The sequence below is a fragment of the Streptomyces sp. AV19 genome (assembly GCF_015999245.1).
GTDB lineage: Bacteria > Actinomycetota > Actinomycetes > Streptomycetales > Streptomycetaceae > Streptomyces.
In genome coordinates this window covers 132,226-245,101 of record NZ_JAEAMR010000006.1, presented here as the reverse complement: position 1 = coordinate 245,101, position 112,876 = coordinate 132,226, and the positions used below count along the sequence as shown (strand labels likewise).

General features: G+C 72.9%; 103 protein-coding genes and 3 pseudogenes (2 of these 106 running past the window's edge). 46 read left to right on the top strand and 60 right to left on the bottom strand.

The features are described from left to right. From I5Q34_RS08910 to I5Q34_RS08875, 8 genes are all read right to left on the bottom strand, one after another. Positions 1 to 790: the start of a VgrG-related protein gene (locus tag I5Q34_RS08910; protein WP_199891644.1), read on the bottom strand. It extends 992 nt beyond the left edge of the window; 790 of the gene's 1,782 nt are visible here — the first part of the coding sequence; its start codon is at positions 788 to 790; its stop codon lies beyond the left edge, outside the window. Further along, positions 787 to 1,497 (bottom strand): LysM peptidoglycan-binding domain-containing protein, encoded by a 711-nt coding sequence (locus tag I5Q34_RS08905; RefSeq protein WP_199891643.1) that lies wholly within the window; start codon positions 1,495 to 1,497, stop codon positions 787 to 789. The genes I5Q34_RS08910 and I5Q34_RS08905 overlap by 4 nt, the downstream gene beginning before the upstream one ends. 36 nt (positions 1,498 to 1,533) lie before the next feature. Beyond that, the gene (locus tag I5Q34_RS08900; RefSeq protein WP_199891642.1) at positions 1,534 to 1,965 is read right to left on the bottom strand and encodes a phage tail protein; all 432 of its coding nucleotides are present in this window, start codon (positions 1,963 to 1,965) and stop codon (positions 1,534 to 1,536) included. Positions 1,966 to 1,994: 29 nt separating this feature from the next. Then, positions 1,995 to 2,219, bottom strand: coding sequence for a hypothetical protein (locus I5Q34_RS08895; protein WP_199891641.1), 225 nt, complete (start codon positions 2,217 to 2,219; stop codon positions 1,995 to 1,997). Between the two features lie 2,051 nt (positions 2,220 to 4,270). Further along, positions 4,271 to 4,432 carry a DUF6760 family protein gene (locus I5Q34_RS08890; protein WP_199891640.1) on the bottom strand — a complete coding sequence of 54 codons (162 nt, stop codon included), beginning with the start codon at positions 4,430 to 4,432 and terminating at the stop codon, positions 4,271 to 4,273. Next, positions 4,429 to 4,821: a hypothetical protein gene (locus I5Q34_RS08885; RefSeq protein ID WP_199891639.1), complete on the bottom strand. Its 393-nt coding sequence runs from the start codon at positions 4,819 to 4,821 to the stop codon at positions 4,429 to 4,431. Before I5Q34_RS08885 ends, I5Q34_RS08890 begins: the two co-directional genes overlap by 4 nt. Positions 4,822 to 4,845: 24 nt before the next feature. Then, positions 4,846 to 6,384 (bottom strand): hypothetical protein, encoded by a 1,539-nt coding sequence (locus tag I5Q34_RS08880; RefSeq protein WP_199891638.1) that lies wholly within the window; start codon positions 6,382 to 6,384, stop codon positions 4,846 to 4,848. Between the two features lie 26 nt (positions 6,385 to 6,410). Then, positions 6,411 to 7,799: a hypothetical protein gene (locus I5Q34_RS08875; RefSeq protein WP_199891637.1), complete on the bottom strand. Its 1,389-nt coding sequence runs from the start codon at positions 7,797 to 7,799 to the stop codon at positions 6,411 to 6,413. A 449-nt stretch (positions 7,800 to 8,248) separates the two neighbouring features. Here I5Q34_RS08875 and I5Q34_RS08870 point away from each other — a divergent pair, with 449 nt between their 5' ends. The 3 genes from I5Q34_RS08870 to I5Q34_RS34540 all read left to right on the top strand — a co-directional run bounded on the left by I5Q34_RS08870 (position 8,249) and on the right by I5Q34_RS34540 (position 12,241). After that, on the top strand, positions 8,249 to 8,929 hold the full coding sequence (locus I5Q34_RS08870; RefSeq protein ID WP_199891636.1) for a hypothetical protein: 681 nt from the start codon (positions 8,249 to 8,251) through the stop codon (positions 8,927 to 8,929). Between the two features lie 722 nt (positions 8,930 to 9,651). Next, positions 9,652 to 10,581 carry a hypothetical protein gene (locus I5Q34_RS08865; RefSeq protein ID WP_234428623.1) on the top strand — a complete coding sequence of 310 codons (930 nt, stop codon included), beginning with the start codon at positions 9,652 to 9,654 and terminating at the stop codon, positions 10,579 to 10,581. Positions 10,582 to 10,627: 46 nt separating this feature from the next. After that, the gene (locus I5Q34_RS34540; protein ID WP_234428622.1) at positions 10,628 to 12,241 is read left to right on the top strand and encodes a DUF4157 domain-containing protein; all 1,614 of its coding nucleotides are present in this window, start codon (positions 10,628 to 10,630) and stop codon (positions 12,239 to 12,241) included. A 40-nt stretch (positions 12,242 to 12,281) separates the two neighbouring features. On the opposite strand, the gene I5Q34_RS08855 is transcribed toward I5Q34_RS34540, so the two are convergent. After that, entirely contained in the window at positions 12,282 to 12,719 is a 438-nt protein-coding gene (locus I5Q34_RS08855) for an SRPBCC domain-containing protein (protein ID WP_199891635.1), read from the bottom strand. Positions 12,720 to 12,773: 54 nt separating this feature from the next. After that, positions 12,774 to 14,294, bottom strand: coding sequence for an L-lactate permease (locus I5Q34_RS35485; RefSeq protein ID WP_199891634.1), 1,521 nt, complete (start codon positions 14,292 to 14,294; stop codon positions 12,774 to 12,776). Positions 14,295 to 14,560: 266 nt separating this feature from the next. Here I5Q34_RS35485 and I5Q34_RS34525 point away from each other — a divergent pair, with 266 nt between their 5' ends. Further along, entirely contained in the window at positions 14,561 to 14,989 is a 429-nt protein-coding gene (locus I5Q34_RS34525; protein ID WP_234428621.1) for a hypothetical protein, read from the top strand. Beyond that, on the top strand, positions 14,986 to 15,291 hold the full coding sequence (locus I5Q34_RS34520; RefSeq protein ID WP_277965708.1) for a transcriptional regulator: 306 nt from the start codon (positions 14,986 to 14,988) through the stop codon (positions 15,289 to 15,291). Before I5Q34_RS34525 ends, I5Q34_RS34520 begins: the two co-directional genes overlap by 4 nt. A 1-nt stretch (position 15,292) precedes the next feature. Here the strand turns inward: I5Q34_RS34520 and I5Q34_RS08840 are convergent, their stop codons facing one another. Then, positions 15,293 to 16,801 carry an IucA/IucC family protein gene (locus I5Q34_RS08840; protein ID WP_199891632.1) on the bottom strand — a complete coding sequence of 503 codons (1,509 nt, stop codon included), beginning with the start codon at positions 16,799 to 16,801 and terminating at the stop codon, positions 15,293 to 15,295. Between the two features lie 42 nt (positions 16,802 to 16,843). Here I5Q34_RS08840 and I5Q34_RS08835 point away from each other — a divergent pair, with 42 nt between their 5' ends. Beyond that, positions 16,844 to 18,382 (top strand): IucA/IucC family siderophore biosynthesis protein, encoded by a 1,539-nt coding sequence (locus I5Q34_RS08835; RefSeq protein WP_199891631.1) that lies wholly within the window; start codon positions 16,844 to 16,846, stop codon positions 18,380 to 18,382. Here the strand turns inward: I5Q34_RS08835 and I5Q34_RS34515 are convergent. Continuing rightward, positions 18,354 to 18,578, bottom strand: coding sequence for a hypothetical protein (locus tag I5Q34_RS34515; RefSeq protein WP_234428620.1), 225 nt, complete (start codon positions 18,576 to 18,578; stop codon positions 18,354 to 18,356). The genes I5Q34_RS08835 and I5Q34_RS34515 overlap by 29 nt on opposite strands. A gap of 196 nt (positions 18,579 to 18,774) precedes the next feature. Then, the gene (locus tag I5Q34_RS08825; RefSeq protein WP_199891630.1) at positions 18,775 to 19,389 is read right to left on the bottom strand and encodes an ABATE domain-containing protein; all 615 of its coding nucleotides are present in this window, start codon (positions 19,387 to 19,389) and stop codon (positions 18,775 to 18,777) included. 63 nt (positions 19,390 to 19,452) lie between these two features. Here I5Q34_RS08825 and I5Q34_RS08820 point away from each other — a divergent pair, with 63 nt between their 5' ends. The 3 genes from I5Q34_RS08820 (at position 19,453) to I5Q34_RS08810 (ending at position 22,594) form a co-directional block, all read left to right on the top strand. Beyond that, positions 19,453 to 19,917 carry a VOC family protein gene (locus I5Q34_RS08820; protein ID WP_199891629.1) on the top strand — a complete coding sequence of 155 codons (465 nt, stop codon included), beginning with the start codon at positions 19,453 to 19,455 and terminating at the stop codon, positions 19,915 to 19,917. A gap of 159 nt (positions 19,918 to 20,076) precedes the next feature. Then, complete coding sequence (locus I5Q34_RS08815) at positions 20,077 to 20,652, top strand: hypothetical protein (protein ID WP_199891628.1); 576 nt, start codon at positions 20,077 to 20,079, stop codon at positions 20,650 to 20,652. Positions 20,653 to 21,331: 679 nt separating this feature from the next. After that, complete coding sequence (locus I5Q34_RS08810) at positions 21,332 to 22,594, top strand: globin domain-containing protein (RefSeq protein WP_277965707.1); 1,263 nt, start codon at positions 21,332 to 21,334, stop codon at positions 22,592 to 22,594. On the opposite strand, the gene I5Q34_RS08805 is transcribed toward I5Q34_RS08810, so the two are convergent. From I5Q34_RS08805 to I5Q34_RS08790, 4 genes are all read right to left on the bottom strand, one after another. Further along, positions 22,589 to 23,368 (bottom strand): hypothetical protein, encoded by a 780-nt coding sequence (locus I5Q34_RS08805; protein ID WP_199891627.1) that lies wholly within the window; start codon positions 23,366 to 23,368, stop codon positions 22,589 to 22,591. The genes I5Q34_RS08810 and I5Q34_RS08805 overlap by 6 nt on opposite strands. A gap of 151 nt (positions 23,369 to 23,519) precedes the next feature. Beyond that, positions 23,520 to 24,650 carry a hypothetical protein gene (locus I5Q34_RS08800; protein ID WP_199891626.1) on the bottom strand — a complete coding sequence of 377 codons (1,131 nt, stop codon included), beginning with the start codon at positions 24,648 to 24,650 and terminating at the stop codon, positions 23,520 to 23,522. A gap of 391 nt (positions 24,651 to 25,041) precedes the next feature. Then, positions 25,042 to 25,494, bottom strand: a complete 453-nt coding sequence (locus I5Q34_RS08795; protein ID WP_199891625.1) for a hypothetical protein — start codon at positions 25,492 to 25,494, stop codon at positions 25,042 to 25,044. Positions 25,495 to 25,538: 44 nt separating this feature from the next. After that, entirely contained in the window at positions 25,539 to 25,943 is a 405-nt protein-coding gene (locus I5Q34_RS08790) for a hypothetical protein (protein ID WP_199891624.1), read from the bottom strand. 222 nt (positions 25,944 to 26,165) lie between these two features. On the opposite strand from I5Q34_RS08790, the gene I5Q34_RS08785 reads away from it, so the two are divergent. Further along, the gene (locus I5Q34_RS08785) at positions 26,166 to 27,056 is read left to right on the top strand and encodes an LLM class flavin-dependent oxidoreductase (protein ID WP_199891623.1); all 891 of its coding nucleotides are present in this window, start codon (positions 26,166 to 26,168) and stop codon (positions 27,054 to 27,056) included. Positions 27,057 to 27,059: 3 nt separating this feature from the next. On the opposite strand, the gene I5Q34_RS08780 is transcribed toward I5Q34_RS08785, so the two are convergent. From I5Q34_RS08780 to I5Q34_RS08770, 3 genes are read right to left on the bottom strand one after another with little or no spacing between them, the layout of a single operon-like run. Beyond that, positions 27,060 to 28,073 (bottom strand): methyltransferase, encoded by a 1,014-nt coding sequence (locus I5Q34_RS08780; protein WP_199891622.1) that lies wholly within the window; start codon positions 28,071 to 28,073, stop codon positions 27,060 to 27,062. A 17-nt stretch (positions 28,074 to 28,090) separates the two neighbouring features. Then, positions 28,091 to 29,269 carry an FAD-dependent monooxygenase gene (locus I5Q34_RS08775; RefSeq protein ID WP_199891621.1) on the bottom strand — a complete coding sequence of 393 codons (1,179 nt, stop codon included), beginning with the start codon at positions 29,267 to 29,269 and terminating at the stop codon, positions 28,091 to 28,093. A gap of 5 nt (positions 29,270 to 29,274) precedes the next feature. Beyond that, complete coding sequence (locus I5Q34_RS08770; RefSeq protein WP_199891620.1) at positions 29,275 to 30,672, bottom strand: glutamine synthetase family protein; 1,398 nt, start codon at positions 30,670 to 30,672, stop codon at positions 29,275 to 29,277. A gap of 409 nt (positions 30,673 to 31,081) precedes the next feature. Between I5Q34_RS08770 and I5Q34_RS08765 the strand changes: the two genes are divergently transcribed. From I5Q34_RS08765 to I5Q34_RS08755, 3 genes are all read left to right on the top strand, one after another. Next, entirely contained in the window at positions 31,082 to 32,656 is a 1,575-nt protein-coding gene (locus I5Q34_RS08765; protein WP_199891619.1) for a class I adenylate-forming enzyme family protein, read from the top strand. 49 nt (positions 32,657 to 32,705) lie between these two features. After that, the gene (locus tag I5Q34_RS08760; protein ID WP_234428668.1) at positions 32,706 to 33,701 is read left to right on the top strand and encodes a zinc-binding dehydrogenase; all 996 of its coding nucleotides are present in this window, start codon (positions 32,706 to 32,708) and stop codon (positions 33,699 to 33,701) included. Between the two features lie 70 nt (positions 33,702 to 33,771). Then, on the top strand, positions 33,772 to 34,788 hold the full coding sequence (locus I5Q34_RS08755) for an alcohol dehydrogenase catalytic domain-containing protein (protein WP_199891617.1): 1,017 nt from the start codon (positions 33,772 to 33,774) through the stop codon (positions 34,786 to 34,788). A gap of 50 nt (positions 34,789 to 34,838) precedes the next feature. On the opposite strand, the gene I5Q34_RS08750 is transcribed toward I5Q34_RS08755, so the two are convergent. The 3 genes from I5Q34_RS08750 to I5Q34_RS34505 are packed head-to-tail and all read right to left on the bottom strand — an operon-like array spanning position 34,839 to position 36,515. After that, positions 34,839 to 35,360 (bottom strand): N-acetyltransferase, encoded by a 522-nt coding sequence (locus I5Q34_RS08750; RefSeq protein ID WP_199891768.1) that lies wholly within the window; start codon positions 35,358 to 35,360, stop codon positions 34,839 to 34,841. 29 nt (positions 35,361 to 35,389) lie between these two features. Continuing rightward, complete coding sequence (locus tag I5Q34_RS34510) at positions 35,390 to 36,115, bottom strand: hypothetical protein (RefSeq protein WP_234428619.1); 726 nt, start codon at positions 36,113 to 36,115, stop codon at positions 35,390 to 35,392. A gap of 10 nt (positions 36,116 to 36,125) precedes the next feature. Further along, on the bottom strand, positions 36,126 to 36,515 hold the full coding sequence (locus tag I5Q34_RS34505) for a hypothetical protein (RefSeq protein ID WP_234428618.1): 390 nt from the start codon (positions 36,513 to 36,515) through the stop codon (positions 36,126 to 36,128). Between the two features lie 229 nt (positions 36,516 to 36,744). On the opposite strand from I5Q34_RS34505, the gene I5Q34_RS08740 reads away from it, so the two are divergent. Together I5Q34_RS08740 and I5Q34_RS08735 are read left to right on the top strand one after the other, a co-directional pair. Beyond that, complete coding sequence (locus I5Q34_RS08740) at positions 36,745 to 37,008, top strand: hypothetical protein (protein ID WP_199891616.1); 264 nt, start codon at positions 36,745 to 36,747, stop codon at positions 37,006 to 37,008. Beyond that, complete coding sequence (locus I5Q34_RS08735) at positions 37,002 to 37,238, top strand: hypothetical protein (protein WP_199891615.1); 237 nt, start codon at positions 37,002 to 37,004, stop codon at positions 37,236 to 37,238. Before I5Q34_RS08740 ends, I5Q34_RS08735 begins: the two co-directional genes overlap by 7 nt. A gap of 64 nt (positions 37,239 to 37,302) precedes the next feature. Here I5Q34_RS08735 and I5Q34_RS08730 read toward each other — a convergent pair whose 3' ends face one another. From I5Q34_RS08730 to I5Q34_RS08705, 6 genes are all read right to left on the bottom strand, one after another. Then, entirely contained in the window at positions 37,303 to 37,833 is a 531-nt protein-coding gene (locus I5Q34_RS08730; RefSeq protein ID WP_199891614.1) for a GNAT family N-acetyltransferase, read from the bottom strand. 266 nt (positions 37,834 to 38,099) lie between these two features. Then, on the bottom strand, positions 38,100 to 40,061 hold the full coding sequence (locus I5Q34_RS08725) for an FAD/NAD(P)-binding domain-containing protein (RefSeq protein WP_277965706.1): 1,962 nt from the start codon (positions 40,059 to 40,061) through the stop codon (positions 38,100 to 38,102). 19 nt (positions 40,062 to 40,080) lie between these two features. Further along, complete coding sequence (locus I5Q34_RS08720) at positions 40,081 to 40,815, bottom strand: class I SAM-dependent methyltransferase (protein WP_234428617.1); 735 nt, start codon at positions 40,813 to 40,815, stop codon at positions 40,081 to 40,083. A gap of 8 nt (positions 40,816 to 40,823) precedes the next feature. Beyond that, complete coding sequence (gene pabB / locus I5Q34_RS08715; protein ID WP_277965705.1) at positions 40,824 to 43,007, bottom strand: aminodeoxychorismate synthase component I; 2,184 nt, start codon at positions 43,005 to 43,007, stop codon at positions 40,824 to 40,826. Positions 43,008 to 43,134: 127 nt separating this feature from the next. After that, positions 43,135 to 43,467 (bottom strand): helix-turn-helix transcriptional regulator, encoded by a 333-nt coding sequence (locus I5Q34_RS08710; RefSeq protein WP_199891613.1) that lies wholly within the window; start codon positions 43,465 to 43,467, stop codon positions 43,135 to 43,137. A gap of 40 nt (positions 43,468 to 43,507) precedes the next feature. Beyond that, positions 43,508 to 44,389 (bottom strand): TIGR03620 family F420-dependent LLM class oxidoreductase, encoded by an 882-nt coding sequence (locus I5Q34_RS08705; protein WP_199891612.1) that lies wholly within the window; start codon positions 44,387 to 44,389, stop codon positions 43,508 to 43,510. Positions 44,390 to 44,762: 373 nt separating this feature from the next. On the opposite strand from I5Q34_RS08705, the gene I5Q34_RS08700 reads away from it, so the two are divergent. Next, a complete protein-coding gene (locus tag I5Q34_RS08700; RefSeq protein ID WP_234428616.1) occupies positions 44,763 to 45,725 on the top strand; it encodes a VCBS repeat-containing protein in 963 nt (320 codons plus the stop codon). A 49-nt stretch (positions 45,726 to 45,774) separates the two neighbouring features. On the opposite strand, the gene I5Q34_RS08695 is transcribed toward I5Q34_RS08700, so the two are convergent. Further along, positions 45,775 to 46,533, bottom strand: coding sequence for a class I SAM-dependent methyltransferase (locus tag I5Q34_RS08695; RefSeq protein WP_199891610.1), 759 nt, complete (start codon positions 46,531 to 46,533; stop codon positions 45,775 to 45,777). A 139-nt stretch (positions 46,534 to 46,672) separates the two neighbouring features. Here I5Q34_RS08695 and I5Q34_RS08690 point away from each other — a divergent pair, with 139 nt between their 5' ends. Continuing rightward, on the top strand, positions 46,673 to 49,114 hold the full coding sequence (locus I5Q34_RS08690; RefSeq protein ID WP_199891609.1) for a SpoIIE family protein phosphatase: 2,442 nt from the start codon (positions 46,673 to 46,675) through the stop codon (positions 49,112 to 49,114). Here I5Q34_RS08690 and cynR read toward each other — a convergent pair. After that, on the bottom strand, positions 49,060 to 49,989 hold the full coding sequence (gene cynR / locus I5Q34_RS08685; protein ID WP_199891608.1) for a transcriptional regulator CynR: 930 nt from the start codon (positions 49,987 to 49,989) through the stop codon (positions 49,060 to 49,062). The two genes, I5Q34_RS08690 and cynR, sit on opposite strands and share 55 nt — an antisense overlap. Positions 49,990 to 50,114: 125 nt before the next feature. Between cynR and I5Q34_RS08680 the strand changes: the two genes are divergently transcribed. Both I5Q34_RS08680 and cynS read left to right on the top strand, forming a co-directional pair. After that, positions 50,115 to 50,702, top strand: coding sequence for a carbonic anhydrase (locus I5Q34_RS08680; RefSeq protein ID WP_199891607.1), 588 nt, complete (start codon positions 50,115 to 50,117; stop codon positions 50,700 to 50,702). A 47-nt stretch (positions 50,703 to 50,749) separates the two neighbouring features. Further along, positions 50,750 to 51,220: a cyanase gene (gene cynS / locus I5Q34_RS08675; protein ID WP_199891606.1), complete on the top strand. Its 471-nt coding sequence runs from the start codon at positions 50,750 to 50,752 to the stop codon at positions 51,218 to 51,220. Positions 51,221 to 51,550: 330 nt separating this feature from the next. Here cynS and I5Q34_RS08665 read toward each other — a convergent pair whose 3' ends face one another. From I5Q34_RS08665 to I5Q34_RS08645, 5 genes are all read right to left on the bottom strand, one after another. Then, positions 51,551 to 52,039, bottom strand: coding sequence for a glutathione peroxidase (locus tag I5Q34_RS08665; protein WP_199891605.1), 489 nt, complete (start codon positions 52,037 to 52,039; stop codon positions 51,551 to 51,553). A gap of 106 nt (positions 52,040 to 52,145) precedes the next feature. After that, the gene (locus tag I5Q34_RS08660) at positions 52,146 to 52,973 is read right to left on the bottom strand and encodes a Tellurium resistance (protein ID WP_199891604.1); all 828 of its coding nucleotides are present in this window, start codon (positions 52,971 to 52,973) and stop codon (positions 52,146 to 52,148) included. A 100-nt stretch (positions 52,974 to 53,073) separates the two neighbouring features. Next, positions 53,074 to 53,763, bottom strand: a complete 690-nt coding sequence (locus I5Q34_RS08655; RefSeq protein ID WP_199891603.1) for a transglycosylase SLT domain-containing protein — start codon at positions 53,761 to 53,763, stop codon at positions 53,074 to 53,076. Between the two features lie 74 nt (positions 53,764 to 53,837). Further along, positions 53,838 to 55,133, bottom strand: coding sequence for an LCP family protein (locus I5Q34_RS08650; RefSeq protein WP_277965417.1), 1,296 nt, complete (start codon positions 55,131 to 55,133; stop codon positions 53,838 to 53,840). Further along, positions 55,126 to 55,575, bottom strand: a complete 450-nt coding sequence (locus I5Q34_RS08645; RefSeq protein WP_199891601.1) for a hypothetical protein — start codon at positions 55,573 to 55,575, stop codon at positions 55,126 to 55,128. The genes I5Q34_RS08650 and I5Q34_RS08645 overlap by 8 nt, the downstream gene beginning before the upstream one ends. Positions 55,576 to 55,729: 154 nt before the next feature. On the opposite strand from I5Q34_RS08645, the gene I5Q34_RS08640 reads away from it, so the two are divergent. Further along, positions 55,730 to 56,467: a Mut7-C RNAse domain-containing protein gene (locus I5Q34_RS08640; protein ID WP_199891600.1), complete on the top strand. Its 738-nt coding sequence runs from the start codon at positions 55,730 to 55,732 to the stop codon at positions 56,465 to 56,467. On the opposite strand, the gene map is transcribed toward I5Q34_RS08640, so the two are convergent. After that, on the bottom strand, positions 56,454 to 57,221 hold the full coding sequence (map, locus tag I5Q34_RS08635) for a type I methionyl aminopeptidase (protein ID WP_199891599.1): 768 nt from the start codon (positions 57,219 to 57,221) through the stop codon (positions 56,454 to 56,456). The genes I5Q34_RS08640 and map overlap by 14 nt on opposite strands. 112 nt (positions 57,222 to 57,333) lie before the next feature. On the opposite strand from map, the gene I5Q34_RS08630 reads away from it, so the two are divergent. Beyond that, positions 57,334 to 57,609, top strand: coding sequence for a helix-turn-helix domain-containing protein (locus tag I5Q34_RS08630; protein WP_199891598.1), 276 nt, complete (start codon positions 57,334 to 57,336; stop codon positions 57,607 to 57,609). A 6-nt stretch (positions 57,610 to 57,615) separates the two neighbouring features. On the opposite strand, the gene I5Q34_RS08625 is transcribed toward I5Q34_RS08630, so the two are convergent. The 3 genes from I5Q34_RS08625 to gndA form a co-directional block, all read right to left on the bottom strand. Then, positions 57,616 to 58,242 (bottom strand): 50S ribosomal protein L25/general stress protein Ctc, encoded by a 627-nt coding sequence (locus tag I5Q34_RS08625; protein WP_199891597.1) that lies wholly within the window; start codon positions 58,240 to 58,242, stop codon positions 57,616 to 57,618. 104 nt (positions 58,243 to 58,346) lie between these two features. Then, entirely contained in the window at positions 58,347 to 59,567 is a 1,221-nt protein-coding gene (locus I5Q34_RS08620; protein ID WP_234428615.1) for a MalY/PatB family protein, read from the bottom strand. A gap of 40 nt (positions 59,568 to 59,607) precedes the next feature. Continuing rightward, positions 59,608 to 61,059 carry an NADP-dependent phosphogluconate dehydrogenase gene (gene gndA, locus I5Q34_RS08615; protein WP_199891763.1) on the bottom strand — a complete coding sequence of 484 codons (1,452 nt, stop codon included), beginning with the start codon at positions 61,057 to 61,059 and terminating at the stop codon, positions 59,608 to 59,610. A gap of 542 nt (positions 61,060 to 61,601) precedes the next feature. On the opposite strand from gndA, the pseudogene I5Q34_RS08610 reads away from it, so the two are divergent. After that, positions 61,602 to 62,340: pseudogene (locus I5Q34_RS08610) on the top strand (transporter). A 91-nt stretch (positions 62,341 to 62,431) separates the two neighbouring features. Next, entirely contained in the window at positions 62,432 to 64,702 is a 2,271-nt protein-coding gene (locus I5Q34_RS08605; RefSeq protein ID WP_199891596.1) for a trehalase family glycosidase, read from the top strand. Positions 64,703 to 64,981: 279 nt separating this feature from the next. Here the strand turns inward: I5Q34_RS08605 and I5Q34_RS08600 are convergent, their stop codons facing one another. Beyond that, positions 64,982 to 66,340, bottom strand: coding sequence for a protein-glutamine gamma-glutamyltransferase (locus I5Q34_RS08600; RefSeq protein WP_234428614.1), 1,359 nt, complete (start codon positions 66,338 to 66,340; stop codon positions 64,982 to 64,984). 47 nt (positions 66,341 to 66,387) lie between these two features. Then, positions 66,388 to 66,897 (bottom strand): hypothetical protein, encoded by a 510-nt coding sequence (locus tag I5Q34_RS08595; RefSeq protein WP_199891595.1) that lies wholly within the window; start codon positions 66,895 to 66,897, stop codon positions 66,388 to 66,390. A 413-nt stretch (positions 66,898 to 67,310) separates the two neighbouring features. On the opposite strand from I5Q34_RS08595, the gene I5Q34_RS08590 reads away from it, so the two are divergent. Genes I5Q34_RS08590 through I5Q34_RS08580 form a run of 3 tightly spaced genes read left to right on the top strand, consistent with a single transcriptional unit; the run spans position 67,311 to position 69,206 of the window. Beyond that, positions 67,311 to 67,712: a helix-turn-helix transcriptional regulator gene (locus I5Q34_RS08590; RefSeq protein WP_199891594.1), complete on the top strand. Its 402-nt coding sequence runs from the start codon at positions 67,311 to 67,313 to the stop codon at positions 67,710 to 67,712. Then, entirely contained in the window at positions 67,709 to 68,797 is a 1,089-nt protein-coding gene (gene arsB / locus I5Q34_RS08585; RefSeq protein WP_199891593.1) for an ACR3 family arsenite efflux transporter, read from the top strand. Before I5Q34_RS08590 ends, arsB begins: the two co-directional genes overlap by 4 nt. Then, on the top strand, positions 68,787 to 69,206 hold the full coding sequence (locus I5Q34_RS08580) for an arsenate reductase ArsC (RefSeq protein WP_199891592.1): 420 nt from the start codon (positions 68,787 to 68,789) through the stop codon (positions 69,204 to 69,206). Before arsB ends, I5Q34_RS08580 begins: the two co-directional genes overlap by 11 nt. Positions 69,207 to 69,395: 189 nt before the next feature. Here the strand turns inward: I5Q34_RS08580 and I5Q34_RS08575 are convergent, their stop codons facing one another. Further along, the gene (locus tag I5Q34_RS08575; protein ID WP_277965418.1) at positions 69,396 to 70,160 is read right to left on the bottom strand and encodes a DUF5710 domain-containing protein; all 765 of its coding nucleotides are present in this window, start codon (positions 70,158 to 70,160) and stop codon (positions 69,396 to 69,398) included. Between the two features lie 384 nt (positions 70,161 to 70,544). Here I5Q34_RS08575 and I5Q34_RS08570 point away from each other — a divergent pair, with 384 nt between their 5' ends. The 3 genes from I5Q34_RS08570 to I5Q34_RS08560 are packed head-to-tail and all read left to right on the top strand — an operon-like array spanning position 70,545 to position 74,453. Beyond that, positions 70,545 to 71,405 (top strand): ABC transporter ATP-binding protein, encoded by an 861-nt coding sequence (locus I5Q34_RS08570; RefSeq protein WP_199891591.1) that lies wholly within the window; start codon positions 70,545 to 70,547, stop codon positions 71,403 to 71,405. Further along, on the top strand, positions 71,402 to 72,382 hold the full coding sequence (locus tag I5Q34_RS08565; protein ID WP_199891590.1) for an iron-siderophore ABC transporter substrate-binding protein: 981 nt from the start codon (positions 71,402 to 71,404) through the stop codon (positions 72,380 to 72,382). The genes I5Q34_RS08570 and I5Q34_RS08565 overlap by 4 nt, the downstream gene beginning before the upstream one ends. 4 nt (positions 72,383 to 72,386) lie before the next feature. Then, on the top strand, positions 72,387 to 74,453 hold the full coding sequence (locus I5Q34_RS08560) for an iron ABC transporter permease (RefSeq protein ID WP_199891589.1): 2,067 nt from the start codon (positions 72,387 to 72,389) through the stop codon (positions 74,451 to 74,453). An 81-nt stretch (positions 74,454 to 74,534) separates the two neighbouring features. Here I5Q34_RS08560 and I5Q34_RS08555 read toward each other — a convergent pair whose 3' ends face one another. After that, a complete protein-coding gene (locus I5Q34_RS08555; RefSeq protein ID WP_199891588.1) occupies positions 74,535 to 76,385 on the bottom strand; it encodes a glycoside hydrolase family 15 protein in 1,851 nt (616 codons plus the stop codon). Positions 76,386 to 76,785: 400 nt separating this feature from the next. On the opposite strand from I5Q34_RS08555, the gene I5Q34_RS08550 reads away from it, so the two are divergent. Next, positions 76,786 to 77,640: a SpcZ gene (locus tag I5Q34_RS08550; protein ID WP_199891587.1), complete on the top strand. Its 855-nt coding sequence runs from the start codon at positions 76,786 to 76,788 to the stop codon at positions 77,638 to 77,640. A 61-nt stretch (positions 77,641 to 77,701) separates the two neighbouring features. Continuing rightward, on the top strand, positions 77,702 to 78,046 hold the full coding sequence (locus tag I5Q34_RS08545) for a DUF6355 family natural product biosynthesis protein (RefSeq protein ID WP_199891586.1): 345 nt from the start codon (positions 77,702 to 77,704) through the stop codon (positions 78,044 to 78,046). A gap of 52 nt (positions 78,047 to 78,098) precedes the next feature. On the opposite strand, the gene I5Q34_RS08540 is transcribed toward I5Q34_RS08545, so the two are convergent. The 7 genes from I5Q34_RS08540 to I5Q34_RS08510 form a co-directional block, all read right to left on the bottom strand. Beyond that, positions 78,099 to 78,971 (bottom strand): TauD/TfdA family dioxygenase, encoded by an 873-nt coding sequence (locus I5Q34_RS08540; RefSeq protein ID WP_199891585.1) that lies wholly within the window; start codon positions 78,969 to 78,971, stop codon positions 78,099 to 78,101. 62 nt (positions 78,972 to 79,033) lie between these two features. Then, positions 79,034 to 79,729 (bottom strand): hypothetical protein, encoded by a 696-nt coding sequence (locus I5Q34_RS08535; RefSeq protein ID WP_199891584.1) that lies wholly within the window; start codon positions 79,727 to 79,729, stop codon positions 79,034 to 79,036. Continuing rightward, positions 79,692 to 80,750 (bottom strand): GSCFA domain-containing protein, encoded by a 1,059-nt coding sequence (locus I5Q34_RS08530; RefSeq protein WP_199891583.1) that lies wholly within the window; start codon positions 80,748 to 80,750, stop codon positions 79,692 to 79,694. Before I5Q34_RS08530 ends, I5Q34_RS08535 begins: the two co-directional genes overlap by 38 nt. A gap of 102 nt (positions 80,751 to 80,852) precedes the next feature. After that, positions 80,853 to 84,842 carry a non-ribosomal peptide synthetase gene (locus tag I5Q34_RS08525; protein WP_199891582.1) on the bottom strand — a complete coding sequence of 1,330 codons (3,990 nt, stop codon included), beginning with the start codon at positions 84,840 to 84,842 and terminating at the stop codon, positions 80,853 to 80,855. Positions 84,843 to 85,415: 573 nt separating this feature from the next. Further along, positions 85,416 to 87,716 (bottom strand): trypsin-like peptidase domain-containing protein, encoded by a 2,301-nt coding sequence (locus I5Q34_RS35750; protein WP_199891581.1) that lies wholly within the window; start codon positions 87,714 to 87,716, stop codon positions 85,416 to 85,418. Next, on the bottom strand, positions 87,713 to 88,033 hold the full coding sequence (locus I5Q34_RS08515) for a trypco2 family protein (RefSeq protein WP_199891580.1): 321 nt from the start codon (positions 88,031 to 88,033) through the stop codon (positions 87,713 to 87,715). The genes I5Q34_RS35750 and I5Q34_RS08515 overlap by 4 nt, the downstream gene beginning before the upstream one ends. A gap of 384 nt (positions 88,034 to 88,417) precedes the next feature. Further along, positions 88,418 to 88,774 carry a beta/gamma crystallin domain-containing protein gene (locus I5Q34_RS08510; protein WP_199891579.1) on the bottom strand — a complete coding sequence of 119 codons (357 nt, stop codon included), beginning with the start codon at positions 88,772 to 88,774 and terminating at the stop codon, positions 88,418 to 88,420. Positions 88,775 to 89,652: 878 nt separating this feature from the next. On the opposite strand from I5Q34_RS08510, the gene proP reads away from it, so the two are divergent. Next, positions 89,653 to 91,176 carry a glycine betaine/L-proline transporter ProP gene (gene proP, locus I5Q34_RS08505; RefSeq protein WP_234428656.1) on the top strand — a complete coding sequence of 508 codons (1,524 nt, stop codon included), beginning with the start codon at positions 89,653 to 89,655 and terminating at the stop codon, positions 91,174 to 91,176. Between the two features lie 198 nt (positions 91,177 to 91,374). Here proP and I5Q34_RS08500 read toward each other — a convergent pair whose 3' ends face one another. Next, positions 91,375 to 92,034, bottom strand: a complete 660-nt coding sequence (locus I5Q34_RS08500) for a GntR family transcriptional regulator (RefSeq protein ID WP_199891577.1) — start codon at positions 92,032 to 92,034, stop codon at positions 91,375 to 91,377. Positions 92,035 to 92,202: 168 nt separating this feature from the next. Here I5Q34_RS08500 and I5Q34_RS08495 point away from each other — a divergent pair, with 168 nt between their 5' ends. From I5Q34_RS08495 to I5Q34_RS08465, 7 genes are all read left to right on the top strand, one after another. Continuing rightward, entirely contained in the window at positions 92,203 to 92,982 is a 780-nt protein-coding gene (locus tag I5Q34_RS08495) for a (Fe-S)-binding protein (protein WP_199891576.1), read from the top strand. After that, positions 92,979 to 94,418 carry a LutB/LldF family L-lactate oxidation iron-sulfur protein gene (locus I5Q34_RS08490; protein WP_199891575.1) on the top strand — a complete coding sequence of 480 codons (1,440 nt, stop codon included), beginning with the start codon at positions 92,979 to 92,981 and terminating at the stop codon, positions 94,416 to 94,418. The genes I5Q34_RS08495 and I5Q34_RS08490 overlap by 4 nt, the downstream gene beginning before the upstream one ends. Further along, positions 94,415 to 95,044, top strand: coding sequence for a lactate utilization protein C (locus I5Q34_RS08485; protein WP_199891574.1), 630 nt, complete (start codon positions 94,415 to 94,417; stop codon positions 95,042 to 95,044). The genes I5Q34_RS08490 and I5Q34_RS08485 overlap by 4 nt, the downstream gene beginning before the upstream one ends. Before the next feature lie 195 nt (positions 95,045 to 95,239). Next, complete coding sequence (locus I5Q34_RS08480) at positions 95,240 to 95,860, top strand: RNA polymerase sigma factor (RefSeq protein WP_199891573.1); 621 nt, start codon at positions 95,240 to 95,242, stop codon at positions 95,858 to 95,860. Next, positions 95,857 to 96,831 carry a CU044_5270 family protein gene (locus I5Q34_RS08475; RefSeq protein WP_199891572.1) on the top strand — a complete coding sequence of 325 codons (975 nt, stop codon included), beginning with the start codon at positions 95,857 to 95,859 and terminating at the stop codon, positions 96,829 to 96,831. The genes I5Q34_RS08480 and I5Q34_RS08475 overlap by 4 nt, the downstream gene beginning before the upstream one ends. A 273-nt stretch (positions 96,832 to 97,104) precedes the next feature. Beyond that, complete coding sequence (locus tag I5Q34_RS08470) at positions 97,105 to 97,860, top strand: class I SAM-dependent methyltransferase (RefSeq protein WP_199891571.1); 756 nt, start codon at positions 97,105 to 97,107, stop codon at positions 97,858 to 97,860. 100 nt (positions 97,861 to 97,960) lie between these two features. Then, positions 97,961 to 98,899 carry a hypothetical protein gene (locus I5Q34_RS08465; protein WP_234428613.1) on the top strand — a complete coding sequence of 313 codons (939 nt, stop codon included), beginning with the start codon at positions 97,961 to 97,963 and terminating at the stop codon, positions 98,897 to 98,899. 41 nt (positions 98,900 to 98,940) lie between these two features. Here the strand turns inward: I5Q34_RS08465 and I5Q34_RS08460 are convergent, their stop codons facing one another. From I5Q34_RS08460 to I5Q34_RS08450, 3 genes are all read right to left on the bottom strand, one after another. Further along, a complete protein-coding gene (locus tag I5Q34_RS08460) occupies positions 98,941 to 99,822 on the bottom strand; it encodes an amidohydrolase family protein (protein WP_347343468.1) in 882 nt (293 codons plus the stop codon). Next, positions 99,708 to 100,100 (bottom strand): amidohydrolase family protein, encoded by a 393-nt coding sequence (locus tag I5Q34_RS08455; RefSeq protein ID WP_199891569.1) that lies wholly within the window; start codon positions 100,098 to 100,100, stop codon positions 99,708 to 99,710. Before I5Q34_RS08455 ends, I5Q34_RS08460 begins: the two co-directional genes overlap by 115 nt. A gap of 408 nt (positions 100,101 to 100,508) precedes the next feature. Continuing rightward, entirely contained in the window at positions 100,509 to 101,216 is a 708-nt protein-coding gene (locus I5Q34_RS08450; RefSeq protein WP_199891568.1) for an SDR family NAD(P)-dependent oxidoreductase, read from the bottom strand. Between the two features lie 72 nt (positions 101,217 to 101,288). Between I5Q34_RS08450 and I5Q34_RS08445 the strand changes: the two genes are divergently transcribed. After that, positions 101,289 to 101,882 (top strand): MarR family winged helix-turn-helix transcriptional regulator, encoded by a 594-nt coding sequence (locus I5Q34_RS08445; protein ID WP_199891567.1) that lies wholly within the window; start codon positions 101,289 to 101,291, stop codon positions 101,880 to 101,882. On the opposite strand, the gene I5Q34_RS08440 is transcribed toward I5Q34_RS08445, so the two are convergent. Both I5Q34_RS08440 and I5Q34_RS08435 read right to left on the bottom strand, forming a co-directional pair. Next, the gene (locus tag I5Q34_RS08440; RefSeq protein ID WP_199891566.1) at positions 101,828 to 103,237 is read right to left on the bottom strand and encodes a selenium-binding protein SBP56-related protein; all 1,410 of its coding nucleotides are present in this window, start codon (positions 103,235 to 103,237) and stop codon (positions 101,828 to 101,830) included. The genes I5Q34_RS08445 and I5Q34_RS08440 overlap by 55 nt on opposite strands. A gap of 86 nt (positions 103,238 to 103,323) precedes the next feature. Then, a pseudogene (locus tag I5Q34_RS08435) lies at positions 103,324 to 103,711 on the bottom strand (MarR family winged helix-turn-helix transcriptional regulator); the annotation flags it as partial. Between the two features lie 68 nt (positions 103,712 to 103,779). Here I5Q34_RS08435 and I5Q34_RS08430 point away from each other — a divergent pair. The 4 genes and pseudogenes from I5Q34_RS08430 to I5Q34_RS08415 form a co-directional block, all read left to right on the top strand. Continuing rightward, positions 103,780 to 104,226, top strand: a pseudogene (locus tag I5Q34_RS08430) (CoA transferase subunit A); the annotation flags it as partial. A gap of 203 nt (positions 104,227 to 104,429) precedes the next feature. Beyond that, on the top strand, positions 104,430 to 105,407 hold the full coding sequence (locus I5Q34_RS08425) for a helix-turn-helix domain-containing protein (protein WP_199891565.1): 978 nt from the start codon (positions 104,430 to 104,432) through the stop codon (positions 105,405 to 105,407). 206 nt (positions 105,408 to 105,613) lie between these two features. Then, positions 105,614 to 105,847 (top strand): type II toxin-antitoxin system VapB family antitoxin, encoded by a 234-nt coding sequence (locus I5Q34_RS08420; protein WP_199891564.1) that lies wholly within the window; start codon positions 105,614 to 105,616, stop codon positions 105,845 to 105,847. After that, positions 105,844 to 106,251, top strand: coding sequence for a PIN domain nuclease (locus I5Q34_RS08415; RefSeq protein WP_199891563.1), 408 nt, complete (start codon positions 105,844 to 105,846; stop codon positions 106,249 to 106,251). The genes I5Q34_RS08420 and I5Q34_RS08415 overlap by 4 nt, the downstream gene beginning before the upstream one ends. Before the next feature lie 255 nt (positions 106,252 to 106,506). Here I5Q34_RS08415 and I5Q34_RS08410 read toward each other — a convergent pair whose 3' ends face one another. Beyond that, positions 106,507 to 107,361, bottom strand: a complete 855-nt coding sequence (locus I5Q34_RS08410) for a helix-turn-helix domain-containing protein (RefSeq protein WP_234428612.1) — start codon at positions 107,359 to 107,361, stop codon at positions 106,507 to 106,509. Positions 107,362 to 107,635: 274 nt separating this feature from the next. On the opposite strand from I5Q34_RS08410, the gene I5Q34_RS08405 reads away from it, so the two are divergent. Continuing rightward, positions 107,636 to 110,368 (top strand): LuxR family transcriptional regulator, encoded by a 2,733-nt coding sequence (locus I5Q34_RS08405; RefSeq protein ID WP_307811658.1) that lies wholly within the window; start codon positions 107,636 to 107,638, stop codon positions 110,366 to 110,368. A 160-nt stretch (positions 110,369 to 110,528) separates the two neighbouring features. On the opposite strand, the gene I5Q34_RS08400 is transcribed toward I5Q34_RS08405, so the two are convergent. Further along, the gene (locus I5Q34_RS08400) at positions 110,529 to 111,530 is read right to left on the bottom strand and encodes a threonine/serine dehydratase (RefSeq protein ID WP_199891561.1); all 1,002 of its coding nucleotides are present in this window, start codon (positions 111,528 to 111,530) and stop codon (positions 110,529 to 110,531) included. 71 nt (positions 111,531 to 111,601) lie between these two features. On the opposite strand from I5Q34_RS08400, the gene I5Q34_RS08395 reads away from it, so the two are divergent. After that, positions 111,602 to 112,258 (top strand): TetR/AcrR family transcriptional regulator, encoded by a 657-nt coding sequence (locus I5Q34_RS08395; RefSeq protein ID WP_199891560.1) that lies wholly within the window; start codon positions 111,602 to 111,604, stop codon positions 112,256 to 112,258. Positions 112,259 to 112,270: 12 nt separating this feature from the next. On the opposite strand, the gene I5Q34_RS08390 is transcribed toward I5Q34_RS08395, so the two are convergent. Then, positions 112,271 to 112,876 carry the 3' portion of an esterase family protein gene (locus I5Q34_RS08390; RefSeq protein ID WP_199891559.1) on the bottom strand. It continues 504 nt past the right edge of the window, so only the last 606 of its 1,110 coding nucleotides appear in the window; its start codon lies off the right edge, out of view; it ends in the stop codon at positions 112,271 to 112,273.

The window sequence follows — 112,876 nt, the reverse complement described above, 5'->3', positions numbered from 1 at the left end:
CGAGCTCCGCGGGCGTCGTCCCCAGGCGGAGCCGCTCACTGTCCGTGGCCGAAACCCTGGCCGTCACCGGTGACTTGGCCGCCTCGTCCCAGCCACGCACCTCCACCTCGCCCCCGACCTGCCCGGCCGAGGAGACGCCCGTCCGCAGGGACAGCAGGTTCACCCCGTACTGGAGGACGTACGGGCTGCGGTCGGCGCCGGTGGACGGCGCAGGCGCCTTCGAGGCGGGGGCGAGCCGGCGCAGCTCCACCGTCCGTCCCTCGACGGCCAGACGGAGGCCCTGCTGGTCGGCGAGGTGGGTGAGCAACTCCCAGTCCGTCAGGTTGGGTTGGGAGAGGTGACGGACCCGGCCGCCGGCGGCCTCGACACGGCCGGCGCGCAGGCCGTGCCGGGCGGCGGCTTGGGCGACGACCTCGGCGACGGTCGTCTCGACGTACGCGGCCACCCGGCGGCCGCGCGTCAGCCGGTGCCCCCGGTCGGACGCCCGGACCGTGGTGAACGCCCCGTCCGGGCCCACCTCCTTCTCCAGTCCGGTCACCTCGCCGTCGAAGAGCGGGGTACGGGCCCGCTGCCGGGCGGCGGTCACCGAGACGGTCACCTCCGTGCCCACGGCGACCCGCGCGCCGGACAGCAGTTGGTGCTCCGGGTCGCGGAAGCGTAACCACGCCGTGGCCGGCAGCCCGGTCGCCGTCGCGATTCCCGCCGCCACCAGGCGCTCGCCCCACTGCTCCGGGAGGACGGTGCCGTCGAAGGCGACCACCGGTTCGGCCGCGTAGGCCCGTTCCGTCACCGGCCGTCCTCCAGTACGGGCAGCACCAGCGTGGTGCCGGGACGCAGACGCTCCGGGTCGTCGATCCCGTTGGCGCGGGCGATCTCCCGCCAGCACGTGGCGTCCCCGTACGTGCGCCACGCGATGCCCGGCAGGGTGTCGCCGGAGACCAGCAGGTGCGTGCCCACCGGACCGTCCGCGCCGGAACTCGGGTTCTGCCGCTGCTGCGAGCTGCCCACCTCCTCCAGGGTCAGCGAGCACTCCGCGCGCAGTGGCGTCCCGTCGGTCCGGAAGCGGGTGTAGGCAGCGTTCACCTGGGTGACGACGGCCAGGAACCCGGTCGTCCGCGAACGGCCCCACTCCAGCCGGACCCAGGGCGCGGAGGCCGGCTTCGAGGCGGCGCTCCGCGTCGTGGGGACGCAGCACCCCAGTAGCTTCTCCACCTCGTCCTGGACGCCGCTGCCCGTGATGCCCGGTGCGTCGAGGAAGACGTCCAGCGTCATGGTGCGCGGCTCGGCGCCGATGAACTGCGGTCTGGCGGCGGCCGCGTTGGACGGCGCCCGGCTGCGGTCCCAGCGGGCCTGCTTGCCGACGGATACCCGGTCCGGGCTGAAGTGCAGCCGGATTCGGGAGCGTTCGGGCCCGGGTGTGCTTCCGGTTCCGGAGGGCGGATCGAGAATCACGAGGGAGGCCCGTGCCGGGGTGCCTCCCAGGGGCAGAACGGCCACGGCGGCTGTCCTTTCGTGAGGCGGGTGAGTGCCGGGTCAGACGGGTATGGGGACGAACCCTTCGTGCGCGATCTCCAGCGTCTCCCGGGCCGGGAGGGACTGTTCCGTGTCGAAGGAGGGCCCGCTCCACCGGACCGGCAGCACCCCGTCGAGCAGCCACCGGACGATCGGCTTGCGGTCCGGCCCGAGCACCACCAACTGCCCCGGCATCCGCACCGGTTCATGGATCTGGAGCTGGAGCCAGGCCCAGACGAGCGTGGTCTCCTGCGTCAGCGGTCTGCCGAGGACGACGTTGGAGTAGCGGATCCGGGTCGGCAGGTGCCAGACGCGCCCGTTCATCCCGCCTTCCGTCCGCTCCTCGACGTCCATGGCACACCCCAGCCCGTCACAGGAGGTGAACGAGCCGAGGGAACTGTGCCCGATGGACAGCTGGAAGAGCGAGCTGACGGCGAACGGCTGGTCCGGCATGGTGACTCCGTCAGGGAAGGCGAAGGCGGTCAGCGGGGGGCGTGGCCGAGCGGCGGGCAAGGCGGCGGTACGGGCCAGTCGACGCGCTCCGGGAGGCGGAGGGCGGGGAGCACGGCGCGCGCGATCTCCTCGGCGTGCGCTTCGGCGATCCTGCGGGCGAGCAGGGCGGGATCGGGGTCGGGGACGGCGGGTGGGGAGGGGGGCGGGTCGTGGGGGGAATCCCGCCGTCCGTCGAGGTGGGAGGGCAGGCGCACGGCGGTGGGTGGGAGGTGGGGCAGGGGGGGCCCGATGCGCGGGTGAGTTGATGTGGGCGGGGCGGAGGGGAGTTGGCGCTGGTCGTGTGGAGGGGGGTGCTCCCCGGGCAGTGCCCGGGCTCGGGGGGACCGGGCCGGCGCGGGGGGAGCGAAGGGGAGGAGGGAGGGCTGGGGGGACGGGGCCCGGGGAGGGGGAGGGGGTGCGTCGGCCGGGCCCGGGGCGCGGAGTGGTGACGGACCGGGGAGGGGCAGGGGCGGCCGCCGGAACCCGGTACTTGCCGGCGGGTCGTGCGGGGCGGTGGGCGAACCGAGTCCGGATGCTGCGGATCCCTGAGCGGATCCTTGCCCCTGGGGACGGGCAGAGGACTCGGTGCCGGTGGCCCAAGAACGAACCGGCACGGGTGCGTCCTGGGGGTGAAGGACCGGACGGGACAGAGGCGTTGCCCGAGGGAGGGCGGGGCAGCTGTCAACCGGGGGAGGTGTGCTTCCGGGAGGGATGGTGGGGCGGTGAACCGGCGGGGAGATCTCCGGGGGGATGGTGGCAGGACGGTGGGTGGGCGGGGGAGCGTGCCTTGGCGGGAGGGTGGGTTCGTGAACCGGCTGGGACGCGCTGCCGGGGACGGATGTCGGCCGGCTTGGCATGGAGGTGGGGTGATGGACCGGCGAGCGGGCCTCCGGGGGCAGGGTGGCGGGGTCGTGAAGCGGTGGGGGTGTGCTCTCGGGGGTGGTTGTGGGGTGAGGGGCTGGTAAGTGGGCTTTGATGGATAGGGTGTTGGGAGCATGGCCGGGTGGGAGCGTGATCGGGGGTATGCCCTCGGGGGCGGCTGTCGGGCGGTGGACCGGTAAGTGGGTCGCGGCGGGCCGGGCGGCGGGGCCGTGAACCGGCTGGGACGTACTCCCAGGGGCGAAGGTCGGACGGTGAATCGGTAAGTGAGTTGCCCGGGGGACGGCGTTGGGACTGCCGACCTGCGGCGGTGTGCCCCCGGGGACGGCCGTCGGACCGTGTACGGACGGAGACGTCTCCGGCGGGCTGGAGCCGTAGGCCGGCGGGGGTGACTCCGACGGGGCGTTGCCGACCGGGCCGGGCACCTGTCGGACCGGCAGGGCCCGAAGGGCGGGCGGCGAGGCCGCCGGCCGATGCGGGTCCCCGGCCGGGCCGGGGGTCCGGGGGCTCGCCCCGGGAGACGGGGAGAGGGCGGGGCTGGGGCTCACCTCCCCGTCACCAGCCGCTCCCCGCGCCACAGGCAGCGTCGGACATGGCCCGGCGAAGGGCTCCGACATGGGCCCCGGTTCCGGTACGGGCCCCGGTTCCGATATGGGCCCCGGCCTCGACACGGGCCCTGGCTCCGACACGGGCCCCGGCCCCGGCACCCGCGCCACGCGCAACATGGTCCGGACACGGAACAGCGCCCGCGACGCCTCGGCCGTTCCGGCCCTCGGACGGACTCCGACGACGGACGACACCCGGTGAGCGACCCGCCCCGGATCCGTCACCTCGGCACGACGCCGAGCACCACCGTCTCCGTACGCGGAGGACCCTCCCGAGGCAGCGGCTCCTCGCCCGGCCGCCGGCTCCCGGTCCCCTGGACCGGACGCCACGGGGCCGGAGGGCCGCCCGGGGCCGACCGGCGAACCCGGTCGCCCTGCCCCCCGGCCCCATAACGTGCCGAGCACGTTCCCCACCAGGCGCGCCACGGTTCGCCGCGGAGGCCCCCCGACCGGCGCGGGCTCCGGAGACATCTCCGGCACGCGCACGAGTGGCATGGCGGTCACCCCGTACCCGTACCGAAGGCGCGCCCCCGCGCCCCCCGCGGTGAAGTCCGCACGCCCGCAGCACACTTGCACGGCACGCGGCAACAACCGCCCGGGCAGGGCCACGGCGGGCGCCGGCCGCCAGGCCGCCAGGGTCCGCTGGAAGTCGGGCAGCGGGCTGCCCGGCAAGGTCGCCCGGGCCGGCCACGGCGGCAGCGGCGGCCGAAGCACCGCTGCCGTAGGTCGCGACAGGGCGAGCTCCGTTCGCGGCGCCCGCCGCCGGAAGGGCCAGGAGAACATCACCAACCCCCGTCCGCCGACGCCACGTTGATCCGCGCGATCTCCCGCACCCACGCCCGCCGCTCCCCATGGGGAAGGCCGAGGATGTCCGCACACGCCCAGTGGAAGTGGTAGGCGATGTACGCGACTTCCTCGCGCAGCCGGTCGGCGGGGTGCGTCATGATTCCCCCAGGCGGTCACCGGGCACGGGCTCGGGGACCGCGAACGCCGTCCCGCACGACGGGCAGGCCACCGCGCGGTCGCCCTCCAGCCCGTTGATCCGTCGGTAGAAGTCCTGGAGGTAGGCCAGGTCGGTGGCGAAGAGGGACTCCACGACCCCGGCGTGGATCTCGGGCACGTTCCCCAGCCGGGTGATCACCAGGCTGAGCAGCACGACCCCCAGGTACGCCGGGTTCTCCCGCACCCGCTGGTCGATCAGCGGCGCCAGCTCGTCCCGCGCCGTGGCCAGACGCATCCGGCCGAGGCGGTGGACGGTGCCGTCGCCGTCAACGTACCCACGGGGCAGTTCGAAGTCGAACTCGGTGTGCAATCCGGGGGTCTGCTGTGTCATGGGCTCTCCTGCCGGTCCGTCGTATCAGCGGATGCGCTCGCGGAACACCGTGCCGGCGGAGGTGTCCGCCGCCCACGCCTCGACCCTGACGCGTCCCGCCTCGGACCCGGCCGTCAGGACCGGGGAGGCCGCCACGCCCGTGTCGTCACTCGGCACGACCGCGATCGGGCCGCCCTCGAACGAGGCGAGGTCGTCGTCCACGATCCTGAAGGTGACGTCGACCGACGGCACGGGCGCGCCGTTGGCGTCCACCACGGTGACCTTGAGTGGTTCGGCGAAGTCCGTGCCGTGCTCGGTCTCCTGGCCCGCGCCGGAGAGGTAGCGCGTGTGGTCGGCGGGGCCGGCGGCCGGGATCACCGTGATGTTCTCGAAGCGGGCGAAGGCGCCTTCCTCCCTCCAGACGGCGGAGATGTCGCATTCACCCACGTGCTTCGCGAGGAGGGGGGCGCTGGTGGCGGTACCGTCCGCGAGCGTGGTCCGGGTGTCGGTCTCGCGGTCGCCCTCGAACCGTGCCTGGTCGCCCTTGATGGTGAAGGTGACGGTCGCTCCCTGCACCGGACTGCCGTCCAGCCTGGTCGCCTTGGCGCGCAGGGGGTTGGGGAACTCGGTGCCGACGACGGCCTGTTGCCCCTGCCCCGAGAGCGGGGAGAGCTGGAACTTCGAGACGCGGAACATCTGCCCGGTTCCGGTGAGGCCGATCCACAGGGCTCCGTCGGCGTCCACGGCGAGGGCGGCCGGCCCCGTTCCCTTGCCTGTCTGGATCGTTCCGGTCAGGCCCGTCGCACCCGGGGCGAAGTAGCCGACCGCGTCTCCCCCGGGCATGGTGAACCACAATGAGCCGTCGGGGAGGGCGTACGCGCGGTTGGCGACCGCGGGGATGCCGATGACCCGGTAGGACTTGGTGTCGAAGTCGTAGCGGATGATCCCGGCTTCCGGAGTGGTCGCCCAGAGCACCTTGCCCTCCGTCCTGGTGAGGGCGAGGGACCGCGGGCTGTGCTCCCCGAAGTCGAGGGGCGACAGGTCGAAGTCCCCGGTCGAGGCGTCGTAGCGGACCACCCGGTGACGGTCGGGGCAACTGACCCAGTAGTCCTGGGTGTTGCTCGCGTCGATGGCCAGCCCGTGGAGCGGCGTGCCGTAGTCGTTGGAGGTCGACACCTGGCCCTTGGCGTCGATGAAGGTCAGCGCTCCCTTGCCGTCGAGCGTCGCGACGACGAGCCGGGCTCCGCTCATGCTCTCGCCCAGGGCCAGGGCGTGGGTGGCGGCCGGCGCTCCGGTGCCGAGGGGCGGATAGCCGCCCGTGGCCGGGCACTTGACGGCGTGGCCCTTCTCGCGGCCATGGACATAGGTCCAGACGTCCAGGTCCCAGCAGACCAGGTCCTCGGCCTGCATGCCCTGGTAGATCGGCTCGTACAGCGCGCTGTCGTAGGGGACGCGCGGTGCGAAACGGCCGATCTTCGCATCGGGCGTGACGAACCAGATGTTCCTGTCGGCGGGGTTGTAGGCGAGCGCCATGGGTTTGGCGTTCCCCGAGAGGTCGTGGGTGTTGCCGGATCCGGAGGACATGGCTGGGCTCCTCTCGTGCAGGGGGGTTACACCTGGTCGTCTTCCAGATCGTTGCGCACGCGGAGGGTCACGGTGGTGGGCGGCTCGTGGTTCCCCCAGCCGATCTCCAGCACGACATCCTCCTCCGCCTTGCCCGCCAGGACGGAGGGGAAGGCCACCTGGCCGAGTACGTCAGTGGGGATGACGTGTTCCCGGCCGCCGTCGAGGAACGTCGCCTCTTCGGAGACGATGCGGCAGGTGAGCGGGATCCCCGGGGTCGGGTTGCCGTCGGCCACGAACGACGCCACGAGCGGCACCTCGGCGACATCGGCGGTCGCCACGCTGGTGATCGGCTGGACCACCAGCTGGGTCTTGCCCAGGGCGCTCTTCCCGCCGCTCGGGATCGGGTACCTGCCGATCCCCAAGTTCTTGCGGTCGGTGTACCAGACGTGACTGCTGTAGGGATCGACGCAGATGGCGTGGGCCTCACCGCCTTCCAGTCCGGGGCTGGGGACGGACGCGACGTTGCTGTCCTTCTTGAACCGGTAGATCTTGTCGACCCCGGCCACCCAGATGTAGCCGTCGGGGCCGAACGCCAGTTGCCGGGGTTCACCGGTGAGTTCGACGCTCTGGCTCCATGACTTGTTCTTGAGGTCGTACCGGAGGATCTGGTTCTTGCCGCTCGCGCTGATCCAGAGGCACGTCTTCCTCTCCCCGTTCTCCGTCACATCACCGGCGATGATGTGGATGGGGACTTGAGCGGTCCCGTTGGGCAGCGTGATCCTCCGCCACGTATTGTCGGTGGCCGGAGTCAACGTGTACAGACCGTTGTCCGTCCTGGGCTGATCGCCGCCGTGTTTCTGCCCGGTGAGCCAGTAGGTGACGATGGTTTGCGTCGAGTCGAGAGTGGCCGCGATCGACCAGAACCAGGTTTTGAATCCTGGCTGATCGAGAGGGAGCGATTGGAAGTAGGACGCTCCGTTCTTGCCGACGTCGACATAGGCCACATTGCCAAACATCGGTTCGGCGGCCAGGATGTAGTCCTTTGTGGGTGCCGACTCTCCTTCGCCGGTCTTGAAATGTACCGTGGTGAGGGTCTGGGCCCGCGCCGTGTCCTGGAGATTGTGCTTGTTGATGACCCGCAGCTGATCGACGTCGAACTCGTAGATCGGGTCGACCGTCTGCTGGTTGGCCGGCGAGGCGAACCATACGACCTTCCGGCCCGTCGGGTCGCTCGTGATTCCGGCGGAGAGCGGGGGAATCATGTCGGTGAAGGTGGCCTGGGCGTTCGGATCGCCCCGGTCGATCTGCACTAGTTTGTTGTTGTCGCTGGTCACCCACAGATAGCGGACATTGTCGACCGCCGGGCCGACCGTGATGGAGTGGGGCTTGATGGTGCCGCCGCCCTGATGGATGGGGAATTTCTCGATGGGCATGTGCGATCCTCCGGATCCGATCCGATTGCGGTTCACGGCTGTTCGCAGTGCGGCGCGCCTCCGTCGGCGATATCCGATGCCAAGAGCACATGCCGAACGGTGATGCGTGGGGACTGATGCTAGCGGCTCGGCCCCGGCCGTCAATAGCCCACGAGAAAAGGGCGGTTCGCCTTGGCTCAGGCGTTCGAATTGCTGTCCAGGGGGCTCTGGCAAAGGGGCGGAATTCGCCGTTTCGTGGCCAAGAAACGTTCCCTCCAAAGGATGTTGGCCAGATGGCGAAAACTCGCCGGTTGTCCGTTGCGGGAATTGCGGAGAAGGGCCAGTCTTCCCTCATCGCCTGGAGATGGTGAGGATTTATGCGCCGGAGCGACCCCGTTCATTTAGTTGAATCCTCTCGCGAGCCGCGCCGCCGGACCGTGGGTCCGCTCTTCCCGGCCTCTCCCCGGGCCGTGGCCGCGCTGCAGTCCCGGGCGGGCAACGCGGCTGTGGGCAGCCTGATAGGTGGCTCCCCGGGCCTGCCGCCCGTCGTCGTCCAGCGCATGGTCCGGCCCGCCCGCACGGCGACGCTGGGGCGCTGGGAGCACGAGGTCGAGTGGAACGGCCCCGAGTGGGGGGCGTGGGACGACAGAGGCGGCGGCACATCGGTGCGCGTCACGCTCGGGCCGGGCTCCCGGGCGCCGTCGCGCATTTACGGTGGCTCACCGCCCAGGCCCGACCAGTGCACTGTCGTCGACGCCCTCAACGCCCGCGACGGCGGCGGCTGGGTCCGGGGGCACCTGTGGAACGACCACCTCGGCGGACCCGGTACGTCCCGCAACCTCACGCCCATGACGTCCGCGACCAACCGCCGGTTCAACCGGGACTTCGAGGAGCCGCTCAAGAAGATGCTCTGGGCGTGCATGCGGCACGCGCAGGACAACCCGGCGGCGGACCACTGGTACGGGGTGCGCTTCCACGTGGAGGTGGTGGAGGAGACGGGCCGGAGGTCCGGTGACGCGAACGACCTCGACCACTACGTATTCGAGGAGTTCGACCACGAGGCGCGTTACGTCCGGAAGGACAAGAGGACGCGTGCGATCGCCCCCGCCGGGGCGCCGCTCCCCGCCGGGTTCCCGCCCGAACTGCTCTGATGGAGACGCCCGTCGGCCATCGCCCGGTGGCGAACCGCGCCGCCGCCTCTTCCGCCGGCCGGCAGAAGACCGGCCTTTCCAGGGCCCACTCCGGCCCCTTCTCGCCGCGTACCCGGGGAGGACGTCCGGCGTCGTCCTTCTCCGGCCGGTCGAGGAGGTCGCGCAGTGCGTGCACCGACCAGTCGGGACGCCCGCCCAGGCAGCCGTTGTCGGCACCGACGGCCAGGCCGTTCCCCAACGACGGCATCACATGGCAGAGGTCGGGAGCCCCGTCGGCCGTGAGCCCGCGGAAGACGCCCACCACGTACCCGGCGGGGATGACAGGCGAACGGGCCTCCGGATCCCGGGAGTTCACCAGGTTCCGCAGCGCTCCGTCCACCGTGTGCGGCCAGGCCGCGTACGCCGCCGCGCCGACGGCACCCGCCAGGTGCAGCGCGTACGCGACGGAGTTGGAGCAGATCTTTCCGCTCAGCAGGCGGCGTTCCTCGGAGGAGGGGGAGAGCGCCTTCCGTGCGACGGCCTCCCGTACCGTCCTCGGTCCCGCCGCGGCCATGGGTGCTTTGGCGGCGGCAGTCTGCTGCGGGCGTTCCGCGAAGGCGAACATGGCGACGTCCTCACACGAGGGGAGGTGCGGCTCCCTCCGCTCCGCCCCGGTTGGGAGGCGCGTCAAACACGGAGGTCTTTCCCCGGCACGGGGTTGTCCGTCTTCGAGGGGAGCGCTCATGCGCACACAGGGCAGGAAACACGATCACAGCCGCGGACGGTCCGCGGCGGCCCGTCCGGCCGGTCCGGAGGTCGCCGTGCTGCACGCGTTGCATCGTACGGCGGGCAACGCGGCCGTTTCATGGGCGTTCGGCGGCGCGAGCCAGGTGCGGCGGACGGACGGGGCGCCCATGCTCTACGGCGGGACACTGGCTGTCCAGCGGATGATGGACGGGGATCTGCGCAAGGCGAGGACCCCAGAGGAGATCGTGGCCGCCTTGGAGAAGTCGGGGCATTCGCGGGACGACGCCTGGGAGTTGATGCGCCATATGATGTCCCAGCAGTTCCCGGCCGGTGCGGCGCAGGGCGAGTTCGACATCCTCGACAGCATCAAGCCGGCCTCGAAGGAGCGTATCCGTCCGGTCCACAAGGCACAGGCGGCGGCTCTCCTGGCCAAGCCGTGGACGATCCGACACTACACCGGCCGGGACCCCAGGAATCCGCCGAGTTTCACCGAGATCGCGTCGACGTACGACAACGCGGCCGCCGGCAGGGCGAGCGAGCACACGAACGTCGCGGACTGGCGCTCGCTCGGGAACATCAAGTTCACCTTCTATCTGGTGGCCGTGGACGGCAAGGTGCCCCCGCGCAACTGGCTCAACAACACGCACTGGTACGCCGAGTGGGACCTGGAGGGGATCGAGGACTGCTGGGTGTCCCCGGATCTGCTGGAGACGATGAGCAAGCCGATGGACGCGGACGGGGCGCGTGAGGCGATGAAGGGTGTCAAGGCGTTCCGCGGGACCGGCAAGGAGCTCAAGGAACTGCTCGCGGTCAAGGCCTTCGGCAGCGGCAACGACCCGGCCGCCGCCCTGGACACCGCGATCGGCGGGGCCTTCGAACTCAAGGTCCCCGGCGGGCTGCCGGTCAAGGAGTGGAAGAAGAAGTAGCCGGGCGGGGCACGTCCCTAACAAGCAGTCGTAGAAAGGCACTTCCATGCACAAGTCCGTTCGGGACCGCGGCGACGGCCCTCTTGTCGCGAAGGCTTCACCGCCGGCACGGCTCCCGCTGTCACCGGCCGGTGTCCTCGCCTGGCAGCGTGCCGTGGGGAACGCGGCCGTGGTCCGTCACCTCGGACGGCACGGCCCCGGAAACGGCGCGGTGCAGCGCTCGGCCGTGGACGCGGTCCTCGCCTCCCCAGGGCGACCGCTCTCCGAGCCGCTGCGGTCGGAGATGGAGGCCCGCCTCGGCGCCGACCTCTCCGACGTACGGCTGCACGCCGACGCCGCCGCCCGGCGCTCCGCCGCCGGGCTCGGCGCCCGCGCCTACACCTCCGGCAGCCATGTCGTCCTGGGGGACGGCGACGCGGACCGGCATACGCTCGCCCATGAGCTCACCCACGTGATCCAGCAGCGGCAGGGCCCGGTGGCCGGTACGGACGACGGGTCGGGTCTCCGGGTCAGCGACCCGGCGGACCGTCACGAACGGGCGGCCGAGGAGAACGCGGTCCGGGCCATGAAGGGGGCGGCGCCGGAGCCGGCCGCCGCGCCGGTCCGGCAGGCCCGCCGAGGTCCCTTCACCGTGCAGCGGGTGATCCACCAGGAACCCAGCTACGTGGCGAAGGTGGGCGGCAGGACCTCCCTCACCAACCGCGGCGACCTCGACACCGAGGAGCGCGGCGGGGAGACGTACGTCCGCGTCTATCAGACGGTCTTCGCCCCGGTCACCGCGGGCGGCGGCCACAAGGACGTGCAGCAGCACGGCGGCGGCTCCATCGACTTCCTCAACCAACAGGACTCCGCCTGGCTGAACATGGGCCGTCCCTGGCGGGCGATGCACTACATGCGCACCTACCAGGACCAGAAGAACCGCAAGGCGCAGGGCGGGTTCGCGCCGCCGACCGCGCAGACCACCGCGCTGGTACGGTCCTTCCTCATTCCCCTGGACACCTACCGGCGGGTGACCGAGAACGCGGTCAGCGAACAGCAGATCAACTCCACCCGGGACCCCGGCAACTTGAGCCAGAGCACGGACAAGGCGAAGGACTCGGACCAGTATCAGATCCGCGGGAAACCGATGCGCGACGTCATCGCCGCGGCGGTGCCGGGCTCCCTCGTCACGTACGCCCCGGACGGCCTGGTCACGGAACTGGGGAAGGAACCCCGGCACGGGACGGTGAAACCGCTGAGCGAACTGCTCGGCCGGCTGAGCATGCCCGACCTCCAGGACTTCCCCGAGTACCGGCCCTCCGGAGGGGCCGCGTCCAGGGGGCTGGTGCTCTCGCTCGACCAGGGCAAAATGCCTGCTCCCCGGGCCCAGGAACGGCTGGTGGAACGCCTCGCCGGGCTGGTGGACGAAGCGTTTCCCGAGAACGGGCGCATCGACGCCGTGGCCAAGGGGGCCAGGGCCGAGCTCAAGCGCCGGGCCGGGCTGTCGGGGGTCAACGACCGCGACATCGACTGGGAGGCGGTCCGCGACCGGGTGCAGCGGGCGATGAACTACGCGGGGATGCCCGCCGTGCTCGCCGAGGTCTTCAAGGCGGCCGAGACCAAGGCGTCGCAACCGGGCGGCGGCGGCTTCCGGACCAGGAACTTCCCCGCAAAGAAGTGATCCGCCAAGAAGTGATCCGCCGGGAAGTGGCCCGGCCGGTTCAGCCTCCCCGCCCCTCCGCCCTTTTCCTCAGCGCCCGGTTGAACGCCTCGAAATCTCCGGCCGTGTCGGCGATCCTCCGCTTGAGGAGCGGGACCAGGAGGCCGGTGAAGCGTTCGCTCTGGACGAGGCGCGTCCCGCCGCCTTCCAAGTCCGTGAGGACGAAGCGGTGTTCGCCGTCGAAGAGGCCCGGTGCGAGCAGCCGGCCGAGCCGGCGCAGCTCGCGCTGCGGGACGACGGCGCGCACGCGCGGGCGGAAGGTCATCGGCCGGCGGTGCTCCGGGTGCATCCGCAGCCTGAGCCGGGCGCCCACCGCGACCTCGCCGGAGGCCTCCCGGATGAAGGGGTTCCAGTCGCGGTAGTGCTCCAGATCGGTGAGCACCTCCCAGACGCGGGCGGGAGGCGCCCCGATGTCGATCCACGTGGCTATCTCACGCATGGACCTCCACTCCCTGGCTCGCGCCGTACCCTCGATCCTCCCTCGGCCCGCCCGTCACCGCCACACGGACGCGATGATTCCCAGCGTCACGAAGACCAGGGCGTGCACCACGAGGACCGTGCGCAGCACCCACCCCGTGTCGGCCGGAGCCCCGGCGGCCGTCCGGGCGGGGGCGGCGGTACGGACCGCCGTGCCCCCGCCCGCCGTCCGCTCCGCCGCCGGGGACGACGGCTCGGCGGGCCCGGGCGCGGGCCCGTGCGCGGTCGTGGCGAGCTCCGCGGCGAGCGCGACGCGGGCGACCGCGGCGCCCGAGGCCAGCGCGGCGCTCACGTTCTGCACCGCGACGAGATGGCCCGCCGAGTAGCCGAGCGCCTGGGCGGCACCGGCCTGGCCGGCCGCGAACATCGCGTTGGCCCCGGTGTTGGACCCCGCCAGGAAGCCGCCCACCGCGCCGATCCAGGGTGCGAGGACGAGGTAGGCGCCGCCCAGGGAGGCGCACGCGTCGGCCAGTTCGCGGCTCATGCCCGTCACAGTGAGCAGGGTGCCCAGAGTCAGGAAGACCACGGTCGTCAGGGTCACCTGCCACCAGCGCCCCAGCGTCGCGCGCGTCGCCGCGCCGAGCACCGGCTCCCGGGCGCCGAGCAGGGCCGGGGTGAGCAGCCCGGTCAACGGCAGCCAGCCGCCCGGCCCGGCGAGGACCGCCCACCAGCCGTCCTCGACGCCCGCCCAGGCCAGCGCCGCCCGGCCCGCCAGGAGCCCCGCGACCAGGAAGGCGTACGGGGCGAGGACCCGGCCCACGGGCTCCCCGCGGCCGCCGCGCTCCCTCGCGCCGGAGACCAGCAGCAGGACCAGGACCGTGGCCAGACCGCCCAGCACCCCGGCCAGCGGCACGCCCACGAAGGTGTTCACCGACCACACCGTGCCCCACAACACCCCCGCCGCCAGCAGGAGTTCGCCTGTCGAGGCCGCCGCGCGACGGAGTCCGAAGGCGATCGTCAGCGCCGCCGCCCCGCAGATCAGGAAGACGGGCGCGGACAGCACGGCGGAGTCGACGCCCAGCTGCCGGAAGCCGACCCCGCCCAGCTCCGCCGCCACCAGGCTGCCCGGCGCCAGCGACCCCCACGGCACCGTGACCAGGCCCAGGAGCCCGACGGCGGCCGCCCGGGCCGGCGGGAGACCCAGGCCGCGCAGCAGGGGGACGGCGACGACGACCCCGATCCCGAAGCCGGTGAGCGACTCGGCGAACGGGGTCACACCGAGCATCACCAGCAGCACGGCCCGCGCCGGCGAACTGCACGCGGACCCGATCCGGTCGCCCAGCCGCGCCTGGACGCCGGTGCGGTTCATCAGCTCGCTCAGCAGGATGCCGCCGAAGAGGATGGCGGCCAGTTCGACGACGGTGGGCAGCATGTGCAGCTGCGCGTCGCCCAGTCGGCCCCAGGGGGTGCGGAAGGCGGTGGCGGTGAGCACCACCGCCGTCCCCAGCGCGGCGAGGCTCGCGTACAGGGCGCGCACCCGCAGCGCGAGCAGAACGAGGGTGGCCAGGACGGGCAGAGCGGCAAGCGCGGCGTTCACCGGGCGGGCCCTTCGCCGATGACTCCGGTGGCTCCGGATCCGTACATCTCTGCCCCTTCTCGTTGCGGTGTGCGACGACCCGCCGGAAAGGAACCCGGGGACCGGACCCGCACTGTGGGCGAGCGCGGCGGAGCCGGGCAACGAAGGGCGTGTTACTTGGTCAGGTCGGCGGCGAAGGCGTGATGCGGGCCTAGTACTTTCCAAAATGGAAAGTAGGTGACACTCTGGCAACATAAAGTTCGGAACGAGGATATTGGGGGTTCACCATGGCCGGACACGCCGACGCCGTCGCGGCGTTGCACGGCGCTGCCCGCATCGAGGCCGCGGCACGCGGCAGGAGCCGTTGGTACGCCGTATACCTGTGGGTACTCGGCGCATGGCAACTGGCCTTCGTCCCGGCCGTCGTGCTGTGGCACGGCCCGGCCGGGACGGGTACGAGCTGCGCGATGAACGCCGCGCTCGTCTCGGGACTCTCGGTCTACGCCGCGCGTCAGCCCGTCGTCCCGCGCGGATTCGCCCGCCGGCACTACACCGTGATCGGGACGTGGGCCGCCCTCTACGTCCTCACCATCATGCTGTCCGTCACTGTCGGCCGGGACAGCGTCCCGTTCGCCGCCGTCGCCGCACCGGTCTGCGCCCTGCCCTTCGCCGTGGCGGCCGTAGGGGTCATGGGGGAGCGGAGGCGCCGGACGTGAGCGACCGCCACCCGCGGCACCGGCTCGCACCCTTGCTGACCTCCCCGGTACGGCTGTCTGTCGTGGCCGCCCTCGCCGCCGTCGGGAAGGCCGAGTTCGGATACGTGCGGGACCTGGTGGAGATCAGCGACTCCGTGCTGTCCAAGCAGGCCGCCGCCTTGGAGGAGGCCGGCTGGATCACGGTCGAGAAGGGCAGGGCCGGACGGCAGTCGCGGACCTGGCTCGCGGTCACGGACGAGGGGCTCGCCGTCTACCGGCGTCACCTCGCCGCGCTGAGGGACATCGCCGGCCCGCGGGAATGAGTCAACCTTGGCTGTCGGCAACCGGGTTGGGCAGCAGTGCCCACCGGTCGCCGCCCGCCGGATTCAGCCGCATCAGCGTCAGCGCCTTCGTCGGCAGACGTTCCGTCCGCAGCGCCCGCAGGTCCGCGGTCGGGGTGACGTCGCCGACGGCCGCCGCCAGGACCGTGCCCAGCGTCGGGGCGTCCCCGGCCAGCGGGCCCAGCGCGCCGGTGACCAGGCAGCTGAACACCTTGCGGCGCAGGGCGGTCGGATCGTCGTTCAGCAGCCGCCCGGTCAGCGGGGGCGCCGGGAAGCCGTGCCGCCGCAGCCGGGCCGGGCTGACGCGGATGTCGGCGAGGTCGCGGTAGACCAGCCGCCGGGGCCATCCGTCCGTGTCCACGACCGCGAGGAGGTTCTGCCCGTGCCCCTCCAGGGCCACCCCCAGATCGAGCAGGTCCAGGCAGACGCCGAGGGCCAGGCGGGCGAACGCGACGATCCGCTCCAGCCGCTCCCGGGGCGCCTTGTCCGTGAAGAGGGCGGGCAACTCGGCCGCGGGCACGACCCGTTCCCCCGCACCCGCGTACGCGTACGGCGACTCCCGCAGCACCGCCGCCAGGTCCGGCATGCCCGCCCCCGCCGCCGCCAGCGTCCGCGCGATGTGCAGCCGGCCGTCCAGACGGTCCGCGACGCGTTCGGCTACCCGTGACGTGGCCAGGGCGTGGTGCACCGAGTAGGCCGAGATGTCCCGTACCGCGGACGTGAGTTGGGTGCTCAGCGCGGTCTTGACGTGTGCCCGCTCGCCGAGGGCGAGCGACCGCAGGGCCAGCAGCGGATGGGCCCGCGGCCCGGGAACCGTCGTCCGGCCGGTCAGGACGTGCTCGGCCTGCCACGGATGCGTGGGGATCAACACGGCCTCCCCGTCCCGCAGTTCCGCGGGCCATGGGCCACGCACCGTGGCATCCCGCACCGGCGTGAGCCGCAGGTCCACCACCGGGCCGTGCTCCGGCGCGTACGCCAGCTGCTCGGCGGCCGAGAAGCCGGGCCGGGAGCGGCAACCGGGATGGTACGGATGGCCGTCCGCCGACCGCTGCTCCCACTCCCACGGTGCCACCGGCGGACCGCCGGGGCGTGGGGACGACCTGGAAAGCGCTAACGACGCCACACTGTGGTCGAGTTCGGCGGAAAACCGCTCCCCGCCCGGCACGGTCAGGGCCGTCAGCAAGCGGGCAGGATGGTCGTACGCGACGTCGTCCAGCTCCAGGGCGGCGACCATATGGCCCGTGGCCCAGGGATCCGACGGCGGACCGTGCAGCCGCCGTCCGTCGGCCAGCCGCAGCACGACGCCGCCGCCCCCGGCCGTACGGTCCGCGACCCAGGGCAGCGGCTCGTGGACCAGCCCCCGCCACAGCCGGGCCAGTACCGCCGCCCGGGCCCCGGGCAGGGCGGCCAGGTACGCGGCGGTCGACTCGGGGCGAACGCTGTCCAGTTCCTTCGCGAGGACCCGCTCGGCGACGGTGTGGCACACGCGCATGTCCTACCGCACTCGAACACACTCCACACATACTGATGGGCGATGAACGCCTTCGCCCGGACATCCGAAGCCCTGGCCGTCGCGCCCCTCCTCAACTGCCTGCTCCGTGAGGCCGCCGACCCGGCCGGGGAGCCGGCCGCCGGCCGCGCCGTCCACCAACTGCGCGCCTGCGGCCGGCTGCTGCGCGTCCGCACCGGCCACCGGCCCTCCGCACCCGAACTGTGGACCGGCGGAACGTGGCAACCCCTGTGCCACGCCGACCTCGTCGACCTCGCCGCCCACGAGATGCGCGCCGCCACGGGACGTCCCAACACCGCCCTCACCGCCGAGATGACCGCCGGCCGCACCGCCCTGGAGGCCCTCCTCGCCGCCCGCGCCCGCACCGCCCCGCCCGACGACCCCTGGCTGCGCTCCGAACAGGCCCTGGTCATGGGCCACCCCTATCACCCGGCCCCCAAGGCCCGCAGCGGCGGCGGCCCCCCGGACACCTGGCTGCGCTACGCCCCCGAGGCCCACGCCCGCTTCCCTCTCGTCCTGCTGGGCGTGCGCGAGGACGCGGCGGCCGACGACGGCGACACCCGCGCCCTCGACGCCCTGGGCCAGGCCCCGCCGGGCCACCGCCTGCTGCCCGTCCACCCCTGGCAGTTCGGCCTCACCCACCGACTGCCCGCCGTGCGCGCCGCCTTCGCCGACGGCCGCCTCGTCCGGCTGGGGGTCACGCCCTGGGAGGCCCGGGCCACGTCCTCGGTGCGCACGGTCCATATCCGAAGGACCCCCGAACGCCCGGATCTTTTCCTGAAGTTCAGCCTGGAGGTGCAGATCACCAACGATGTCCGGCGCATACGGCGGCACGAACTCCGTGACGTGCGCCGCACCGACCCGCTGGTCGTCGCCGCCTTCCGGGCGATGGACGGCCCCGCGGCCTGGCTGGGCGAACGCGGGCACCGCACGGTGCGCGGCCTGGAGGAGACGTTCCCCGTCATCGTCCGCGAAGGGCTGGACGGCCACCTGCTCCCGGGTACCACCGCCGTCCTGGCGGCCGCCCTCCCCGAGGGCTTCGACGGCAACCCTCTCGACCGCCTCGCCGACCCCCTGCCCTGGTGGTCGGCCTACCTCCGCAGCGTCGTCCCGCCCGTGCTGGAGGCGTACGCCCGGCACGGCGTCGCGGTCGAGTGCCACCTGCAGAACACCCTCGTCGCCGTGGACGCGGACGGCACCCCCGTCCAGGCCGTCTTCCGCGACACCGAGGGCGCCAAGGCGATCCCCGACACGCCCCGCGAGATCGCCCGGCAGCGCCTGGTGTACTGCCTCGTCGTCAACAACCTCATCGAAATCGCGAGCGTCCTCGCCCACCGCTTCCCCCGGTCCGCCGACGCGCTGTGGCCCGTGGCGCGACGGGAGTTCGAGCGGTACGACAAGGAACGCGGCTTCCCCGGAGCCGAGGCGCTCCTGACCGCGCCGACGGTCCCGGCCAAGGCGAACCTCCTGTCCCGCTGGATCGACGCGGACGGCACCGAACCGCGCTACCTGCCCGTCCCCAACCCGCTGGTTCTCACGAACCCTGCGGCATCAGCGAGTTGACCACGTCCTCCGTCACGGCCCGCCGGTGCCGACGCCGGTCCGCGCGGGCGGCCGCGTCGGGCAGCGGCTCCTGGTGGAAGCGGACCATCGCGCCCTCGCCGCGGGGCGTGACGGTGACCTGCGCGGTCGTCCCGGCCCCCGCGCCGGAGGAGCGGTGGGTCGGCCGGAGGCGGGAACCCTCGCGCCGGCCGCGCACCTCGCCGGTGGTGCCGGCGGTGGTCGTGTACGAACTGCCGGGCCCGGCCGCGATGCCGGCGTCCCGGCCCAGCCACAGGGCCAGGCCCTCCGGCGAGGTCGGGAAGCGCCGGACCTCCGCCGGCGGTACCGGCAGCGTCCGGGAGACGCCGATCCGGAAGCGGCGTCCTGGGTCAGGCCCATGGGGCGGTCGCCGCTCATCGGGCGGTCCTCTCCTCCGCGTCGCGCCGGGCGCGCAGGGCCCGGACCTTGTGACGGTTTCCGCAGCGCTCCATGGAGCACCAGCGGCGGCGGCCGGGGCGTGAGGTGTCCACGAACACCAACTGGCAGTTGTCCGCCCCGCATTCGCGGATGCGGCCGGCGAACGGTCCGGTCAGCAGCTCGACGGCGTCGCGGGCGACGGCGGACAGCGCCTGCCCGCCGGTCGCCGGCAGGGCCCAGGCGCGGTCGCCGTCGTCGGTGATCCGGGGGGCGAGCGGGGGAGCGGCCGCCGCGCGGTTGACCTCGGCGAGGTCGGCCGGGGACGGCCGTCCCTCGCGTACGGCGGCCCGTGTCAGACGCCACAGCGCGTCCCGCAGGGCCCGGCCCGTCGCCAACTCCCCGGCGGTGACGGTCACCTCGTCGGGGCGGAGCCCCAGCCGGGAGCGGCCCAGCCAGTCGGCCAGGTCCTGCGGGGTGTGCAGGGACTCCCACCGGGCCAGTTCGCCCGGTCCGCCGGTGCACAGCAGCTCCAGGCAGAGCGCGCCCGGATCGAAGCGGAAGCCGGTGCCGTCGGAGGAGCGCAGAAGGAGTCCGGTTGCCGTAGCGATCATGTAACCACTATAAATGGTTTCAGAGACCCGTTGGAAAACCGCTGGAAACCGGAGGAACTTCCCATGACCGAGGCCCATGCCCCCGTCCACTGGAAACTCGTCGTCGACTGTGCCGACCCGCTGCGTCTCGCCGACTTCTGGGTCGGCGCCCTCGGCTACGCGGTGGAGGACCACAGCGCCCTCATCGACCGGCTGCTCGGCCTCGGCACGATCGACGACGCGCAGTGGACCGCCGTCGGGGAGCGCAAGGCGTGGCGGCACGCCGCGGCCGTCCGCCACCCCGAGGACCCGGTCGACGCGTCCACCGGCACCGGCCTCGGCCGCCGCGTCCTCTTCCTGGCCGTCCCGGAGCCCAAGGAGGGCAAGAACCGGCTCCACCTGGACCTGCACGTCGGTCCCGAGCGGCGGGACGCGGAGGTCGAGCGCCTGGAAGGGCTGGGGGCGCGGGTGCTGCGGGAGGTGAACGAGTACGGGAGCCACCATGTGACGATGGCGGACCCGGAGGGCAACGAGTTCTGCGTGCAGTGACCGGGTCCCGGCGTTCATTCCCGGCCAACTCGTACGCCTGTGCCCCTGCGGCAATGTGCTGTGCACCAGCACCGGGAGTCACATAGGTGTTCCCGAGCGTGGCCGGTCCCTTTCGGGGGGTGGTGTCAGGCGCCCCACGGGTCCCTACTCTCCTCCGCCATGCGCCCTACAACACGCAGACGCCTCGGTCTCTCCAGTATCCTCGCCCTCGCCATCGGCCTGCCCGGCCTGGTGGCGCAGCCCGCCTCGGCCGACGTCGCGGCGCCCATGACGATCAGTGTCGACAAGGCGAGCGCGACCCCCGGCTCCACGGTCACGATCACGATGACCTTCACCAACGACCAGCAGACGAACACGCAGTTCGTGTACCAGTCGATACAGCCGACCTGGAACACCACGCAGGACCCCGGCCTCAAGTACACGTTCAAGTCCTGTACCGGTGAGGCCGTGCAGTGCGACGTGAACGGCACGAGCGGCACTGTGCGCTACAACGTCCCCGTCATCCCGGGCGCCACCCGCACCGTCAAGCTGACCTATGACATCGCCGCGGACTCGGCCTGCGGGCCCAGCCGGCGGATCGACTTCTACTCGTACGTCTACTACGAGTTCCAGGGCGGCCAGGCGAAGAAGGACGGCGTCTACAACACGGGTACGGACGTGGCGTGCAAGACGCCGGAACAGCCGACGGCCCCGACGGCCAAGGCCCCGGCGAAGGCGTTGGCGAAGCGCCACTGAGCCGCTTGTGCCGGGGTGGGGTGTCGGACCCCGTCCCGGCACTGCGCTGTGCCTGCCCGGCCGGTCGGAGGGATTTGCCCCGGACCCGCCCTTTCACCGTTTCTTTCCGCGCTCCGCGCGGGGTGCAACGCGGCTGCGCCGCGTTCGTCCTCAAACGCCGGACGGGCTGGATTGCGTGCCCGGGCACGGACATCAGCCCGTCCGGCGTTTGAGGACACACCGCGCGGAGCGCGCGAGAAACGGTGAAAGGGCGGGACCGGGGCAAATTCACTCCCACCGAAACCCACCCCCCGAACCGGGAAGAGCCCCGATGCCGCGGGGGACTGGGCACCCCGGGCCCTTCCCGGCCCGGGACCCGGCATGGGCCGCCCCCGGCCCCCGGCGCAGGGCCGAACGGGCCCGGACCACAGGGGCCAAAGGTCCTGACGGGCCGTCACCAGCACACATCCCACCCCCACCGCATGGGCCGAACGGCCCCACCCCCCAGGGCCCATCGGGCACAACCCCCCGGTGCCATACTGACGCGCGCCGCCCACCGGACGGCCGGGACACCGGCACCACGGCAGCCGGCCCGTACCACCCGTCCTCCCCCAGGAGACCCGCCCATGGCACGCCCCGACCCCCACGCCCCCACCGCCCGCCCGGCGGCACGGGCCCCGCAAGCGAAGGGGTGCTGACCGTGAACACCGTCGGCGACGAGTACCACGGCCTGCTGGCCCGCCACGACGCCATGCGGCTGCGCCGCTCCCTGCTGTCCTCCGGGCAGCCCGAACGCCCGGCGGCCGCCCCGGCGCCGGCCTCCTACGACGGCCGGGCCGACCAGGCCGTGATCCTGCGGGGCCTGGACCTCGTGTCCCCCTTCGACGGCCTGATCGCCGAGCTGTACGCCGAACTCTTCGCGCGCCACCCCTACTTGCGCGCCCTCTTCCCCGAGTCGATGGAGTTCCAGCGCCGGCACCTCGCGCACATCTTCCACTACCTCATCGAGAACCTGCACGACCCCGGCCACGTCACCGCCACCTTCACCCGCCTCGGCCGCGACCACCGCAAGCTCGGCGTGCGGCCCGCGCACTACGAGGCGTTCGAGGCGGCCCTGCGCGAGGCGCTGCGCCGCACCGCCGGCTCGCGCTGGACACAGGCGATGGAGGGCGCCTGGCTGCGGATGCTGCGCTTCGCCGTCGGCTCCATGGTCGAGGGCGCAGACGCCGCCCTCGGCGAGCCGCCCGCCTGGCGGGCCACGGTCACCGCGCACGAGCGGCGCCGCCCGGACCTCGCCGTCCTGCGCGTACGGACCGGCGAGCCGTACCCCTACCGCGCCGGACAGTACGCCGCCGTCCAGTCGCCGCTGCTGCCCCAGGCCTGGCGGCACCACTCCTTCGCCTGCGCACCGCGTCCCGACGGGGAACTGGAGTTCCACGTGCGGCTCGCCGGGCGCGGGGGAGTGAGCGAGGCGCTCGTGGACCGCACCCGCGTCGGCGACACCCTGCGCCTGGGGCCCGCGAGCGGCACCATGACCCTCGACGAGGACCTGCCCCGCGACCTGCTGCTCGTCGCGGGCGACACCGGCTGGGCGCCGCTGAAGGCCCTGCTGGAGGAGGTGTCCGCGCGGCGCCCCGGGCCCCGCTCCGTCCACCTCTTCCTCGGCGCGCGCCGCTTCGCCGACCTGTACGACGTCGAGGCCGCCACCGGCCTGGCCCTGCGCCGCCCCTGGCTGCGGGTCGCCCCCCTGGTCGCGGACGAACCGGAGCCGCGCGCCTGGGAGTCGCTGGCCGGCGCCGTGCTCCGGCACGGCGACTGGTCGCGCCACACCGCCTACCTCGGCGGCCCGCCCGCCCTCGTCGCCTCCGCCGCGGCCGGCCTGGCCGCCGCCGGGGTGCCCGCCGGGCACGTGCGGCACGACCCGCTGCCGGCCACCCCCGGCCTGGCCCTGGCCGGCTTATGAGACGGCCGGACCCTCCGCGTCGCCGTCACCCGCCCGGTCGTCCAGGACGATCGTGACGGCCGCGCCCGAGCGCATGTCACCGCCGGTCCGCTCGACCGCCGCGGCGACGCGCACGTACAGCTCCACCGCCAGCGCCCAGTCCCCGGCGGCGCCGCGCCCCGAACCGGCCGTGTGCCACAGGCTGGTGAGGACGGCGATCAGCGACCGGCCCGACAGGGCGGCCTCCACCCGGTCCCCGCCCGGGCTCAGGACCTGCCCCGGGGCGCGGAAGTGCCGGTCCCGGGCGGCCTGTTCGAGGACGAACGCCCACGTGTCCCGGTGACAGAGCAGCGTCGCGGACGCGATGCCGGCCGCGCACCGCAGCAGACCCGGCAGCCGGGCCGGGTCCAGCGGCGAGTCCCGGTCCGTGGGCTCCTCCCCGTCGCCCTCGTCGTCCCCGGCGTCCACGGCTTCCGGCGCCACGGGCGCCGGGTCCGGCCGGGCCTCCAGCAGGTGGCGGCGCAGGGACTCCATGTCGGTGCGGGCCCGGGCGATGTCCTGCCGGGCCTCGGCCAGTTCGCCCACCGCGCGGTCCAGCCGCCGGCGCAGGTCGCGGTTCTCCGTCCGCAGCTCCGCCACGCCCGAGGTGACCGCGTCGAGCAGCTCCTGACGTATGTTCCCCAGCGTGCCGCGGAGTTCGGCCAGGCCCGAGCCCAGCGCGTCGCCCAGATCGCGTCTGACCGCCCGGTTGTCCTCCAGGATCGCCGCGGTGTCACTCCGGTTGCTCCAGGCCATGCGCGGCCCCCCGACCTTTCCGCTTGCCGACCGGCTGTCCACCGGCCGCCGACGCGGAGAAGCCTTTCCATGCGAACCGCCGCTGACGCATGGAATTTTGGACGTACGGCACTTCGGCGGGGGAAACGGGCGAAGCGGTGGGACGGGCGGGTCAGTGGGTGCGCCACGAGCCGTCGGCCAGCGCCTCCGTCACCCGGCGCTTGACCGCCGCGCGCGCCTCCACGTCGAGTAACTCCCGGTCCAGCAGCCCCGGCCGGTACTCGTAGGGGGCCAACTGCGCCCGGATCCAGGCGTATTCCTCGGAGTACACCTCCGCCAGCCGCCGGCCCGCACGATCGCGGGCCTCGGCGTCCGCCACGCACCGCGGGTCCTCCTGGCCCGCCCGCCCGGCGGCCGCGGCCACGTGCCGGGTGCGGTGGCCGCACTCGACGCGCCGCTGGAGCACGGCGGCCATGAAACGCCGGGCGTTGAGCAGCCGGAACAGCTCGCCGTGCGGCAGCGACGCGGCCGTGGGCGGCAGCGGACCGAGCGCGCACGGGCTCCCGGCGCCCGCCAGCGGGAACGTCATCTTCGCCAGCTCCCGCAGCGCCTGGTCCCACCGGCGCAGCAGCAGCGGATGGAACAGGGCCGGCTCGCGGCCCTCCTGGCGGCGGGCGTCGTCGGCCGCGGCGTCGCGCACCGTGCGCGGCGGGGCGGTCAGCAGGCCGCTCACCCCGGGGGTGAGCGGGGCCTCGATCCAGCCGCGCCGGTAGGCCAGTTCGATCGAGTCGTAGACGTCCCTGGCGGCCGGCTCCTCCAGGGGAGCGAGGCCGTGCGCCGCGCGCTCCTCCGCCAGGAACTTGGCGAAATCGTCCGGGTGCAGCTTCGACAGCCAGTTGCGGGCGGTGTGGCAGGCGTCCCGCATCGGCGAGCGCAGCAGCCCGCCCTGGTGCGCGCGCCGCCGGAAGTCGGCCGCGACGCGATGGGCGGCGGTCAGGGTGCTCCGCACCCGGCGCAGCCGGTACTCGTTGCGGGTGGCGCGCGGATCGCCGGTGCACAGCATCCGCTCCACCGACACCTGGAGCTCGCCCTCCGCGTACTTGAGGGCGTCCAGCCAGTCGAGGTGCCACTCGCGGCGGCGCAGCAGCCGCCGGGTGGACGACGGGACGCGCATCGTCGCCTCGGCGATGGCCACCGTCACCAGGGCCGTGAAACTCCGCTCGAAGAGCGGGATCAGCTCGGCCGTCGGCATCACGGCGACGTCGCCGAGCCTGAGCCTTGGGTGTGCCGCTGGTCCGTCCACGCTTCCCCCTCGCCGGCCGGTGGGCAATCGCGAACATTCTGTCCCGCGCGGCGCCCGGAAGGGGGCGGTTCCGGCAGGGCGCCGCCCGCGCGGGGGCATCGGGGGACGCGGCGCCCGCGCGCGGACACCGCGAACGGGCTCCGCGCGCCCCGGACGCGCGCCGTCATATCGTGTGCGCGGTCGCACGGCCCTCCGCGTGCCCGGCCGGTTCCGGTCGCCCGGCGGCGCGGGGAGCGATGCCGTCGCTGTGCGCGCGGGCACGGAGGGCCAGTTGGGCCGCGCGGTCCGGTGCGGGCGCCCGCTCAGGGGTACGTCGGCACCGCGCCCCGCGGGCCGGGTGGGTGAACTCCTGTGCGACACGGACCACTTGGGAGAGTTCCGGTCCGCCCGCCTACCGGCGCGCGAGCGCCATCAGCCAGGGGGAGAGCGGCAGGCCCGCGGTCTCCTTGTAGGTCACGTCGCCGGGCAGCGGGACGGCCAGGGACGTGGCCGGAGGGAAGAAGCGGGTCTTCACCCGGACCCTCCCCGCGTACACCGCGCGCAGGAAGGCCCCCACGTGCTCGTGCGCGACGTCCGGGAACTCGACCCCCTCCACGACGATCCGGGTGTCCCCCTCGGGGTGGACCGTCAGCTCGACCGCCGGCGGGCCGGCCAGCTCCACGTACGCCTGGTGCGGCAGCGACCCGTCGGGATCGGTGACCGCGAACAGCGGCGCGCCGGTGCGGCGGGCCACCCGGTCGGCCCCGATGTCGTGCTCGATCCCGGTCACGACGCGGTCGTGCTCCGCCGCGACGTCGCGGACCGCGGCGAGGACGGCTTCCGTGCTGGGCTGCTGCGTGCTCATGGCAGCCATGATGCGGGGTGCCCGGGGGCGGCCGGACGGCAGGGTCAGAGGTGGATCTCCTCGCAGGCGCGGCCACGGGACTGGAAGCCGCCGTCGACGTGCTCCCAGCCCTCGGCGCAGACCACCGAGCGGTTCGGCAGGTCGCGCCCCACGCGGACGGTGAACTGCTGGTGGTAACCCCAGAAGCCCTTCCGGCTGTTGGTGTCCAGGCCGCCGCCCCAGATGTGGAAGTGCCCGGTGAAGTCGCCGTTCCACGTGGTCGAGGCCGACACCGAGTCGACGCGCAGCCCGCCGCCCTGGACGGAGATGCACGTGCGGTGGTTGCACCCCCGCGCCCCCGCGTCCGCCGACGGCGCCCCGGCGAACAGGAGCGCCACCGCCCCGGCCGTGCCCAGCCCCGCCCGCAGCGCCTGTCGAACCCTCGTCCCCGTGAAGCCCATGGAAGCCACGCTCTCCGTTCTCGCAGTTCTCGCATCAGCCGGTTCCCGCCCCGGCGGCGACAGGAGCGACCCTGCCAGCGTCACGCCCCGGGTCCCCCGTCCGGCGGCCGGATTCCACCCGAACGACTGAGAGGCGCGGCGGACCGGGGACGTCACCGGGCGCGCGGCCGAACCGGTGACGGCGCGCGCGGCGTGCCGGGCCCCGCCCGTCGGCGCTCCTAGCCTGACCGGATGCGCATCAGTACCGTCATCCTCCCCGTGTACCGCTGGCCCACCGCGCAGGAGCACTGGCGCCGCGCGGAAGAGCTCGGGCTGCACGCCGCCTACACCTTCGACCACCTGGCCTGGCGCAGCTTCCGCGGCGGCCCGTGGCTCGGCGCCGTCCCCACCCTGACCGCGGCGGCCCTCGTCACCTCGCGGATCCGGCTGGGCACCATGGTCGCCTCGCCCAACTTCCGCCACCCCGTGACCCTGGCCCAGGACCTGATGAGCCTGGACGACATCTCCGGCGGCCGGGTCACCGCCGGGATCGGCGCCGGCGGCGAGGGCTACGACACCACGATCCTGGGGCAGCGGGCCTGGACCCCGCGCGAACGGGCCGACCGGTTCGCCGAGTTCCTGCCGCTGCTGGACCGGCTGCTCACCCGGCCCGCCACCACCTCCCGGGGCACCCACTACTCGGCCGTCGAGGCCCCGATGATCCCCGGCTGCGTCCAGCGCCCCCGCATCCCGTTCACCGTGGCGGCCACCGGCCCGCGCGGCCTCGCCCTGACCGCCCGGCACGGGCAGGGCTGGGCGACCTTCGGCGACCGGTGGCACGCCGCCGAGCAGAGCGGGGACGCGGCCGCCGCGTCCGTGCGCGACCAGGTGACCCGCCTGAACGAGGCGTGCGCCGCGCTCGACCGCGAACCCGGCGACCTGGAGAAGGTCTATCTGACCGGCTTCACCAAGGACCCCTGGCAGGCGTCGGTCGACGCGTTCGTGGATCTGGCCGGCCGCTTCTCCGGCCTCGGCATCACCGAGGTGGTGCTGCACTGGCCGGTGCCCGGCACGATGTTCGACGGCTGCCAGGAGACCTTCGAGAAGATCGTCACCGAGGCCGCCGGGCAGCTCGCCGGCTGACCCTCAGGACGCCCCGTCCGGCACCAGCACCAGCGCCGACACCTCGCCGTCCGCGTCGTGGACGTCGTCGATGACCAGTCCCGCGGCGGCGGCGAGGGCGTTCCACCGGGCCAGGGTGCGCTCCTGGCCGCCGGTGATGGCCATCATCCAGATGTCCGCCAACCGCCCCTGGTCCGGCCCCCGTTCGGACAGCACGCGCTCCAGCAGGACGATCCTGCCGCCGTCGTCCAGGGCCCGGTGGCAGCGGCGCAGGACGGCGACGGCCTCGTCGTCGGCCCAGTCGTGCAGCACGCTGCCCAGCATGCAGGCGTCGTGCCCCGGGGGCAGGTCGGAGCGCAGCATGTCGCCGGGGTGCAGGACCAGGCGTTCGCCGAAGCGGGCGCGGGTGGCGTGCGGGACCAGGTCGACGACCTCGGGCCGGTCGAGCAGGGTGACCCGCAGCGCGTCGTCGGCGGCGAGCAGCAGTTCGGTGAGGCCGCCCGTGCCGCCCGCCACGTCCACGACGCTGCGGAAGCCGCGCTTGGACAGGTACGGGACGAGCGGCGCGTACAGCTGGACGGCCCGCGTGCGCATGTAGGCGTGGAAGGCGTTCAGGGACGCGGGGTCCCGGCTGATGCGCTCGAACAGCGCGCCGCCGCGGGCCCGTTCGTAGCTGGTGCCGCCGTGCGCCACGCACTCGGCGAAGGCGCCCCAGCCCAGGAACATGTCGATCTCCGCGAACTCCGGCCGCAGGGTGTCGGGGTGGTCGGAGCGCAGCAGCCGCCCCCCGTCGGTCAGGCGGACCGTCCCGGACGCGTCGACGCGCAGCACGCCGAGCGTCTCGGCGGCCAGCACCAGCCGTGCCAGCCGGCCGGGGTCCGCCTCGGCGGCCGAGGCGAGCCGGTCCATCCCGATGCCCTCGGGCGGAACCAGGTCGGGGACGGCCAGGGTGCACAGGGCGTGCAGGATCCTGCCGGGTGCGACGTCGAACAGCTCGGCCAGGCGCCGCCGCTCTTCCTTCACTTCCGCCTCGTCCATGCCCTTCGTGCTTCCTTTCATACGGTCAGGGGCGTCGCCCAGTCGAGGAGCCGCAGCAGGCCCTCGTCGAGGTGGGAGAGGCGGCGCAGCGTGCTGCGGCCTCCCCGGGCGTTCGCGATGGAGATCCAGTCCGGGGGGCCGCTGGCGGTGAGCAGGGCGCTCACGGCGATGTTCCGCTCCGCGCGCGGCCTGCGGTGGTGTTCGTAGAGGTCCAGCGCCGCCTGCCGGTCCGGGGCGTCGCGCAGCGCCTTCGCCAGGACGACGGCGTCCTCGAACGCCATCGACGCGCCCTGCCCGGTGGCCGGCGGCGCGGCGTGGGCGGCGTCGCCGACGAGCACGACCCGCCGGCTCCGCCAGCGGATGCCGGAGGTCAGGCGCACGGCGTTGGTCACCATCAGCTTGTCCTCGGTGGCCCGCACGATGTCGGCGGCGGGGGAGCGGTCCGGGCGCAGCAGGGCGACGAGGCGGTCCCGCCAGGTGCCCGGCGGGGTGACGGCGGCCTCCTCGGCACTGACCGCCGGGCCCCGCAGCCGGGCGAACCAGAAGGTCTCCCCGAGGGGCGACACCAGGCAGCCGAACAGCACCCGGCCGCCCCTGACCATGGTGAGGGTGTCCGGTTCGAGGCAGGCGCCGGCCGCCGGGTCGCGGGTGTAGCCGTAGAAGATGCTCTGGCCCGCGTAGACCGGCAGTGCCGCCGGGTCCAGGTGCGCGCGGACGGCGGAGCGCAGCCCGTCGGCCCCCACGAGCAGGTCGCCGGTGGCCGAACTGCCGTCGGCGAAGCGGGCGGTGACGCCCTTGTCGTCCTCCTCCACGGAGACCAGGCGGGACGAGTAGCGGATCGGCACCCCGCGCCGGTGGGCCTCCTCCTGGAGCGCTGCGCCCAGCTCGGCGCGGCGCATGCAGCGGTAGCGCAGCAGCGGATCGTCCTCGCCCAGCGGCACGGACTCCAGCCGCGCCCCGCTCTCGTCGACGAAGCGCATGCCGGTCACCGGGAAGCCGTGGCCGGTCACCGGCGCGGCCGCCCCGAGCTGCGCGAGCGCCTGCATGCCGTTGCTCGCCAGGGTGAGGAACGCCCCGATGTCCGCGCCGGCCCTCGGGTGCGCCTCGTGGACGGTGACCTCGAAACCGGCCCGGTCGAGGGCCAGGCCCGTGGCGGTCCCGGCGACCCCGCCGCCGATGATCAGGATCCCGGACACGGCCGTCAGCAGCCTTCGGCGCCGTACATCGCGTGCTCCCAGTCGGTGACGGCGCCGCAGAAGCGGGCCCACTCCTGGCGCTTCATCCGCAGGAACAGATCGGTCAGTTCGGGGCCGATGCCCTGGATCAGCACCTGGTCGGCGGCGAAGAGGTCCAGCGCCTCGTTGAGGGCCAGCGGCAGCGTCCCGAACCGGTTGGGGCCGGGGCCGTCGGCGCTGCCGCGGGCCGGGCCCGGGTCGATGCTGTTCTTCAGCCCGTCCTCGATGGAGGCGATGATCGCGGCGTGGGAGAGGTAGGGATTGACCATGGCGTCGGGGGACTTGACCTCCAGCCGCCCGGCGGCGGGCAGGCGTACGGCACAGGTCTTGTTGTCCATCCCCCAGTTGATCTCCTGGGGGGCGAACTGGCCGGTGGCGACGAAGCGTTTGTAGGAGTTGACCGTCGGCGCCATCACCGCCGCGGCCGCCGCAGAGTGGGCGAGGACGCCGCCCAGCGCGTGCCGCCCGATCTGGCTGAGGTGCAGCCCGGACGTCCCGGGGTCCAGCAGGATGTTGCGGTCGCCCTCCCAGAGGCTGATGTTGTGGTGGCAGCCGTTGCCGAGGCGGTCCTCGGCGGGCTTGGGCATGAACGTGACCGTCGCGCCCAGCTCGCGGGCCACCTGGCGGCAGATCAGGCGGTGCAGCACCAGCCGGTCCGCGGTCCGGTCGGCGCGGTCGAACATCCAGTTGAGCTCCAGCTGGCCGGGCCCCTCGCAGTTGCTCTCGATCATCTCGAAGCCGAGCTCGCGCCCGTAGGACATGACCTTCTGGTAGACCGGCCGCAGCTGTTCCAGCTGGCCCACGTGGTACATCGGGTGCGGGGTGCCGGGCACGTGCTCGGCGGACATCCCCGGCACCGTCCAGGTGGCCTCCGGCTCGCAGCCGCTGCGCAGCTCCAGCCCGGTGCGGGCGGTGAACGCGGCGTGCGCCCGGGCCAGACTGCCGCGCGCGTCCAGCGGCATCGGCTGCCCGCCCGCCCCCTCCGGCGCGCCGGACGGCTCGTACATGCGGCAGAAGAAGAAGCCGGTGCGCCGGTCCCAGGGCAGGACGGCGAAGGAGTCCAGGTCCGGCATCACCACGCACTCGCCGCGCTCGGGGTGGCCGGCGAGCATCATGCCGGCCGCGTCCATCTGGAGGTCGGCGAGGACGCCGGGGTGCGCGCGCAGCCCGTTCTCGACGTTGCGCACCAGCTCCGCGGCGGGTGCCACCTTGCCGACCACCCGGCCGGTGAGGGTGACCACCTGGTAGTAGACGTACTCCACGCCCGCCTCGGCGATGCGTGCCCGGACCGCCTCGATCGCGGCCTGGTCGCCGTTGCGTTCGTAGTGCTCGTCCAGCACGGACTGGGTGGCTGCGCTCGTCATGACGGGTCTCCCGTGGGTGGTCGCCGGACCGGCGGGCGGGCGGACGCGGAGTGGGATGGGGGCGGGCGGTACGCGCCGCCCGTCGGCGGGGCCGGAACGCGTGCCCCGCGGGGCACGGTGTCGCCGGCCCCGGACCACGTTATGCCACGGTGCGGCGGCCCGCGCGGCCAACCACCGGGGCAGATAGCCCGTTAGGGGGACATTCCCCTCGCGCCGCATATCGCCACGGGCCAGGGGAACACGTCATCCGCTCGCTCCCCGTCCATGCCGACGGGAGCACCGGGCGGCCCGCAACTCCTGCCCGGCAAACGGGGAGTTGGACGGTGTTTCGCCGCCCGGGGGAGAGCGCGTACGGCCCCGTTCCCGGGCGCTGTGCATTTAAGGTTCCGACCAAGGGAGCGATGGGCTCATGGTGCTTCACCGCATGGCGCGCAGCGGCATCAGACTGGGGACGCTGGTCGAGCGGGCGGCGGCCCGGTACCCGGCCAATGTCCTGGTCCTCGACCACGACCTGGACGTCGCCCCGGACCTGGGGCGCCGCACCACGGTCGCCGAACTGGCCGACCTCGTGGCCGACCTGGCCTCCCGGCTGTGGGCGGCGGGCGTCCGGCCCGGCGACCGGGTCGTGATCTACAAGTCCAACAGCCTCGACATCACCCTGCTCGCCTTCGCCGCCGCCCGCGCCGGCGCGGTGCCCGTCCTGCTCTCCGCCCAGCTCGACGGGGGGACGGTGCTCCAGCTGCTGCGCCGCGCGGACCGGCCGTTCCTCGTCACCGACCGGGAGAAGCTCGACCGCGAGCTGCCGCCGCCGGTGTTCGACGAGGCCGAGCAGGTGCTGGTCGTACGCGGCTCCTACCCGCGCGCCATCGGCCTGGAGTCCCTGGCCGGCGCCGAGCGGATCGCCCCGGTGGTCACCGCCCCGCACCGGCCGGCGCTGATCACCCACACCTCCGGCACCACCGGCGTCCCCAAACTCGCCGTGCACACCGGAGTGACCCAGCAGATCCGCTACCTCCTCCAGGTCTCGGCCCTCACCCCCGTGGTCCCGCGCCGGGAGACCATCGCCATCCACGCCTCGTTCGTCCACTCCCGGATGATCAGCGTGCTCGCCATCGCCCTGCTGCGCGGCCTGCCCATGCTGGTGCTGGCGGACGAGGACCCCGAGCGGGCCGCCGAGCACTTCGCCCGGATGCGCCCGGGCATCGTCGAGGCGCACCCCAACTCCTTCATGGCCTGGGAGCCGCTGGCCGACGACCCCCGCCGCCCCTTCGCCAACGTCAAGCTCTTCAGCAGCACCTTCGACGCCCTCCATCCGCGCACCGTGCACCGCATGCTGGCCGCCTCCCGCCGCCGCGCCCCGCTCTTCGGCCAGATGTACGGCCAGACCGAGACCGGCCCCGTCGTCTGCCGCGGCTTCACCCGCCACCGCTCCCGCCACGCCGACGGCCGCTGTGTCGGCTTCCCCTTCGTCGGAACCACCGCCGTCCGCGTCGTCAGCCGCGACGGCCGGCCGCCCTCCGCACGCACCCCCGGCTTCATCGAGGTCCGCAGCAAGGCGCACTTCGTCACCTACCTCGGCGAACAGGAGCGCCACGACGGCCAGTTCTCGGCCGACGGCTGGTGGCGCACCGGCGACGTCGGCTACCGCACCCGGTGGGGCTGCGTGCACCTGCTGGACCGCGAGGTCGACGTCATCGAGGACTTCGGCAGCACCCTGGACGCCGAGGACCGGCTGCTGACCGGGATCGCTGACCTGACCGAGGTCGTCATCGTCCGCGGCGCCGACGGCCTGCCCGTCCCCGTGGTGTGCACCAAGGACGACCGGCCGCTGGACCAGGCGGCCTGGCGGGCGGTGGCCGCCGCCCTGCCGCCCATGACCCCACCGGTGCACTGGCGGGAGGAGGAACTGCCCAAGACCGCCACCATGAAGATCAAACGATTCGAGCTGGCCCGGATCCTGGCCGAACGGCAGAGCACGGCCTGAAGGAACCCGGCGCCGGCTCCCGTCCCCTGGAGACTGTGACGTGGCAGAGATGCGAGCCATCCTCAAACAGGGCACATCGGTCCGGGTCAGGCGCGTCCCGGTGCCGGAGCCCGACGCCGGCGAAGTACTCATCCGCGTGGCGGTGGCCGGGGTCTGCCGCAGCGACGTGAACGCCGCGCTCGGGCTCGTTCCCTGCGCCGACCCGCTCGTCCTGGGCCACGAGTTCTCCGGAGTCATCGCCGGACTCGCCCCGGACGTGCGGGGGTTCGCCGTCGAGGACCGCGTGACCGTCATGCCGGTGATCCCCTGCCTGAAGTGCGAGCGCTGCGCCGAGGGCGACACCGAGTGCTGCCCGTACCACGAACGCATCGGCTTCCGCCGCCCGGGCGCCTTCGCCGAGTTCGTCACCGTCCCCGCCCAGGTCGTGCACCGCATGCCGGGGGCGCTCACCTTCCGCGAGGGCGCCTACGCCGAACCCGTCTGCTCCTCCCTGGGCGTCCTCAAGGCCGAGATCAAACCGCCCGACCGGGGCCTGGTGCACGGCGCCGACCGCACCGCCCGGCTCACCGAACGCGTCCTGCGTTCCTACGGGTTCACCTCCCTCGACGTCCGCGGCACCGGCACCGGGGAGGACCGCGCCGAGCGCATCCCGTCCGACACCTACGACTTCGTCGTCGCCAGCGAGCCCCGAGCCGAGGTCCTCGACGAGATGATCCGCGTCGCCCGCCCCGGCGGCCGCGTCATCGTCCGCGGCCGCCCCCTGGAACCCGTCGCCATCGACCTCGACGCCGCCCTGCGCAAGGAAGTCACCCTCGAATCGGTCTCCTACGGCGCCTTCGCCGAATCCCTGGCCTTCCTCTCCCAGGAGAACGAACCCGTCTCGGACCTGCTCGGCAGCGTCCGGCCGCTGGAGGACTTCGAGGACGTCTTCTCCGCCGAGAGCGAGAGCCAGCGCCTCAAGAGCTTCTTCTGCCCCAACTTCGCGGCGATCGGCACCGAAGAGATCGAGGCGTGGGCGCGGCTGATGTGCCCGGGGGCCCGATGAAGGGACTCATGGTCCGTAGCAAGGGATGAGCCGCTTGAACAAGCCGCTTGAACAATGAGGTGTGAGGTCCATGCACGCGATCACATTGGACAGTCCGGCACCGCTCGCCGAGAAGCCTCTCCGGTGGCGGGAGGTGCCCACACCCACGCCGGGGCCGGGACAGCTGCTGATCGAGGTGACGTCCTGCGGCGTCTGCCACTCCAACCTGCACGTCATCGAAGGCGATTGGGCCGCCAACGGCATCCCCGCCGTCAGCCCGATCACCCCGGGACACGAGGTGACGGGCACGGTCGCCGCGACCGGGGACGGGGCCGAGGGGTTCGCCGTGGGCGACCCCGTCGGCGTGCAGCCGCTGTGGTGGACCTGCGAGCACTGCGCGTACTGCGCCTCCGGCCGGGAGAACCTCTGCCATCAGCGCCGCATCACGGGCGAGCACGTCAACGGCGGCTACGCCGAATACATGCTGTCGTACGCGGCCCACACCTACCACGTGCCCGACGGGCTGGACCTCGTCGAGGCCGCACCGCTGTTCTGCCCCGGCGTCACCGCCTTCGCCGCCGTGGAGAAGCTCGACATCGGCCCCGGAAAGACCGTCGGCGTGTTCGGGCTCGGCGGCGTGGGACACATGGTGGTCCAGTTCGCCCGGCTGACCGGCGCCGACGTGGTCGCCGTCAGCCGCAACGCCGACCACCTCGCGGTCGCGCGGGAACTCGGCGCGTCCCGCACCGTCGACACCACCGCCGAGGACCCCGCCGAGGCACTCGCCGGCTCGCTCGACGCCGCGATCACCTTCGCGCCGTCCGACACCGTCACGGCCCGGGCCCTCCGGGCCCTGAGATGGGGCGGGACGCTCGTCGCGGGCGTCCCGCTGTCCGTCCAGGGCTTCCCGTTCGACAAGGAACAGGTCATCAAAACAACGGTCATCGGCACCCGTGCACACATGAACGCCGTGCTCGCCCTCGCCGCCGACGGCAAGGTACGAACCGTCGTCGACCGCTTCCCCCTGTCCGAAGCCGCCGAAGCGCTCGCCATGCTCGCCTCGGGCCGCCTGCGTTCGCGGGCCGTACTGGAGGCGCGGAGCCTCTAGCGGCATCGACCGGTCGTTACATCCACGCGCGCGAGGCGACCGCCACGTTTTCAGCGCAGGTTGAGCAGCATCACGTCATGCAGCACTGCGCCTTCCCACGGCCGCGCCTCGCCGACCTTACGGTATCCCCACGCTCGGTAGGCGGCCGACGCCGGCTTGCTGTCCTGGCGCACGTTGAGCAGGGCCCGCTCGGCCTCGGTGCCCTCGAGCAGGGCCTCGTGCAGACGGCGCGCAATGCCTTGCCGGCGCCATGGTCCGCGTACGGCGAGTTCCATGAGTCCGAAGGTGCGGTGTCCGTCCTCGCGGCGCATGTCGTCGGGTACGGGCTCGGTCAGCTGGTCCCACCAGCCCGTGTTGGGGCCGAGCGGATAGCCGTACGCCATGCCGACGGGCTCGTCGTCCTCGGTACGGGCCAGGGTGGCGCGGAAGGTCGGTTTGCGCGTCTGGGACCGGAAGCGTCGGAAGGTGGCCACCACATCGTCCGAAGTCTCGTTGTACGGGGGTTCCGCGAACGCCTCGGCGTAGACCAATCTGAACGCGGCTTCGGCCCGCGCGGCGGCCGGCCCGTTCATGTGCTCCACGGTGATCGGCGCTGGCTCTGTCACGCGAAGCTCCCTCGGATGCGCTCTCCACACTCGCGGGCAGTGGCGCTGTCGATGCCGACAGCCACCCGCCGAAACTCCCGGATCTTGTCCAGCAATCGCGGCGAGGCGATAGCGCCGCATGCGTCGAGCACGGCGGCCATCTCCGCGCACGCTTCCTCGACTTCCCCGGCTTCCAGGAGTACCCGCGCGAGCTTCACCCGGTACGAGGCACTGTTGCGAGCGAGGTCGCCGCCCATGGCGCGCACGGCGGCCCGGAGGAACGGAACAGCGCGTCCGGGCTGCTCGGCCCGTACGTACATGTCCGCCGTCGCGTAGTCGATCTCGAACGGGCCGACGAACCGGGCCCACTTCGGCACCTCGACATCCGTGTCTGCGCGCCCCTGGTGATTGACGGCCCGGCTCAGCGCCCGGCGTGCCCCGGAGAGGTCTCCCGTGTGGGTGGTCACGTTGGCATCCCGCAGGGCGATCACCAGGCGCACCGTGTGCCCGGCTCCCGCCCGCATGGCGATCCGATAGGCGTTCTCGACCACGCTCGCGGCCTCCCAGACCCGGTCTGCCTTGATCGCGAGGAGTACGAGTGTCTCCAGCACGGAGACCTGTAGCAGGGGGTCATCGACGAGCTGTGCCGCTGCGAGGGCTTCCATGCAGGCGGCGCGCCCTTTACCGATGCGTCCGCCGTCGTAGCCGTACCAGGCCCGGTGACCGTGCAGCTCGGCGAGCATGGTCTGCAACTCACGACCGATCCGGCTGGTGTACGAGGCTTCGGCGAGGGCGCCCGTGATCTCGCCCTCGATACGGTCCGCCTGCGTCGGCCACGAACGTCCTTCGCCTCACCTCCCCAGAGGCACTGACCGGCACCGAGACCGTCACGCGATGTTGGGGGACGCTGAAGCCCATCTCGACGAGCGGGACACCGAACATCGCTTCCAGCACGATCTGTTGACCCGGGTGAGGGAGCGGCGGAGGAGTCTCGCGTTCCCAACGGCGCAGCTGGCGCACGCTGACGGAGGCGTCGACGGCGAGACGCGCGGCTTCCTCGGCGAACGCCTTCACAAAGGACTCCTGCGTATACCCGGCAGTCTGCCGTAACCGCGCCAGCCCGCTTACGGCCTTGCCCGTCATGAGCTTCCCCTCACACCGGTCGTCTTCCTCTCTCACCGTAGCCACATGGTCCCCTCGGCGGGCGAAAACGTCCGCCCAAACGTCCGGTCCCTTGACCCCAGGAGTGCCCGCCCAGACGGTGCACTGGGTCATGCACGACGCCAACCCCTGATTCGTCAGGCGCACCAGCGGTGTGCTCGGAATCTCCCGCGCGACGCGACGGGCGCAAACTACTCCAAGGAGGTAGCCGGTGGGTGAGGAACGCCCTACCGCGTTCACGGTGGACCCGTCGGGCATGGCCCGATGGGTGCCCACGCCCGGCATGCTGGTCAAGGACACCTCATGCGACCGCGTGGGCATGGCGATTGCGTGGGACGGAGAGCAGGGCAAGGTCACCTTGAGACCGCTAAGCGGCGGCGATATGTGGCACACCGCCACCTATCGCCCCGCCAACCGCACTGATCAGCTCAGGGTCCGCGTCTCGATGCTCAACCACCGGGGGTACACATGCTGAACCCCACGCTGCCCTTGCAGCACGTCAGCGGACCGTCCGTCTACCCCACGCAGGATGAATGCGGCATCTGTGGCCGGTTCCGGAGCGCGATCAATGGAACCGTCGGACGCATCCAGTGGGCCCAGGTCACCGGCGCGACCACCGAACTCCGCGCGGCCCGAAAACAAGAAGCGGAGTACCGGAAGGGGTGGGCCGACCACCTCTCGCGGCTGCCCCACAAGGACAGGTGACAGCCACCCCGAACCTCTGCCTCTCCGCCGAAACCACGGCACCTGCTGACGCCAGGGCGGTTCGTCAGGAAGTGCCGGTCGTGCGGGCCGCGCGGCGGAGGCGGGTGCGGGCCGGGTCCCTCGGGGGGTGGGGGGCCGGGGGAGTGGGGCGGGTGGGGTCGGAGCGGACGAAGAGGGTCACGGTGACGCCCTCGGTGAAGCCGTTGCGGCGCATCATGTCCGCCGACGCCTTGTTGTCGGCTTCCACGTCGGTGATGATGCGGGAGGCGCCGGCGGCGAACAGGGCGTCGCAGCACCGCTGGACGAGCGCGCTCGCGATGCCCTTGCCGCGGGCCCGTTCGTCGAGGGCGATCCACTCCAGGTAGCCCCAGTCCTCGCGTTCGTCGTAGGAGAGCGAGCCGAGGACGAAGCCGAGCAGCCCCTCGTCGTCCATGGCGACCCAGCACGCCTCCGGCTGCGCGTCCCAGTGCTCGGCGACGCTGGACAGCGACCATGAGGTGTAGGGCATCGCGTTCACGTCGTAGGCGCGGTAGCCCAGGTTCAGCACGGCATCCAGATGGGACAGCCGCATGGGGACGATCTCGGCGTGATCCATGAATCATTCCTGACATAGCTGGCGAAAACCGGAGTGAACGTCACCGGCGTCGCCACAGTACGGCAGTGGTGAGGGAGAAGAGCAGCAGGTTTCCGACGCTCAGCGCCGAGTCCGGCCGGCCGTACCCATCGTGTTCCCGGGGGCGGCGGCGCGGGCGGCGTGGATAAGGGCTTCGGCAATGTCGATGACGACGTCATGGCTTACCTTCCGGATAGGATCAAGTAAGTTAGGTAAGCCTAGCCTAATTTCTGGCGACGGAGGAGGTGTTACGGCACGACCGCCCGTTCCCCGAACGGGCCCTCCGGCCATAGGCGTTGCCCCAGCCCCAGCTCCACCGACAGGCACTCCCGCGCGATCGCGTCCGCGTCCCCCAGGATCACCGAATCCACCCCCGGCCGTATCCCCGCCGCCGTCGCCCAGTGCACCGTCTCCGTCGGCACCCCGAACGCGAACCGGTACGGATGCGGCTGCCCCGCCGCGTCCACCAGCCGGTACGGACGCGGCGTCACCATCAGGCCCCCCGTCTCCACGTGCCCGTCCCGGCCGGTCGGGATCAGATACGGCCGGCACGCCCCCCGCGCCCGCAGGTCCCGCACCAGGGGATCGGTCGTGCTGCGCACGTCCACCTCCGGCAGCCGCGCCTCCACCAGCGTCGTCACCCGCCGCCCCGAGCCGGGGACCGCCGCGGAACTCACCTCGAACCCCTCCCGCACCGGCACCACCCGCATCCCCGGCCCCACCATCTCCACCGTGCCCGCCTCGACCAGCGCGATCAGCTCCTCGATCCGGCTCGGTGGCGGACCGATCGACAGGAACGCGTTCAGCGGCGTGAACCAGGTCTGCAGCTCGTTGCGGTACGACTCCCCGGTGATCCCCGCGTGGTCCACCGCCAGCCGCACCTCGTTGCGCAGGTCCCGCAGCACGTCCAGGGCGGCCTTCAGCGGACCGTCCACATTGCCCCGGCGCGCCTCGGCCAGGTCCTCGCGCAGATAGCCCAGCAGCCAGTCCTGGTAGGCCGCGGGCCCCGCGAACTCCCGGTCCCCGTACGGCCGGCAGACCCGCTCCCAGTCCCACGCGTCGTCCCGCACGATCCCGAACCGCTCCAGCACCCGCTCGTCCACCGGCGTGCCGAACGGCTGCCGCACGTACTCCTTCAGAAACGCCTCCCGCTCGGCCCGCCGGGCCCGCTGGGCCAGCAGCGTCGAGAAGTAGACGGCGGTCACCTCCCGGTCGATCAGCGGCCACACGTCCCGGCTGAACTGGATCTGCTCCCCCTCCCGCCGCCGGCGCCGCAGCGCCGCGATCCGCTCCTGCGTCAGCACCACCGGCCGGTGCCGGCCGAACGCCCCCTTCTGGTTCTCGCCGCGCGCGTGGTACGGCACCCCGCGCCGCGACCCCGCGAACAACCGGGGCTCCCCGCCCGACGGCCGGTAGCGCAGCCGCCCGCCCGCCCGGTGGAACGAACCGCCCCGGCCCACCGTCAACAGGGCCAGATAGTCGAAGAAGTTGAGCCCCAGCCCGCGCAGCGCCACCCGCTCGCCGGCCACCACCGCCCCCAGGTCCGCCTCGGCCGGACTGGCCGGCGGCAGATAGCCGAACCCGTGCCGCCCCGCGTGCTCCAGCAGCACCGCCTCCTCCGGACCCCCGGCCGCCGGCATGTCCAGGTGCCCCTGCGCCAGGACCACGCAGTCCGCCAGCAGCCGCGCCCCCGTGTCCAGCGTCACGACCTGCGCGGCGCCCTCCGCCTCCGTCAGCCGCACCGCCCGGTGCCGGTGCAGCCGGATCGTCACGTTCCGCGGCGCCGTGCGCACCAACAGGTCGAGCACCCACGTCAGATAGCGGCCGCAGAACGCCCGCGACGGATACGACCCCGGGCCCAGCTCCGCCGCCTCCGCCCGCACCCAGCCCGGCACCGCGCCCCGCGGCCCGTCCGGCACCACGCGCTTGGCCCAGTCGTACAGGCTCGGCCCCGGCCGGATCGGGCCCTCGCAGTTGACGCTCGGATCGGTGAACATCGTCACCTGCGCCGCCACCGTGTTCATCAGCAGCTCCTGCGGCTGCGTGCTGCGCCACACCCGCCCGCCGGTGCCCAGATAAGGATCGACGACGTGGACGACGGCCCGCCGGCCGGACGCCCCGGCGTTCGCCGTCAGCCGCTCGACGACCGACAGCCCGCGCGGGCCGGCCCCGATCACGGCGATCGTCCTCGCCCGGCCATCGTCCACCACGACCCTCGCTTCCGTACGGCTAACGGCAGATCATGAGGGAGCTGCGGGGCGCCCGCTGGTAGTCCTCCCAGAACGCGGCGTCCCAGCGCTCGTCGGGCGGCGGCGTCCGCGTCGACCGCCACCGCACCTCACCGAACCCCGCCTCCCGCGCGGCCCGTTCGTAGTCCGAGCGCTGCCACTCGTAGTACGCGAACGGCATCGGCGGATCCGACAGGAACTCCATGCGCATCAGCGGCGCCTCCCCGCCTGGAACGCGCTCCACCAGCCGCGCGCCGGTCGCGCCGTGGGCCTCCTCCAGGAACAGACCGGTGTTGGGGACGACCGCCAGCAGCGTCCCGTCCGGGGCCAGATTGGCCCGGACCGCCGCGAACATCGCGCGCTTGACGGCCCGCGTGGGCGCGTAGTTGAACAGATAGCTCGCCGTCGCCACCGCGAAGCTGCCGAGCACGGGCAGCGCGGTCGCGTCCGCCACCACGTACTGGATCCCCCTGGGATCCTTGCGCTCCAGGGCCCGGGCCAGCCGCACCATCTCCGCGGAGACGTCCACCCCGATCACCGGGGCGGCACCCCGCCCGGCCAGCAGCCGGGTGATGTCCCCGTGTCCGCAGGCCACGTCCAGCGCCGGCCGCCCCCGCAGGTCGCCGCAGGCCCGGAGCGCGTCGAGGAGGGTGAAGGAGTCGGCGACGCAGAACGCCGCGTTCTCCTTCATCTCCGCGTACCGCCGCCCGATCACGTCGTACTGGGTCTTGTTCATGAGCTGCCTCACCTCGTGCGGACGGGACGGGTCGTGCGGCGGACCGCCGCCGGGGCGGTGCCGGCGGCCGCCGCCGTGCCCTTCTCCGGCAGCGCCTGGACGGTGGCGGCGGCCTTGAGCAGGATCTCGGCGTACTCGGCGGCCGGATCGGAATCCAGCAGGATCGCACCGCCCGTCCCGGCGGTCAGGACGCCGTCGTGCAGGACGGCCGTGCGGATCACGATGCTCAGGTCCGCCGGGCCCGAGGCCGACAGATATCCCAGCGCCCCCGAGTAGATCCCCCGGGGCCGTCCCTCCAGCCCGTCCAGGATCTCCAGCGAACGCAGCTTCGGCGCGCCCGTCATCGACCCCCCGGGGAAACACGCCCGCACCCCGGCGACCGCGCCCACCTCCGGGCGCAGCCTGCCCCGGACCGTCGAGACCAGCTGGTGGACGGTGGCGTAGCTCTCCGTCGCCAGGAACTTCGGCACCTCCACCGTGCCGACCTCGCACACCCGGCCCAGGTCGTTGCGGAGCAGATCGGCGATCATCAGGTTCTCGGCACGGGTCTTGGGGTCCTCCCGCAGCGAGCGGCACAGTGCCTCGTCCTCGGCCGGGTCGTCGCTGCGCCGCGCCGTGCCCTTGATCGGCTTGCTCTCCACGGTCCGTTCGCGGTCCACGCGCAGGAACCGCTCCGGGGAGGCGCTGAGCACCCACGTCCCCCCGAAGCGCAGCAGCGCGCCGTACGGGGCCGGGTTGAGCGCCCGCAGCCGGGTGAAGTAGGCGACCGGGTCGTCCGGCGCGGGCAGGGTGACCGTGTTGGTCAGGCACAGCTCGTAGCTCTCGCCGGCGTACAACTGCCGTTGGCACTCGGCGATGTCGGCGAGGTAGGTGGCCTCGGGGCGGGCCAGGGCCGATTCGGCGCGGCGGGTGGCGGCCCGGACGTCGGGCGGGCGCGCGGGCGCGGACGGGCGCCGGGCGTGCGGCAGTTCGCGCACCGCCCGCGCGGTCGTCTCCAGCCAGTCCTCCGCCGACTGCGGCTCGCCCGGCTCCTCCGGACGGCACAGCGCCACCAGGTAGGTGCGCCGTTCCTGGTGGTCGACGGCCAGGAAGCGGTCGCAGAACAGCCACTGCGCGTCCGGCGCGGGGGCCCGGTGGCCGTGCGGGGAACCGCAGTCGGCCCGCAGCTCGTAGCCGAAGTAGCCGACGTAGCCCCCGGCGAAGTCGAAGGGCAGGCCGTGCGGCGGGGCGACGGACCGGACGCGCAGCCGCTCCTCCAGCACGTCGAAGACGCTGCCGGGACAAGTGGTGGTGACCCCGCTGCCGTGCCGGACGGTCACCCGCCCCTCGCCGGCCCGGTAGGTCAGCAGTTCGCCGAGCGGACCCGAGGCGTCGCCGAGGAAGGAGAATCGGGAGAGGCCCTCCTCGACATGGGCGCTGTCCAGCCAGAAGACCGGGTCGCTGTCACGGTACAGGGCCGTGAACGCGGCGCGGGTGTCGGTCTCCCCGGGCAGGACGGCGTACTTGACCTCCAACGGCGGTGCGCCGTCGGTCCGTTGGGGCGGTGTGCGGCGGGGGGCCGTACGTCTCGTCGTCGTCCTCGGGGGCCGTGGCGCGGCGCGCGCCAGGGAACGGAAGTTGTCCATGAGCCGCGCGCCGTGCTCCGACGCCACCGACTCGGGGTGGAACTGCACGCCCCACCAAGGCCGTTCGCGGTGGGCGACGGCCATGACCACCCCGTCCTCGGCCCGCGCGGTCACCCGCAGCTCGTCCGGCACCGGCTCGTCCAGGCACAGCGAGTGGTAGCGCACCGCCGTGAACTCCCGGGGAATGCCCGCGAAAAGCGCGTCGCCGGTGTGCGTGACGGTGGTGAGGTGCCCGTGCCGCGGCCGCGGCGCCTGCACCACCGCGGCCCCGGCCTCCGCCCCGAGGCCCTGGTGCCCCAGGCACACGCCGAGCACCGGGATGCGGCCGTCGAGCAGGACGTCCCGGGAGCGTCCGAAGTCGCGTTCCGTACCGGGGCGTCCGGGGCCGGGGGAGATGACGGCCGCGTCGTAGGAGCGGAGGCCGAGGCCGGCCCATGCGGGGTCGTCGTTGGTGAGGACGTCGGGTTCCGTGCCGTATTCGGCGGCTATCAGCTGGAACAGGTTGTAGGTGTAGGAGTCGTAGTTGTCGACCAGGAGGACTTTGATGGCGGGCTCCCAGGTTCGCACCGGACGGGGGACCCTGGCTGGGTGTCCCCTCGCCCCCGCTTCAAAAGCGGACGGAGCCCCGTCCATACGGATGGGCGCACGGCGTCGGTCGTTCGCCACGGCCGGGTTGCGCCCCCGGCCGGGGCCCCTAGAGTGTGCGGCCGAGCGTCGCGACGAGCTCGGCGATGCGCCGCTCGTCGCGCTTGTAGTGCGTCCACTTGCCCACGCGCGTCGCCGTCACCAGGCCCGCACGCTGCAGTTCGGCCAGGTATGCCGAGACCGTCGACTGCGCCAGCCCGGCCTTCGCCTGGAGGTGGCTCACGCACACCCCCACCTCGGCCGGGTCGGCGATGGCGTGCTCGGCCGGGAAGTGCCGCTCGGGCTCGCGCAGCCACTGGAGCATCCGCAGCCGCGTCGGGTTCGACAGCGCCCGCAGGGCGTCGATCAGGGCGGGGTCCGGGGAGGGCGCGGTGTCGGACATGTCCCCAGCGTACCGTCGATTCGCGGAGCGTCGATGCGGATCAGGCCCCGCCGCCCCCGGGCAGTAGCGCCTCGCCGAGCGCCCGCCAGTGCGGCATCGCGGAACCGCCCGGCGCGGTCCCGATCACCTGCACGGCGACATGGTCGGCCCCGGCCCCGACGTGGGCGCGCAGCTTGCCGGCGACGGTGTCCACGTCGCCCCAGAACACGAGGTCGTCGACGAGCCGGTCGCTGCCGCCGTGGGCGAGCTCCTCCTCCGCGTAGCCGAGGCGGCGGAACTTGGCGAGGTTGTACGGGGTGGCGAGGTAGGGCCCCAGGTGCTCGCGCGCGGCCGCGCGGGCCCGGCCCGGATCGGACTCGAACAGCACCGCGTGCTCGACGGCGAGGAACGCGTCCGGCCCGAGGATCTCCCGCGCCTGCGCGGTGTGTTCGACGGTGACGTGATAGGTGTGCGCCCCGGCGGCGCGGTCGCGGGCCAGCTCCAGCATCCTGGGCCCGTACGCGGCCAGGACGCGGTGCGTCGCGGGGCCGTCCGCTCCGTACGCGTCCAGCTCGTCGAGGTACGCGGCCATCGCGGCGAGCGGCTTCACCCCCGGCCGCTTCGCCCCGCCGAACCCCAGCCCGAGCACGTGCCGGCCGGGATAGGCGTCGGCCAGCAGCCGGGCGGCGCCGTATGCCGCCGAGGCCTCGCGCGGCCAGATCTGCGCGATGCCGTTGACGATGTGCATCCGCTCGGTGCAGGAGAGCAGGTACCCGGCCTGGGTGAGCGCCTCCCGCCCCCCGGCCTCCGGGAACCAGAACGCCCGCCAGCCCCGCTCCTCCAGCTCCCGCACCGACTCGCGCATCCGCGCGGCCGGCAGGTGCTCGAAGTCGAAGGTGTAGATCCCGTACGTCCCGAGATCCAGGTCGTCGATGGCGCCCATGGCAGGTCCCCCTCGTGTGCGTCGTGCTCGCTTGCGTTGCGCTCGCGTGCGTCGTGCCGCCGGCCGGAACACCGGTCGGGACGTATCTGAATATCGCAGAATCTCGATATGAAGCGCAAGTGGGGCGCCGTGGCCCGCCGAGGCTGCCGGCCGCAGATGGATTCCGAGCCGTATGGCGTGAACTGGCTTGCAATCAAAGGGAATTGCCAAGGGTTCGTGAGTAGTGGACGGTTGAATCACGTCGTTCACCCGTGGAATCAGGCCGTTGGAGCTCCCTCGGCGAACCGCAGGTACGGGAAGCGCCCCTAGCATCGTGCGCGGCGCCCGGGAACTTCCCGGGCACATGTGTCAGGGAGGTACTCCTGTGCGCACCATGAAGGCAGCCGTAGCCGCACTCGTCCCGCTGGCCCTGGGGGCGGCCCTCGCCCTCCCCGCGACGGCCTCGGCCGCCGGCCCGGACCGGTCCCAACAGGCCGGTTCCGCCGCGGCGTTCGGCAACTTCCTCCTGCAGACCGGCACCCCGCTCCACGAGACCGACGACACCTTCGCCACCACGACCACCGACTGGGACCGCGACGGCCGTCCCGACCTCGTCGCCGTCAAGAAGAGCAACACCGGCACCCGCAGCACCGAGGTGCACATCCTCTCCGGCGCGAGCGGCTTCCAGCGCTTCAGCCTCCAGACCGGCACCGCCCTCCACGAGACCGACGGCACGTTCGCGTTCGCCTTCACCGACTGGGACCGTGACGGCAGACCGGACCTCGTCGCGGTCAAGAAGAGCAGAACGGGCACCGGCAGCACGGAAGTCCACATCCTCTCCGGCGCGAGCAACTTCCAGCGCTACATCCTGCAGACCGGCACGGCGTTGCACGAGACGGACGACTCGTTCGACTTCGGGGTGGCGGACTGGGACCGTGACGGGCGTCCGGACCTGGTGGCGGTGAAGAAGAACCGTACGGGCACCAACAGCACCGAGGTGCACATCCTGTCCGGCGCGAGCAACTTCCAGCGCTACAGCTTCCAGACGGGCACGGCGTTGCACGAGACGGACGACTCGTTCGAGTTCGGGGTGGCGGACTGGGACCGTGACGGGCGTCCGGACCTGGTGGCGGTGAAGAAGAACCGTACGGGCACCAACAGCACCGAGGTGCACATCCTGTCCGGCGGCAGCGGCTTCCAGCGCTTCGCCCTCCAGACCGGCACCGCCCTCCACGAGACCGACCGGACCTTCGAGTTCTCCGTCGCCGACTGGAACCGCGACGGCCGTCCCGACCTCGTCGCCGTCAAGAAGAGCGACACCGGCACCCGCAGCACCGAGGTCCACATCCTCGGCTGACCCCCGCGCACCCGGCAGGCCCTCCCGCGGATCACGGCCCGGGAGGGCCTCAGCGCGGCTTGCGGGCCTCGATCAGCACCCGCGAGGAATGCGCCACGAACGGCCCCTCCGTCCGGATCCGTTCGTGCAGCGCGCGCAGCCGCTCGCCGTACGCCCCGACCGTGAAGCCGGGCACCGTCCAGATCACCTTCCGCAGGAAGTAGACCACCGCGCCCACGTCGAAGAACTCCATGCGCAGCCGCTCCACGCGCACGTCGACGACGTCGAGGCCCGCGGCCCGCGCCGCGGCCGTCTCGTCGTCCGGGTGGCGCTTGCGCCGCGCCTCGGGCTGCGGGCCCAGGAAGAACTCGACGAGCTCGAAGACGGAGGCCGGGCCCACGTGCTGGGCGAAGTACGTGCCGCCGGGGCGCAGCACCCGGGCGATCTCCGCCCACCACACGGTGGCCGGGTGCCGGCTGGTGACCAGGTCGAACGCACCGTCCGCGAACGGCAGCGGCGGCTCGTCGGGGTCGGCCACCACGACGACGCCCCGCGGGTGCAGCAGGGCCGTCGCCTTCGCGACGTTCGGCGGCCAGGACTCGGTGGCGGCCATCGTCGGCGGCAGCCGGTCCGCCCCCGCCAGGACCTCACCGCCGCCGGTCTGGACGTCCAGGGCGGACGCGACCCGCGCGAGCCGTTCGGCCATCAGCCGCTGATAGCCCCACGAGGGGCGCTCCTCGGTGGCCCGGCCGTCCAGCCAGGAGAAGTCCCAGCCGTCCACGGAGACGGACGCCGCCTCGGCCACCAGATCGTCGAAAGTACGTGACATACCACTGTTTCTATGGCAAAGACCGCAGCTCAGCCACCGATTTTCCGCGCCTGCCGACGGGGCCGGAAACCGCCCCCGAAGCGCGCGCCGGCCGCGCACCCGGCACTGTGGAAGGAGTGGCCGCGGAAGGAGGCCGGCGATGGCGGACGGACCGATGACGCTCTTCGGCGAGAGCCCGGAGGACCCGTTCTCGGCCGCACACGCCGCCCTGGCCGTCGTGGACCACCGCGGCGTCGTCACCGGCTGGGGCGCCCGTACCGAGGACCTGCTGGGCCACCGCGCCGAGGACGTGATCGGCAAGCCCGCCGCCGGGCTGCTCGTCGCCCACCGCGACCTGGACGACGTCGCCCGGGCCGCCGCCGACTGCGTCCGCGGACACGGCTGGTTCGGCGTCGTCCCGCTGCTCCACCGCGACGGCCGGCGCGTCCACGTCGGCATCCGCGCCCGCCGCGTCACCCGGGCGTGCGCGCCCCCCGAATGGTTCCTGGTGGGCGCGGACGCCGCGGAGGTCGTCCAGTGGGAGACCGACCGCTCCGTCCTCGACGGGCTCTTCCGCCGCTCGCCCATCGGCATGGCCGTCCACGCCCCCGACCTCAGCGTCCTGCGCGTCAACCGCGCCGTCGCCCGCATCGCCGGCATCCGCCCCGAGCAGGCCGTCGGCCACCGCACCGGCGACTTCATCGTGGCCGCCGACGCCGAGACCGTCGAGGGCCGGCTCCGGCAGGTCCTGGAGACCGGCCGCCCCATGATCTTCACCGAGCAGTCCTGCCGGCTGCGCTCCGACCCCACCCACGAGCGGTACGTCTCCGTCTCCGCCTTCCGCCTCAACGACCCCGCCGGACGCGTCCTCGGCGTCACCCAGCTCGTGGAGGACGTCACCGAACGCCACCGCGCCCGGCTGCGCCTGGCCCTCCTCAACGAGGCCGGCACCCGCATCGGCACCACCCTCGACGTCGCCACCACCGCCCGCGAACTGGCCGACGTCCTCGTCCCCGAACTCGCCGACTGCGCCTCCGTCGACCTCCTCGAACCCGTCAGCCGCGGCGAGGAACCCTCCCAGGACGCCTTCGGCCCGGTCCGCCGCTGCGCCCTGCGCTGCGTCGTCCCCGGCGCCGAGGCCCTGCTCCACCCCGTCGGCCACCGCATCGACTTCCCGCCGGACAGCCCCCGGGCCCGCTGCCTCACCGAGAAGCGCCCCTTCCTCGTCCCGCACGGCGCCGGGCCCACCGGACTGGCCGCCGTCGCCCGGGAACGCGCGGGCGACGGCCCGGACCCCGGCATCCACTCCCTCATGCTGGTGCCGCTCGTCGCCCGCGGCCTCGTCCTCGGCCTCGCCGTGCTCTGGCGCGCCGAACGGCCCGAGGCGTTCGAGGCCGACGACCTCACCCTCGCCGGGGAGTTCGCCGCCCGCGCCGCCGTCTGCATCGACAACGCCCGCCGCTACACCCGCCAGCACCAGGCCGCCCTCTCCCTGCAATGGCGGCTGCTCCCGGCCGAGGTGCCCGACCTGCCCGCCGCCGAGGTCGCCCGCCAGTACATCCCGGCCGGCGCGGCCGAGGGCGTCGGCGGCGACTGGTTCGACATCATCCCGCTCTCCGGCGCCCGCGCCGCCTTCGTCGTCGGCGACGTCATCGGCCACGGCATCGACGCCGCCGCCACCATGGGACGGCTGCGCACCGCCGTCCACACCCTGGCCGAGCTCGACCTCGAACCCGAGGAGGTCCTCTCCCACCTCGACGACCTCGTCCACCGGCTCGCCGCCGAACAGGAGGCCGGCAGCCACGACTTCCCCAACGACCAGGTCACCGGCGCCAGTTGCCTCTACGCCGTCTACGACCCCGTCTCCCGCCGCTGCGTCCTGGCGCGGGCCGGCCACCCGCCGCCCGCGCTGGTCACCCCCGACGGCGAGGTCACCTTCCCCGACCTGCCCGCCGGGCCGCCGCTGGGCCTGGGCGGCCTGCCCTTCGAGGCCGCCGACCTGGAACTGCCCGAGGGAAGCGTGCTGGCCCTCTTCACCAACGGACTCCTCCAGCCCGCCGCCCCGGGCACCGACGTCGACACCGCCCTCGCCCGGCTGGCCGGCCAACTGCGCGCCGACGACCGGCCGTTGCCCGAACTCGCCAAGGCCGTCGTGGACGCCCTGCTGCCCGCCCGCCCCCTCGACGACGTCGCCCTGCTCCTCGCCCGCACCCGCGTGCTCGGCCCCGAACGCGTGGCCACCTGGACCCTGCCCTCCGACCCCCGCGCCGCCTCCAGCGCCCGCAACCTGATCGCCGGCCGGCTCGCCGCCTGGCAGCTCGACGAACTGGCCTTCGCCACGGAACTGGTCGTCAGCGAACTGGTCACCAACGCCTACCGCTACGCCGACGGCCCGGTGACCCTGCGCCTCATCCGCGGCCACAGCCTCATCTGCGAGGTGTCCGACACCAGCAACACCTCCCCCCACCTCCGCCGCGCCCGCAGCACGGACGAGGGCGGCCGCGGCCTCTTCCTCGTCGCCCAGCTCACCGAGCGGTGGGGGACGCGCTACGAGCGCGAGGGCAAGACGGTGTGGGCGGAACAGCCGTTGCCGGTGTCGTAGGCGCTGCCGATGCCGTAGGCCAGGCGCGCGAAGGCGCGCGCGGCCGCGCTGCGGTAGGCGTCGGTGCGGCTGAGGAGGGTGACCGTGCGGGTGGGGAGGGCGGGGGAGAGGGGGACGGGGGCGAGGTCCGGGTGGTCGCGGGCGATGGCGTCGGGCAGGACGGTGGCGAGCGGGCCGTGCCGGACGATCTCCGTGAGGGCCTGGACGGAGTCGGCCTCCACCGCGATGCGGGGGCTGACGCGGTGCTCCTCGAAGTAGGCGTCGATATGGGCCCGGGTGGCGAAGTCAGCGGTGAGCAGGGCGAGTTGCCGGTCGTCGAGATCGCTCACGGGCAGCGGGCCGCCCTCGGCGCGGCCGGTGCCCGTGACCAGGCTGAGGGTCTCGGTGAACAGGGCATCGGCGGTGATCCCCGGCAGGTGCGGGCCGGTGAAGGCGATCCCCAGGTCGAGGTCGTCCGCGAGCAGCCCGGCCTCGATGCGGTCCTGGGTCATCTCCCTGACGGTCAGCGTGATCCCGGGGTGCCGGGCGTGGAGTTCGGCCGTGAGCGGCCCGACGAGGTAGGCGGTGAAGGTCGGGGTGACCGCCAGCCGCAGATGGCCGCGGGAGAGGTCCTGCACGTCGTGGACCGCGCGTTCGGCGGCCGCCAGGTCCCGCAGGGCGCGGCGGGCGTGGTGCGCGTACGCCTCGCCGGCGTCCGTGAGCCGTACGGCACGGCCGGTGCGGTCCAGCAGCTGGACCCCCAGCGTCCGCTCCAGCTGTTTGACCTGCTGCGAAAGCGTCGGCTGGGAGATGTGCAGGTCCTCGGCGGCGCGGGTGAAGTTGCCGTGCTCGGCCACGGCGAGCAGATAGCGCAGGTGTCGCAGTTCCAGGGCCATGCCGGCAACTATAGACCGCACCAATGGCAATCATGGTTACTGTGTCTTGGACTCTATAGGCCCAGGTCATGCATGGTGGATCTCGCCGGCCCCCACAGGACGGCAACCACCGAAGGGAGCGACCCATGACCGACCTCGCCGAGGGCCTCGCCCGTTTCCAGCGGGACGTCTTTCCGGCCAAGGAGGACCTGTTCGCCCACCTGGCCACCCACCACACACCGCACACGCTGTACATCGGCTGCTCCGACGCCCGCGTCGTCCCCGAGCTGATCACCGGCTGCGAACCGGGCGACCTGTTCGTCATCCGTACGGCGGGCAACCTCGTCCCCGCCTACGCCCCCGGCGCCAACGGGGTCACGGCGAGCATCGAGTACGCCGTCACCGTGCTGGGCGTGACCGAGATCGTGGTGTGCGGACACTCGGCCTGCGGCGCGATGACCGCCCTGGCCGAGGGGCACGACCTCAGCGCCGCGCCGGTGGTCGCCGGCTGGCTGCGGCACGCCGACGCCGCCGTGGCCCGTACCCCGGCCGGCGACGTGGCGGCGCTGGTGCGCCACAACGTGCTGGCCCAGCTGACGAACCTGGCCACCCACCCGTCGGTCGCCCGCGCCCTCGCGGAGCGGAAGGTCACCCTGCGCGGCTGGGTCTTCGACATCGCCACCGGCGGCGTCGAGGAACTGGACACCGCAGCCGACCGGGCCTCCGCGGCCTGACCGCACCACACCCTCCCTTCCTCAGTATCCACCGAAAGGAAATCACCATGCTGCACGCCCAGTTCGACCCCACCGCCCGCCAGGCCCTGGCCGCCCAGGCCGTCGAGGCCAAGACCCGCAAGGACCTCTCCTGGCAGCAGATCGCCGACGCCTCCGGCCTGTCGGTCGCCTTCACCACCGCCGCCGTCCTCGGCCAGCACCCCCTGCCGGAGGACTCCGCCCAGGCCGTCGCCGAGCTCCTCGGCCTGGACGAGGACGCCGCGATGCTGCTGCAGACCGTCCCGACCCGCGGCTCGATCCCCGGCGGCATCCCCACCGACCCGACCATCTACCGCTTCCACGAGATGCTCCAGGTCTACGGCACCACCCTCAAGGCGCTGGTCCACGAGCAGTTCGGCGACGGCATCATCTCCGCGATCAACTTCAAGCTGGACGTGAAGAAGGTCGCCGACCCCGAGGGCGGCGAGCGCGCCGTCATCACCCTGGACGGCAAGTACCTGCCGACCAAGCCCTTCTGACACACGCCGCAGACGTGCCCGGGGCGGGCCGCACCGGCCCGCCCCCCCCGCGTCCCGAGGAGGTTTACATGGACTTAGTCCAGCGCACCATCGACATAGCCCGGCAGAACCTCGCCGAGGGCGGCCGCCCCCTCGCGCCCCTCAAACTCAAAGACGGCGAGAGATAGGAATAGCACACCTCTTAAGGGGGGCGGGGGGGGGGGGGGGGGGGGGGGGGGCGGGTTGGGGGCGGGGGGGGGGGGGGGGGGGGCCGCCCCCAAAAACCCCCCCCCAAAACCGCGGGGGGGGGGGGCCCCCCGGCCCCCCCCCCCACTCCCGCCCCCCCGGCCGCTACGCGGGCAGCGCCGCCTCCACCGCCGAGACGACCTCCGGCGCGTCCGGCTCGGTGCGCGGGCCGAACCGGGCCGCGACCTTCCCGTCCGGCGCGATCAGGAACTTCTCGAAGTTCCAGCGGACGTCGCCGGTGTGCCCCTCGGCGTCCGCCGTGCCGACCAGCCCGGCGTACAGCGGGTGCCGGTGCTCGCCGTTGACGTCGGTCTTCTCGGTCAGGGGGAAGGTGACGCCGTAGGTCGCCGAGCAGAACGCGGCGATCTCCTCGGCGGTCCCCGGCTCCTGGCCCATGAACTGGTTGCACGGCACGCCCAGCACGGTGAAGCCGCGCGCCGCGTACCGCTCGTGCAGCTGCTCCAGCGCCGCGTACTGCGGCGTCAGCCCGCACCGCGAGGCCACGTTGACGACCAGGACGGCCTTGCCCCGGTACTGGGCGAGGTTCGCGGGCCCGCCGTCGAGGGCGCCGATCTCCACGTCGTGGAAGGACATGTTCGCTCCTTGCTGCCGGTGTCGGTCTCGGTGTCGGTTTCCAGGGGCATCATCTCCGGTGCCTCCGGTGCGGCTGTGGCAGGGGTCCGCTCGGGTGCGCCCCCGGCTATCCCCGTTTGTGGCCGCGCGCCCAGCGCATCCCCCACCCGTACAGCCGGTCCAGGTCCGACTGGTAGCCATACACGTACGTGGCCTCGCGCCGCACAGTCAGGTGCCCGTGCCGGTTCTCGATGAGCGCCACGGCGCACGAACGGGCCTGCGGCATCCGCTCGTTGAGCTCGACGGCGAACTGGTGGCCGTCGGGGAGGTAGAACGTCAGGACGCTGTCGATCCGGCCGAAGACCGGGGTGCGGTCCACGTTGTAGACGAAGACCAGCATCCGGCGGAACTCGTCGCGCTTGTCCAGGTTGATGAAGAGCGTCTCGCCCGTCGGGCCGCCGAACCGGCTGTCGCCGCTCAGGGAGATGTAGGGCGGCCGGTAGAGGTCGCCGTGGAAGTCGCCCAGCGGCTGGACGACGCCCTTGGTGCCGTCGGTCAGTTCGTAGAGGCAGGCCAGGTCCAGGTCGACGGAGACGACGGCCGGGCCGTGCATCTGGGCGGACGGGCCCAGCGGGGAGAACAGGGCGCGCAGCAGCCCCGGGCGGCGGTCCCCGACGGGGTCGGCGTGCATGCTCCAGGTGAGGTTGACGCGCAGGGTGCCGCCGGTGGTGCCGTGGTTGGTGAGCCAGTCGGTGGGGTGGGCCTTGGAGAGGCGTTTGTGGTGCGGGGTGGCCCACTCGAAGCCGTGCCGGGCCTCCTCGCGGCGGAGCGGCCCGCCGCGCAGGTAGGCCCAGAGGCTGCCGTCGTCCGCGGGCGGGCGCGGGGACGGGATTCCGGCGGACGGGCTCGTACCGTCCGGTTCGGGGCGGCGGGACCGGTGCGGACGTCGGCGCATCCTGGCGTACTCCCTCTCGGCGGTGGGTGCGCCCGGCGGGCGGGCGCACCCTGAGCAACGCCGGAGGGCGGCCGGGGGTCATGGGCGGCCGGGGAGCGGCTCAGCGCTTGAGGGCGGCCTGTGCCTTGTCCCAGTTGCCGCGCAGGGTGTTGAGGTACGTCCTGGCCTGCGGCCCGGGGCGGGCGCCGCGCGCGAAGGCGGCCATGTTGCCGGCGCCGGTGTTGTAGCCGAGGGCGAGCAGTTCGTCCTTGGTGTACCCGTCGGGCAGCTGCGCGGGCAGCTGCGCGGGCAGCTGCCGGGCGAGGTCGTGCAGGTACCAGGCGGCGGCCCGGACGGCCAGGGCGGGGTCGTCGGGGAGATCGAACCAGCTGCGGTCCGCGAACGGGCGGCCCCGCTTGGTCTCGTCGTAGGCGGCCCGGTGCATGTTGGCGATCCCGAACGCGGAGTCCGGCTTGATCTTCTGCCAGGAGCGTTCGAACTCGGGGTCGTGCGGCTTGTACGCCTCGTTGTAGAGGATCGCCATCACCAGGCGCGGGCTGACCCCGGCCTCGCGGGCGTACCGGTCGACCTGCGGGGCGTAGCGGGCGGGGTCGTAGCGGGACGACCCGTCGGCCGGCGTGGCGCTCGCGCCGGGCGAGGCGGTGCCGGAGGCCGCCGGCCGGCCGGCCTTGCGGTCCGCGCCGCCGTCCGTGCCACCGCCGGAGCCGCCGCTTCCGCATGCGGTCAGACCGACCGCCGCCAGGGCGGCCGCCGCCGCGAGCCGCGTCGCGGCCCTGCGCTGGTTCCTCACGTTCTTCCTCCTGATCCGCCGCCCGGGGGCTTCCCATGACCGTACACAGCGTGCCGTACCGGGCCGTCGCCGCGTCAGTTCACGCAGGGCACGCCGCCCGCCGTCACCGTGGTGTCGGATCCGTCGCCGGCGGTGGGGGAGGGGGACTCGGGCTCGTCCGGTTTCTTCTCCGGTTTCTTCTTCTCCGGCTCCTTCTCCGGCTTCTTCTCCGTGTTCTTCGACGGAGCCTTCGCGTCGCCCGGTCCGGACGGACGGGGTGACGGGGACGGCGATCCGCCGGAGGTCAGTTCCGCGACGGTCCGCCGGATCCGCTCCGGGTCGACGAGGTTCACCGACTCGCCGCCGCGCGTCGCGAACCCGGTGATGGGCAGCGTGCGGAACTCCACGTGGCCCGAGGTGAGGTCGGGGGCCCGCCGGGCGAAGTCCAGCACGTTCCAGGAACTGTCCAGGACGAGGTCCTTCTTCACCACGTCGAACAGCTCCCGCAGCTTGCCCAGGTCGTCGAAGACGCCCTGCGACTTCAGCCGGTGCGTCACCGAGGCGAGGAACGCCTGCTGGCGGCGGGTGCGGTCCAGGTCACCGCCGTCCAGGCCGTGCCGCTGCCGCACGAAGGCCAGAGCCTGCTTGGGGTCCAGCTTCTGCGGGCCGGCCGGGAAGTCCGCCCCGGAGTACCGGTCGCGCACCGGGTGCTTGAGGCACACGTCGATCGGCTGGAGCACCTTGGCGATGTCGTAGAAGCCGAGCAGGTTGACCTCGGCGAAGTGGTCGACCGGTACGCCCAGGAAGCGCTGGACGGTGGTCAGCGTCGCCGCGCGCCCGGCCTCCCGGCTGCGGTGCTCCAGTTCGGGGCCCTTGACGCCCTCGGCCGACAGCGTGTCGTGCGCCTTGGTGTAGCCGAAGGAGTACGCCTCCTTGATCTTGTGGTGGCCCTGGGAGGTGCCGTCGCCGTAGAGGGTCTCGACGTAGTCGTCCCGGGGCACGGAGAAGGCGGTGACCTTGCCGCCGCCGGCCGGGATGTGCATGAGGATCAGGGTGTTGGTGTTGTAGTAGCCGATCTCGCTGGATCCGGCGTGCAGTTGGTCCTGGACGAACTCCTTGGGCAGGTCGTTGCCGTCCATGTCCTTGCGGCTGTCCAGGCCGATCAGCAGCAGGTTGACCGAGCTGTCCAGGTGCCGGGGCGCGTGCTTGCGGGCGGCGTCGAGGGCGTCGGAGGTGGTGAGGCCGTCGGTGATGGTGCGGTAGGCGGTCCAGACGGTGCCGGAGGCGATCAGCACGACCGCCGAGGCGGCCCAGACCGCGGCCCGCGCCGCCCGGGCCGGCAGCGGGGGACGCGCCTTGCGGCGACGGCGACGGCGGCGGGGCTCAGTCACGGAGGTCCTTCCCACCGGTCCGCCGCGTCCGCGCGGGGCGTATGACGCGGACGGCGAGCACGGCCAGCACCGCGCCCTCGGCGGCCGCCATCACGGGGAAGGCGTCCAGGGCCCAGCGCACCGCGTCGGTGGCGAGCGGGCCGTCGTCCGTCGGCAGCGAGACGGCCACCGTCGCCGCGGCCACCACCAGCGGAGGCATCGGCACGACCCAGCCGAGCCCGCCCCGCGCCGTCGCCAGGACGGTCGCCCACAGCGCCCCCGCCACCGCGCCCGCCGCGACGCCCCAGCCGGGACCGGCTCCCCGCACGGCGTCGGCGCAGGCGCCGAGCACGGGCGGGAGCAGGAGAGCGGCGGCGGTGGGAACGCCGCCGCGGGGGCGGGCGGGGGCGCGGGACGCCCGGGTGCGGGGCGCCGCGGGTGCGGTTGCCCGGTGTTCAGCCATGACAGCGTGCCTTCGATCGTCGTACGGTCCTCTGGTCCGTTTGACGAGTCGGCCGCGCTATTGGTTGCGTTATTGCGCAACCTTGCAAGATTCTGTCCGCTGTCCGCCCCCGGGCGGCGGACAGCGCTCCGGCGGCGCATGGCATGCTGACCGGGTGAACGGACCCGAGATCGACGTGACTTTCGCCCCCGAGCTGCGGATCTTCATCCCCTCCGAACGGCGGGGCGAGCGGCTGGCCGTCCGGACCGACGGATCGTCATCCCTCGGGCACGTGGTGGAGTCGCTCGGCATCCCGCTCACCGAGGTCGGCCGGCTGCTGGTCGACGGCCGCGAGACGCCGGTCTCGCACGTCCCCGGCGAGGGCGAGGCCGTGGAGGTGTGCTCCGTCGAACGTCCGCAGCAGGTGCCCGGGGCGCCCCTGCGGTTCCTGCTCGACGTCCACCTCGGGACACTGGCGCGCCGGCTGCGCCTGCTCGGCGTCGACGCCGCGTACGAGAGCGAGGACATCGGCGACCCGGCCCTCGCCGCCCGCTCCGCGGCCGAACGCCGGGTGATGCTCTCCCGCGACCGCGGCCTGCTGCGCCGGCGCGAACTGTGGGCCGGCGCCTACGTCTACAGCGACCGTCCCGACGAGCAACTGCGCGACGTCCTGGGCCGCTTCGCCCCCGTCCTCGCGCCGTGGACGCGCTGCACCGCCTGCAACGGGGAGCTGCGCGACGCCGACAAGGACACGGTGGGCGACCTGCTGGAGCACGGCACCCGCCACAGCTACGACGTCTTCGCCCAGTGCGCCTCCTGCGACCGCGTCTACTGGCGCGGCGCCCACCACGCGCGCCTGGAGGCCCTCGTCCAGGACGCGCTGCGGGAGTTCGGCGGCGTCACGGCAGGGTGAGGATCCTGGGCCCGTCGTCCGTAATGGCCACGGTGTGCTCGATGTGCGCGGCCCGGCTGCCGTCGGTGGTGCGCAGGGTCCAGCCGTCCGCGTCGGTGCGGTAGTTGTCGCCGCCCCCGGCCATCAGCATCGGCTCGATGGCGATCACCAGCCCGTGGCGCAGCGGGTAACCGCGGCCCGGGCGCCCGCGGTTGGGCACGTGCGGGTCCTCGTGCATGGCGCGGCCGATGCCGTGGCCGCCGAAGCCGTCCGGCATGCCGCAGCGGGCCGCGTCCGCGACGGCGCCGATGGCGTGCGAGACGTCCCCCATGCGGTTGCCGGCGAGGGCGGCGGCGATGCCCGCGTCCAGGGCCCGCTGCGTGGCGTCCACCAGCGCGAGGTCGGCCGGCCGCGGCGTGCCGACGGCGAAGGTGATCGCCGCGTCGCCGGTCCAGCCGTCCACCCGCGCCCCGCAGTCGATGCTGACGAGGTCGCCGTCGCGCAGCCGGTGGCCGTCGGGTATGCCGTGCACCACCGCGTCGTTGACGGAGGCGCAGATGACGCCGGGGAACGGCGTGGGGGCGAAGGACGGGCGGTAGCCGAGGAACGGTGACGCGGCCCCCGCCTCGTCCAGCACCCCGCGCGCCACCTCGTCCAGCTCCCGCAGGCTCACGCCGATGTGCGCCGCCTCCCGCACCGCCGCCAGGGCCCGCGCGACGACGCGGCCGGCCTCCCGCATCGCCTCCAGCTCTCCGTCGGTCTTGATCTCCACCATGCGCTGACGCTCCCCTCGTCGAGGGCCCCGCTCCGTCCCGGGGGCACCCAATTCTTATACCGGTATTAGTATCACGGTATTGGAATTGGCGTCGCGGGGCTAGGATCGCGGCATGGTGAGGACCCCTCTGACCCCCTGGGAACGGCAGCGCGGCGAGCTCTTCGGCGCCCTGATCCGCCGGGCCCGCGGCGACCGCAGCATGGTGGAGGTCGCCGCGGCGGCCGGAGTCTCCGCGGAGACCCTGCGCAAGATCGAGACCGGCCGGGCGCCGACGCCCGCCTTCTTCACCGTGGCGGCCCTGGCCGCCGCGCTGGACCTGTCCATGGACGAACTGGCGGCGGCCTGCGCGGCGGAGGCGGACCCTTGGCAGGAGCCCCTGTCGGCCTGAGCCGCGTCAGCCCTCGGAGGCCGGCGCCTCGCCCTCCTCGGCGGGCGCCTCCGCGGCCTCCTCCTCTTCCTCCGCCTCCTCGACGGGCTCCTCGGCCTGCGCCGCGACGACCTGGAGGACGGCCGCGTCGTCCTCGACGGCCAGCGACACCCCGCGCGGCAGGCCGATGTCCCCCGCCCGCACGGTGTGCCCGGCCTCCAGCCCCTCGACCGAGACGGTGAAGCCCTCCGGGATGTGCGTGGCCTCCGCCTCGACGGGCAGCGCGTTGAGGATGTACTCCAGCAGGTTCCCGCCCGGCGCCAGCGCGCCCTCGGTGTGCACCGGCACCTCCACGGTGACCTTCTCGCCCCGCTTCACCGCCAGGAAGTCCGCGTGGATCAGGAAGCCCTTGAGCGGATCGCGCTGCACCTCCTTGGGGATGGCCAGCTCGCCCTTGCCGTCGATGTCCAGCCGCAGCAGCACGTTGGGCGTCTTGAGGGCCATCATCAGCGCGTGGCCCTCGACCACGATGTGCTTGGGCTCGGCCCCGTGGCCGTAGATGACCCCGGGCACCTTGCTCTCCCGGCGGATGCGGCGGGCGGCGCCCTTGCCGAATTCGGTGCGCGACTCGGCGGTCAGCTTGACCTCGGCCATGACTGCTCTCCTCGGATGTCCTGTGGTCGTCAGCCCACAGGTATCCACTCGGGGAGACCGGCGATCAGCGCATGCTCCGTGTGGAGCAACGGCGGCGCGAGGGCTCAGCCGGCCCCGGCGTACCGCCGGGCCGCGTCCGCCATCCGCCGCACCGCCTCGTCGAGCACCTCCGGCGACGTCGCCAGGGTCAGCCGGACGTGTCCCGCGCCGCCCGTCCCGAACCGCGCGCCGTCGCCGAGCGCCACCCGCCCGTGCTCCAGGAACACGGCCGCCGGATCCTCGCCCAGCCCCGCCTCCCGGCAGTCCAGCCACGCCAGGTACGTGCCCTCCGGCAGCCGGTAGCGCACCCGCGGCAGGTGCCGCGCGAGCAGGCCGGCGAGCAGCCGCCGGTTCGCGTCCAGCCCCGCGAGCACCTCGTCGAGCCAGCCCCCGGCCGCCCGCAGCGCGGCCGTGTGGGCGATCACCCCGAAGTGGCTCGGGCCGTGGCTCACCTCCGGCGGCAGCCCGGCCAGCTCCTTGGCCGCCGCCGGGCCCGCGACGGCCAGCGCCGCCTTGACCCCCGACAGGTTCCAGCCCTTGGACGCGGACATCAGCGAGAACGCGTCGTCCGCGCCCGGCACCGACAGATAGGGCACGAACGCGGCACCCGGCAGGACGAGCGGCGCGTGCACCTCGTCCGCCACCACCCGCACCCCGTACCGGCCCGCCAGCGCCGCCACCGCCGCCAGCTCCGCGCGGGTGTGCACCGCCCCGGTCGGATTCTGCGGACTGCACAGCAGGTGCGCCGCGCGCCGCCCGCCGGCGACGGCCCGCCCGTACGCCTCCTCCAGCGCGGCGAGGTCCAGCCGCCCCGCCGCGTTCAGCGGGGCCTCCACCGCTCGACGGCCCGCGTTCCGGACGAACGCGTAAAAGGGCGGGTACACGGGGGAGTTGACCACCACCGCGTCCCCGTCCCCCGTCACCAGCCGCAGCACCTCCGCCACGCCGGTCATCACGTCCGCCACCACCGCCGTACGCTCCACGGCGACGCCGTCCCAGCCCCAGCGCCGCCGCGCGAACCCGGCCACGGCCTCCGCGTAACCGGTCCCCGTCGCGTACCCGACGTCCCCCCGCGCCACCGCCTCCGTCAGCGCCCGGGCCACGGGCTCCGCGAGCGGCACGTCCATCTCCGCCACCCACAGCGGCAGGACGTCCGGCGGGTGGACGCGCCACTTGGCGCTCGTGCGGCGGCGCAGCTCGGCGAGCGACAGCCGGCACAGCGGATCGGTCCGTATGTCCTGCATGTCCTGCACGTTCTGCATGTCCTGCTCGGATGGCAACGGCATACGGGCCATTGTGCGCCGCACCGGCCGCGGGGGACGAGGGTCAGTCCGTGCGCTCCTCGGAGCGGTCGCCGCCCCACAGCGTGTGGAACGACCCCTCCCGGTCGGTGCGCCGGTAGGTGTGCGCCCCGAAGAAGTCCCGCTGACCCTGCGTCAGGGCGGCGGGCAGGCGCTCGGCGCGCAGCGCGTCGTAGTAGGCGAGCGCCGCCGAGAACCCCGGCGTCGGCACGCCGTGCCGCACGGCCGTCGCGACCACCTCGCGCCAGGCGTCCTGGGCGTGGCCCACCTCCTCGGCGAACCCCTTGTCCGCCAGCAGCGTCGGCAGCGCCGGGTCGGCGGCGAACGCGGCCCGGATGCGGTCCAGGAACGCGGCCCGGATGATGCACCCGCCGCGCCAGATGCCCGCCACCGCGCCGAGGTCGATGTCCCAGCCGTACTCCGCGCCCGCCGCGCCGATCATGTTCCAGCCCTGCGCGTACGAGACGACCTTCGACGCGTACAGCGCCTGCTCGACGCGTGCGGCGAACGCCTCGGCCTCCTCGCCCGACAGCGCCGCCCCCCGCGGCCCCGGCAGCCCCCGCGCCGCCGCCCGCAGCCCCGTGCTCCCCGACAACGACCGCGCGAACACCGCCTCCCCGATCCCCGACACCGGAACCCCCAGGTCCAGCGCCGTCTGCACGGTCCACCGCCCGGTCCCCTTCTGCTCGGCGGCGTCCGCCACCACGTCCACGAAGGGCCGCCCGGTCGCGTCATCGGTGTGCGCGAGCACCTCGGCGGTGATCTCGATGAGGTAGGAGTCGAGCCGCCCGGTGTTCCAGCCCCGGAAGACCTCGGCGATCCGCGCCGGCTCGTACCCGGCGACGGCGCGCAGCAGGTCGTACGCCTCGGCGATGAGCTGCATGTCGGCGTACTCGATGCCGTTGTGCACCATCTTGACGAAGTGGCCGGCGGCGTCCGGTCCGATGTGGGTGCAACAGGGCGTCCCGTCGGGGGCCTTGGCGGCGATGGATTCGAGGAGGGGGCCGAGGGCTTTGTAGGATTCGGCGGATCCGCCGGGCATGATGGAGGGCCCGTGGAGCGCTCCTTCCTCGCCGCCGCTGATCCCGGTCCCGACGAAGTGGATGCCGCGTTCGCGAAGTGCCTTCTCCCGTCGTCGCGTGTCGAGGAAGTGGGCGTTGCCGCCGTCGATGATCATGTCGCCCTCGTCGAGGAGGGGTGCGAACTCGTCGATGACGGCGTCGGTGGGGGCGCCGGCCTTGACCATGATGACGATGCGGCGGGGCTTGATGAGGGAGGCGACGAAGTCCTCGGCGGTCTCGGCGGGGACGAAGTTTCCTTCGTGGCCGTGTTCGTCAATGAGGGCTGTGGTGCGGGCCGTTGTGCGGTTGTGGACGGCGACGGTGTGGCCGTGGCGGGCGAAGTTGCGGGCGAGGTTGCTGCCCATGACGGCGAGGCCGGTGACGCCGATCTGGGCGGTGGGCTGGGCGCTGGGCATGGCGGTTCCACTCCTGTCGCTGTGCGTCGAAGAGTTGTGCGAGGCGTCAACGTTGGAGGGCTCGAAGGTCTTCTCCTCGGGCAGCCGGGCGTCGCCCGGCCATCGTCGCACGGGGTGCTCGAAGCTGGCTGGGAGTGAGCTGGAGGCGACCGTGGGTCTGTTGTCTTGTTCACCCACGGGGGCTCTGCGCCTGTGGTCCAATTGTGTGATGTAAACAAAGTGTGGGGTCGGATGTGGGCTCCACGAGTGAGGGCTTTGGTGCTGGGCAGGTCGCCCGAAGGTGCTGTCTGGCCGTCGTGTGATCACGGCGCTTCGGGGCGGTCCGTGGCGGGTTCTGACGGGTCCGATGCTGACTTGATGCCGACTTTGCTGATGGTTGGTCAGCTACGCGAAACGCGGTCCCTGGCCGGGCTGTGGCATTGGTGAGAGGTGGCGGCCTGTCAGGTGCGACGGTGACAGAGCGTGACGGAGGGTTTGTTCGGGGCCCGTCGGAGTCGGGCAGGTGGCCCGGCAAATCCGGAGGGGGCGGAGCGTGTCGGGTTCTGAAGTTGTTCAACGTCGGAGCGGCCGGTGCGACAGGGGTCGCTACGCGGCCGGCGGCGCGCGAGCAGCATCTGCAGGGGCTGGTCGAGAGGAACATGGAGACCTTCCTGCGCGTGCGCTTCCTGGCCAGTGAGTACAACACCGGTCCACGGCACGGTGGTCGTATGGACTCGTTCGGCCTCGACGAGAATGGCGCGCCCGTGATCATCGAGTGCAAACGAGGCCAGGACGCGGACCAACCAGGGGCTCTTCTGCCTGCCGTGGCTCGTGGACCACAAGGCGTAGTACGGGCACTTGGTCCGCGACCGGCTCGGGGCCCCGGTCGCGGCCCAGGACTTGTGGAGCGCACCGAGGCTGATCCGCGTCGTGGACAACTTCACCCGCTACGACGTGCATGCCATCCGCGAGCACCGGCGCAGCATCGGTCTGGTCCGCTACCGCTTCTTCGGCGAGGACCTCTTTGGGCTGGAGACGGTCGCCTCCGTCGCCGTCCAGACGGCGGCCCTGGGCGCCCGGTGCGAATTTCGCCTGCGTCTGCCCGCTGCAGAGAGACAAACTGCTCGTCTGTCTCAAGGCCCACCCCAAGAGGCCGACCTTGCCCCCGGATTCACCCGGGCCGGCGACCTGGAGTTTCAGCTGAGCACGGACCGGGACCTGGAGCGAGCCCGGGAAGCTGAAGGTCCCCTGGCCGGTCGGTGCGCCCTTCGGCAGGGGGCGAGTTCTGGCCGGAGCGGGTGAATCGCGTGATGCGGGCGCCGCGTTTGCTTCATGCTGCCGAACGCCCTCGTCGGATCTCGGCCCTGTTCCTTGGATGAACTGGAGTTCGCCGATGCGCCCGCCCCCGTGCGCCCTGTTCGCCCTCGCTCTCCTCCTGGCCGTGGCCGCCGCCTGCGTCCAGCCGGCGGCTGGCGCCCCGTCCCGGAGGGTGGCCTCCCTGAGCTACGACGGCTACGACGACGTGCTCGATTTGAAGGGTGCGCCGACGGTGGCGCTTCCCGGGCGCGAGAACCCGGTCAACGTCTTTGCCGACCGGGGGGCTTGGCATGCCTACGCTCTGCCGGCGGCGGATGCCCCGGGCGGCTACGGCGGATTCACCGGTCCCCTCTATATCGCGCAGGAGTATCCCTGGTGGTTGAGCACCTCCTTCAGCCGTATCCGGCTGAGCGAGGACGGCCGCGTGCTCGACCTCGCCGGCGGCGGCCCGCCGCGCTTCACGTCCCGGCCCGGGGCCCTGGTCCAGGCGTACAACCTCGGCGGCGGCCTTCGGCTCACCCTTGAGCTCCGGTACGCCACGCACCGCACCGCGCTGGTGGGGGCCGTCGTACGCAACGCCGGCCGCGTCCCGCGCACCCTCGGCGCCGATTGGACCGGAAGGCTGTTGCGGCCCGCCGAGGCGCCGATGAGGCAGGCGCTCTCGCCGGCCGTGGCGCCTTGGGGCGTCGCCGTCGGCTTCGCCAGGGTGCGTGCGGCGGACGATTTCCTCACCGACGGCACTGAACGGTTCGAGGTCCGGCACCGGGATCCGGTGCGTACGACGGTGTCGGGGGACGGGGACTCCTACCGTACGGAACTGGCCGCGCCCTTCACCCTCGCGCCCGGCGCGGCGCGCTCCCTGGACTGGACCGAGAGCTACACCTTCACACGGGCCGAGCGCACCGCGGAGGCCGGTGCGATACGGCGGGTGTTCGCCGACCCGGCGCGGACCGTCCGGGCCGGCGACGCCCGCTGGCGCGGGTACGTCGACGGCGTGACCGCCGGGGTACCGGCCGGTCGGCGGCGGCTCGCCGTCAAGGCGCTGGAGACGCTGGTGACCAACTGGCGCAGCCCGGCCGGGAGTCTCGCGCATGACGGGATCACGCCGTCCCTGTCGTACAAGTGGTTCGCGGGTGGTTTGTGGGCCTGGGACACCTGGAAGCAGGCGGTCGGCACGGCACGCTTCGATGTGCGGCTGGCCGAGGCGCAGATCCGCTCGGTACTCGACCACCGGATACGTCCCGGCTCCACGACCCGCCCGCAGGACGCGGGGATGATCCCGGACGCCGTCTTCTACAACACCCCGCAGCAAGGCGGGACCAACTGGAACGAGCGGAACAGCAAGCCGCCGCTGGGTGCCTGGGCGGTGTGGCAGGTCTACGGGCGGAGCGGGAACAAGGACTTCCTGCGGGAGGTGTACCCGAAGCTGGCCGCGTACGAAGCGTGGTGGTACCGCAACCGGGACCACGACCGCAACGGGCTTGCGGAGTACGGCGCGACCGTGGACCCCGCCAACGGCTCGCCCGGGGAGCAGCGGCTGGCCGCCGCCTGGGAGAGCGGCATGGACAACGCGCCCCGGTTCGACGCCGCGCTGGGCACCTCGGTCGTGCCGAACCGGGACGGCTCGGGGCGGGTCGTCGGCTACTCGCTGACCCAGGAGTCCGTGGACCTCAGCGCCTATCTCGCCGTCGACCAGGAGCATCTGGGCCGGATCGCCGCGGAGTTGGGGAAGCGGGCGTCCGCCGACGGCTGGCGGGCCAGGGCGGCCGCCACCGGCAGGGCCGTACGGGAGAGGATGTACGACCCGGCGACCGGCTGGTTCCACGACACCGCGCTCGGCTCCGGCGCGCGGCTGACGGGCCGGGGCAGGGGCATCGAGGGCGTGATCCCGCTGTGGAGCGGCGTCGCGACCCGGGCGCAGGCCGCCGCCGTACGTGAACGGCTCCTGGATCCCTCCGAGTTCGCCACCGCGATGCCCCTGCCGACGGTGTCCAGGAGCTCGCCGTACTTCGCCGCGCGGCAGTACTGGCGCGGTCCCGTCTGGCTCGACCAGGCGTACTTCGCGATCGCCGGGATGCGCCGTTACGGATTCGGCCGCGACGCGGATGCGCTGACCGCGAAGCTGACCGGGAGAGCGTCCGGTCTGCTCGGCGACGGACCGATCATGGAGAATTACGACCCGCTGAGCGGAGCCGCCCTCAACTCGCCCAATTTCAGCTGGTCCGCGGCGCTGCTGCTGCCGATGATCGCGGGACGCCAGCCGGGACGAGACCGGCAGGGCGTGGAGGCTGGCGGGGGCGGAACACCGGAACCCCGCCCTGGGGAAGCTGCACAAAGTTCTGCGTGATCCTTTACCGCTAGCGCCGCAATCTGTCAAACATGTAGGTTAGGGCATTGTGCTTGCTGAAGTGCCAGGAGCCCGTGCCGGCTTTGTACTGGCCCGGCGGTACCTCTGATCACCCACGCCAACCCCTGCCGTGCTGGATTCGTGCCGAATCGCCCGGGGCCAGCAGGGTGGTTGAGCCGGATGGCGTTCCGTTTCACCTCGTGCTATTTGCCTTCGTGGAGCCGTAGTTGTCCACGGGGGTGGGGGAGGGCCGGGCGGCCCGGCGCTCCCCCGGTTCTGTCACGGCCAGCCTTGCTCCACCTTGGAGGGGGCGGTGTTCCAGCTCTTGGGTATGAACGCGATCATGTAGGTTCCGCGGTCGAAGTCCGCGTACCCGGCAGACCAGTTCCGGAACTTGCTCTCGTATACGTGCATGGGGCCCAGGTCGCCGTTGGGCGCGTGATAGTGGTCACCGTGGGTCCATACGGTTTTGTCGGCGTCCGCTTCTGTCTGAGCACCGAACCAGCCGTAGTCGAAGTTGACCCAGCCTTCACCGGGGTTGGCGGGACTGCGCGGAATGCTTCTGTCCTTCGACATGTCGACCAGGCCGGTACCCGGGTTGGGACGGAAGGCTTCCGGATCGCCGTACTTCCTCTTGTCGGAGGAGCCCCACTGGTCCTGTCCGCTCCAGAAGTGCTTCGAGTAGATCACCGCCTTCATCCTGGACGGGTCGTAGTTGCCTCCACCCCTTTCCTTGAAGGACGGTGTGTTCCTCAGCGCCGAGTAGAAGTTCGAGCGGCTGTCCTCGTGGAGCAGAGCGTCATTGTTGTTCGCGAGCTCCGTCTTGAGGTTGTTGACGTAAGTCCCCTCGTCGTGGGCGTTTTCCAGGGCCTTGTTCATGATGGACGCCACATCGCGCGCCCGCTTGAAGCCCTTCCCCTCGTCGAAGCCGGCCTTGGCGATGCGGCCCTCGAACTCCGCCCGCGTTTCATCGGGCCGGGGTCTGGTGTTTTTCAGGTCGTTCTTGTACTTGTTCTCATCGAAGGACGCGAACGCCAACTTGTTCGTCGGGTAGGGGCCCGAATTGACCCAGGTGACGCCGACGCAACCGTAGGACAGCTTCTCCCGCTGCTCCTCGGTCATCTGCTGCTTCTTGCCGTCGCGGTGACTGTAGACCTGCTGCCACTTGCGTATGTAGTTGTTGACGACCGTAGTGGCCCTGCCTCCGTAGGCCCGGTACGCGTCAGGCATCCTGTCGAGCGGCTCGGCGGGCGGGGTTTCCCTGTCGTCGACAGAGTTGGGGGCCCGGAAGGACGGGGCGGCTCCAGGCCGCCCCAGAGCCAGAGCTCTTTCGTTCAGTGCGTTGATGTTCTTGACGTCATCCGCCGTCAGGCCGTGCGTTTCGGCGTAGGAGTGCTTCCTTTCCCCGTCGTCGCCGCCGGCGGCCTGGCTGACCGACGGTATTAATCCGACGGTGCATATGACCGCACTCACGGTGGTGAAGGCGAGAAGTCTCCGGCTTTTGTGCATGAAGATCAATAACTCCTTTGTGGTGAAACCTCGTGAAACGAGGGCATGCGAGAACGCGACGGAATGGAGGGGGTTTGTGGCGAGCCGCCGCTCAGGGGTGGCGGTGGCGGCGCGGTCGTCGCCGGCCATGACCGTGGTGGCCGCCGGGCGCGCTGGGTGCGACTCGGTCGCCCGGGCTACATCAGGGTCGTCGCCGAGGCGACGACGCGGGCCCGGTCCGGGTGGTCGGGGTCGCCGTAGCGGACCTCGACACGCGGGTGGGAGCGCATGAACTCGGTGTCGGCCAGGCGGACTCGGCCGGGGTGGCCGACCGTGCGCACGGCGATGTCCGTGTCGAGGAAGAAGCTGAACTCGCCCGTGGCCGGGGCGTAGACGAAGAACTTGCCGCCCTCGAACGTCTGCTGCGCGACGTCGTCCGTCAGGACCAGGGACCAGAAGCCCACACAGTGGCCCGCGGGACACATGAACTGGAAGTCGGCCCGCAGGCCGTCCAGTTCCATCCAGCGGAAGGGGTTGTCGTCGTCCGCGTTGATCGTGGCAGCGGTGGCAGCGGTGGCAGCGGTGGCAGCGGTCGCCGGGGCGGTCGTGTCCGGGGCGGCCGCCTGGGCTCCCTGGGTGAGGGGCAGGGCGAGGGCCGCGGTCACGGCGGCGGTGGTGAGGGCGCGGAGAGCGGTTCTGCGTATCACTTCTCGGCTCCTGGATGAGTGATCAGGCTGATACGAGCAGTGATCATGTCCCCCTGTTAACTCCCCGGCAACATCATGGCTTTAAAACCGGCCATCCAGTCACATGGGGCGGTATCCGGCCATGCATCCGATCCGGCCCAGCTTGGGGGATGTGATGCGGCAGCGCTCCCCTGCTTCTGGCGTGTAGTTGGTGGCGAGGCCGGTACCGATGTTGTCGGGAATCCCGTGGTGGGCCGAATGACACCGTTGCCGACTTGGCTGATGTGTCGTCAGGTACAGGGCTTTGCCCGTGTCCGCCCACTCCGCCGGGCCGGGCCGCTCCGGCGCTTCGAGGCCGGCGACGCGGAGTGTGCCGCATTGATCAACTTCGATGCAGGCTTGCGCCTTGAATCGAAGGGCGTCAATATAGAGGGATGTCGAATCAAGGGTTCGTGGTGCTCGGGCAGGGCAGTGCCGATGCCGATGGCTGCTGTCCCGGCCTGCTGGCCGCGCCGCTCGCCGAGGAGCAGGCGGTGGAGCTGGCGAAGGTCTTCAAAGCGCTGGGCGATCCGGTCCGGCTGCGGCTGGTGTCGATGATCGCCTCCCGGGCCGGCGGGGAGGTGTGCGTCTGCGACCTCACGCCCGCGTTCGAGCTGTCGCAACCGACGATCTCCCACCACCTCAAGCTCCTGCGCGAGGCCGGCCTGATCGCGTCGGAGCGGCGGGGTACGTGGGTGTACTACCGGCTGCTGCCGGAGATGACCGACCGTCTTGCCGGCGTCCTCACCCGCCCCGCCGGTCGGTCCCTGCCCGAGCCGACCGAGGCTCCTTCATGACCCCGTCCAGGCTGTCCTTCCTCGACCGGTATCTCGCCGTGTGGATTCTCGCCGCGATGGCCGCCGGCCTCGGCCTGGGCCGTCTCGTGCCCGGACTGGGCGACGTGCTGGCGAAGGTGACCGTCACCGGCGTCTCCCTGCCGATCGCGCTCGGGCTGCTGGTGATGATGTACCCGGTGCTGGCCAAGGTCCGCTACGACCGGCTCGGCGCGGTCACCCGCGACCGCCGTCTCCTGCTGCCGTCGCTGCTGCTGAACTGGGTGCTGGGGCCGGCCCTGATGTTCGCCCTGGCCTGGCTGTTCCTGCCGGACCTGCCCGAGTACCGCACGGGCCTGGTCATCGTCGGACTGGCCCGGTGCATCGCCATGGTGATCATCTGGAACGACCTCGCCTGCGGCGACCGCGAGGCCGCCGCCGTCCTCGTGGCACTCAACAGCGTCTTCCAGGTGATCGCCTTCGCCGCGCTCGGCTGGTTCTACCTGTCCGTCCTGCCCGGCCGGCTGGGCCTGGAACAGGCCGCGCTCGACGTGTCGGTGCGGGAGATCGCCCGCTCGGTGCTGATCTTCCTGGGCATCCCGCTCGCCGCCGGCTACCTCACCCGCCGCCTCGGCGAGAAGGTCAGGGGCCGAACCTGGTACGAGACCCAACTGGTCCCGCGCGTCGGCCCGTTCGCCCTGTACGGGCTGTTGTTCACCGTCGTCGTGCTCTTCGCGCTCCAAGGTGACGCGATCACCTCGCAGCCGCTCGACGTCGCGCGGATCGCCCTGCCCTTGCTGGTCTACTTCGCCCTCATGTGGGCCGGATCGATGGCATTGGGCCGCGCGGTAGGCCTGGACTACCCACGCGCGACCACACTGGCCTTCACCGCCGCGGGCAACAACTTCGAGCTGGCCATCGCGGTGGCCATCGCCACCTTCGGCGCCTCCTCCGGCCAGGCCCTCGCCGGAGTCGTCGGCCCCCTCATCGAAGTCCCCGTCCTCATCGGCCTCGTGTCCGTCGCCCTGGCCGCCCGTCGCCGCTTCTTCCCGCCGTCCCCCGCCGGCCGGCAGGCCGCCACTCAGGAGGGTTCAGCCCGTGTCCGATAACCCCGAGTCGTCCGTCCTGTTCGTGTGCGTCCACAATGCCGGACGCTCCCAGATGGGCGCCGCCTTCCTCAGCCACCTCGGTGCGGGCCGCGTCGAGGTCCGTTCCGCGGGATCGGCTCCCGCCGGGACCGTGAACCCGGCCGTGGTCGAGGCGATGCGCGAGGTCGGCATCGACATCTCCGCCGAGACCCCGAAGATCCTCACCGTGGAGGCGGTGCGGTCCTCGGACGTGGTGATCACCATGGGCTGCGGCGACGCGTGCCCGTACTTCCCCGGCAAGCGGTACCTGGACTGGACGCTCGACGACCCCGCAGGACAAGGCGTCGACGCCGTCCGTCCGATCCGCGACGAGATCGAGCGCCGCGTCCGCGCCCTGCTCACGGAACTCGGAATCGAGTCCCGCGCGTGACCGGTGCTTCCGGCTGACGTCGCCAGGCGCGTGGGGAGTGCCGGGGGCCCGGTCTTCGTCGGGCAGGGCCTGGAGCGCGGTGCCGAGGCGCTGCGCGTGGGCGCGGGCCCGAGTGGCGGTCTGCCGACGGCCGGTGTCCGTGAGGGTGACGTCGGAGGCGCGGCGGTCCCGGGGACCGGTGGCGTCGGCTCAGTCCCGGCGTGTGCCGCGGAACGGGTTCGTGCCCTGACGGGGCACCGACGGCGCGTCGCGTGGTGCCGGGGACGTTCCGAGGGTCGCGGCAGCGATACCGGGCCGGTCGCGTGCGTCCGGCGGCGGTGTGACGGTGATGCCGGCGTCGGTGAGGATGCCCAGGTCCAGCCTCCAGGCGATGGCGGAGCGTTGCTGCCACAGGGCGAAGGCCGCGGCGACGTGCTGCCGGGCCTGGTCCCGGCTCATCCCGGTGACCTCGACCAGGTGGGCGAATGCCTGGGCTTCCAGGCCACGGACCTGGGCGTAGCCGAAGTGCGTGACGGTGTGACAGTCGGTGCACAGACAGATCAGCCGCTTGAGCGTCTGCACGCGGCGTGTCTCGTCGTACGTCCACCGCTCGTGCGCCTCCAGCCACCGCTTGGCGTGCCGGTCCTCTCCCGCTCCGCATGCCTCGCAGCGCATGCCGACCCGGCTGGTGATCATGCGACGCAGCCGTTCCCAGTCCCGCTGGGTGACGCAGGAGCGGACGTTGGTGAACCAGCAGCTGCTGGGCACCAGATCGACGAACAGTCCGCTGCCGAGCGTTCGGTCCTCACCGGGCAGCAGATCGGGGACATCGGGAGCGGCCGCCCACGGGGCGAGTGCGGTCATCCCCTCGCGCGGCGCGTACCAGCGTTTGGCGGCCGGGTCCCAGCGGGCCCCGGCTCGCTTCGCCTCGTCCTTCTCCGCGTACGGAACGTCCAGCCATATGCGCTCAACCACCCTGCGTCCCCTCCCTGTTGGCAGGACGGCCACGCTATCGGAACGGTTGGGTTCCTCGTCGCCCGTTACGGGTCTCCGTCGACATCGCGGAACTCGGCCCCGTTGACGCACTGGCCCGGAACATCACGGACGAGATCTCGACGGCGATGGCGCATGAAGCAGGCCCCGAACCCGCACCGGCGGGGGGCTGTTGGGGCAAGGTGCCGCCGAGGGGGAGCTGCTGGCCGGCCGATGGAGCCGGCCCGGGCCGATATGTGGACGAGGGCGTCGGCAAATGACATCATTCTCGCCTCAATGCAGACATATCGGGGTGGCGGGAGCGTCAATACCAGCCACCGGCAGGGCTGTTTTCAGCCATTCTTAGGTTAGGCTAACCTTCATCGCGTGAGAGCTGGTGAAGAGACCTCCGAGCCCACGGGGCCCCGCGGTCATGAACTGTCGGCCACGGAAGTCACCGTGGCCTATGACGGCGTCGACGTCGTGCACGCCGCGTCGGTGACGCTGCGGCCCGGCGAAGTGACCGTCCTGGTCGGCCCGAACGGCAGCGGAAAGTCGACGCTCCTGCGCACGCTCGCGCGGCTGCAACGGCCCAGGAGCGCCACGCTCGTCCTCGACGCCGGCACCGACGGCCTCGCGCTGCCCGCCCGCGAGTTCTCCCGCCGTGTCGCCCTGCTGACGCAAGGGCGCCCCACTCCCGGCGGGCTGACCGTGCGGGACGTCGTCGAGTTCGGCCGCTACCCGTACCGGGGCCGCTGGGGCAGGACCGACCCGTGCGGACGGGCCGCGGTGGACCGCGCGCTCGCCATGACGGGCGTCACCGAGCTCGCCGGACGCGGCGCCGAACACCTCTCCGGCGGACAGCTCCAGCGCGTCTGGCTCGCCTGCTGTCTCGCCCAGGAGACCGGCGTGCTGCTCCTCGACGAGCCGACGACCTACCTCGACCTGCGATACCAGGTCGAACTCCTCGACCTGATGCGCGACTTGGCGGACGACCACGGTATCGCCGTCGGCGCCGTCCTGCACGACCTCGACCAGGCCGCGGCCGTCGCCGACCGGATCGTGCTGCTCCACCAGGGACGCGTCGTCGCCGACGGCCTCCCCGAGGACGTCCTGACGCCGCAGCGCCTCACCGACACCTACGGCATCCGCATCGACGTCGACACCGACCCCCTCACCGGCCGCCTGCGCACCCGCGCGATAGGCCGCCACCACTCGCGAAGCGAAAGGCTCAGCACCCCCTCATGAGACGCCTCCTCCTGGCCGCGGCCGCCACCGCCGCGGCCCTCGCCCTGACCGCCTGCGGGACCACCGAGCCGGCCGCCGACAAGGCGGACAAGCCCGCCGGGCGCATCACCCTCACCGACGCCTCGGGCGGGAAGGTGGAGCTCGACGGACCCGCCAAGAGGGTCGTCGGGACGGAGTGGAACGTCGTCGAGAACCTCGTCTCGCTGGGGGTCGACCCGGTCGGCGTCGCCGACGTCAAGGGCTACAAGACCTGGGACACCGCCGTCCCGCTCAAGAACGAGCCCAAGGACATCGGCACGCGCGGCGAGCCCAGCACGGACACCATCGCCGCCCTGAAGCCCGACCTCATCGTCGCCACCACCGACCTGCCCGCGGCCGCCGTCAAGCAACTGCGCAAGGTCGCCCCGGTCCTGAACCTGCGCGCCGCCGACGCCGCCGACCCGATCGGGCGGATGACCGGGAACCTGGACCTCATCGCCCGGGCCACCGGCACCACGCAGCAGGCCGGGAAGCTCAAGGAGCAGTTCCAGAAGAAGCTGGACGAGGGCAGGAAGGCCCTCGCCGGCGCCGGCCGCGCCGGGACGGAGTACGCCTTCGCCGACGGGTACGTCGTCTCCAACCAGGTCACGATCCGGCCCTTCACCGGCGGCTCGCTCATCGGCGCGGTCAACGAGCAGCTCGGCCTGAAGAACGCCTGGTCGGTCAAGGGCGACAAGAGCTACGGGCTCGGCTCCACCGACGTCGAGGGCCTCACCGAGCTCGGCGACGACGTGCGGTTCGCCTACATCGGCAGCGACGGCGACAAGAGCAGCACCCCGTTCACCGGCGTCCTCGCCGACGACAAGGTGTGGACCTCGCTGCCGTTCGTCGAGAAGGGCAACGTCCACCGCCTGCCCGACGGCATCTGGATGTTCGGCGGCCCCGAGTCGATGGCCAAGTACGTCGACTCCGTCGTCGAGGCGCTGAAGAAGAAGTAGCACCATGGCCGTCACCGCACCCACAACCGCCACCCGTCCTCCGGCGGCCGCGTCCCGGACGGCCGCGGCCGCGGTGACGGCCGCGCTGCTCCTCCTCGTCGCGGGCCTCGCGGTCGTCGACATCACCCAGGGAACGGCCGCGGTCGGCGCCCCCGAGGTATGGAAGGCGCTCACCGGACACGCCGACCCGGCCGACGCGTCCGTCGTCGTCGCCTCCCGGCTGCCGAGGGCGGCCGCGGCCCTGCTCGTCGGTGCCGTCCTCGGCGTCGCGGGCGCCGCGCTGCAGGCCGTCAGCCGCAACGTCCTCGCCTCCCCCGACACCCTGGCCGTCAACGCGGGCTCCTACCTCGCCCTCGGACTGACGGCCACCACCGGCGTCACGCTCCCCCTGTACGCCTCCTCCGGCGTCGCGTTCGCCGGGGGCCTCGCCGCCGCGGCCGTCGTCCTCGGGCTGTCCGGCCTGGGCACCGGCACCGTACGGCTCGTCCTCGCCGGCACCGCCCTCACCCTCGGCCTCACCGCCGTCACCGAGAGCCTGCTCCTGCTGTTCCCCCGGCAGACCCAGGGCCTCTACCAGTGGAACCAGGGGAGCATCGGCCAGACCGGGTTCGACGGCGTGCTGCAGATGGCACCGATCGGCATCGCCGGTCTCGCCGGGCTGCTGCTCCTCGCCCGCCGGGTCGACGCCCTGGCGCTCGGCGACGACGCCGCCCGCGGCCTCGGCGTCCCCGTCCGGGCCACCCGCCTCATCGCCGTCGTCCTCGCCTCCCTGCTCTCCACGGCCGCCGTCACCCTCGCCGGACCCATCGGCTTCGTCGGCCTGTGCGCCCCCGCCCTCGTCCGGCCCCTGGCCGCCCGCCTGCGGGCGTTCACCCGGACGCGCGCGAGCCTGCCGGTCGCGGCGCTGACCGGTGCGGCCCTGGTGCTCGGCTCCGACGTGCTGCTGCGCGCCGCCGTCCCGGCGGACACCGCGGTCGCCGTGCCGACCGGCGTCGTCACCAGCCTCGTCGGCGCCGTCTTCCTGATCGTCATGGCCACGCGGGCGAAGGACACCGCCGGGGCCGCCGCGGCCGACCGGCTGCGCATCAGGAGCCGGGCCGTCTTCCTCACCACCACGGCCGTCCTGGTGGCCGCGCTCATCGGCGTGACCGTCGCCGCCGTCCTGCTGGGCGACAGCAAGCTGCTCCTCGGCGACGTGCTCAACTGGGCGCAGGGAAGGGCCGGGCGGACCGTCGGCTTCGTCCTCGACACCCGGGTGCCCAGGGTCCTCGCCGCCCTCCTCGCGGGCGCGGCGCTCGCCCTGGCCGGGACGCTCGTCCAGGCCGTCACCCGCAACCCCCTCGCCGAACCGGGTTCCCTCGGCGTCTCCGGCGGCGCCGGCCTGGGCGCCGTCCTCCTCGTGACGACGGTGCCGCTGGCCGGGTCGTGGAGCGTGGCCGCCGCGGCGTTCGCGGGTGCCGCCGTCGTCTCCGCCCTGGTCTTCGGACTGGCCGCGCGGGGCGGCTTCCAGCAGAACCGGCTCGTCCTCGTGGGCTTCGGCGCCGCCACCGCGACGACCGCCCTGATCAGCCTTCTCGTCATCCTCACCGACCCGTTCAACGCGACGAAGGCGCTCACCTGGCTGTCGGGTTCCACCTACGGGCGCACCCTGCCCGACGTGGCGCCGCTGGCGGCCGTGCTCGCGGTGGGCCTGCTCGTCGCCGTTCAGCGGCGCACCGGGCTCGACTTGGTCTCGCTGGACGAGGACACCCCGCGGCTCCTGGGGCTCGGCCTGTCCCGGAGCCGCCTCGGGTTCCTGGTGCTGAGCGTCCTGCTCAGCGCCACCGCCGTGGCCGCCGCGGGCACGATCGGCTTCGTGGGCCTCGTGGCACCGCACGCGGCGCGGGCCCTCGTGGGCCGGCGGCACGCCCGGGTGGTGCCGGTCTCGGTCCTCCTCGGTGCCATCCTGGTCTGCACCGCCGACCTGGTGGGCCGTACCGTGATCGCCCCGGCCCAGCTCGGCGCCGGCCTGATGACGGCGATGATCGGCACGCCGTACTTCCTCCACCTGCTCGTACGGACCCGCCGCTAGGAACTCCGCACCGTGCGGCGGCCGCTGCCGCAACACGAGCCGGCTCCCTCGCCGACAGGTCCGCGGGTACGCGCCGCTGTTCTAGTCGAACCAGGCGTGGGTGGCGAGTTCCGGCCGGACGCCGCGGTGGACACGGGCGAGTCCTACCGCGCTGGCGATCAGGCCGACATGGCTGAGCCCCTGGGGGAAGTTGCCGAGGAAGGTACGGCTGCCGGGGTCGATCTGTTCGGCGAGCAGCCCGAGCGGGCTGGCATAGGAGCACATCTCCTCGAAGAGTTCCTCGGCCTCGCCGATGCGGCCCTGGCCCACCAGGTTGTCGACCAGCCAGAAGCTGCACAGTACGAAGGCGCCTTCCGCCTCGTCGAGCCCGTCGGGCGACTCGTCCGGCAGGTAGCGGTACAGCAGGCCGCCCCCGGCGCCGAGCCGGTCGGCGACGGCGCGGGTGGTGGCGACCATGCGGGGGTGGTCGGCGGGCAGGACCCGCCGCAGGGGCAGGGCGAGGAGCGATGCGTCCAACCCGCCCCCGGGGCCCAGGTGTTCGGTGAGGGCCTGGGAGCGTTCGTCCCAGGCGTACCGCAGGATGCGTTCGGTGATCGCCTGTGCTTCGGCGCTCCAGGTGTCCGGGGAACCGGGGAGGCCCAGGCGGCGGGACAGACGTGCGGCGCGGTCGAGCGCTACCTGGCACATGGCGGCCGAGTAGGTGAACGGGCGGCCGGCGGTACGGACCTCCCAGATGCCGTGGTCGGGCGTCTTCCAGGCGGTGCGGGCGCGCTCGGCCAGACCGGCCAGCTGTGGCCACAGCACTCCGTCCAGTCGTCCGCCGGTGGCGGCCCACTGGAACGCGCAGTCCAGGATCTCGCCGTAGATGTCGTGCTGCACCTGCCGCGCGGCGGCGTTCCCCCACCGGACGGGTGCCGAGCCGCGGTAGCCCTCCAGCTCGCCGTCGGCGGTCTCCGGTGGCGGCGGCCGGCCGTCGAGGTCGTACAGGACCATCGGGCCCTGCTCCTCGGTGGCCCGCAGCGCCCAGGCGAGGAATCCGCCGGCTTCGGCGGGCAGGCCGATGCGGCGCAGCGCGAAGACGGTGTAGGCGGTGTCGCGCACCCAGGCGTAGCGGTAGTCCCAGTTGCGGTTGCCGCCGATCCGCTCGGGGAGCGAGGAGGTGGGAGCGGCGACGATCGCGCCGTTCTCGACGTGGTCGAGCAGTTTCAGGGTGAGGGCCGAGCGGCGGACCAGATCCGCCCGCGGCACGTCGTCCATGAGCCGGCCCGACCAGCGCCGCCACACCTTCGCCGTGTCGTCGAGGTGCCGGTCGGTGCCCCGGCCCTCACCCCCTGCGGGACGCCGCCCGGGGCCCGGGTGCCAGGTGAGGGTCAACGCCATCTCCTGCCCTTCCTCCAGCGGCAGATTGGTCTCCGGCCCCGCCAGCGGGCGTGTGGCGCACAGCAGGAGTTCGAGCTGCTGGTGCGGGCAGACGACACGCCATCCGGCCGGGTCGTCGACCCACTGGGCCCCGCCCCTCGGCCGTACGGTCACCGCCAGCCGCGTCCGCCCGTGGAGGACGCGGGCGCGGCGGACGAAACATCCCAGGCCGGCGGCGACGTCCTCCTCCAGCCGGGCGCCCGGCCGCAGCAGGAAGGCGTCGGTCAGCTCCACGGTGGCCGTGTCCGTGCGCAGCTCGGTGACCAGGACGGCGGTGTCCTCGACGTAGTACTGGCGGCTCTCGCGCAGGCCGTCGGGCAGCAGGTCGAAGCGGCCGCCCCTGGCGTGGTCCAGGAGCGGGCAGAACAGGGGCGGTGAGTCGAAGCGGGGGACGCACATGAAGCCGACCGCACCGGTCCGGCCGACCAGGGCACTGCCTCTCCCGTCGCCGACCAGGCCGTGATCCTCGATCGGCGGGTAAGGCTCGTGCACCACTCGGCGCCACTGGTTCATGTCACCGTGGTACCCCGTCGGGGTGGGACGTATCGCCGTGCCGAAGGGCAAGGGCCGGCCGAGCTCGACACGATGCCGCGGCAGGGGACCCTCGCGTCGGGGTTCGTTCCTCCGCATCGGGGTGCGTTCCTCGCCGCCCCCGACCGCGGCCGGCGAACTGGCCGTCGGCCGTGGCGAACCGGCCGGCTGTCACCCGCTCACGGGGGTGGCCGACCGGGGGCCGAGGCGCTCGCGAGGCCGGCCCATGGTGCGCGCACCGGGGGGGGCGGGCGCGTGCCCCGCCCAGAACGTGATCATCGCGACATCGCGCCGAACGGCCCGGCAGGTGAGGATACGGGGACGGGCCGGAGCGCACCGGGCCCGCACCACGCAGCAGTACAGCGGAACAGGAGAAAGAACCGTGAGCCGTCCCGCGCCCTCCGCCGAGGCCCTCCCGCGTTTCCTCGCCCGGCTCGACGCCGCCGCGTCCGGCCGCTGGGAGGAGCGGCCCGCGCAGGGACCGGACCTGCCGGACTGGCTCGTCCAGCTGGCCGGCGCGCTGTGGGACGGCCAGGACCCGGACGCGGCGGGGGAGTGGGCCCGTCGGATGTACGACGCCTGCGCGCGTCTCGACGGGCGGGTGCCGTTCGGCGTCGTTCACGACTGGCACGCCCGTACCGTCGCGCCGCTGCTGGGGGAGGGGCAGGAGGACGTACGGGCGCTGCACCTCAGGGCGTTGGCGGGGGAATCGGTCGCGGAGGATGCCTGGGCCGCCGTCCTGGAACCGGCGCTGCGGGACGTCCACCGGCGTGCCTACCCGTACGCCGACGCCTTCGCCACGGCCGCGGCCAACGCCCGCGCCTGGGCGAGGACGAACGACTACGGCGAGACCGAGGCCGAGGAGTTCGCGGACGGCTATGCCCGGCTGAACACCGGGGCCAACGTGACGTCCTGCGCCGATGCCAACGCCCTCGTGCACGCACGGGCGTCGGCGGCCGCTTTCGCCGCGGGGGACGCCGTCGCCTACGCGGCCTGCTACCCGTTCGCGGCGGTGAACGCCTATGCCCTCGCCCTCGCCGGGCAGGACACGGCGGACGGCCGGGAGGAGCGGCACCGGGCGGCCTGCGGGCGGCTCGCGGACGGGCTGGCCGAGAGTCTGGAGCGGGCCGCCGGGGAGCCGGAACGGGGACGGGGATTCGATCCCGGTATCGCTGTTCCAGCCCCTTCGATCACCGTCGAATCCCCTGGTGACAGGGGCGCGGTCAGGTCACTCTGACGTCGTCGGAAACGGTGCGGGAACGGTTCCCGGCACCATCCTCCGGCGAAGGAGACGACGCATGAAACTCCGTGGAACCCTCACCACCGCGACGGTCCGGCTCGGCCTCGCGGCCGCCGCTCTGGCCGGTGCCCTCGCCTGCGCGACGGTCGCCCCGGCGACGGCCGCCCCCGAGCGCGTCCAGGGTTGCGGCTGGAATGAGAGCAGGGGCGGCGAACGGGCCTACTACGAGCACTGCGCCACCAACACCAACGTGTGGATCCAGGTCAAGCGGTGGCCCCGGTCCAACTACCACCGCTGCGTCGGTCCGGGCCGCACCAACCTGGATTTCGACGCCACCGGCGCCTGGTACGACAGCAATTACCGGGGCGGGCTCTGTGCCCACCCGGGCGACACCGGGCCCTGACCGGGGCGCCGGCCGCCCGTCCCCGTGGCGGGACGGGCGGCCGGCCGGGAGCTCAGGCCCGTGGCCGCGTGCCGTCGATGGCGACCCGCCGCCCGTGGCGGCTGTGCGGGTAGTAGTCCCAGATCGCGTGGTGCTGGAGGCAGCGGTTGTCCCAGAACACCAGGGTGTTCGGCTGCCAGCGCACCCGGCAGGCGAGCAGCGGCGTGCCGGCGATGTGCTGGTACAGCATCTCCAGCACGGCCTTGCTCTCGACGGGCGACAGCTGCGGGATGCGCGCGGTGTAGGGGCGGTTGACGAAGAGGAGCTTGCGGCCGGTCTCCGGGTGGCGGACGACGATCGGGTGCTCGTTCACGGGCACCTCGTACTCGGCCGGCGGGCCCTGCTCGCCCCACGGCTGGGCGCCGTCGTGGATCGCGGTGAGGCCGTCGAGGAACGTCTTCATGGCGGGCGAGAGCAACTCGTAGGCGAGGTGCATGTTGGCGAACATGGTGTCGCCGCCGCAGCCGGCCTCCGGTATGTGCGTGATGTGGAGCATCGAGCCGAGCGAGGGCTCGGCGTCGGCCGTGCCGTCGGCGTGCCAGCCGTTGCCCGCCACGTTCTTCGAGGCGGCCGAGGCGCTGATCTCCAGCACGTGCGGGTCGCTGTCGGGCGCGGCCAGCGCCACCGGGTGCAGCGGGCCGAAGTGCGCCGCGAACCGCTTGTGGTCCTCGGCGGTGATGTCCTGGTCGCGGAAGACCAGCACGTGGTGGGCGAGGAACGCGTCCTTGATCTCGGCGAGTTGACGGTCCGTCAGTTCTCGAGACAGGTCGATGCCGGAGACCTCGGCACCGAGGACCGGGGTCAGCGGGTCCAGGGTGATGGTCTCGTAGGCGGGCTTCTCGCGGGTGGTGAGCGCCTTCACGGCGTCGAGTTCGTAGTCTTCCATGACCTTTCCTCTGCTGTGCTGCGCCTCTGCTGTGCTGCGGGCGGCGGAAGGGGGTGCGGGCGTCACAGCCCGCGGTCGAGCAGGTCGGTGAGGATGATGCGGCCGAAGGCGAGGTTGCCATGGATGATGTCGTCGGTCTCGCACAGCTCGGGCCGCTGGAGCCCCGACGCGTCGGTGGTGCGGGCGCGCAGGTCCACGACTTCCACGCCCAGTTCGGCGACGGCCCGGCGGACGCTCTCCTGCGCCGCCATGAACACCTCGCGGTCCGACATGCCGGGCACCCGCTGCGGCGGCATCACCGCCAGCACCCGGAGCCCGAGGCGGCGGGCGTGGGCGTAGAAGGCCAGCGCGTCGCGGACGGCGGCGCGGACGAGCGCGTCGAAGAAGGGACCGCCGAGGAAGCCCGGCGGGAAGCCGCCGCCGCGGGTGCGGTAGATCCGCCAGTTCTCCGTCGTCGCGACGAAATGGGCGCTGAAGCCGAACGTGCACACCAGCGGCACGGTCAGCCGGTCCAGGCCCGTAACGCCCAGCTCGCCGAGGAACGACCGGTAGCGGGACTCCGCCTCCGCGCCGCGGAAGACGACGTCGTCCCCCCGCGGGTCGTAGAACCCGGCGGTGAACTCCCGTCCCGAGCCGATCGGGCCGCCCGCGAAGGGGATGCCGGCGGCCTTCGCCGCCCGGCCGACGGGACCGGCGTGGGAGTCGCCGAGCAGCAGGAACCTAGCGGGGGTTGTAGTAGTCGAGTACGGCGTCGTCACACCAGAAGTCCTCTCCGGCGGTGGGCCGGTCGTGGCGGTCGGGGGCGGTCGTGGACGGGCCGGCGGCGGCCTGGCGCCCGGCGAGCGCGCCGAAGAACCGGTCCATGACGAAGGCGACGCCCTCCGGCGTCACCGTGCGCAGGTTCGGCTCGAAGAACGCGCCCCGGAACGGGACGCCCGTCACGATCTCGTACGCCGGGAAGTAGTCGACGTACTCGTGCTCGGCGGCCAGTTGGCCGGCGACGGCCCGCAGGACCGACTTCGAGTAGGTGGTGGAGGTCAGCGCGTGGCCACCGGTGGCGGTCGCCGTGAGCGGCACCGGCGAGACGGTGAGCAGCACCCGCAGCCCGGGGTTGGCGGACCGGGCCAGCTCGACGGCGGCGGTCAGATCCCGGCGCACCTCGTCGAAGGTGAAGTTGTGGAAGACGTGCCGCCCGGGGTCGAAGGTGCCGCGCACGGTGCCCGGGCAGACGGGGTGCACCGTGCCGTCGGCGCGATCGCGCCACGCCTCGGTCAGCCCCAGCGTGAAGATCAGGCAGTCCGCCTCGGCGAGGGCCCCGCGGATCGCGGCGAGCGTCGTGGCGCGGGCGGCGAACAGCTCCTCGGCAGAGGCGTGGCCGGCCGGTTCGACCGAGGGGCGGCAGGGGTCGTGGTAGCGGCCGTCCTCGTGCCAGACCTCCTGGGGCGGCTCCTCCGCGCCCAGGGCCCAGGCGAACCACTGCCGCAGGACGGCGGCGGTGTAGACGTTGCCGGTGCGGAAGGAGAACACGCCCAAGTGGCGGTCGCGGCGCTGTTCCGGCGTCAGGCCCGGGGGAGCGGGTTCCGCGTCGCGCCAGTTCATGCCCCGGTCGCGCAGGGCGCGGCCGATGTGGCGGGCGAAGCAGGATCCGGCCGTGAGGAGGACGTCGTCCTGGCCGATGGCGAACTTCGGGGTCCACAGGCCGTCGATGTCCGCCCACGCGGGCTCGGCGACCGCGGTCCGCCAGAAGGAGCGGGGCGGGAGTGACTGGTAGGGATTCATGGGGCGGTGCTCTCGGCCTCGGTTCGTCCGTGTCGGCGGTAGGCGGTAGTAGGTCGGCGATAGTCGGTCGTCGGTCGGGGCGGTGTTGCCGAAGGGTGGCGGTCAGGCGGACGTGGACGGTGTCGGGAAGCGGGACAGCTCGGCCTCGATCAACGCGGCCACCCGGACCACCCCTTCGCCCTCCAGCACGTCCCAGTGGCCGCAGGCCAGCGGCTCGACGACCAGGTCGTCCGCGGTCCGGCGGGCCCAGAACTCCCGGAGGCGGGCCAGATGTCCGGCATCCACGCGCTCGTCGTCCGCCCCCTCGGCCTGTACCAGCACCGTGCGGGCCGTCGTCGTCGGCACCTGGTAGTCGCGCGTCGTCAGCCTGCTGTGGTTGTAGACGTGGAAGTACCGCTCGATCTGCTCGTCGTCGATGCCCGGGTACATCCCGTTGAAGCGGACGAGCTTGTCGCGGAACTCGGCCAGCTCCACGGGCTCGATCCGGGCCCGTTCGGCCGGGTCGTCGGTGCCGTGGGTGTCCAGCAGCACCACGCTCACGCCGGTGCGGCCGGCCGCCGCCAGCCTGCGGCCCATCTCGTGGGCGATCAGGCCGCCGTACGACAGCCCGGTGAGCACCAACGGCCCCTCGGGCAGCGGCTCGACGAGGCGCAGGTACTCCTCGGCCATCGCCCCGATGGACGGCAGGAGCGATTCTCCTTCGTTGAGGCCCGGCGCCTGGACGCCGGTCACACCGACCTCGCCGGGCAGCAGCCCGGCGAGCGGCAGGTAGCAGAAGGCGGTGCCGCCGGCCGGGTGGACGCAGACCACCCGCGCCTTTCCGTCGCCGGGGCGGAACTCGACGACGCTCCCGGGGCGGCGCTCCGCGGCGCCCTCGCGGACGAGACCGCCCAGCGCTTCGATCGTCGGGTGCAGCAGGACGTCACGCACCTGCAGGGGCACGCCGAACGCCTCGCGGACCGCGTGGGCCAGCTTGATGGCGGAGATCGACGTACCGCCGAGGGCGAAGAAGTCGTCCCGCACCCCGATGTCCGGGTGCAGCAGCAGCCCCCGCCATATCTGATACAGCGTCAGTTCTATGTCGTCGCGCGGACTCGCCTGGTTGACGGCGGCGGGCCCGCGGGCCGCGGCACGCTCCAGCACCGCCGCGCGGTCGAGCTTGCCGTTGGCCGTCAGCGGCAGGCGCGGGAACTCCACGAAGACCTGCGGGACCATGTAGTCCGGCAGCCGCCGGGCCAGCGCCGCCCGCCACTCCGTCGCCGGACGCGGCTCCGCGCCGTCCCGCCCCACGGCCGCCACCAGGACGGGACCGCCCCGCGCGGCACGGTCCACCAGCACCGCGGCCTCGCCGACCCCGGGCTCGGCCAGCAGTGCGGCCTCCACCTCGCCCGGCTCGATCCGGAACCCGCGCAGCTTCACCTGGTCGTCCCGGCGCCCCGCGTACTCCAGCCCGCCGTCCGACAGCCACCGGGCCAGGTCGCCGGTGCGGTACATCCGCTCGCCCGGCGCGAACGGGTCGGCCACGAACCGCGCGGCCGTCTGCCCCGGGCGGCCCAGGTAACCGCGGGCCAGGCCCGCCCCCGCCACGTACACCTCGCCCGGCACGCCCGGCGGCACCGGCCGCAGCCGCTCGTCCAGGACGTAGACACGGGTGTTGGCGATCGGCCGGCCGATCGGGCTCTGCCGCTCCAGCGGCCGGGGCGTGAGGTACGCGGTGCTGTACACCGTCGTCTCCGTCGGCCCGTAGCCGTACAGGAGCCGCAGGCCCGGCACCGCCTCGGCGAAGCGGTGCAGCGCGCCCTCGGGCAGCGACTCCACCCCCGTCAGCAACTGGCGCAGCGCCAGCCCCTTCAGCCGCTCCCCGGGCGCCTCGTCGATCCACCGGACGAAGGCCGGCGGCAGGAACGCCTGCGCCACCCGGTGCTCCCGCATCCAGTCCAGCAGCGCCGCCGGGTCGAGGCGCACCTCGTCCGGCACCGGGTACAGCACACCCCCGGTGGTCAGCGGCAGCAGCAGCTCCTGCTGGGCGACGTCGAAGCCCGTGCTCGACCACTGGGCCGCGGGCTCGCCGGGCAGCGCGCCGAACCGCGCCAGCCAGTGGTCCAGCAGGTTGACGACGCTGCCGTGCGGCACGGCCACGCCCTTGGGACGGCCGGTCGACCCGGACGTGTAGATCACGTACGCCAGGTCGGCCGGGGACACCGCGATACCGGGCGCGTCCTCGCGGCCCGCCTCGGCCTCGGCCGGGGCGAGTGCCAACCAGCCCTCGGGCGGCGCCGGTTCGCCGCTCAGCACCACGGCGGGAGCGGCGTCCTCCACCATGCCGGCCAGCCGCGCCTCAGGCAGGTCCGGATCGAGCGGCAGGCAGGCGGCACCGGCCTTGAGGACGCCCAGGGCGCCCACCGCGAGCTCCGCCGAACGCCGCACGTGCAGGCCCACCACCTGCCCGCGCCGCACCCCCCTGGCGATCAGGGCCCGGGCCAGCCGGTTGGCGCGCCGGTCCAGCTCCGCGTAGCCGAGCCGCACGGCGCCGTCCACGACGGCCGGGGCGTCCGGACGCGTACGCGCCTGCTCCTCGAAGCGCTCCACCAGACCCGCCGAACCGCCTTGCGGACAGGTGCCGTTCCACCCGGTGTCGTTCCACTCCTCCAGCACCCGGCGGCGCTCCCGCCCGTCGAGCAGCGACAGGTCCGTCACCGGACGCTCCGGATGGCGCGTCATCCACTCCAGCACCCGCCGCAGCCGGCCGACGTAGCGCTCGGCCGTCACCGCGTCGAACAGCGCCTCGGCGTAGCGCAGGCTGCCGGTCAGCCGGCCGTCCTTCTCCGCCACCATCAGCGTCAGGTCGAACGTGGCGCCGGGTGCGGGGAGTCGCATGGGCGACACCTCCGTGCCGGCCAGGTCCAGCGAACCGCCGTCCGTGTACTGCCACGCGAGCATGTTCTGGAACAGCGGGGTGTGCGCGGGGCTGCGCACCGGCTTCACCAGTTCCACCACGTGCTCGAACGGCAGGTCCTGGCGGCGCAGTCCCGACCGCGCCACCGTGCGTACCCGGTCCAGCGCCTCGGCCACCGTCGGCTCCCCCGACAGATCGACCCGCAGCGCCAGGGAGTTGACGAAGAAGCCCGCGACGCCCTCGACGTCGCCCCGCCGGCGGTTCGCGACCGGTATGCCGACCACGAGATCCCGTTGTCCCGACATCCGCGAAAGCAGCAGGGACCAGCCGGTGAGCACGGTCATGAACACACTGGCGCCGTGCCGTTCGCCGAGCGACTTCACCGCCGTCGTCAGTTCCGCGTCGAAAGCGAAGCGCACCTCACCGCCGCGGTAATCCTGTTCCGCCGGACGCGGCCGGTCCGTGGGGAGTTCCAGCAACGGCGGTGCCCCCGCGAGGGATTCCGTCCAATACGCGGCCTGCTCCGCGAACGTCCCGTCCTCCCACTCGCACTTCTGCCGCACGGCGTAATCCGCGTAGCCCGAGGGGAGCGGCGGCAGGGGATCGGGTTCTCCGCGCAGGAACGCCGCGTAAAGAGCGCCGAGTTCCCACATCAGAAGGACTTCGGTCCAGCCGTCGTAAACGGTGTGATGGAACGTCAGCAGCAGATGGTGCCGGTCCTCGCCCAGGACGAGCAGCCGGCCGCGCGCCAGCGGACCGCGGGCCAGGTCGAAGGGGGCGGCCGCCTCCTCCCGCCGGAGCCGCTCCACGTCGGTACCGGCGGTCCGCGAGAGGTCGTCCACGGACAGCGCGAACCCGGTGTCCACCGGGTCCACGTGCTGGAACACCTCGCCGTCCACGGCCGACAGCCGGGTGCGCAGCGCCTCGTGCCGGGCCGTCAGCGCGTCCAGCGCACGGGCCAGGGCGCCGCGGTCGAGAGGCCCGCGCACGTCGAAGGCGAGCGGCACGTGGTACGCCTCGCTCGCCCCCGGCAACTGGGCCAGGAACCACAGCCGCCGCTGGGCGAACGACGCCGGAACGCGGTCCCGCGCGGCGGTCTCCGGCGCGGTGCGCGCCGACGGCCCTTCGGTCGGCTCCCTCCGCGCCACGTGAGGCAGTTCGGGGCGGGGGGCGCTGGGAGTCTGCTGCGCGGGCAAGGCTGCTTCTTCTCCTCGGGGGAGGGTGGTTCTGCGTCGGACTCCGACACCCGGGCGCCCGGGGTCACCGGACGGGGAGGGGAGCCCGCCCCGGCGCGGCACCGCCTGTGGGGGCCGGCGGGAAGTGCGGGAAAGGGCGCGCCCGGTCCCGGGGGGCGCGTGGAAGGGAGGAGGGTTCCGGCGGCATCACCGGTGGACGATCCGCTGTCACGAGGCGCCTTCATGGGCGTCGTCAGGGCATGGCAATCCTCCGGGCCGAACTGGTCGCCATGGGCCGTATCGAACGCAGGACAACAGTCGCCGTGTATCGGTGTGTCTGGGCTGTACGGCGATGATTGATCACCCGATTGCGGCGTGTCAATGGTTGATTGGTGGAATGTGATCCTGCTCCCGCATCGCCCGGATCGGTTGGTAGATGGCGGGGGCAAACATCGCTTGCGGAGGGAAACGGAACGTTCGCGAAACGTGGCCGGGAGCGCGGCGGCGGAGACCTGCGGAATACCGGAGGGCAATAAGCCGGCCAATGGGGACGGCTGCTCCTCGGACGCCGTCCTTCAATCGGCCCCGAGCGCGTCAACGCCCGCGCCGACGCCTGACGGGAGGCCCGGGAGGGCCGTGGCGATCGGGATCGTCGGGCTCCCCCGGGGCAGAGAGGCCGGTGAACTGCCCGATGAAGGAACGGTACGCATGGGCACGTTCCCGCGGAGACGCGGATCGCGCGCCGTCGGCGATGTGGCGGGGGAGGCCGCCGGGGCCGGGCGGGCGTCGGGACTCGTAGTCCTGCCGCCGTCGGCGGTGATCGGCGTCCCAGTCGCGGACGACCGCCCGGGTGCGGGCGTACCGGAACAGCGTCCCCAGGGCCAGGAGGAAGACGACGGTCGCCGCGACGAAGCCGACATCGTGCAGGAGCACCCCCGTCAGGCCCACGTACCCCGGGACGGGCAGCAGCCTCGTCACGCTGCTGAACATGGCACCACTGAACATGGCACCACTGAACATGGCACCACTGAACATGGCACCACTGAACACGGCACCACTGAACACGGCCCCGCTGGACGCGACTTCGCGATCGGGCCGGAAGATCTCGCGGGGGCTCCGCAGAGGCGGGCGGTACGCGCCGCCGAGCCGCAGCACTGCCGGCACCCGGGCCACGAGGACCGTCGCGGCCAGCGCCGCCAACTGCCAGGTGAGCGTCCCGGCGTAATCGGGATACGTCCAGCCCCACACGAGCCATGGGACGCACAGAGTGACCGCGCACCAGGGCGCGAACCAGAGCGTCATGCGGGCGACCGCGCCCAGCCGGGAGACGGCCGACAGGCGCCGGGCCTCGTACGCGGCCCATCGCCGGTCGCGGTGGGCGGCGGCGGAGTCGTGGGCCTCCCGTACGCGCCGGTCCGCTCGGTCGCGGGCGGCCTGGAGGTCCTGCTCCCGTGCCTGGTGGGCGGCGACCGGCGCGCAGTCGGTGCGCAGCAGGATCCCGATCGGGGTGTCCGGACCGGGCTCCCGCGCACGGAGCCGGTCGTACCACTCGACGGCGCCCTCGGGGGGCGGCGTGACGCGGTCACGGGCCGTGCGCAGCCAGGCCGCGGCCTCGGGGCCGGGCAGCAGGGCGGCGAGCAGCAGGCCGCGCGTGGCGCTCTCCGCCGACTCGTCGCGGAACCACTGGGGAGCGGCGGGGGCCTGCGCCGCCAGGTGCAGCCAGCTCGTCCAGGCCTCGTCCCACGCCTGCTGGACGCCGTTCAGTTCGCGTAAGCGGGTGAAGCCGGCCAGCGCTTCCAGCAGACCTCCCGCGCAGAGGTCCCGGTAGAGGTCCGCGTCGGCTCCGGCGTCGTCGAAGCGGCCGTTGCGGCAGGCCTCCGAGAGCGATTCGGTGGTGACAGGCATGCCGCGCCAGACCGGTGTTCCTTCGGGTTCGAGCCAGCGCAGCAGGTGGAGCAGCTTGAGGTCGGGCGGCAGTCCGGGGTTCGTCAACCGGCGGTCGATCAGTTCCGGACGGCCCTCGACGTCGTCGGTGGCGGGATCGTCGAACTGGCGCAGCCAGGCGAGCAGGGTGCGCCAGCCCTCGGAGGGGGCGCCGGGCGTACCCATGACGTCGAAGAACCGGCGGCGGGCGGGTGTCCAGTGCTCCCGGACGGTGGCGGCGAGGTCGCGCGGGGTGGAGTGCAGGGTTCCGGACAGGGCCAGAGGGGCGCGCTGCGGAGTGCCGGCCGACAGCTCTTCCACGACGGGGGTACCGCCGCCGTGCCGGGCGAGCGCGGACACGAACCCCGGATCGCCGAGCAGGGTCCTGCCCTTGACGGCCTCAAGTCGTTGGTGGCGCCAGTTCCGCGGTGCCTCGGTGACGACGCCCAGCAGATACCCGTACGCGAACAGCGCGGCGCCCGACATGCCCTCCCACGGCGACCCGCCGTGCGCCAGCTCGGGCGACACGTCCCGGATGTCCAGCACGTACCGGCCGCGCACGAGCCCCGATCCGGGACGCAGCGCACACTCGATGTGCTCGGTGTCCAGCCGGTCGTTCTGCCGCGCGGCCCGGGGAAAACCCATGGCCTGGCAATCCGCGAGGGGATGCCCGCCCGACAGCCCGGCCCAACGCACCGGCGCCACAAGCGAAGTCGACTGCGGACCGACGAGGTCCTGCTCGGCGAGCAGGAGGGCGGCGTCGCACTCGTCGTCCTGCCGTGACCACACCACGCGGCAGCGCCGGATGCCACTGCCGCGCACGGCCACCGCCCGCGGGGCGCTCCCGCCGCTCACGACGTGGGCGGCGGTGAGGACCAGCCGGGCGGTCAGGAGATAGCCACTTCCACTACGGCCACTGAGGACGGCGACGACCCTTTCGTGCTCGGGCCCGGCCCCGTGGCCGCCGGTCACGGCGCGCCCGCTCCGGTCAGTCCGGTGGCGTCGCCCTCGTCGTCCGCCGAGATCAGCAGCGGATCGCCGGTCGCCGCCTGCCGGGGCTCAAGCGTGAGGGAGATCCGATGAGTACGGGTGCGGCTCACCGTGCCGTCGGTCTCCGCCGAGACGACGAACGCCTTGAAACCGCCGCGCGCACGGGCGTCCTTGCGCAGCTCGACGGCGAACTCGAGCTGGATCGGGCCGACTTGGAAGGACACGTCACTGCCGGCGCCCTGTGCGGCGGCGCTCATCAGCTCGTCCCGCAGAACCTGGACGGCCTGCGCCAGCTCCATGTCCCCAACCCCGGATCCCAAACCGCTTCCCCTTCCCCCCGATTGACCGCACTGCATGGGCCGACCAGAAATGAACGGCTGGCAGGCTAGCAGAGCGGCTGACGGCCGGTCAGTACTCGGTGACGATCGCTGCCCGGTCCGCTCCCGGGTACCGGAAGGGTCCGGGGCTCCGGCGGGAGGTCTGCGGTGGGGGGTAATGCTTTGTGGAGTGACGGCTCGGAAACCGGCCGATGCCGGCCGCGCCCGAAAGGCGTGGCCGGCATCAGTTGAGCCGGATGCGAGCGGATCCGCGTTACGGGAATCCGATGCCCGCCCGGGAGGCGGCGGTATCCAGGAACGGTCAATCAGTGAAGGGCCATTCCTGGACGCCGGCCCGCCGACTTGTCAGAGGATTTCGATGGCCTTGACCTTCGGCGGGCGGTTCGGGAAGGTGATCTCGTGCCACCGCTCGATTTTCACCGAATCGCCGTTGGCGTCGTAGTAGATGAGGTCGTTGTTCCCCGTGGAGATCTTGTCGACCCACCAGTTGCCGAAGTCGGTCTTCCCCTTGTTCGCGTAGCAGTCCACGCTCTGACGTCCGCCGTTGTGCGACCAGATCTTCAAGAAGTCGCTCCGCCCACCGTTACAGGCGACATGATCGATGGCGTAAGCATTGCCCGTCGGCACGCTCACGGCGAGCGCGGCGGCCGCGACGGACGCAATGGCCGCGGAACGCGCGATCTTCTTCGTCCTCGAAAACACAAGTTCCCCTTAATTCGAATGTCGAACCCGGGAGTTCACTTCGCAACCGCCGCGGGTGGCGGTTGTGTTGGACGAGCGTCTCGATAGGCCCCGCAGTGCGGCCTTCGCATCGTCTGTCTCGTGCTTGCACAACGACGATCCCGTAAAACGGGTGTACATAGCAAACTTCGCTGCGGTTCCCGGCTGGAATACACCCACCGAATGTCCAGATCGGGTCCATATGGCGCTGCTCCTGTTCACCCGTCGCCGGGCAACCCGTCACCGTCGCCGGGCAGTTGGGGAACCCGGGCGAGGGCGGCCCGGAGGGTCTCCGGCAGGTCGGGGACGGAAAGGCCGAGTTCCCGCAACCAGCGGGCCACTTGGCCGAAGTGCTCACGCAGCGGTCCCGGCCGCGTGGCGCCTCAGGCCGATCGTCGGTGAAAGCGGCGCGAACAGCGGGGCGTCGCCCAGGAACTCCGGCAGCACCTTCACGGGGGACGCGGATCCCGGAGGCCACCGGACATCGCCAGGGTGAGGATCGCCGCATCCAGGGCCTCCCCGTGCGCAGGCGCTCGGGCCGCTCCCGCTCTCCGTGAAGCCGCCGCACGGCGCCGCCGCCCTGCCGGCGGCCGGCAGCGGTTGCGGACCCGCGCCGCGTCCTGTAGAAGGGCCGGCGCCGCGAACGTCCTCCTCGATGTGGTGCCGCAAAACCCCACGTCGCGGCGGTGCTTGCGACCGGCCCGGCCGGGTACGCGCGTGCCCGGCCCGTTCCTCGGGCCATAGAAAAAGCGCCAAACCGCACATAAGGGTTGAATAGTTTTATGGCTGCCGACCGCAAGAAGCCTCCGAGGCCCGGGCGGGCCAGATCGCCGCGGGAGGGCACTCCCGCGACCGACCGGCTGGTGCGCATCGTGCTTCGCCGCCGCAAGAGTCCGCTGAGCCGCGAAGAGGTCATGGTCACCGACCGTCCCGAGGTGCGCAGGGCCGTCTCGGCGGCGGCGCTCGGCAACATGATGGAGTGGTTCGACTTCGGGGTGTACGCCTACCTGGCGGCCGTGCTCGGCAAGGTGTTCTTCCCCGACAGTTCCCCCGGCGTCCAGGTGATCTCGTCCTTCGCCACCTTCGCCGCCGCCTTCCTGGTGCGTCCGCTGGGCGGGCTGGCCTTCGGGCCGCTGGGCGACCGCATCGGGCGGCAGCGGGTCCTGGCGGCCACCATGATCATGATGGCGGTGAGCACCTTCGCCGTGGGCCTGCTGCCCGGCTACGGGACGGTCGGCCTGCTGGCGCCCGTCCTGCTGCTGGTGTGCCGTCTGGTGCAGGGCTTCTCCACCGGCGGCGAGTACGCGGGGGCCACGACCTACATCGCCGAGTACTCGCCCGACGAGCGCCGGGGCTTCCTCGGCAGCTGGCTGGACTTCGGCACCTTCGTGGGATACGCGCTGGGATCCGCGCTGGTGACCACGCTCACCGCGACCCTGGGCGAGGGCACCATGGTCGACTGGGGCTGGCGGCTGCCCTTCCTGCTGTCCGGGCCGCTCGGTCTGATCGGGCTCTACATGCGGATGCGGCTGGAGGAGACGCCCGCCTTCCGGGCCGCGGCCGCGGTCGGCATGGGCAAGGACCCCGATCAGTCACCCGGCGCCCTGGCGAAGCACGCCGAAGAGGGCCGGCAGTCCGGGCACGGGCGGCTGAAGGAGACCTTCACCCGGCACTGGCAGGCGGTGCTGATCTGCATGGGCCTGGTGGTAGTCTACAACGTGACCAGCTACCTGGTCACTTCCTATCTGCCGACCTATATGACCGAGACGCTCGGCCGGGACTCCACCACCTCGCAACTGCTGATCCTGTGCACCATGATCGTCGTGGCGCTCACGATCACCACGGTGGGCCGCTACTCCGACGTCTGGGGACGCCGGCCGGTCTTCATGGCGGGCAGCGTGGCCCTGGTGGCCCTGGCCATCCCCGCCCTGCTGCTCATCCGCGCCCAGGGGGTGGTGCTGCAGGCCGTCGGGTGCCTCATCCTGGGCCTGCTGCTGGTCTGCTTCGCGGGCACCGCCGCGTCCACCCTCCCCGCGCTGTTCCCCACCCGGCTGCGCTACGGAGCGCTCTCCGTCTCGTACAACATCTCCGTCTCGCTCTTCGGCGGCACCACCCCGCTGGTGGTCTCCGCCCTGATCGAGAACACCCACAACCAGATGATCCCGGCCTACTACTTGATGGCCGCCGGTGCCATCGGCTTCGTCTCCGCCTTCTACCTGTACGAGACGGCAGGCCGCCCGCTGCGCGGCTCCGGGCCGATGGTGGAGAGCGAGGAGGAGGCACGGGAACTCGTGGCCCGCAGCCGGGTCGAGGCCGGGCGCCGGGCCCGGGACGTCTGGATGCGGCTGCGTCATCACGGGCACCGGAACCACACGGAGCCATGAGGCCCGCCGTCCCGGCGCCGGCCCTCAACTCGCCCGAGGGACGGGCGGGTTTGCCCCTGTGGGGCGAACGGCCACACGATCGACCGCGAGGCGCGGAGCAGCAGAAGGAGGGTTCTCGTCCGGCCGCGGCACACCGCCCGCCGGCCGGGCGAACACCTCATCCGCGCCTGCCCCGGGACGGCGCCTGCCCCGGGACGGTCAGGCCGCCGGCGGCGGCAGCGTCGGCTCCCCGCCCAGGCCCGTGCGGTGCAGCACGGCCGAGATGTGGCGGGTGAGCAGTTCGCGCGCCCTCGCGCCCTCGCCCCGGCGGATGGCCTCGGTGATGGCGGCGTGCTCGCCGATGTCGTCGGCGGCGTGGCCGGGGCCCGTCGTGGAGGCGGCGGCGACGCGGATCTGCTGGTCCCACAGGCGCTCGTGGATCGCGGTGAGGGTGGGGTTGCCGCCCGCGCGCATGAGCTGGGTGTGGAAGTCGCGGGCGATGTCCAGCGCCTTCCCGGGGTCCGCGTCCCCTTCGCCGTCCGTCCGCGGCAGCGTCCCGGCGGTCTCGCGCATCGCCTCGGGGCCGCGCGCGGCCAGGGAGTCCAGGGCGAACAGTTCCATCAGCAGCCGGGCCTGGAGGACGGAGTGCGCCTCGCCCGGGGTCACGGGCACGACGAGGGCGCCGCGCTTGGGGTAGAGCCGCAGGAAGCCCTCCGCCTGGAGCCGTAGGAACGCCTCGCGGACCGGGGTGCTGGACAGGCCCAGTTCGGTGGCGACGCCGCGTTCGGAGAGCAGTTCGCCGCCCGCGTAGCGGCCGTCCAGCAGGCGCTCTCTGACGTGGGCGTATGCCCGGTCGGCGGTGGGCTTCGGGTGTGTCATGCCCTCCATTGTGCAGCCTGCGCGGGCATCCGTCCAACCTTCCGTCTATGGTTGGATCCATCATGTTGTCGCTGTTCATTCCCCGAGCCGTGGAGCCGGCCGAGGCCGTGGCGCTCCCGGATCCGGCCGACCGGCGATGCCGACCATTCCCACCGACAAGGAGGCACGATGCGCACCGCGCTCTTCGTGACCTGCATCAACGACGCGCTCTATCCCGACACCGGCCGAGCGGCGGTCATGCTGCTGCGCCGCCTCGGTGTCGAGGTGGACTTCCCGGGCAAGCAGAGCTGCTGCGGGCAGATGCACTACAACACCGGCTACCGCAAGGAGACCGCCAAGCTGGCCCGGCACTTCGTGGACGTCTTCGGGGAGTACGACGGGATCGTCGTGCCGTCCGCCTCCTGCGGAGGGCTGCCCTCCGAGGCGTACGAGATCGCCGCCGAGGCGGCCGGGGACGCCGGGCTCCTCCGGGACGTCCGCGAACTCGCCCCCAAGGTCCACGAGTTGACCTCGTACATCACCGACATCCTGGGCCGCGAGGACGTGGGAGCGTACTTCCCGCACCGGGTCACCTACCACCCCACCTGCCACAGCCTGCGCGCCACGGCGCTGGGGGAGCGGCCCTACCGGCTGCTGCGGGCCGTCAAGGGGATCGACTTCGTGGAGCTGCCGGCCCAGGAGGAGTGCTGCGGCTTCGGCGGCACCTTCTCCGTCAAGAACGGAGCCGTGTCCGGCGCGATGAACGGCGACAAGGCCCGGCACGTCCTGGAGACCGGCGCCCCCGTGCTGGCCGCAGTCGACAACTCCTGCCTGATGAACATCGGCGGCCGCCTCGCCAAGGACGGGCGCGCCGTGCGCGCCATGCACCTGATGGAGATCCTGGCCCGCACCGAGGCGGACGGACCGCTGGACGGGATTCCTGTCGCACGGAAGGGAGCCGCGCGATGAGCAAGACCTTCATGGGCTGGCCCACGTTCCCCAAGGCCGCCGAAGTGGCCGCCGCCGACGGGCAGTTGAGGACGAACGTACGCCGTGCGACGCACACCATCCGCGGCAAGCGCGCCGTCCTGGTGGACGAACGCCCGGACTGGCAGGACCTCCGGGACACCGCCGCCGCGCTCAAGGACGACGTCCTCGCGCACCTCGACACCTACCTGGAGCAGGTGGAGGAGCAGGTCACCGCCGCGGGCGGGGCCGTGCACTGGGCGGCGGACGCCGAGGAGGCCGGCCGGATCGTCACCCGTCTCGTCCGGGAGACGGGCGAGACGGAGATCGTCAAGGTCAAGTCGATGCTCACCGAGGAGATCGGCCTCGACAACGCGCTGGAGGAGGCCGGGATCAGCGCCCGCGAGACCGACCTCGCGGCGGCCATCGTGCAACTCGGCGACGACCTGCCCTCGCACGTCGTCGTCCCGGCGCTGCACCGCAACCGCAGCGAGATCCGCGACATCTTCGTACGCGAGATGGGCAAGCACGGCCGCCCCGCCCCCGAGGGGCTGACCGACGACCCGGAGGAGCTGGCCGAGGCGGCCCGGCTGCACATGCGGGAGAAGTTCCTCAAGGCGAAGGTCGCCGTCTCCGGCGCCAACTTCGTGGTCGCCGAGACCGGCACCCTGGTCGTCGTCGAGTCCGAGGGCAACGGCCGGATGTGCCTGACCCTCCCCGAGACGCTGATCTCCGTCGTCGGCATCGAGAAGGTGGTGCCCACCTGGCGCGACCTGGAGGTCTACCTCCAGATGCTGGCCCGCAGCGCCACCGGCGAACGCATGGCCCCGTACACCAGCACCTGGACCGGCACCACCGACGGGGACGGGCCGGGCACCTTCCACCTCGTCCTCGTCGACAACGGCCGCACCCGCGCGCTCGCCGACCCGGTCGGCCGGCAGGCGCTGCGCTGCATCCGCTGCGGCGCGTGCATGAACATCTGCCCCGTCTACGAGCGCACCGGCGGCCAGGCGTACGGCTCGGTCTACCCCGGCCCCATCGGCGCCATCCTCAACCCCCTCCTCAAAGGCCCCGACGACCCCCAGACCGCGTCCCTCCCTTACGCGTCCTCGCTCTGCGGCGCCTGCAACGAGGTCTGCCCCGTCAAGATCCGCTTCACCGACGTCCTGCTGAAGCTTCGCGCCGACGTCGCCGAGGGCGACGCCAGGATCAAGCACCGGGCGGAAAAGGCGGCGCTCAAGGCCGTCGAGGGCGTGATGGACCACGGCCCGCTGTGGAACGCCGCGATCAAGGCCGCCGGCACGGTCGGCGTCGCCGTGCCCAAGGGCATGAAGCTCCCCGGCCCGCTGAGCGGCTGGACCGACAGCCGCGCCCTGCCCGACATCCCCAAGGAATCCTTCCGCAGCTGGTGGAAGCGGACGGCCGGAGGCACCAAGTGAACGCACGCGAAACCGTACTGAACCGCATCCGCCGGGCCACCGCCGACCTGCCCGCGACCCGGACCGCCATCCCGCGCTCGTACCTGCGCCACGCCCCCACGGTGGCCCCGGGCGACCGGGAGGGAGCCGTCGCGCTGCTCGTCGAGCGCCTGGAGGAGTACGGGGCGGACGTGCGCCGCACCGACGGGCCCGGGCTGCCCGCCGCCGTGGCCCGCGCCCTGGAACCCGTCCGCAGCACGGTCGTCCCGGACGGCCTGCCGGAGGAGTGGCTGACCGGGTGGGACGGCGAGGTCCGCCGCGACGCACCACCCCTGCCGCACACCGAACTCTCCGCCACCGAAGCCGTCGTGACCACCTGCGCCGTCGCCATCGCCGAGTCCGGCACCCTCGTCCTGGACGGAAGCCCCGGCCAGGGCCGCCGCGCTCCGACGCTCCTGCCCGACCTCCACGTGTGCGTGGTCCGGGCGGAACAGGTCGTGTCCGCCATGCCCGAGGCGATCTCCCACCTCGACCCGCGCCGCCCCCTGACCTGGATCAGCGGCCCGTCCGCGACCGCCGACATCGAGATGATCCGCGTCCGGGGCGTGCACGGACCGCGCCGGCTCACCGTTCTCATCGCTTCCTGAAGTCGCTTCCTGAAGCACCCACTGCTGATGGGACACGTGCCGTTGTGGCGTGTGCAATCGTGAAGGGGGTGCGAAGGCGGACAGGCTCCTCGGCGCGCGATCCCGCAGCCCGCCCCATGTGACGTGGATCACCGGAACTCCCTCCCGCCCGTGGAGAGGTACTGGTCATGAACGGAAGAAGAGCGAGGGGCGTGCATGCGCGACCGCATACGGGCGGGTGACCGTGAGGCGTTCGCCGAGCTCTATGACGAGTACGCGCGAACCGTCTACAACCATGCCTTCCGGCTGACGGGCGACTGGTCGTCGGCCGAGGAGGTCATGTCCGAGACGTTCCTGGAGGCGTGGCGCACCCGCGGGAAGGTGGAGCCGGAGGGCGATTCGCTGCGGCCGTGGCTCCTGGGCATCGCCACCAACAAGGCGCGCAACGCCAACCGGGGGGTACGCCGCCGGCTGGCCTTCCTGACCCGGCGGCCGTCGGCGGACCCGGTGCGGGACTTCGCGGACGAATCGGCCTCGCGTATCGACGACGGCCGTGAACTGGCCGCGGTGCGCAGGGCGTTGAAGGCGCTGCGCCGTCCGGAGCGCGAGGTCCTGGCGCTGTGCGTGTGGTCCGGACTGGACTACGCCCAGGCCGCCCAGGCGCTGGACGTTCCGGTGGGCACGGTGCGTTCCCGCCTCTCGCGCGCCCGGGCCCGGCTCCGCCGGCTGACCGACGAACAACTCACCGCGGAATCCGGGCGCGCGCGGCCCGGCCGCACGGCAGGGGAGAACATGGCCGTTCCCGCGGCCCTGGCCGTCCAGGAGGAAGCCCGATGAACACCACCGAGCACCAGGACCTCGCCCGACGGCTGCCGGCCCCGGCCGAGCGGGACCTGCCGCCGGGCCGGCACCTGCATCACAAGGAACTGCTGATGCGCACCATCGACGGCGACCGGCCCCGGCCGCGCCGGCACCTGGTACGCCCGGCCTTCGCGCTGCCCGCCGCCGCGGCGGTCGTGGCGGGCGCCCTGGCGGTCACCGCCCTGCCCGGATCGCAGGACCGCACCTCCGGGACGCGGGTCGCGCCGGCCGAGCCCGGCACCCCGCGAGGAGCGGTGGTGCTGCTGGACCGGATCGCGACCGTGGCGATGAGGACCGACACCAAACCGGTGCGGGACGACCAGTACGTCTACGTGCGCAGCCTGGCCACCGAAACCGTGCACATCAAGCCGGTCGAGGCGGGAGGGCTCAAGGAGCGGGAGGACTGGGTGCCGCAGGACCCGCGCCCGTCGAACGACGGCGGGGTCTTCCGCGAGGACGGGAAATTCCTCAACATGAACCTCACCGGCCACAAGCCGGCGGGCATCGAACGGCCCACGTACAAGTGGCTGGCCTCCCTGCCGGCCGACCCTGCCGCGCTCCACGAGCGGATCCGCAAGGAGACCATGCCGATCCAGGGCCAGGACTTCGGTCAGACCGTCTTCGACACCTTCGGCACCCTGCTGTCGAGGAGCGTCATGCCGTCCCGGACCGAGGCCGCGCTCTACAAGGCCGCCGCGAAGATCCCGGGCGTGGTGCAGATGCCGGACGCCGTCGACGCGCAGGGCCGCCACGGTGTCGCCATCGCCCGCGAGGACCGCCAGCTCGGTCAGCGCACCGAGTGGATCTTCGACAAGAAGTCCCTGAAGTTCCTCGGCCAGCGCACCTACCTCACCAAGACCGGTGACTGGGGCAAGGCGGGCACCCTGGTCCGGGCCACCGCGATCCTGGACCGGGCGGTGGTCGACCGGGCGCGCCAGATCCCCTGACGCGGCGGACGGGAGGACCTCCCGTCCGGTCGATGTGATCGGGCGGGATCCTCCCGTTCCGAGGCGGTGGGAAAGTCCGGCAGCCGGGGGCATCGGCCCGCTCCGCCACCGCGAGGGTTGATTTTCATGAACGCCCTGCCCTGAACTCCCTCTGCCCGAGCACGGTCACCGAGGGCCGAGAGGGCCCTCCGGGCCTGGACGGCCTGTCGGCCGACCGGCCCGCGGACTACTCTGCCGCCTGCCCGAAGCAACCGGTCGTGGAAGGGAGATGCGATGACATTCGAGTACCCGGAGCGGGATATCTCGGTCAGCGACGTGAACTTCGATGCGGCGTACCAGGGACAACCCGTGGCCGAGGGCGCGCCCGTGCTCTTCGACCGGGTGCCATGGGACATCGGCGCGCCCCAACCGGTCCTGGTCGGGCTGGAGGAGGCCGGTGAGGTGCGCGGGAGGGTCCTCGACGTCGGGTGCGGCCAGGGTGACAACGCGATCTTCCTCGCCCGGAGCGGCCACGAGGTGACCGGCATCGACATCTCGCCGACGGCCATCGGGCAAGCGGTGGAGCGCGCCGCGGAACAGGGGGCCGAGGCCGAGTTCCTCGTCGGCGACGCGGCTGGTCTGCACGGTCTGGACGGCCGGTTCGACACTGTTCTCAGCAGCGCCTTCTACCACTGCCTGCCGGAAGGGGCGCGCACGGAGCACCTGGCCGCCCTGCACCGGGTTTGCCGGCCGGGAGCCCGGCTCCATCTGTTCACCTTCGGCGAGGACCTCGACAACGGTTACCCCGTCCCCACCCGCGTAGACCGGAACGAGCTCCAGGGCCGGCTGGGCCTGCACTGGAACATCGTCGATGTCGAAGAGGCGCTGTATTCCACCTCGTTCACCGCCGAGGTCCTGCGGGAGATCAACGACAGGATCGCCGCCCTCTCGGGCGAGGACCGCCGCCCGGCGGGCGACCGGCCCTGGCCCCGCGACGCGGACGGCCGCATCCAGCTCACCATGTGGCACTTCCGGGCCGACCGTGCCTGAGCGCGGGGCGCAGCGCGCCGGCAGCCGTCCTCCGCTCGGGGTTCCGCGCTGAGTACGCGTACTCATGTGCGCCAGGACGCCGGCTGACAGGCTTCGCGGTATGAGCAGTATGAAAAGTGGCAGAGGGGCGCCGGCGGTCCTGCATCTCCTCCTGGTCTGGGCGTTGATGGCGGCCGTGGTGCCGACGCTCGGTTTCGGGCTGGTGGTGACGGCCTGGGGCGGTGGGGCCGGTGCGACGGTGCCGGTCTTCGCGCTGGGTGTGCCGCTGGCGCTGGGCCTGCTGGCCATGGCGGGCGTACCGGTGCGGACCGTGGTGCCGCTGTGCGGCTCCGTGCCCAAGCGGCTGGGCTGGGCGGTCCTGGTCTTCGTCCTCGGTACGCTCGGCGTCCTGGCAGGTCTGGCCGCCTACGGCGGGGACGTCGACCTGGGGAGCGCCAGTACCCGGATCGCGCTGACGGGGGTGCCGTACGCCGTGGCCGCGGCGTTCTTCGTGCCGAGCCGGCGGGTGCGGCTGGGGGCGCTGGCCGTGCTGGCGGCCGGTGTCGCCTACGGGGGTTTCGTCGGCCCGGCACAGGCGCAGGAGCGCCGGCACGAGGCGGAGGCCGCGCGGTACCGGGAGCATCCGGAGCTGCTGTACCTGGGCGCCGCGCCGCGGGGCATGGAGGTGTCCCGTGCCGTGGCCGGCCCCGCCTCCTTCGGCGTCGACTACCGCTCCGTCCGGCAGGGGCAGGACCAGTCCGGGTACGTGGGCCTCACGGTGCGCCCGCCGCTCACGCCGGCGCCCCGATGCCCCGAGCCCGCGGAGAAGGACGAGGCCTGCACGGTGGACGCGCACGGCGGGATGCTCACGGTCCGCGGCTTCCCCGACGGCACCCGCGCCGTCACCCTCACCCGCCGCCTCCGGAACGCGGAGGCCGAGGTCACCAGCCAGACCCTCGGCGAAGCCGGGCTGCGCCGTCTCCTGGACACTCTGCACCCGCTGTCGGACGCGGAGCTGGAGAAGCTGATGCGGGAGAAGAAGATCGACCACAGAATCTGAGCCGTGCTCGCCCGGCCGGGCGAGGCCGGGCGGGGGAGCGGCTACCGCTCCGGTGCGGCGAGGCGGCCGCGCAAGGCGTCCGCCTGCCGGTACAGGCGCGGGAGGGCGTCCGCGTCGAGGAGGCGGCCGCCTTCCTTGACGACGCGTCCGGCGACGACGACGGTGTCGACGTCGCCCCGGTCCGCGGCCAGGACCACGGCGGCGGCCGGGTCGTGGACGGGACGCATTCCCGGACGGCCGGTGGAGAGCACGATCAGGTCCGCCTGCTTGCCGACGGTGAGGGAGCCGGTGCGGTCGTCCAGGCCCAGGGCGCGGGCGCCCTCGATGGTGGCGAAGGACAGGACCTGCCCGGCGGTGACCATGACGGGGCCCGAGCCGTCGAGGCGGGCGCGGGCGTGGGCGGCCTGGCGTACGGCCTGGAGCGCGGCGCGCATCTGCGTGAACATGTCGCTGGGGACGGTGACTTCGACGTCGGCGCTCAGGCTGGGGGCGAGTCCCGCGTCGAGCGCGTCGAGGAGCGGGGGATAGCCCTGGCCCATCAGCATCTCGATCGCCGGCGTGATGGAGAGGTGGCCGCCGCTGTCACGGATGAGGGCGTACTGGGAGGCGTCCAGGTCGGTGGCGTGGATGTAGGTGGCGCGCCGGCCGTGCGCGGCGAGCAGGCCGAGCCGCCGCAGCATGGTGAGCGGCGGTTCTTCGCCGATCCGGCCGAGGACGTGCAGGGCGACGGGCAGGTCGAGTTCGGCGGCCAGGCGCCAGTTGGCCAGGGTTCCTTCCTCGCTGCCGGTGGTGACCTCCAGCGCCATGGTCACCAGGGCCGCGTCGTCGAAGAGGAGGGTCCGCAGCCGGGCGGCGTCGCGTGAGAGGCCGTCGGGGGCGACGCGGTCGGTGCGCCGGGCGGCGAAGGAATGGCCGTAGGCCAGGACCGTGCGCAGCCCGGTGGCGCGCAGGGCCTGGAGGGCGGCGTCGGAGTGTTCGGGGGGGCGTGGATGTTGGCCACGTCCTGGACGGTGGTCACGCCCGCGTCCAGGGCGGCGTACGCGCTCAGGGCCTGGCCCAAGTGCACGTCGTCGGGAGTGAATTGGGCGGCGAGGTCCCCGGCGACCCGGGAGAAGTAGCCCTCGAGCGTCATATCGGCGCCCACCCCGCGCAGGGCGGCCTGCCACATGTGCCGGTGGGTGTCGATGAAGCCGGGCAGCACGATCGCGCCGTCGGCGTCGATGATCCGTGCGCCGTCGGGGCGTCGATGTCCGGGCGGATCTCCGTGATCACGCCGTCGCGGGCCAGGACGTCGGTCGCCCGCCCGCCCGGCGACGGCCTCGACGGCTCGGTACCGGCTTGGCCGGCCAGTCGCCTGCCCGGCAGCGAGTGGGACGGGCCGGCTGCTGGCGGAACGCAGGCTCTACATGCCCGCCCAGTGGCAGGGCACGACTCCCATGGCATTGGAGCGGGCGCGACTGCGGCGGCCCCCGCCGGCGCGCACAAACCGCAAGACCGAAATTCACACTCCGTCCCGACTGCCCACCCCGCAAAGCGTTCGTCGTCCAGGTAGTCGCCGCGCTCATCCGCAAAGTGGGACTGCAACGGATCCCCCCCCGAGGGGCCGAGGTCACCGCGTCGTGAACGCACCGCCGTTGACGTGAATGGTCTGGCCGGTGATGTGCCGGGCTCCCGGCGAGGCGAGGAAGTGCGTCGTCCCGGCGATGTCCTCGACCGTGCCCGGGCGCTTGATGTGCGTCTCCTCGGCCAGCGCGTTGTGGCGTTCCTCCGTCATCCGGCCCTGGAAGAAGTTGGTGCCGGCGATGTAGCCCGCGGCGATGACGTTGCTGGTGATGCCGTGGGGGCCGAGGTCGGCCGACAGTGAGGCGCTCCAGGCCGCCAGTGCGGCCTTGGCCGCGCCGTAGGAGCCGCCTCGGCGCTCGGCCCCGATCGAGCCGATGCTGATGACGGAGCTGCCCGGGGCGAGTTTGCCGCGGACCGAGGTGGTGGTCAGGACCGCGCTCAGCAGGTTCTGGGCCAAGTTGGCCTGCCACTCGGCCAGTACCGCCTCCAGGGTCGATCCCCCGACGGACGGCAGGCCGCCGGCCGCGTTGACCAGGACGTCCAACCTGCCGAAGCGGGCGGCGAGTTCCGCGACCTGGGCGGGGTCGGTCGCGTCGCAGACCGCGCCGTGCACCCCCAGCTCCTCGGCGGCCTGTCCGACGGTGTCGGCGTGGCGTCCCGTGATGTGGACCTCCGCCTGGTCGGCGGCGAACCGCGCGGCGACGGCGCGGCCGATGCCGCTGGTTCCTCCGGTGACGAGCACGGTGCGGGACAAGGATCGGACCTCCTGCTCACTGCTACGTTTAGACCTAAACGTATCCCGCACCCGCCTCGCAAGGACCGCACTGTGGCCAACACCACTTCCGCAACAGGGGACTTCGTACCCTCCTACCCCGCAGCGCAGATCGCCGCCGCCTGGCGGCGGGAACGCCCCGGCACGCCGACCGGGTCGATCGAGATCGTCACGCCCATATGGTGGCTGGGGAAGCTCTTCGCCAACGACCGCAACCAGGTGCTGCGCGAAGCGGGGATCGACGCGGCCACCCTCGACCTGCTGTCCGTCATCCGCCGCTCCGGCCCGCCCTACACCCTCAGCACCCGCGAGATCGCCCGGCTGTCCCTGGTCACCGCCGGGGCGATCTCGCAGCGCGTCGCCCGGGCCGAACGGGACGGCCTCGTCCGGCGGACACCGGGGACCACCGGCCGCCGGACCATACTGGTGTCCCTCACGCCCGACGGGCACGCGCTCATCGAGCGATCCGTCGACGCCGTCCTCGGCCGCGAGGCCGAACTCGTCAGCGATCTCTCGGCGGACGAACGCGACGTCCTCACCACGCTGCTGGAGAAACTGATGGCCGACGTCCGGCGGCGCACCGCCGCCCAGGATCAGGTGAAGCAGTACGAGTCGGACGACGCGTCGCCGCCCTGCAACCGCACCTGATGGACGCGGCGGCCCCGGAACTCCGCGCCGCGCGGGAAGAACCGCACATCGGGTACGAGCCCGCCGCGCACGGGGTCCACGTCGAACTTGGCCAGCCAGGGCTCGACGCCGTCCGGGTAGAACTGGTCGTCCCAGGAGCCGTACAGCGAGTTCGTCAGGTAGACCCGGCGGCCGTCGCGGCTGAGCTCGACCATCTGCGGGCCGCCCGACAGCGGCAGGTCCGGCGCCGCCGGATGCGGTGCGCGGTCGACGACGCCGCCCAGGCGGACGGACGCGGTGCGCCGCGGGCGGAACGGGTCGCTGACGTCGTACTGGAACAACTCGCCCGTCCCCCACGCCGAGACGTACAGCCGGCGGTCGTCGACGGACAGGTTGATGTCGGTGACCAGGGGCGGCACCGCGCCGAACGGGCGCAGCGCGGGCGGCAGGTCCTCCGCCTTCGCCGGCTCCGCCGGGATCGTGATCACCTTGCGGACGGCGAACCGGCCGTCCTTCTCCCGGTGCCACAGCCACACCGACGCCGACAGGTCCTCGACGTTCACGACGACGCCCACGAAGCCCCAGGCCGCCGTCGGGTCGTGGGCCGGGCGCAGCTCCAGCGTCATCTGGTGCTCGTCGCCCAGGTCGACGCGCTGGAGGTGGCGGCCGGCGCCGAGTTCCCAGAAGTGCAGCGCGTGGCCGTACTCGCGGCCGAGCAGCAACTCGGGGTCGACGCCGTCCTCGATCATCGAAGGGGTGCCCCACTCGCTGGTCACCGCGATGTCGTGGTTGAGGTGCCACCACACGTCGTACGCCAGCCGCTGCGGCCCGCGGTCGGTCTCCCAGGCGCGCAGGACGTCGAAGGTCTCGTGGTCGAGCAGGGCGACGCCGCCGGGGCCGTCGGCGCCGTGGGCCCCGCCGAGGCAGGAGAGGAGGACGCCGTCGGGGCCGCAGTGCAGGGTGTGCGGGCGGGAATAGCCGGCCTTGTCGGCGAGTTCGGCGGCCTCGATCACCTTCACCAGGCGGGGGCTGGCCGGGTCGGGGTGGGTGTCGAAGACGTGGATGCGGGAGGAGCGCAGGCCGGGGGCCAGTAACCAGCGCCGTTCCGCGTGGTGGTGGCCGGCGTGGGCGAGCGAGCTGGAGCAGGCGTTCCAGCCGAAGTGGTGCAGTTCGTCGCCGAGTCCCGGGACTTCGGAGATGCTCAGGACACGTCCGTAGGAGGCGGACGCGGGATCGGTGTCGAGGGTGAACAGGGCGTCCGGGCGCTGTGCCGTGCGGTCGAAGCCGGCCAGGTAGGCGAGCTTCTCCGGCGGCGCGGCGGCGGCGTCGGCCGGGGTGCGGTAGATCGTCGGGTCGTGGCCCTGTGCGGTCGTCATGAGGGGCCTCCTCGGTCGCCGATGGTGGTCGGCGAGCCTCGCACAGGGGGCGGTGCCTGCCAAGGGGGCGGCTGCAGAGGGCCGGGTCAGGACGCGGCAAGTGGCGCCTCCGGACTGCGCAGTTGCTCCGCCGCGTCCGACACCCCGGCGCATGAGGGACGGGAAGAGCGCCTGTTCCTCGGGGGGGGGGAGCGGGGAGAGCGGGGACAGGAGGATCTGGTTCATCCGGGCCGTGCGCACGGTGAGTTTGCGGTGCGTGCGGGCTCCGTCCTCCGTGAGGCGCGGTACGGACCGGCGGCCGTCGGCCGGGTCGCGGACCTTGTCGAGCAGGCCCCGGCGGGTGAGCCGGCCGATGGCCTCGGCGATCGTCGAGCGGTCGAGACCCACGCGCTCGCCCACCGTCCGCTGGTCCAGGCCCGGTTCGGCCATCGGCGCGTTGAGGACGCCGAACTGCGGCAGATGGTGCGCCTCCTGCCGACTCGTTCGTCAGTGTGCAGAAGAATAGCGTGGCGGCGAACGTCCTCATCCGGGCGGTGTAAGCGCGCGGGGTCCGGGAGTTGGGCGTCGTCTCCGACAACTGCGGGGCGAGGGGCTCCGGCCTCGCCCTCCTCCTCGCCACGGGCCGGATCTCCCGCGTGACCGGCTCCTGCATCGGCGCGAACCAGGAGTTCGCGCGCCAGTACCTCGCCGGCGAACTGGAGGTCGAGCTGATCCCGCAGGGCACGCTCGCCGAACGCCTGCGCGCCGGCGGCTGCGGCATCCCCGCCTTCTGCACCCCCGCCGGCGTCGGCACCCAGGCCGCCGAGGGCGGACTGCCCCGGCGGTACGACGGGCGGGGCGGCGTCGCGCTCGCCTCGCCGCGCAAGGAGGTGCGGGAGTTCGACGGCGCCGCGTACGTCCTGGAGCACGGCCGCCGCACCGGCTTCGCGCTCGTCCGGGCCGCCCGGGGCGACCGGCACGGCAACCTCGTCTTCGGCGAGTCCGCCCGCGCCCGCCGTGACGCCAGGCCGGTGCCGGGGCGACGACGTGCCATCGCGTGCACACGTTCTTGCCCGGGGGCGCACGGCCGGGGGCGTTGAACCGGGCGAAGAGGACGGTCACATGACCTAATGGACCGCCGTGCGCCGCGTACAGGCTGACCGTGTGCCGCCGACCGAGCAGTCCGCCGACCGAGCAGGAACCAAGGAGCCCCATGCGCACGCACCCCGCGACGTCCCCCCTCCCCGGTGACGGACGGCTCGCCACCTGGCAGCAGGGCGTCGAGCAGGCTCTGACCGCCTCGGTACGGGCCAGGACGCGGCAGGAGCACGGCTTCGCCGGCACGCTCGACGTACAACACCTCGGCTACTTGCGCGTGCTGTCGCTGGAGGCGGACCCCGTACGCCTGAGCCGGACGTCCCGGCACGTCGACGGCGCCCCCGCCGACGGGATCGTCGTCGCCCTCCAGCAGGCCGGGACCGCCGCCCTGACGCAGGACGGGCGCGGCACCGCGCTGCTCCCGGGCGATCTGGCCGTGATCGATCTGCGGCGGCCGTTCTTCCTGGAGCAGGAACAGCGCTTCCGGCAGCGGCTGTTCCGGCTTCCCGGGCGGGTTCCGGACGTGCCCGAGGCGCGGTTGCGGACGGTGGCCGGGCGTGCCCTCGCGCCACGGGAGGGGACGGCCGCGCTGCTGGCCCCCCTTCTGGAACGCCTCGCGGACCGCGCGCCGCGCGTCGCCCCGGCCGTGGGCGACCTGCTGGCCGGCAACGTCGCCGACCTCCTGGCCGCGCTCGTGGACGAGCACGCGGAGGGTGAGGACGACCGTCCGGTCGCGGCCCGCGACCACCTGCTGCCCGTCGTGCGCCGCTACATCGACGAGCACCTCGACGACCCCGGCCTCACGCCGGAGACCGTCGCCCGGGCCCACCGCATATCCGTCCGCTACCTCCACCGGCTCTTCGAGGGCGAGGGGGTGACCGTCAGCAGGCTGATCCAGCGGCGCCGCGTCGAGGAATGCGGGAAGGAACTCGCCCGGCCGGCGGCGGGCACGGCCGGTCCGACGGTGTCCGCGGTGGCCCTGCGCTGGGGGTTCTGCAGCCCGGCGCACTTCAGCCGCGTCTTCAGGACGGTGTACGGGCGCTCGCCGCGGGAGTGGCGCACGGCCGGCGGGCTCACCATCCGTCGGTCGTGAGTCGAGCCCCGCTCGCCCCACCATGCGGCAGTAGTGCAGATAGATGTACAAGGTCTGTATGGTCGATCCGGGTGTGCGGAGGCTTGGCCTGTCGGATTACGGCTTCAGCGGGTATCGGCCGGTGCGGCTCGTTCCGTCGGCGGGGTCATGTTGGTGATGTATCTTGGATGCATACATACGGTTGGTTCACAGGTGGGGTGATCGGCGTGTCTGTAACCCAGATCGACCTCGATGACGAGGCGCTGGCCGAAGCCATGCGACTGATGGGCGCCTCCACGAAGAAAGAGACTGTCAACGCGGCCCTGCGGGACTACGTGGCCCGGATCAAGCGGCTCGAAGCTGCCGAGAAGCTGGCTGCGCGGGGTGAGCAAGGTGAGTTCGAGGCCGCAGCGGCTGCGCATGCGGCTGCCAAGCGTGCCCGGCGGGCGGCCTTCGAGTGATCACGTACCTCCTCGACACCTCTGCCCTCTGGCACCTCTTCCGTGTTCCGGGAGCGTTGCTCCCCTGGGAGGGACACATCGCCGCCGGCGTCTTCCACATCTGCGAACCCACCAGGACCGAGTTCTTGTACTCGGCCACCGGCCCGGCGCACCGCGACGAACTGGCCGAGGAGTTGGACGCCCTGTGCCGGCTCTCGCCGGTCCCCAAGAACGCGTGGCGCTGGGTGGACACCGCGCAGTACAAGCTCACGCAACAAGGACAGCACCGGTCCGCGGCCGCCCTCGATCTGCTGGTGTGCGCGACGGCGGTGCACCACGGTCACACCGTCCTCCACGTGGACAACGACTTTGTGACCGTGGCGAATGTGCTCAAGGAAGTGCAGCAGCGGGACGTTCGCACCTGACCGGAAACCCGCTGTTGTGTGGGTGGCCCCGGCGGGCGAGCTGGTCGGTCCTGCGGGTTCTGCTGAAGGGGCTGCCAGGAGACCGCTGCGGGGACGGAAGGGCGGGTAACGGGTGGGACGCCCCGGGAACGGGGGGGGAACGACGCACCGCTCTGACCTGCGGAAACAGGGAATTCCGGATCTTTTCGTGGCCGGGCTGGAAGATCCGCGAACCACGCGTGGACCAGTCGGTGTAAGGCGAACCGGTCCGGCCGTTCACGCCTCCGGCTCGGCGCGGACGTCGCGCCAGGCGGTCGGCGTCAGGCCGTAGGCGGCGCGGAAGGCCCGGCTGAAGTACGCGGGGTTGGCGATCCCCCAGCGCTTCGCGACCGCCGCCACCGCCGGCCGGGGCCGGCCCGGTTGGGGACGGGCCAGTTCCCTGCGGCATTCCTCGAGCCGGCGCCGCTGGATCCAGCGGCCGACCGTGGTGCCCTCGGCGGCGAACGCCTTGTGGAGGGAACGGGTCGAGATGTGGTGGTGGGTCGCGATGCTCTCGGGCGTGAGGTCGCGGTCCCCCAGACGCTCGTTCACGTACGCCCGCAGGCGCGGCGGCAGGCCGTGCCGGTCCCCGGTGCCGAGGGCGTCGGCGTCGTGGAGTCCCGCCTCGGCCGCGAGGGTCCCGAGCAATCCGACGACGCAGGCGGCCAGTTGCTCCGCCGACCGCGGCGACCGGCCCGGTGCCGTGGCGGCGAGGTCCCGCAGCAGGGGGCCCAGCAGGGGTGCCACAGTGCCGCGGGTGTGCGGGTGGAGGCGGCACAGCAGCTCGACGTCCAGCCGGTCCAGCCCCAGGACGTGCCGGGGCACGCCGAGGAGGTGCAGCTCGAAGTCCTCCGCCTCGTGGAAGGCGAACGGGACGGCGGCGTCGAGGACGACGAGGTCCAGCGGGCCGCACGCGAGGACCTCGCCGCGCTGGACGAAGCTCGCGAGACCCCGTGCGTGGACCGCGACGACGACCTCGTCGCCGGTCCCGGCGGCCGGTGGGAGGACGGACGCCGGTACCACGACCGACGGCGGGCCCGCGACCGTACGGATCCGCGGAAAGCCCAGGGGCCGCGGGGTAATCGGGGTCATGGTCGCGGAGCTCATGGCTCTCCCTGATGTCGCTCGGGCCCTGAGAAGCGGGCGGGATGCCGGTGCGCCGGGCGCTCCGGATCGACGGCCCCCAGCCTGCGTCCGGCGCGCCGGACGCCCGTAGGTCGTTTGACTGACCGGCCGCTGTCCGCCGCACCCACCTTGATGATCTTGAAGGGGCGGGCGGGCGCTATCCTGAGCCGCGCGCCGGACCACGGCGTGTTCCTGAGGGGTGCGCACCACCCCGAAGTGCCCGAGGGACAGGGGAGCGTCCGTGGTGTCGTTGGCCGGTGGCGGCGGACTCGTGGGACGGCAGCGGGAGACGGCACTGCTGAGCCACGCGCTGGACGACGCGCGGACCGGGTCGGGAGGCTCGGCGACACTGCTGCGCGGCGACGCGGGCATCGGCAAGACCGCCCTGCTGGAGTGGACGGCGGCACGGGCGCACGACGCCGGGTTCGCCGTGCTGCGGGCGGTGGGCGCCGAGGCCGAGACGGAGCTCGCCTTCGGGGCGCTGCACCAGGTGCTCTGGCCGCTGCTGGAGCGTTCCCGAGCCCTGCCGCCACGTCGGAGGGAAGCGCTGGAATGCGCGCTGGGACTGCGCGAAGGACTCCCGCCGAACGGCTTCATGGTGGGCGCCTCCGCGCTGACGCTGCTCGCGGAAGCGGCACGCAGACGACCCCTGCTGCTCCTGATCGACGACCTGCACTGGGCCGACTCCTCCAGCGCGACCGTGTTCGCCTTCCTCCACCGGCGGATCGCGGAACTGCCGCTCGTCATCGTCGGCACGTGCCGTCCCGACGGCGCCGCCCCGGAGGGGTGGCCGGCGCAGCCCGTCGAAGTCGGCGCCCTGGCCTCCGCGGACGCGGACGCCCTGCTGCGCCGGCAGCACCCCGGGCTGGCCGCCTCGACCGCCGACCGGGTGCTGCGGGAGGCCGCCGGCAACCCCCTGGCCCTCGTGGAACTGCCCCGCCAGCTGCGCGAGGAGCACCTCAAGGGCATCGTCCCCCTCCCCGAGCGGCTGCCGCTGGGGCAGCGGCTGGAGCGGCTGTTCGCCGGCCGGCTGCGCTCCCTGTCCGCCCCGGCCGCCCGTACCCTGCTGCTGACCGCGCTCGGCGGCGGCACGACGTCCGGCACCACCGGCACCTGGCCGCACGAGGTCACCGGGGACGCCGCGGAGGCGGTGCTCGACGAGATCGAGGGCAGCGGGCTGGCCGGGCTGGACGACTCCGGGCGGCTGGCGTTACGGCACCCGCTGGTGCGCAGCGCCGTCGTCTCCGCGGCCCCCGGGCCCGAACTGCGCGAAGCCCACCGGACCCTGGCGTCGGGCCTGGCGGCGGACGACCCCCGCCGGCTGGTCCACGAGGCCTCCGCGGCACTCGTCCCCGACGAGGACCTCGCCGCCCGCCTCCAGGAAGCGGGCCGACGGCTCGCCCGGCGCGGCGGCGACGCCGAAGCGGCGCTGCTCCTCGACCGGGCCGCCGCCCTCAGCGCCGACCCCGGCTCCCGGGCCCGCCGGCTGACCTGGGCGGCCGTCATGGCCGCCCGGAGCGGCCGGCTCACCTACACCGTCAAGCTCGTCGAGGAACTGCGGCAGGCCCCCGTGCCGGCCGACATCGCCCCGCTGTTCGCCTACGCCGTCGTGTACGCCGACCAGAGCCACCGCGTCGACTTCGCCTCGTCGTGCACCCTGCTGCCCGAAGCCCTCGACGCCCTCGCCGCGCCCGGCGCGGAGTCCTTCGGCGGACTGGCCGAACAGGCCTACTTCAAGCTGCTGCTCGCCGCCACCTACACCGACGACGCACAGATCTGGAGCGCGCTGGAACGCCACCGGGAGAACGTGTCCCCGCTGGCCCGGCTGTGCCACCGCGCCTGGTCCGACCCGGCCCGCACCGCACACGGCGTGTCCGAGGAACTGCGGCAACTTGTAAGGGAGTTGAGCGAGGAGCAGGAAGCCGGGAGCGCCTGGCTCCTGCTGTGGACCGCCTCGGCGGTCGACCTCGCCGACGACGACATGTGGCGGCGCATCCGGGGACAACACGCCTACGCCACCCAGGGATCGGTCGCGAAGGCCCGCTGCTACCAGGACTTCCTGCGCGGCAACTGGGACGCGGCGGACGACTGCCTGCGCGAGGCGGAGACCGCCGAGGAACTCGGCTACCACTGCAACGCGCTGCTGTTCCGGCACTACTACGCCCACTTCGCCGCCGGACGCGGCGACGAGGAGGCCCTGCGCGAGACCGAGCGGCGGATCAGACCGGTGGCGTCCCGCGCCGGCATGCGATTCGTCACCGACCACCTCACGCACCTGAACGCCCTCGCGGCCCTGGCCCACGGCCGCCACGAGGACGCCTACCGCGACCTGGCGGCGCTCACACCGCCGGGCGTCCTGCCGCGCGGCCTGCCCTGGTTCCACCTGCCCTTCTTCGACTTCGTGGACGCTGCCGTCCACACCGGGCGACGGCAGGAGGCCCGGGCGCACCTGGCCGCGGGGCGCGCGGCACGGATGACGGAGATCTCCGCCCACCACGCCTTCCTCCTCGCCGCGGCCACCGCCCTCGCCGCGCCCGACGAGGAGGCCGACGCCCGCTACCGGGACGCCTGCGCCGTACCCGGCGCGGACCAGTGGGCCTTCGGACTCGCCCGCCTCCGCCTGTCCCACGGCTCCTGGCTGCGCCGCCACCGCCGCTCCGAGGCCCACGACGTCCTCCGCGAGGCCCACCGGACGTTCCGGGCACTGCGCGCCCGGCCCTGGGAGGAGCGCTGCGCCCAGGAACTGCGCGCGGCAGGACACCGCGTGGGCCCGGCCGGCGCCGGACACGCACTCCTGACCGGCCAGGAACTGCGCATAGCCGAACTCGCCGCGACGGGCCTGACGAACAAGGACATCGGCAAGCAACTGCGCCTGTCCCCGCGCACGGTGGCCGCCCACCTGTACAAGATCTTCCCCAAGCTCGGCATCACGTCGCGCGCGGCACTCGCCCGGGCGCTGCGCGACGAGCGGTGATGCCGGGGCCGGTCACCGTCGGCCTCCGCGAATGCCCTGAGGCCCGGCCGGCTCTTCCCCGGCCGTCACGCCGGGCCGCGGCGCCGGTCACGGGGGCGCGCCCTGGCCCCAGCGCTTCGTCGACAGGGCGATGCCCTGATGCTTCCTTCGGGCTGTCCGGTCAGTGCCCGGCGGGGCGGTTGACCAAGTCGGTCGGGTCGGTGTTGGCTCCGCAGAGGACCACGCAGACCTTCTCGCCCGCTTCGGGCCGGTAGCCGCGGCCCGGTATGTGTTGGCCCGGTGAGGTGAGGGCGGCGAAGGCCGTGGCGGCGGCGTGCTCGACGGCGATGCGCTGGTCGTCCCACAGTGCCTGGCGGGCGCGGACGATCCCGGTGTCCGGCACCAGCACGGAGCGGACGCCGTCCTGCCGGGCGGCGTGCAACGCCATGGCGGAGGCGCGGCGGGCGCCGAGGGAGTCGGAGGCGACGGAGTCCACGGTCACGTCGACCAAGTGCCCGGCCTTGAGGGCGGCGTCGAGCGCCCGGCAGTTCTCCGGCTCGACCGCGACGGTACGGATGCCGTGGTGCCGGGCGGCGGTGGCGACCCCGGCGAAGAGGCCGCCCCCGCCGACCGCGACCACGACGGTGTCGAGGTCCGGTATCCGCCGGTGGATCTCCTCCAGCAGGGTGCCGGCCCCGGCGGCGATCAGGGGGTGGTCGTAGGCGTGGGAGGCCAGCGCGCCGGTGGCGGCGGCGAAGTCCTCGCACGCGGCCAGCGCCTCGGCGTACTCCGAGCCGACCAGGCGCACGTCCGCGCCGTACCCGCGGAGCCTGTCCACCTTCACCGCCGGAGCGGTCCCGGGGAGGAAGACCGTGGCCCGAACGCCCTGCTGCCGGGCGGCCCAGGCGCATGCGAGGCCGGCGTTGCCGCCGGAGGCGATGGTCACCCCGGAATCCGGCAGGGTCCCGGCGTCCCGGTGGGCCTGGACGAAGTTCTGCGCGCCGCGGGCCTTGAACGAGCCGGTGTGCTGCATGAATTCCAGCGCCAGCCACATCTCGCACGGCTCCTCGGGCCGGTCGCCCCGGATCGCGCCGGGGTCGAGGCGGGAGAGGGTGACCGGGCGGACGCGCCCCGCGATCCGGCCGGTGGCGGCCTTGATGTCGCCGTACGTGAGTTGGTGCACCGTGTTGCTCCTGTGAAGTGGGACGGCCACGACCAGGCGTGATCGATACGCCGTACCGTACGATGTCTCTCATGCCGAGGCAATCCACTTCCCTGACCCGCGCGACTCCCGAGCGGATCGCGGAGCAAGCCCTGCTGATCGTGGACCGGGACGGGCCCGCAGCGCTCAGCTTCCGCACGCTGGCCGCCGCGCTGGGCATCTCCGTCGCGTCCCTCCAGCGCCGGTGCACCGACCTGGCCGGGCTGCTGGACCTCGTCACCGACCACCTCGCCGCCGGCCTGCCCGACATCGAGCCCGGCACCGACTGGGCGAGCGCCACCGAGCGGCGGTTCACCGCGCTGTACGAGCTGCTGACCGCCCACCCGGGCCTGGTCGCCCTGCGCGGCGGACGGCCCTGGCTGGGCCGCCAGCTGCTGGGGCGGCTGGTGGAGCCGCAGCTCGCCGACTCCCTCGCGGCCGGCATGACCCCCGAGGACGCGATCGTCACGTACCGGCGGCTCTACCTGCTCACCCTGGGCAGCGCGAGCTTCGTCGACCACCGCGACCCGAAGTCCGCCCAGGCCACCACCCGGCGGGCCCTGGCCGCACTCGACCCGGAGGAGTTCCCGACGCTGACCGGCCACCTTCCGGCGATCCTGCCCGCCGTGACCGACCACGAGGTCTACTACGGCGCGCTCCGCCGGCTCATCCGGGCCGCGGCAGCGCCCGGGCGGACAGCCGGCGAGTAGCGGCCGGCATCCTCAGGACGTCGTGGGCGTCGGTCCTTCCAGCTGGTCGCTGATCCATTTCAGCGGATTCTGCATGTTCGAGAGGTACGTTCCGGCGTTGTGCGAGCCGCCCGGTATCTCCCAGAGCTTGGTGTGGACCGGTCCCTTGCCGTACGTGGCGATGAACTTCTTCACGTCGCTGATCATCTTCCCGTTCTCCTTCGTCCCGTACTGGAAGGCGAGGTAGACGTCCGGCCCCTTGGTGTCCGCCAGTTGCTCGGCCAGGACCTCGGGGTTGTTCTCCCGCATCTCCTTCGCGTGGCCGCGCCACAGCGGCGAGTCGGGCACGATGTCCGGGCCGTTGGCCACGGCCGCCTTGAACTTGTCCGGGTGCTTCAGTACGGACTTCAGGCTCGCGAAGCCGCCGGTGGACGAGCCCATATAGGCCCAGCCGTCACGGGACTTGATCGTGCGGAAGTTGGCCTTCATCAGGTCCGGGACGTCCTCGGTCAGCCAGGTGCCCATCTTCTGCTGGCCGGGGATGTCACTGGCGTCCCAGTAGATGCCCTTGTCGTCCGGCCCGGGGTTGAGCACCGGCATGGCCAGGAGGAACGGCTTGCTGGTGCCCTCGTGGTACCA

Coding starts and splice junctions, on each gene's coding strand:
- I5Q34_RS08900 (WP_199891642.1), bottom strand. CDS start 1,965: ATGCCGGACCAGCCGTTCGCCGTCAGCTCGCTCTTCCAGCTGTCCATC.
- I5Q34_RS08890 (WP_199891640.1), bottom strand. CDS start 4,432: ATGACGCACCCCGCCGACCGGCTGCGCGAGGAAGTCGCGTACATCGCC.
- I5Q34_RS08885 (WP_199891639.1), bottom strand. CDS start 4,821: ATGACACAGCAGACCCCCGGATTGCACACCGAGTTCGACTTCGAACTG.
- I5Q34_RS08880 (WP_199891638.1), bottom strand. CDS start 6,384: ATGTCCTCCGGATCCGGCAACACCCACGACCTCTCGGGGAACGCCAAA.
- I5Q34_RS08875 (WP_199891637.1), bottom strand. CDS start 7,799: ATGCCCATCGAGAAATTCCCCATCCATCAGGGCGGCGGCACCATCAAG.
- I5Q34_RS08865 (WP_234428623.1), top strand. CDS start 9,652: ATGCGCACACAGGGCAGGAAACACGATCACAGCCGCGGACGGTCCGCG.
- I5Q34_RS34540 (WP_234428622.1), top strand. CDS start 10,628: ATGCACAAGTCCGTTCGGGACCGCGGCGACGGCCCTCTTGTCGCGAAG.
- I5Q34_RS08855 (WP_199891635.1), bottom strand. CDS start 12,719: ATGCGTGAGATAGCCACGTGGATCGACATCGGGGCGCCTCCCGCCCGC.
- I5Q34_RS34525 (WP_234428621.1), top strand. CDS start 14,561: ATGGCCGGACACGCCGACGCCGTCGCGGCGTTGCACGGCGCTGCCCGC.
- I5Q34_RS08840 (WP_199891632.1), bottom strand. CDS start 16,801: ATGCGCGTGTGCCACACCGTCGCCGAGCGGGTCCTCGCGAAGGAACTG.
- I5Q34_RS08835 (WP_199891631.1), top strand. CDS start 16,844: ATGAACGCCTTCGCCCGGACATCCGAAGCCCTGGCCGTCGCGCCCCTC.
- I5Q34_RS08825 (WP_199891630.1), bottom strand. CDS start 19,389: ATGATCGCTACGGCAACCGGACTCCTTCTGCGCTCCTCCGACGGCACC.
- I5Q34_RS08820 (WP_199891629.1), top strand. CDS start 19,453: ATGACCGAGGCCCATGCCCCCGTCCACTGGAAACTCGTCGTCGACTGT.
- I5Q34_RS08815 (WP_199891628.1), top strand. CDS start 20,077: ATGCGCCCTACAACACGCAGACGCCTCGGTCTCTCCAGTATCCTCGCC.
- I5Q34_RS08805 (WP_199891627.1), bottom strand. CDS start 23,368: ATGGCCTGGAGCAACCGGAGTGACACCGCGGCGATCCTGGAGGACAAC.
- I5Q34_RS08795 (WP_199891625.1), bottom strand. CDS start 25,494: ATGAGCACGCAGCAGCCCAGCACGGAAGCCGTCCTCGCCGCGGTCCGC.
- I5Q34_RS08785 (WP_199891623.1), top strand. CDS start 26,166: ATGCGCATCAGTACCGTCATCCTCCCCGTGTACCGCTGGCCCACCGCG.
- I5Q34_RS08780 (WP_199891622.1), bottom strand. CDS start 28,073: ATGGACGAGGCGGAAGTGAAGGAAGAGCGGCGGCGCCTGGCCGAGCTG.
- I5Q34_RS08770 (WP_199891620.1), bottom strand. CDS start 30,672: ATGACGAGCGCAGCCACCCAGTCCGTGCTGGACGAGCACTACGAACGC.
- I5Q34_RS08765 (WP_199891619.1), top strand. CDS start 31,082: ATGGTGCTTCACCGCATGGCGCGCAGCGGCATCAGACTGGGGACGCTG.
- I5Q34_RS08760 (WP_234428668.1), top strand. CDS start 32,706: ATGCGAGCCATCCTCAAACAGGGCACATCGGTCCGGGTCAGGCGCGTC.
- I5Q34_RS08755 (WP_199891617.1), top strand. CDS start 33,772: ATGCACGCGATCACATTGGACAGTCCGGCACCGCTCGCCGAGAAGCCT.
- I5Q34_RS08750 (WP_199891768.1), bottom strand. CDS start 35,360: ATGAACGGGCCGGCCGCCGCGCGGGCCGAAGCCGCGTTCAGATTGGTC.
- I5Q34_RS34510 (WP_234428619.1), bottom strand. CDS start 36,115: ATGCTCGCCGAGCTGCACGGTCACCGGGCCTGGTACGGCTACGACGGC.
- I5Q34_RS34505 (WP_234428618.1), bottom strand. CDS start 36,515: ATGACGGGCAAGGCCGTAAGCGGGCTGGCGCGGTTACGGCAGACTGCC.
- I5Q34_RS08735 (WP_199891615.1), top strand. CDS start 37,002: ATGCTGAACCCCACGCTGCCCTTGCAGCACGTCAGCGGACCGTCCGTC.
- I5Q34_RS08730 (WP_199891614.1), bottom strand. CDS start 37,833: ATGGATCACGCCGAGATCGTCCCCATGCGGCTGTCCCATCTGGATGCC.
- I5Q34_RS08720 (WP_234428617.1), bottom strand. CDS start 40,815: ATGAACAAGACCCAGTACGACGTGATCGGGCGGCGGTACGCGGAGATG.
- I5Q34_RS08710 (WP_199891613.1), bottom strand. CDS start 43,467: ATGTCCGACACCGCGCCCTCCCCGGACCCCGCCCTGATCGACGCCCTG.
- I5Q34_RS08705 (WP_199891612.1), bottom strand. CDS start 44,389: ATGGGCGCCATCGACGACCTGGATCTCGGGACGTACGGGATCTACACC.
- I5Q34_RS08700 (WP_234428616.1), top strand. CDS start 44,763: ATGAAGGCAGCCGTAGCCGCACTCGTCCCGCTGGCCCTGGGGGCGGCC.
- I5Q34_RS08695 (WP_199891610.1), bottom strand. CDS start 46,533: ATGTCACGTACTTTCGACGATCTGGTGGCCGAGGCGGCGTCCGTCTCC.
- I5Q34_RS08690 (WP_199891609.1), top strand. CDS start 46,673: ATGGCGGACGGACCGATGACGCTCTTCGGCGAGAGCCCGGAGGACCCG.
- cynR (WP_199891608.1), bottom strand. CDS start 49,989: ATGGCCCTGGAACTGCGACACCTGCGCTATCTGCTCGCCGTGGCCGAG.
- I5Q34_RS08680 (WP_199891607.1), top strand. CDS start 50,115: ATGACCGACCTCGCCGAGGGCCTCGCCCGTTTCCAGCGGGACGTCTTT.
- cynS (WP_199891606.1), top strand. CDS start 50,750: ATGCTGCACGCCCAGTTCGACCCCACCGCCCGCCAGGCCCTGGCCGCC.
- I5Q34_RS08665 (WP_199891605.1), bottom strand. CDS start 52,039: ATGTCCTTCCACGACGTGGAGATCGGCGCCCTCGACGGCGGGCCCGCG.
- I5Q34_RS08660 (WP_199891604.1), bottom strand. CDS start 52,973: ATGCGCCGACGTCCGCACCGGTCCCGCCGCCCCGAACCGGACGGTACG.
- I5Q34_RS08645 (WP_199891601.1), bottom strand. CDS start 55,575: ATGGCTGAACACCGGGCAACCGCACCCGCGGCGCCCCGCACCCGGGCG.
- map (WP_199891599.1), bottom strand. CDS start 57,221: ATGGTGGAGATCAAGACCGACGGAGAGCTGGAGGCGATGCGGGAGGCC.
- I5Q34_RS08630 (WP_199891598.1), top strand. CDS start 57,334: ATGGTGAGGACCCCTCTGACCCCCTGGGAACGGCAGCGCGGCGAGCTC.
- I5Q34_RS08625 (WP_199891597.1), bottom strand. CDS start 58,242: ATGGCCGAGGTCAAGCTGACCGCCGAGTCGCGCACCGAATTCGGCAAG.
- I5Q34_RS08620 (WP_234428615.1), bottom strand. CDS start 59,567: ATGCCGTTGCCATCCGAGCAGGACATGCAGAACGTGCAGGACATGCAG.
- gndA (WP_199891763.1), bottom strand. CDS start 61,059: ATGCCCAGCGCCCAGCCCACCGCCCAGATCGGCGTCACCGGCCTCGCC.
- I5Q34_RS08605 (WP_199891596.1), top strand. CDS start 62,432: ATGCGCCCGCCCCCGTGCGCCCTGTTCGCCCTCGCTCTCCTCCTGGCC.
- I5Q34_RS08600 (WP_234428614.1), bottom strand. CDS start 66,340: ATGGCCGGCGACGACCGCGCCGCCACCGCCACCCCTGAGCGGCGGCTC.
- I5Q34_RS08590 (WP_199891594.1), top strand. CDS start 67,311: ATGTCGAATCAAGGGTTCGTGGTGCTCGGGCAGGGCAGTGCCGATGCC.
- arsB (WP_199891593.1), top strand. CDS start 67,709: ATGACCCCGTCCAGGCTGTCCTTCCTCGACCGGTATCTCGCCGTGTGG.
- I5Q34_RS08565 (WP_199891590.1), top strand. CDS start 71,402: ATGAGACGCCTCCTCCTGGCCGCGGCCGCCACCGCCGCGGCCCTCGCC.
- I5Q34_RS08560 (WP_199891589.1), top strand. CDS start 72,387: ATGGCCGTCACCGCACCCACAACCGCCACCCGTCCTCCGGCGGCCGCG.
- I5Q34_RS08555 (WP_199891588.1), bottom strand. CDS start 76,385: ATGAACCAGTGGCGCCGAGTGGTGCACGAGCCTTACCCGCCGATCGAG.
- I5Q34_RS08545 (WP_199891586.1), top strand. CDS start 77,702: ATGAAACTCCGTGGAACCCTCACCACCGCGACGGTCCGGCTCGGCCTC.
- I5Q34_RS08540 (WP_199891585.1), bottom strand. CDS start 78,971: ATGGAAGACTACGAACTCGACGCCGTGAAGGCGCTCACCACCCGCGAG.
- I5Q34_RS08530 (WP_199891583.1), bottom strand. CDS start 80,750: ATGAATCCCTACCAGTCACTCCCGCCCCGCTCCTTCTGGCGGACCGCG.
- I5Q34_RS08515 (WP_199891580.1), bottom strand. CDS start 88,033: ATGGAGCTGGCGCAGGCCGTCCAGGTTCTGCGGGACGAGCTGATGAGC.
- I5Q34_RS08500 (WP_199891577.1), bottom strand. CDS start 92,034: ATGACACACCCGAAGCCCACCGCCGACCGGGCATACGCCCACGTCAGA.
- I5Q34_RS08495 (WP_199891576.1), top strand. CDS start 92,203: ATGCGCACCGCGCTCTTCGTGACCTGCATCAACGACGCGCTCTATCCC.
- I5Q34_RS08490 (WP_199891575.1), top strand. CDS start 92,979: ATGAGCAAGACCTTCATGGGCTGGCCCACGTTCCCCAAGGCCGCCGAA.
- I5Q34_RS08480 (WP_199891573.1), top strand. CDS start 95,240: ATGCGCGACCGCATACGGGCGGGTGACCGTGAGGCGTTCGCCGAGCTC.
- I5Q34_RS08475 (WP_199891572.1), top strand. CDS start 95,857: ATGAACACCACCGAGCACCAGGACCTCGCCCGACGGCTGCCGGCCCCG.
- I5Q34_RS08470 (WP_199891571.1), top strand. CDS start 97,105: ATGACATTCGAGTACCCGGAGCGGGATATCTCGGTCAGCGACGTGAAC.
- I5Q34_RS08465 (WP_234428613.1), top strand. CDS start 97,961: ATGAGCAGTATGAAAAGTGGCAGAGGGGCGCCGGCGGTCCTGCATCTC.
- I5Q34_RS08440 (WP_199891566.1), bottom strand. CDS start 103,237: ATGACGACCGCACAGGGCCACGACCCGACGATCTACCGCACCCCGGCC.
- I5Q34_RS08425 (WP_199891565.1), top strand. CDS start 104,430: ATGCGCACGCACCCCGCGACGTCCCCCCTCCCCGGTGACGGACGGCTC.
- I5Q34_RS08410 (WP_234428612.1), bottom strand. CDS start 107,361: ATGACCCCGATTACCCCGCGGCCCCTGGGCTTTCCGCGGATCCGTACG.
- I5Q34_RS08395 (WP_199891560.1), top strand. CDS start 111,602: ATGCCGAGGCAATCCACTTCCCTGACCCGCGCGACTCCCGAGCGGATC.